Source organism: Pseudomonas sp. A014 (genome assembly GCF_052378495.1).
Classification (GTDB): domain Bacteria; phylum Pseudomonadota; class Gammaproteobacteria; order Pseudomonadales; family Pseudomonadaceae; genus Aquipseudomonas; species Aquipseudomonas machongensis.
Genome location: NZ_CP199001.1, coordinates 5,242,234 through 5,356,241, shown reverse-complemented (window position 1 = coordinate 5,356,241; position 114,008 = coordinate 5,242,234). Strand labels below are relative to the sequence as shown.

Below are 114,008 nucleotides of genomic sequence, written 5' to 3'. Positions count from 1 at the left end.
GTGTGATTCCGATGCTGCCCGAGGAACTCTCCAACGGTCTGTGCTCGCTGAATCCGCATGTCGATCGCCTGGCCATGGTCTGCGAGATGACCATCAACAAGGCCGGCCAGATGGTCGACTACCAGTTCTACGAAGGCGTGATCCACTCCCATGCGCGTCTGACCTACAACAAGGTCAGCAGCATGCTCGAGCACTCCCGCACCCGCGAGGGCAAGGCCCTGCGCGAGGAGTACAGCGCGGTACTGCCGGACCTCAAGCACCTCTACGCGCTGTACAAGGTGCTGGTCGATGCCCGTCATACCCGTGGTGCGATCGACTTCGAAACCCAGGAAACCCGGATCATCTTCGGCGAAGACCGCAAGATCGACGAAATTCGTCCGACCGTGCGCAACGACGCCCACAAGCTGATCGAGGAATGCATGCTGGCGGCCAACGTCGCCACTGCCGAGTTCCTGCAGAAGCACAACGTGCCGTCTCTGTACCGCGTGCACGATGGGCCGCCACCGGAGCGCCTGGAAAAACTGCGCGCCTTCCTCGGTGAACTGGGTCTGTCGCTGCACAAGGGCAAGGACCCCTCGCCGAAGGACTACCAGGCCCTGCTGGCGAGCATCGCCGGGCGCCCGGACTTCCACCTGATCCAGACCGTCATGCTGCGCTCGCTGAGTCAGGCGGTGTACAGCACCGAGAACAATGGCCACTTCGGCCTGAACTACGAGGCGTACACCCACTTCACCTCGCCGATCCGTCGTTACCCGGACCTGTTGGTGCACCGCGCCATCCGCAGCGTGATCCGCTCGAAGATCGACACCCCGCACGTCAAGCGCGCCGGTGCGATGAGCATTCCCAAGGCGCGGATCTACCCGTACGACGAGAACAGCCTCGAGCAGATGGGCGAGCAGTGCTCGATGACCGAGCGCCGCGCCGATGAAGCCACCCGCGACGTGGTCAACTGGCTCAAGTGCGAATACATGCGCGACCGCGTGGGTGAGACTTTCCCAGGCGTGATCACCGCAGTGACCGGCTTCGGCCTGTTCATCGAGTTGACCGACATCTATGTCGAAGGCCTGGTGCACGTCAGTGCGCTGCCGGGCGATTACTACCACTTCGATCCTGTGCACCACCGCCTGGCCGGTGAGCGTACCGGTCGCAGCTTCCGCCTGGGCGACACCATCGAAGTGAAGGTGATGCGCGTCGACCTCGAGCAGCGCAAGATCGACTTCGAACTTTCCGAGGCCGCGATCAAGGCACCGGGCGGCCGCAAGCCGCGTAGCGAATCGGCTGACGCCGGCAAGCCTGCGACCACCAAGGGTGCGGCCAAGTCCGAGCCGGCAGCGGCCACCGAGGCGAGGATCTCGCCCAAGCCGCGCAGCCGCAAGAGCGAAGCTTCTGAAGCCTACTTCCCGAAAGACGCCGTGCAGCGTAACGCCGAAGTGCGCAAGAGCCGCGAGATGAAGAAGGCGCTGATGGGGGATGCGCGGCAGCACACCAGCAGCAAGGCCGAGAAGGGCAGCAAGGCTGCGGGCAAGACCAAGCATCGCAAAGGCCCGTCGAAGTCCGGCGCGCCACGTAAGGGCAAGAGCGGCAAGTCATGAGTCAGCTGGAAAAAATCTACGGCGTACATGCCGTGCAGGCGTTGCTGCAGCACCATCCCAAGCGGGTCAAGCAGATCTGGTTGTCGGAGGGGCGTAGCGAGCCGCGTCTTCAGGCGCTGCTGGCGCTGGCTGCAGAAAACCGCGTTGCGGTCGGCCAGGCCGAGCGCCGTGAGCTGGACGCCTGGGTCGAGGGCGTGCACCAGGGTGTGGTCGCCGAGGTGAGCCCAAGCCAGGTGTGGGGCGAGGCGATGCTCGAGGAGTTGCTCGAGCGCACCGAGACGCCGCCGCTGATCCTGGTGCTCGACGGTGTCACCGACCCGCACAACCTCGGCGCCTGCCTGCGCACCGCCGATGCTGCGGGCGCAACTGCCGTGGTGATTCCCAAGGACAAGTCGGCCACGCTCACAGGCGTGGTGCGCAAGGTCGCCTGTGGCGCTGCCGAGGTTATCCCGCTGGTGGCCGTGACCAACCTGGCGCGCACCCTGGAGAAACTCCAGCAGCGCGGCCTGTGGGTGGTCGGCACTGCTGGCGAAGCGGAGCAGGAGATCTACCAGCAGGACCTCACCGGTCCGCTGGTGATGATCATGGGCGCAGAAGGCAAGGGCATGCGCCGCCTGACCCGTGAGCATTGCGACTTCCTGGTGAAGCTGCCGATGGCTGGTAGTGTCAGCAGTCTGAACGTCTCGGTGGCGACCGGGGTGTGTCTGTTCGAGGCGGTGAGGCAGCGTCAGGCCAAGCGTTGAGAGCCTGAAGCGGCGGCGTTCCTTTCGCGGGCAAGCCCGCTCCCACAGACCTGCGTAAGCCCCTGTGGGAGCGGCGGTTCGGCGGTCCGACTTGCCCGCGAAAGCATCACCGCCGCGTTCACATATCCCGCCAATATGTTTCCGACTGTTCAAATAATCGCCAATCACCTTGCTTGTCCAACCCGCCTTCTCTACAATTGCGCCCCTTGCCGAGCTGGCGGGTGCGCATGTGCCTTCACTCAAGCAAGACATACAGTGTCATTCACTCCTTGTCTGACCAGATTCGCTGGCAGACTACTAACCCGTAAGGAGCATTCATGCGTCATTACGAAATCATCTTCCTGGTTCACCCGGACCAGAGCGAGCAAGTCGGCGGCATGGTCGAGCGTTACACCAAGCTGATCGAAGAAGATGGTGGCAAGATCCACCGCCTGGAAGACTGGGGCCGTCGTCAACTGGCCTACGCAATCAACAATGTTCACAAGGCTCACTACGTGATGCTGAACGTTGAGTGCACCGGCAAGGCCCTGGCCGAGCTGGAAGACAACTTCCGCTACAACGATGCCGTTATCCGTAACCTGGTCATCCGTCGCGACGAAGCCGTTACCGGTCAGTCCGAGATGCTGAAGGCTGAAGAGAACCGCAGCGAGCGCCGTGAGCGTCGCGAGCGTCCTGAGCATGCTGACTCCGCCGATGGCGACGACAGCAATGACAGCGACTCCAGCGATAACGCTGACGAGTAATCCACGGACCTTTAGAGGAGCCTATTAAATGGCACGTTTCTTCCGTCGTCGTAAATTCTGCCGCTTCACTGCTGAAGACGTGAAAGAGATCGACTTCAAAGATCTCAACACCCTGAAAGCTTACGTATCCGAAACCGGCAAGATCGTTCCAAGCCGTATCACTGGTACCAAAGCTCGTTATCAGCGTCAGCTGGCTACCGCTATCAAGCGCGCCCGCTTCCTGGCCCTGCTGCCCTACACCGACAGCCACGGCCGCTGAGACCGGGTCGTCGACAAGTAGTAAGGGATAGGCATGCGAGCGTTGGCTGATTTCATCATGCGCGGTCGTGTGCAGGCCACTGTCGTGGTGGCTGGTTGTGCGGCATTGCCGCTGTTGTTCTGGTTGAGTGCCGCCGCCGGGAGCCTGGTGTTCCTGCGGCGTGGTTTCAAGGACGCATCCTCGGTCATCGTGTGGGGCATCTTGCCCGCGCTGGCCTGGTGGATCTTCGGTGAGCCGCGCACCTTGATGGTGCTGCTGGGGACGCTGGGGCTGGCTGCGCTGTTGCGCGCCGGGCACTCCTGGAACCGGGTGCTGTTGTCCAGCATCGCCTTGGGCCTGTTGTACGGTGTCATCCTCGGTTCAGTGTTCCGCGAACCGATCGAAGCTCTGGCGCGAGCGCTTGAAAAAGCCCTGCCGCAGATGCTCGACGGTCTCTACCAGCAGTTGTCGGTAGAGGAGCAGGCACACCTGGGGGCACTCATCGTACCGGTGCTCAACGGCCTGATTGCAGCTTTGCTGCAGGTCGTCAGCGTTCTGGCCCTGATGTTGGGCCGGTACTGGCAGGCCGCGTTGTACAACCCGGGAGGTTTCGGCCGCGAGTTTCAAGCGGTGCGGATTCCCCTGGTGCCGGCACTGGTGCTGCTGGCGTGCATGGTGTTCGGGCCGAACTTCGGTTCCGCCGTCGCCTTGCTTACGCCGCTGTGCAGTGTGCCGCTCATGTTCGCGGGCATTGCCCTGCTGCATGGGCTGGTGGCCCAGAAACGCCTGGCCAGGTTCTGGCTGGTGGGGTTGTACGTGACGCTGGTGCTGTTCATGCAGCTGACCTATCCGTTGCTCGTGGTCTTGGCCATTGTCGACAGCCTGATTGATTTTCGCGGTCGCCACTCCCCCAAGGGGAATGATTCCGCGAACGGTGAAGGTTAAAAGTTAAGAGGTTTTACCAAATGGAACTGATCCTGCTGGAAAAAGTCGCCAACCTGGGCAACCTGGGCGACAAAGTAAAAGTTAAGGCTGGTTACGGCCGTAACTTCCTGCTGCCATTCGGCAAGGCCACCGTTGCCAACGCCGCTAACCTGGCTGCATTCGAAGAGCGTCGTGCAGAGCTGGAAAAAGCCGCTGCCGACAAGAAAGCTTCGGCTGAAAGCCGCGCTGCCCAACTGGCCGAGCTGGAAGTGACCATCACTGCCACCGCTGGCGACGAAGGCAAGCTGTTCGGTTCGATCGGCACCCACGACATCGCTGATGCCCTGACCGCCTCCGGCGTTGAAGTGGCCAAGGCTGAAGTTCGTCTGCCGAACGGCACCATCCGTCAGGTTGGCGAATACGACGTAGCTGTGCACCTGCACAGCGACGTTGAAGCCACCGTACGCGTGGTCGTCGTAGCTGCCTAAGCTGCGCTGACTGACTGGCCCCTTGCGGGCCAGCCGGTTAACATCGGGCACGGTCCTGTTTTTCAGGCCGTGCCCTTTGTCTTTTTGAACCCCCCAGAATTCTTGCGTGGCCATGAACGAGATTACCAATCCCGAACAGCTCGACCTGCAAACCGCTGCCCTGAAGGTGCCGCCGCATTCCATCGAGGCCGAACAGGCTGTGCTCGGTGGCTTGATGCTGGATAACAACGCCTGGGAGCGAGTGCTGGACCAGGTGTCCGATGGCGATTTCTACCGGCATGACCACCGTCTGATTTTCCGTGCCGTGCACAAGCTGGCCGATGCCAACCAGCCGTTCGACGTGGTCACCCTGCACGAGCAGTTGGACAAGGAAGGCCTATCGACCCAGGTCGGTGGCTTGGCGTACCTGGCCGAGCTGGCCAAGAACACTCCGTCGGTGGCCAACATCAAGGCCTACGCCGCGATCATCCGTGAGCGGGCGACGCTGCGCCAATTGATCAGCATCAGTACCGACATCGCCGACAACGCCTTCAACCCGCAAGGGCGCAACGCCGAAGAGATTCTCGACGACGCCGAGCGGCAGATCTTCCAGATCGCCGAGGCGCGGCCCAAGACCGGTGGACCGGTGGGGGTCAACGAGCTGTTGACCATGGCGATCGACCGTATCGACACCTTGTTCAACTCCGACAGCGACATCACCGGTGTTTCCACCGGCTTTACCGACCTGGACGAGAAGACCAGCGGCCTGCAGCCCGCCGACCTGGTCATCGTCGCCGGCCGTCCGTCGATGGGCAAGACCACCTTCGCCATGAACCTGGTCGAGAACGCAGTGCTGCGCAGCGACAAGGCTGTGCTGGTGTTCTCCCTCGAGATGCCTGGCGAATCGCTGATCATGCGTATGCTCTCGTCGCTGGGTCGCATCGACCAGACCAAGGTCCGCTCCGGCCAGCTCGACGACGATGACTGGCCGCGCCTGACCTCGGCGGTCAATCTGCTCAATGACCGCAAGCTGTTCATCGACGACACCGCCGGTATCAGCCCTTCGGAGATGCGTGCACGTACCCGCCGTCTGGCGCGTGAGCATGGCGAGATCGCGCTGATCATGGTCGACTACCTGCAACTGATGCAGATTCCGGGCTCGGCCGGCGACAACCGGACCAACGAGATTTCCGAGATCTCGCGCTCGCTCAAGGCCCTGGCCAAGGAGTTCAACTGCCCGGTCATCGCGCTGTCGCAGCTCAACCGCTCCCTGGAGCAGCGCCCGAACAAGCGCCCGGTCAACTCCGACCTTCGTGAATCCGGAGCGATCGAGCAGGACGCCGACGTGATCATGTTCGTCTACCGTGACGAGGTGTATCACCCCGAGACCGAGCACAAGGGCGTGGCGGAAATCATCATCGGCAAGCAGCGTAACGGTCCGATCGGTTTTGTCCGCCTGGCGTTCATTGGCAAGTACACCCGCTTCGAGAACCTGGCGCCGGGCATGTACAACTTCGACGACGACGAATAACCCCCCAGAACTGAATCGGCCCCCTGTGGGAGCGGGTTTACCCGCGAATGCGATGTTTAACCCGCCATCGCATTCGCGGGTAAACCCGCTCCCACAGGGGGCGATGTTTTTCTGGGCGATCACTATGATTCCGACCACCACCGTCGGATTTGGTCAAAATTTGTGCTATATTCCGCGCCCGCGATTTCCCTGCACACCAGAACCGGTCACTGACATGCAAGCAGCCAAACCACTCTACGACTATCCCAAGTACTGGGCCGAATGCTTCGGGCCAGCGCCTTTCCTGCCGATGAGCAGGGAGGAGATGGATCAGCTCGGCTGGGATTCCTGCGACATCATCATCGTGACCGGTGACGCCTACGTCGACCACCCATCGTTCGGCATGGCCATCATCGGCCGCCTGCTGGAAGCCCAGGGCTTTCGCGTGGGTATCATTGCCCAGCCGAACTGGCAGTCCAAAGACGACTTCATGAAGCTCGGCGAGCCGAACCTGTTCTTCGGTGTCGCGGCCGGCAACATGGATTCGATGATCAACCGTTACACCGCCGACAAGAAGGTGCGTTCCGACGACGCCTACACGCCTGGTGGCCTGGCCGGCAGCCGTCCGGACCGCGCCAGCCTGGTGTACAGCCAGCGCTGCAAGGAAGCCTACAAGCACGTGCCGATCGTGCTCGGTGGCATCGAGGCCTCGCTGCGCCGCATCGCCCACTACGACTACTGGCAGGACAAGGTCCGCCACTCGATCCTGGTCGATGCCAGCGCCGATATCCTGCTGTTCGGCAACGCCGAGCGGGCGGTGGTCGAGGTTGCCCAGCGCTTGTCCAACGGCGAGAAGATCGAGTCGATCACCGACGTGCGCGGCACCGCGTTCATCCGCCGTGACACCCCCGAGGGCTGGTACGAGATCGACTCCACCCGCATCGACCGTCCAGGCCGTGTCGACAAGATCATCAACCCCTACGTCAACACCCAGGACACCCAGGCCTGCGCCATCGAGCAGGCCAAGGGCGAGGTGGAAGACCCGAACGAAGCCAAGGTCGTACAGATTCTCGACAGTCCGCGCATGACCCGCGAGAAGTCGGTGATCCGTTTGCCATCGTTCGAGAAGGTACGCAACGACCCGGTGCTCTATGCCCACGCCAACCGCGTGCTGCACCTGGAAACCAACCCAGGCAACGCCCGCGCCCTGGTGCAGAAGCACGGTGAAGTGGACGTGTGGTTCAACCCACCACCCATTCCGATGAGCACCGAGGAAATGGACTACGTGTTCGGCATGCCCTACGCGCGCGTCCCGCACCCGGCCTATGGCAAGGAGCGCATCCCGGCCTACGAGATGATCCGCTTCTCGGTGAACATCATGCGCGGCTGCTTCGGCGGCTGTACCTTCTGCTCGATCACCGAGCACGAAGGCCGGATCATCCAGAACCGCTCCCACGAATCGATCCTGCACGAGATCGAGGAAATGCGCGACAAGGTACCGGGCTTCACCGGCGTGGTCTCTGACCTGGGCGGCCCGACCGCCAACATGTATCGCATCGCCTGCAAGAGCCACGAGATCGAGAAGCACTGCCGCAAGCCGTCATGTGTGTTCCCGGGCATCTGCGAGAACCTCAATACCGACCACAGCTCGCTGATCTCGCTGTATCGCAAGGCGCGTGCGCTGCCGGGGGTAAAGAAGATCCTCATCGCCTCGGGCCTGCGTTACGACCTGGCGGTCGAGTCGCCGGAGTACGTGAAGGAGCTGGTCACCCACCACGTCGGTGGCTACCTCAAGATCGCCCCGGAGCACACCGAGCGTGGTCCGCTGGACAAGATGATGAAGCCGGGTATCGGCAGCTACGACCGCTTCAAGCGCATGTTCGAGAAGTACTCGAAGGAAGCGGGCAAGGAGCAGTACCTGATCCCGTACTTCATCGCTGCGCATCCTGGTACCACCGACGAAGACATGATGAACCTGGCCCTCTGGCTCAAGGGCAACGGTTTCCGCGCCGACCAGGTGCAGGCGTTTTACCCTTCGCCCATGGCGTCGGCCACGGCCATGTACCACTCGGGCAAGAACCCGCTGCGCAAGGTCACCTACAAGAGTGAGGGTGTGGAGATCGTCAAGAGCGACGAGCAGCGCCGCTTGCACAAGGCGTTCCTGCGCTACCACGACCCGAAGGGCTGGCCGATGCTGCGTGAAGCGCTGACCCGCATGGGGCGCGCCGACCTGATCGGCCCGGGCAAGCACCAGTTGATCCCGCTGCACCAGCCGCAGACCGACAGCTACCAGAGCGCGCGTCGCAAGAACTCGACGCCGGCTGGCAGCCACAAGGTGGCCAAGGAGCAGAAGATCCTCACCCAGCACAACGGCCTGCCGCCGCGTGCCAGCGATGGCAGCAAGCCGTGGGACAAGCGCGAGAAGGCCAAGGCCGAGGCATTCGCCCGCAACCAGCAGGCAGCCAAGGAGCGCAAGGAAGCGGCCAAAGGCGGCAAGGGCAACAAGAAGCCGCGCCAGCCAGTGATTCCGCGCTGACCTCCAAACCCGCAAGGAACATGGTGGGGGCGAAGCGCCGCCCCCACGGGTTCTGTAAAACGATCAATCAGGCTTGTGATCGACCCACTTCGGCGCCACCGGGGCGATGAAGCTGTCCATGCCATCGAGCAGCTCATCCGCCTGCTGACCGAGCAACAGCATCGCCCGGTGCTGCGGCCGCACGAAACCTTCCTCGACGATATGGTCGAGGAAGCCGCCAAGCTTTTCATAGAAGCCATTCACATCCAGCAGCCCCAGCGGCTTGGCGTGATAGCCCAGTTGGCCCCAGGTCCAGACCTCGAACAACTCTTCCAGCGTACCCAGCCCACCCGGTAGGGCGATGAAGGCATCGCTGAGCTCGGCCATGCGCGCCTTGCGGGCATGCATGCCGTCGACCACCTCCAGGCGCGTCAGCCCTTTGTGGCCGACTTCGGCGTCCATCAGGCTCTGCGGGATGATGCCGATGACTTCGCCACCAGCGGCCATGGCAGCATCGGCGACGATGCCCATGAGGCCGACGGCGCCACCGCCGTAGACCAGAGTCAGGCCGCGGTGGGCGATGGCCTGGCCGAGGGCGATGGCGGCCTCACGATAGGCCGGGTTGGCGCCGATGCTGGCGCCGCAGAAGACACAGACGGAACGTACGGGCATTGCTTATCTCCAGTGCAGTTCACCCGCTGCGCAGGCAGCGGGGCACACAGGGTAAGGCGCAATGCCGCGTGCTCCAAGCGTCGAGTTCACTCCGGTCGGGCGAACTCGCAGACCGCCGCACCGGTTGCGCCGCACGCATAGGCAGCCAACAGGCCGCGCATGAAATTTCCGAGATTCATGGCACTTGCTCCTAAATGAGAGGTTGTCCCATCGTCTATCAAGCAGGCATGATGTGCTCTTAGATTGTTTGTATACAATCCATTGAACAATACTACTGGCTGGCTCATTGATGGCCCTTGATTCAAATCAGCAAGGGCCTGGCCGGTTTCAGGCAGTCTCGCAATTGATAAAACCCTGCCAAGGAGATTCACGATGTTTGCGAAAGCTGTAGCGGTATCCCTGCTGACCCTCGCCAGCGCTTCTGTCTTTGCCGCCGACTGCAAGGTGACTGTCGACTCTACCGACCAGATGTCGTTCAACACCAAGGAGTTCACCGTCGACAAGAGCTGCAAGACCGTCGAGATCGAACTGACTCATGGTGGCAGCCTGCCGAAGAACGTCATGGGCCATAACCTGGTGATCAGCAAGACGGCCGACATGCAGGCCATTGCCACCGAGGGCATGACCCAGGGTCTGGACAAGGACTACATCAAGGCTGACAACGCTGCGATCATCGCCCACACCAAGATGATTGGCGCTGGTGAGAAAGACACCATCAAGCTGGACACCTCCAAGCTCGAAGCCGGTGGCGACTACAGCTTCTTCTGCACCTTCCCGGGCCACATCTCGATGATGAAGGGCAAGGTTGTCGTCAAGTAATCAAAGGCTGACGCTGAACCCTGTGGGAGCGGGTTTACCCGCGAATGCGATGTCGAATCTACCGACGCATTCGCGGGTGAACCCGCTCCCACAGGTCTTTCTGCAGCCTGATCAAGGGGCGAACGGCAGTTCGCGCTTGTGCTGGGTCTTGCGGTAGGTGGCGACGATGATGTCGAACGCTGCCTGGTCAACCGGCTGCCCATGCAGGAAGTCATCGATCTGCTGATAGGTCACGCCATGCGACGCCTCGTCCGGCTTGCCTGGTTCCAGGTCTTCCAGATCTGCAGTTGGCACCTTCTCCACCAGCGATTCCGGCGCACCGAAGCTGCGCGCGATCGCCCGCACCTGGTTCTTCACCAGCCCGCTCAGCGGCGCCAGGTCACAGGCACCATCACCGAACTTGGTAAAGAAGCCCATCACCGCCTCGGCGGCGTGGTCGGTGCCGATCACCAGGCCTGCGCGAGCGCCAGCGATGGTGTACTGGGCGACCATGCGGGTGCGCGCCTTGACGTTGCCGACGACGAAGTCGACCAGGGTCGGCGAGCCGTTCTTCAGTTCCGCCACTTCGGCGGCCAGGGCCCTGACAGCCGGGGCGATATCGACGGTGTGCACTTCGTCTGCCTTGATCACCTCCAGGCAGGCCTGGGCGTCGTGCTCGTCGTGCTGCACCTGGTAGGGCAGGCGCACGGCGATGAAGGTGTAGGCCTGGTCGCCGGTCTCGGCGCGCAGTTCATTGACAGCGCGTTGGGCGAGCAGGGCAGCGGTCAGCGAATCGACGCCGCCGCTGATGCCTAGCACCAGGGTCTTGAGCCGGGCGTTGGCCAGGCAGTCCTTGATGAAGGCCACGCGCCGGGCCACTTCCTTCTCGAGCGCGGCGGCATCGGCGAAGGGCGGCTGTACCTTGAGCGCCTGGGCAATCTCTTGCTGAACGGCTTGCATGGGTTACTCCTTGCTAGGGACTTTGAATACGTGACGCAGGTAGGCGACGAAGTTCTCGTCGCGGCATTGGGTCTTGGCGGCTTCGTCGGAAATCTTCGCCACTGGCGATCCGTTGCAGTCGGTCATTTTAAGCACGATGCTCATCGGCGCCACACCCGGAATGTCACAGGTCAGGTTGGTGCCGATGCCGAAGCTGACATTGATGCGACCGCGCAGTGCGCGGAAGATCTGCAGGGTGCGCGGCAGGTCCAGGCCATCGGAGAACACCAGGGTCTTGGTCATCGGATCGATCCCCAGCTTGCGGTAGTGCGCGATGGCCTTTTCCGCCCAGGCCACCGGCTCGCCCGAATCGTGGCGCAGGCCGTCGAAGAGCTTGGCGAAGTACAGGTCGAAGTCGCCGAGGAATGCATCCATGGTGATGCAGTCGGTCAGGGCGATACCGAGCAGCCCGCGGTACTCGCGCACCCAGCAGTCCAGTGCGGCGATCTGGCTGTCGATCAACCGTGGGCCGAGTTGCTGGTGGGCCATGATCCATTCGTGGGCCATGGTGCCAAGTGGCTTGATATCCAGTTTCCATGCCAGGTCGACGTTACTGGTGCCGACGAAGCGTGCCGGGAAGTCATCGCGCATCACCCGCACCACTTCTTCCTGCACGCGGCTCGAGAAGCGTCGGCGTGTGCCGAAGTCGGCGACCTGCAGGGCGCCCAGCTCCTCTTCGCTGGCATTGGCGCGCAACCAGTCGAACTTGCGATGGAGCTGGTCGCGCGCAGCGTTCAGGCGCATCTGCGGATGCAGGTGGCGATTGCGCACTTCACTGATGATCGCCAGCAGCGGCACCTCGAACAGGATCACGTGCAGCCACGGGCCGCGCAGGCGCAGGAACAGCTGGTCGTGCTCGATGCCGATGCGCAGGTAGCGCAGGTTGAAGCGGAACAGGCCGAGAAAGCGCAGGAAGTCGGGCTTGAGGAAGCTGATGCGCTCGAGGAAGGTCAGTTGGCCGTCGTCGAGGGTGAGGTCGGCCAGCCGTTCGATCTGCCGGCGGATTTCGCCCAGATAGGGGCGCAGGTCTTCGCCATTGCGGCAGCGGAATTCCCATTCCACGTCGGCGTCCGGGTAGTTGTGCAGGACGCCCTGCATCATGGTGAGCTTGTAGAAGTCGGTGTCGAGCAGGTTATGCACGATGCGCTCGGCGAATGCGCTCTCGCTCATTGAATGGCTCCAGGGCGGCGATTGGTGCCTATTGTGCCAGCTTCGAGAGGGGGCCAGGGATTTGTGGTGGCCCCTTTGCGGGGAAACGCCGCCTGAATGCGAAAAGGCCATCATCGATAAACCACCATTCCCCGTCACAGCGTCTAGCCTTGAAACAGTGCCTGCCTGTAGCAGTCGCGCACCAGCGGTGTGCACTTCGGTGACGTCATGCTGTTACAGGATGGTTGCACGTAAACACTTGCGAGGGTTGCAATGATGGCACCTTGCGGTTGCTCCTTTGTTTTGCGTTCAGTGGCGCCTGCCCTGTGGCAGACGGTTGCACGCTCAATAAAGAAACGACCGCCGGAGGTCTGCAGTGGCCCAGCGGAGTGTGTTTTCCCGGAAGACAAAACCGATGGCACGGCCCTTGCTCAGAGCACAGGGTTGATGAAGTTGTAGTGCCAACTAAAAAAACTCTAGGAGCACCACCTCATGTCGCAGACGTTTTACAAGAAAGGTTTCCTGGCACTGGCCGTGGCCACGGCACTGGGTGTTTCTTCGTATGTACAGGCCGACGTAAAGATCGGCGTAGCGGGCCCGATGACCGGCGCCAACGCAGCGTTTGGCGAGCAATACATGAAGGGCGCCCAGGCGGCAGCCGATGTGGTCAACAAGGCCGGCGGCATCAACGGCGAGAAGATCGTCCTGGTCAAGGGCGATGACGCCTGCGAGCCGAAGCAGGCCGTGGCCGTTGCCAACCGCCTGGTCGATCAGGACAAGGTGATCGGCGTGGTCGGACACTTCTGCTCCTCCAACACCATTCCCGCCTCCGAGGTGTACGACGAAGCGGGCGTCATCGCGATCACCCCCGGGTCGACCAACCCGCAGGTCACCGAGCGTGGCCTGTCGGCCATGTTCCGCATGTGCGGACGTGACGACCAGCAGGGCATCGTTGCCGGCGACTACATCGTCGATGTGCTCAAGGGCAAGAAGGTCGCGGTCCTGCACGACAAGGACACCTATGGCCAGGGCCTGGCCGATGCGACCAAGGCGCAGCTCGAGAAGCGCGGCGTCAAGCCTGTGCTGTATGAAGGCCTGACCCGTGGCGAGAAGGACTTCAGCGCCGTGGTCACCAAGATCCGCTCCAATGGTGCCGACGTCGTCTACTTCGGCGGCCTGCACCCGGAAGCCGGTCCGCTGGTGCGCCAACTGCGCGAGCAGGGCCTGAAGGACGTCAAGTTCATGTCCGACGACGGTATCGTCACCGACGAACTGGTGGCCACCGCAGGCGGTGCGCAATACACCGACGGCGTGTACATGACCTTTGGTGCCGACCCGCGCCTGCTGCCGGACAGCAAGGCGGTGGTCGAGGAGTTCCGCAAGGCCGGCACCGAGCCTGAGGGCTATACCCTGTACGCCTACGCCTCGATCCAGGCGCTGGCCGCCGCGTTCAACGGCGCCAAGTCGAACAAGGGCGAAGACGCCGCCAAGTGGCTCAAGGCCAATCCGGTCAAGACCGTCATGGGCGAGAAGAAGTGGGACAGCAAGGGCGACCTGACCGTCTCCGACTACGTGGTCTACCAGTGGGATGCCAACGGCAAGTACCACCAGCTGGAAAAACAAAAATAACAACGGCTCGCGGCCCGGGCGCGTTGGCGCACCGGGCCCAGCCCCGCGGTATTTGTACTTTATCCGTAGATCTGCACAGTCCTGCGCGGCGAGGGACGCTCTGCCCTTGCCCTCGCCGTGGTCGGCGCTCGTGCAATCTCAATAGGTGAGATTGCGTTATGGATGGTATTTTCCTGCAGCAACTGATCAATGGGCTGACCCTCGGGTCTGTCTATGGTCTGATCGCCATCGGCTACACAATGGTCTATGGCATCATCGGCATGATCAACTTCGCGCACGGCGAGGTGTATATGATCTCCGCGTATCTCGCGGCGATCAGCCTGGCATTGCTGGCCTACTTCGGTATCGAATCCTTCCCGCTGCTGATGCTTGGCACGCTGTTGTTCACCATTGTCGTCACCGGTGTCTATGGCTTCACCATCGAGCGCATCGCCTACAAGCCACTGCGCAACTCCACCCGCCTGGCTCCGCTGATCAGCGCCATCGGTATCTCGCTGATCCTGCAGAACTACGCGCAACTCAGCCAGGGGGCGCGCCAGCAAGGCGTACCGACCCTGCTCGAAGGTGCCTGGCGCGTCGATATCGGCACCGGCTTCGTCCAGCTCACCTACACCAAGATCTTCATCCTGGTTGCCGCCTTCGTCGGCATGGGCCTGCTCACCTATGTCATCAAGTACACCAAGCTCGGGCGCATGTGCCGCGCCACCCAGCAGGACCGCAAGATGGCGTCGATCCTCGGGATCAACACCGACCGGGTGATCTCCTATGTGTTCGTCATCGGTGCGGTGATGGCAGCGCTGGCGGGTGTGCTGATCACCATGAACTACGGCACCTTCGACTTCTATGCGGGCTTCATCATCGGCATCAAGGCGTTCACTGCCGCGGTACTCGGGGGCATCGGCTCGCTACCGGGCGCCATGCTCGGCGGGATCATCCTGGGCATTTCCGAGTCGCTGTTCTCTGGGCTGGTCAACTCCGACTACAAGGACGTCTTCAGCTTCTCGCTGTTGGTGATAATCCTCATCTTCCGTCCACAAGGCCTGCTCGGTCGCCCGCTCGTGGCTAAGGTGTGATCATGTCCGTTGCCAATACTGCCTCCACTTCCCCAAGCAAGGGTTTCGACATCAAGCGCAGCCTGATCGAGACCCTCGTCGCCGGCCTGCTGGCGCTCATCGTTTTCGGACCTGTCGTCGGCGTGGTGCTCGACGGCTACAGCTTCAATGCAGAACCCCGGCGCGTGGCCTGGCTGGTCGGCGGGGTGATGATCGGTCGCTTCGTGCTCAGCCTGTTCCTGCAGACAACCACCGGCCAACGCCTGCTGCAAGGTTTCGACAGCGGCGGCTCAGGCGTGCATGTGCTGGCACCCGACTACAAGTCGCGCCTGCGCTACATCATCCCGGCGTTGATCGTCATCGCCATCGTCTTCCCGATATTTGCCAACAAGTACTTGCTGACCGTAGTCATCCTCGGGCTGATCTATGTGCTGCTGGGCCTGGGCCTGAACATCGTGGTCGGCCTGGCCGGGTTGCTCGACCTGGGTTACGTGGCGTTCTACGCCATTGGCGCCTATGGCCTGGCGCTGGGCTACCAGTACCTGGGGCTGGGCTTCTGGAGCGTGCTGCCGCTGGCGGCCATCGCTGCGGCACTGGCCGGATGCATACTGGGCTTCCCGGTGTTGCGCATGCATGGCGACTACCTGGCGATCGTGACCCTGGGCTTCGGTGAGATCATCCGCCTGGTGCTGAACAACTGGCTGTCGTTCACCGGTGGCCCGAACGGCATGCCGGCGCCGTCGCCGACCTTCTTCGGGCTGGAGTTCGGCCGTCGGGCGAAGGATGGCGGGGTGCCGTTCCACGAGTTCTTCGGTATCGAATACAACGCCAACTACAAGTTCCTGTTCATCTACATCGTGCTGTTCCTGGTGGTATTGGCGGTGCTCTACATCAAGCACCGGCTCACGCGCATGCCGGTCGGCCGCGCCTGGGAGGCGCTGCGCGAAGACGAGATCGCCTGCCGTTCGATGGGCCTGAACCACGTGCTGGTCAAGCTTTCGGCCTTCACCCTTGGCGCGTCTACTGCCGGTCTTGCCGGGGTGTTCTTCGCCACTTACCAAGGCTTCGTCAACCCGTCCTCGTTCACCTTCTTCGAATCGGCGTTGATCCTGGCCATCGTCGTGCTGGGCGGGATGGGCTCGACCGTGGGCGTGGTGATCGCCGCCTTCGTGCTGACCGTGGCGCCGGAGCTGCTGCGCAGCTTCTCCGAGTACCGCGTGCTGCTGTTCGGTGTGCTGATGGTGCTGATGATGATCTGGCGACCGCGAGGGCTGATTCGCATCAGCCGCACTGGCGTGGTCCCACGTAAAGGAGTGGCGCCATGAGCGACGAAATCATTCTCTCGGTCGACAACCTGATGATGCAGTTCGGCGGCATCAAGGCGCTCAGCGACGTCAGCCTGAAGGTCAAGCGCAACCAGATCTTCGCCCTGATCGGCCCCAACGGCGCCGGCAAGACCACGGTGTTCAACTGCCTGACCGGCTTCTACAAGGCCAGCGGTGGGCGTATCGAGCTGAACGTGCGTGGCAGCCACACCAACGTCATCCAACTGCTGGGCGAACGCTTCGAGGCGACGGATTTCGTTTCGCCGACACGCTTCGCCAATCGTCTGTACTACAAGATGTTCGGTGGTACCCATCTGGTGAACCGCGCGGGCCTTGCGCGCACCTTCCAGAACATTCGCCTGTTCAAGGAAATGTCGGTGGTGGAAAACCTGCTGGTGGCCCAGCACATGTGGGTGAACCGCAGCCTGCTGGCCGGGGTGCTCAACACCAAGGGGTATCGCCAGGCCGAAAGCGACGCGCTGGACCACGCGTTCTACTGGTTGGAGGTGGTCGATCTGGTCGATTGCGCCAACCGCCTGGCTGGCGAGTTGTCGTACGGTCAGCAGCGTCGGCTGGAGATCGCCCGGGCGATGTGCACGCGGCCGAAGATCATCTGCCTGGACGAGCCGGCCGCCGGTCTCAACCCGCAGGAGACCGAGGCGCTGAGTCGTATGATCCGTGTGCTGCGCGACGAACACGACATCACCGTGGTGCTGATCGAGCACGACATGGGCATGGTCATGAGCATTTCCGATCACATCGTCGTGCTCGACCACGGCAATGTGATTGCCGAAGGCGCCCCGCAGGACATCCGCAACAACCCGACGGTAATCGCCGCCTACCTGGGTGCCGACGAAGAGGAACTGATATGAGTGCACCCATTCTCGAGCTCAAGGACCTGGATGTGTTCTATGGGCCGATCCAGGCGCTGAAGAAGGTCTCGATGCACATCGAGGAGGGCGAGACGGTCAGCCTGATCGGTGCCAACGGCGCGGGCAAGTCCACGCTGCTGATGTCGATCTTCGGCCAGCCGCGGGCAGCTTCCGGGCAGATCCTCTACCGTGGCACTGACATTACCCGCAAGTCGTCGCACTACATCGCCTCCAACGGCATCGCCCAGTCACCGGAAGGGCGGCGGGTGTTCCCCGACATGACCGTCGAGGAGAACCTGATGATGGGCACCATCCCCATCGGCGACAAGCATGCCGACGAAGACATGCAGCGCATGTACGAGCTGTTCCCGCGACTCAAGGAGCGACGCAACCAGCGGGCCATGACCATGTCCGGCGGCGAGCAGCAGATGCTGGCCATCGCCCGCGCCTTGATGAGCCGGCCCAAGCTGCTGTTGCTGGACGAGCCGTCGCTGGGGTTGGCGCCGATCGTGGTCAAGCAGATCTTCTCGACCCTGCGCGAGCTGGCCAAGACCGGCATGACCATTTTCCTGGTCGAGCAGAACGCCAACCATGCGCTGAAACTGTCGGACCGGGCCTATGTGATGGTCAACGGGCAGATCCGCATGACCGGGACCGGGCAGGAGTTGCTGGTCAACGAAGAGGTGCGTAGCGCCTATCTGGGTGGACATTGAGGTGTGGCAGGGGCTGCTTTGCGGCCCCGGTCGCCAATGTGGACAACTTGTCGCACATCCCGCTTGAACCACCGTAGATTCCCTGCATAACCCCTTGTTTCCACAGGCACGATGTTTTCCACGTTTAATGTGGAACCGCCTGTGGAAAACATGGTGGCATGTCGCTGTACACCACGTATCCAAAGGCCTGCATGGCGTTGGTCAATATTTGATCAGTCAAGCGTTGTGCACAATTACGTCGCGCTCTTGCCCATGAATCGCGGCGCGGAATCGCTGTTGCCTTTCTGTGGATAAGTCTGTGCGCAACCCTTGGACAGACTGCTGGACACGGCATGGTTGAAAGCGTTGCGCCATCACCTGAGCGGTCTGAAAGAGTTTATCCAGGTCAAAGGGTTCCCTTTGCCCGACGAGTTGCCCCCAATCCATGGGGAAAGCCTTGTGGATAAGATGCGTATAGCCTGCACCAGCCCTTGTGCTGCAAGGCTTTTGAGGCGTTGCCTGTTTTTTGACCAGTACCGAAAACGGCTTGCTGCCAGCGTGCGCCGCGGGCATGCTGCAAGGCCTGCTACGACCCCTACAGCGAAGGAGAACAGCATGACGTCCACCGTATTCATCACAGGTGCCACTTCCGGTTTCGGTGAAGCCACTGCCCGTCGTTTCGCCGACGCTGGCTGGAAGCTGGTGCTTACCGGTCGCCGCAAGGAGCGCCTGGATGCCCTGTGCGCCGAGCTGTCGGCCAAGACCGAGGTGCTCGGCCTGGTGGTCGATGTGCGCGACCGCAAGGCGATGGAGGCGGCCATTGCCAGCCTGCCGCCGGCCTTCGACAAGCTGCAGGGCCTGGTCAACAACGCAGGGCTGGCCCTGGGCGCCGACCCTGCACCGCAGTGCGACCTGGACGACTGGGAAACCATGGTCGATACCAACATCAAGGGCCTGATGTACACCACCCGCCTGCTGTTGCCGCGCCTGATCGCCCATGGCCGTGGCGCGAGCATCCTCAATGTGGGTTCGGTGGCGGGCAACTATCCCTATCCAGGCAGCCATGTGTATGGCGGCACCAAGGCCTTTGTCGGGCAGTTCTCCCTGAGCCTGCGCTGCGACCTGCGCGGCACCGGCGTACGGGTGACCAACATCGAGCCGGGCCTGTGCGAAAGCGAGTTCTCGCTGGTGCGCTTCGGTGGCGACCAGTCGCGCTACGACGCTACCTACGCGGGCGCCGAGCCGATCCAGCCGCAGGACATCGCCGATACCATCTTCTGGGTACTCAACCAGCCGGCGCACATCAACATCAACAACCTTGAGCTGATGCCGGTAAGTCAGGACTGGGCTGGGTTCTCGATCGACCGTTCGGCCAAGGGCTGAAAACGGTTCCACGCCGGCCCTTGTAGGAGCGGCGGTTCGGCGCCCCGACTTGCCCGCGAAAAAGACACCGCGCTGCCTGGCACGGGCTATGCCCGTGTTCGCGGGACAAGCCCGCACACAGGGATTGGGCTGGCCTTTAGATTTTGAGCAGGACAGTTGCTCCTGCATCAATCAGAGCAGGCGTTGCAGGCCTTCGAGGCAGGTGGCCAGGTGGTAGGGCGTGGTGGATGGCATGTCGTGTCGGCTGACCGCGCCCTGGCCGTCGCGGCATTCGTGCCAGCCGCCGGCATGCAGGAAGTTGTCTTCGAGGGCTTTGAGCTGGGTCATCAGCTTCGCCTCGTTGCCTGGCTTCAATGCCAGCGCCCGCAGATATTCAGCCTGGGCCCAGATCCGCTGGGTCGCATCGATCACCTTGCCGTCCACATCCAGCGAAGCGAGCACCGCCGCGTCCTTCACGCCGCAGCGCTCGGCGTACTCGAATGCCCGACTGATCGATGCATGCAAGGGTGTACCGCGCAGCAGTGGCGAGGTGTCGAGCAGGTAGAACCATTCGAACTGATGCCCAGGCTCGAACCAGTTATCCACAGCACCGCGGGGTTTCTCCAGCATCACGCCGTGGGCCGGATCGATGAACTGCGCCTGCAGGGCTGTGCATAACTGCAGCAGAGCCGCTTGCGCGGCATCGTCCTGGCGCACGGCCAGGGTCTGCAGGAAGGCTTCGGCCAGGTGCATCTGCGGGTTCTGCAGCGGGCCGCTGCCAAGGTCGGACCAGTCTTCGCCCAGCACGGCTTCGTACAGGCCATCATCCCGGGCGAACTGCTCCTCGATGATTTCCAGGGCCGCGTTCAGCGCCGACTCGACCAGTCCTTCGCGGACCTTGCCCCAGTAGTGGGCGCAGGCGAAGACGATGAAGGCGTGGGTGTAGAGGTCCTTGCGTCGGTCCAGTGGCTTGCCGTCGGCATCGATGCTGTAGAACCAGCCGCCGTGCTCGGCGTCGTGAAAATGCCGCTGCAGTGAGCGGAACAGCGCTGCAGCACGCTCGGCGGCACCGGGTTGCTCGATGCGGTTGCTGAACAGGTACAACTGGCGTGCGCAGGCCATGGCGCGGTAGCGCTGCACCGGCAGCGGCTGGTGTTTGGCGTCGAGGGCTTCGAAGGGCAGGGCCATGTCGGCGTTCCAACCGGGACCTTGCCACAAGGGCACGATGCGCTCGGCGAAATGTTCGCGCACAGAAGCCAGGCAGGTACTCAGCTCGGACGGGGTAGGGCGGGGGTTGGACATGAAGGCGCTCGTCGCAATCGGGCAGGGCGCCATGGTAGCAGAACTGGTGAAGGGGTTGATTGTGCCGGCCGCTTCGCGGGCTTCAGCCCGGATTCCCCAACCCCTGCCAATGCCGCGCCCCGACGAAGATGAAGCGCAGTTGCTGGGTGATCTTGTCCTGCGCGGTCAGCGCCTGTGGGCAAGCCGGATCAGGGCTGTCGATCAGCTCTGGCAGGGTGGCGAACACGGTCTTGACCACCAGGTCGGCCATCACCCCGAGGGCGGCGCTGTCCAGATGCTGCCAGCGGGTCATGCGTGCAAGGTCGGTGGCCAGGTCAGAGCTGATATCCCGGCGCAGTCGGGCGATGGCCTGGCGCACGGGCTGCGAGCCGCCGTACTGTTCACGGGCGAGGAACAGGAACTGGGCGCGGTGTGCCGCTACCACATCGAGGAAGATACGTACCGAGGCGTCGGTGATGCCACCGAGTTCGAATTCGTTGTGGCGCACCAGGCGAATGGTCTGGCGGAAGGTGGCATCGACCTCGGCGACCAGCGCCAGGCCCAGGGCATCCATATCGGGGAAATGCCGGTAGAAACCGGTGGGGACGATACCGGCCGCCTTGGCCACTTCGCGCAGACTGATGCTGCCGAAGCCCCGGCCACTCTCCATGAGCTGGCAGGCGGCGTCGAGCAAGGCCTGGCGGGTCTGTTGCTTCTGTTCGGCACGCGGCAGCATGGGGCTCTGGATTCTGTGACTGTACGGCTTGGCACTCTAGATAAAAAAACGAAGCCCGGTCAATGGACCGGGCTTTGGAGGGGAGCAAGCGCTGTATGTCGAGTTGTCTTTATCAGCCATGGGCATCAGCTCACGCGGCGGATTTCGACCAGACGATCCGAGCCGCCTTCGGCTACGCGGTTGTTGCGTTCGATCAGGCGGTCCGAGCCACCTTCGGCAACGCGGTTGTTGCGTTCGATCAGGCGATCCGAGCCACCTTCGGCAACGCGGTTGTTGCGTTCGATCAGGCGATCCGAGCCACCTTCGGCAACGCGGTTGTTGCGTTCGATCAGGCGATCCGAGCCACCTTCGGCAACGCGGTTGTTGCGTTCGATCAAACGGTCCGAGCCACCTTCGGCAACGCGGTTATTACGTTCGATCAAGCGATCCGAGCCACCTTCGGCTACGCGGTTGTTGCGTTCGATCAAGCGATCCGAGCCACCTTCGGCTACGCGGTTGTTGCGTTCGATCAGACGATCCGAGCCACCTTCGGCAACGCGGTTGTTGCGTTCGATCAGACGATCAGAACCACCTTCGGCAACCGTCTTCAGGGGCTGGGAAATCACTGCCGAGCTGGAACGGGCTTCGGCACTCAGGTGTTGGTCGGCAGCCGGCAAGGCGAAGGCGTTGGCGGCGAGGATGGAAAGACTCAGGCTCAGCAGCAGTTGGCGTTTCATGATTCGGTGCTCCTCGTGGGACGCTGGAAAGTGGGTACGAGGGCAATGCTACGCTTGGTAACTCAAGAAAAAAGTTCATATGGCTAATGGTAACAATCGACGTAAATGATGGTTGACCGCGAAGGCTCTGGATCAATGATTTCGGGGTGGTTGGTGGCTACGTGCTACCGCGTTTCACCGGTAACATCCAGGTCGATTTCACCCGCAAAGCTGAGGAATGGGTCAGAAAAAACTTCGCTATCATTGCCGTCGTCGATAAAACCCCTCGGGCTTTCATCAGTCCGAAGTAATGAATGCCTTTGCCGCACCGCTTCAAGTCTTGCAGTCAGGAGAGCCCCGCAATGACGCGCCCCGCCAGAATCTTCACCTGGATCCTCGCCAGCCTCGCGGCCTTGCTGGCGATACTGGTGGTGGTGATTGCCACCTTCGACTGGAACCGTATCAAGCCGCTGCTCAACGAGAAGGTCTCCGAAGCGCTGCACCGCCCGTTCGCCATCAAGGGCAACCTCGCCGTGCACTGGCAGCGCGAGCCCGATGAGGGCGGCTGGCGCGCCTGGGTGCCTTGGCCGCGCTTCGTGGCCGAAGACCTGACCCTGGGCAACCCCGACTGGCTCAAGGAGCCGCAGATGGTCGGCCTGGAACGTGTCGAGTTTCGCCTGTCGCCGCTGCCGCTGTTGTTCCAGCAGATCTCGATCCCCCGAATCGACCTCACTCATCCCACCGCCAGTCTCACGCGCCTGGCTGACGGCCGCGCCAACTGGACTTTCGATTTCGGGCCCAAGGACGAGAACGCCGAACCTTCCAGGTGGGTGCTCGATATCGGGGCGATCGGATTCGACCAGGGTAATGTGCGCTTCGACGACCAGACCCTGAAGACCGACATGAAGGTGCAGATCGACCCGCTGGGCAAGCCGATCCCGTTCAGCGAGATCGTCGGCAAGGCCAGCGCGGAAAAAGCCGGTGGCGCGCAGGATTACGCGTTCGGGCTCAAGGCCGAAGGCCGCTACAAGGGCCAGCCAGTGTCCGCGACCGGCAAGATCGGTGGCCTGCTGGCGCTGCAGGACGCCAGGCAGCCATTCCCGCTGCAGGTCGATGCACGCGTGGGTGACACCCGCGCAGCCGTCGCCGGCACCCTGACCGACCCACGCAATCTCGGCGCTCTGGACCTGCGCCTGAAGCTTTCCGGCAGCAGCCTGGGCAACCTCTACCCGCTGACCGGTGTGACCCTGCCCGATACGCCGGCGTATTCCACCGACGGCCACCTCAGCGCCAACCTGCATGATCCGCAGGGCGCGCGTTTCCGCTACGAAGGCTTCAACGGCAAGATCGGTGACAGCGACATCCATGGCGACCTGGCCTTCGTCGCCAGCCAGCCACGGCCCAAGCTCTCCGGCAACCTGGTCTCCAACCAGTTGCTGTTCAAGGACCTGGCGCCACTGATCGGCGCTGATTCCAATGCCGAGCAGAAAGCCCGTGGTGGCGCCAGCAAGCAGCCGACCGGCAAGGTGCTGCCGGTAGAGGAGTTCCGCACCGACCGCTGGCGGGCGATGGATGCCGACGTGACGTTCGCTGGCAAGCGCATCGTGCATAGCGAGCAGTTGCCGTTCAAGGATCTGTCTGCCCATGTGGTGCTCGAGGACGGTCTGCTGCGTATGGTCCCGCTGCGCTTTGGCGTGGCCGGCGGCAACCTCGATGCCAATATTCGCCTCGATGGCCGCTCGGTGCCGATGCAGGGCCGGGCACGCCTGACTGCCCGCGGCTTCAAGCTCAAGGAACTGTTCCCCACCTTCGCGCCGATGCAGACCAGCTTCGGCGAGCTGAACGGCGACGCCGACCTGAGCGGTCGCGGCAATTCGGTGGCGGCGTTGCTGGGCACTTCCAACGGCGACCTGCGCCTGCTGATCAATGATGGCGCGATCAGCCGCAGCCTGATGGAGATCGCCGGGCTCAACGTCGGCAACTACGTGGTCGACAAGCTGTTCGGCGACGAGGATGTGAAGATCAACTGCGCGGCGGCCGACGTGGGTATCAAGGATGGCCTGGCGACCACGCGGCTGTTCGTGTTCGACACCGAGAACGCGATCATCTACATCAATGGCACGGCGAATTTCGCCAGCGAGCAACTGGACCTGAAGGTCACTCCGGAATCCAAGGGGCTGCGCCTGTTCTCGCTGCGCTCACCGCTGTATGTGCGTGGGCCGTTCGCCAAGCCCAGTGCTGGTGTGCAGGCGGTGCCGCTGGCCTTGCGTGGCGCAGGGATGGTGGCGCTGGGTGTGGCCATCGGGCCGGCCGCCGGGTTGCTGGCGCTCATCGCTCCGAGTGGTGATGTGCCCAACCAGTGCACGCCGCTGCTGGAGCGGATGAAGGCCGGCAAGGCGCCTGCGGCGGTGAAGCCGAAGAAGTAGAGGGAACGGCACGGCGGTTCGGCGCCCCGACTGGTCCCGCGATAGGGCCGGCCCAGCCAAATAACCGGCTACAGCCCGAGCGCCGTCAGGAAGGCATCGATCTGCCGCTCGAACGCCGGCCGCTCATACTCCACCAACGCCATGCGCCACAGCCCCTTGAGGTAAGTGGCGATGATCGCTGCATTCAATTGCGGGTCCGTGCTCGACGGCAACTCCCCACGCTCGCGGTCCTCGGCCAGGCGCCCGGCGAACATCGCCTTCAAGTCCGCCAGCGCCTGCTCGGCGCGTAACCTCAGCTCGTCGTCGACCAGCACTTCCTCGGTCTCCATCGCCGCCAGCAGGCACAGGCGCGAGGGCGTTTGTGGGTTGTCGAGGCTGTCGAGCACATCGGCGAAGAACGCACGGATGCCCAGGGCCGCAGTCGGTGCGGCCAACAGAGCCTGTTCGCGCTTGCCGACCACCTCTTCGTTGTAGCGCTCGACGCAGGCCAGGTAGAGCTGCTTCTTGCTCTTGAGGGTGTTGTAGAACGAGCCCTCGCCGATGCCCATGACCTTGAGCAGGTCGCGCAGGCCGGTGGCGGCGTAGCCGTTTTTCCAGAACAAGTCCGTGGCGCTGGCCAGGGCTTGCTGATAGTCGAATGAGATTTTTCGTGTCATGGGCGGCACTCTATCGCATTTGTAGCAGTCGTTAAAGTTTTTCGTTGACAGTGTTCGGAGGCGCGACTTAGTGTTTGTAGTGACCGCTACAGGTTCGTTTTCATCCGGAGTTGAACATGTCCACGCTTTCCACCCTCGAGCCATTCAAGGTCGATATCCCGCAGGCTGCAATCGACGATCTGCACCAGCGCCTGCGCGCCATCCGCTGGCCCGACCCGGAACTGGTCGCCGACTGGTCCCAGGGCGTGCCCCTGGAGGCTGCCAAGGGCTTGATCGACCATTGGCTCAACCACTACGACTGGCGCCAGTTCGAGGCTCGCATCAACCGCTTCGAGCAGTTCCACACACAGATAGACGGCGTCGCTGTTCACTTCATCCATGCGCGCTCGCCGCATCCCCAGGCGATGCCGATCCTGCTCACCCATGGCTGGCCGGGTTCGGTGGTGGAGTTTCTCGACGTCATCGAGCGCCTTACCGACCCGACCCGCTTCGGCGGCCGTGCCGAAGACGCCTTCCACGTCGTGGTGCCGTCGATTCCCGGCTATGGCTTCTCGGAAAAGCCCACCGAGCAGGGCTGGAATCCACAGCGGATTGCCCGTGCCTGGGCCGTGCTGATGACCGAGAGGCTCGGGTACCCGCGCTGGGTCGCCCAAGGCGGTGATTGGGGGTCGGCAATCACCCACGCACTGGCCAGTCAGCAGCCGGCGGGCTTGCTCGCCGCCCATGTGAACCTGTTGCTGGTGGTGCCCGAGCACGCCCCAGAGCATCCCACCGAGGCCGAGCTGCGGGCGCTGAGTGACGTGGATCATTACCTGGACCAGATGTCCGGCTATGCCGACCAGATGAACACCCGGCCGCAGACCATCGGCTATGCACTGAACGACTCGCCGCTGGCGCTGGCCATGTGGATGTACGAGAAATTTTGGGAATGGACCGATAACAAGGGGCGCCCGGAAGATGCCCTGAGCCGCGACCAGATGCTCGACGACATCTCGCTGTACTGGTTCACCGGCACCGGTACGTCCAGCGCCCGCTTGTACTGGGAGGGTGTGGGCAGCACCATTCGCGACCGCAGTTTCTTCTCGGCGGTGCGTGCGTCTTCAGAGCGCATCCAGTTGCCGATGGGGGCCACGGTGTTTCCCGCCGAGACCTTCCAGCCGCCGCGCAAGTGGGCCGAGCAGGCCTACGCTGAACTGTTCTACTGGAATGAAGCCGAGCACGGCGGGCACTTCGCGGCGTTCGAGCAGCCGCAGATCTTTGCCCGGGAGATGTGGCGGGCCTTTGCGCGGTTCCGCTGAGAGGGGTGAGCGGGCTTGTCGCGGTGCCGGGCACCGCGACGGCCTCTTCGCGGGCAAGCCCGCTCCTACAGCCCTTGCAGCAGGTCGGACATATCGTCTGCGTGCTCTTCTTCCTGGGCCAGGATGTCTTCGAAGATGCGACGGGTGGTCGGGTCCTTGTCACCGATGTACTGGATGATCTCGCGGTAGCTGTCGATGGCGATACGCTCGGCAACCAGGTCTTCGAGCACCATCTCCTTGAGATTGCTGCCGGCCACGTACTGCGCGTGGGAGTTCTTGCTCAGGTTGTCCGGGTTGAAGTCCGGCTCGCCGCCCAGCTGGACGATACGCTCGGCCAGCTTGTCGGCGTGTTCGGACTCCTGGTTCGCGTGCTCGAGGAACTCCTCGGCAGCGACGCTGGCCTTGATACCGCTGGCCATGAAGTAGTGGCGCTTGTAGCGCAGGGTGCAGACCAGCTCGGTGGCCAGCGACTCGTTGAGCAGGCGGATGATGGTCTCGCGGTCGGCGTTGTAGCCTTCGGTGACGGCGCCTTGCTCTACATGCTGGCGTGCGCGCTGGCGCAAAGTGTTGATATCGGTCAGTTCAACGTTGCTCATGATTCTCTCCATACAGATCAGGGGGTAAGTGGGCGGGAGGGCTTACTGGCCGGGTAAGGCCTTGCGGTCCTCTTCTCGCTGTTTGCAGGTCTTGAATCCCTTGGCGTCGACATGCCCGCTGGCGTCGAAGCGCACGTAGTAGGGCTGCTGCTTGCCATCCTTGTAGAGGATGTAGTCGTTGCAGATCCCGCCGTTGGGCAGGTCGCTCATGTTCGATGGGCTGCCGCCGATGGCGATGACCTTTTGCGTGGTCATGCCGTGCTCGACCTGCTTGACCAGCGGCTCGTCGCGATAGGTGACGTAGTCCGCCGGGTTTTCCGGACGGCTGCCGCAGGCGGCGAGGGTCGTGCTTGCGACAAGAATGGCCAGGATCGCTTTGTTCATGGTTCCGCTCCTTGCAGAAAGGTCCGTTGCGGGTGGCTGTCAAGGTTGGAACCGCACGGCGCGTCAAGAGTTCGATTCATCAGGCGAAGCGGCGACTACCCTGAGAAGGGCAGGGTTCAGGGAGAGGAACGGCAGATGACAAACGAACTGGCCACACGCTACCCACTGGTGCTGGTGCCGGGCATGCTCGGTTTCGTGCGCTTGCTGCTCTACCCCTACTGGTTTGGCATCGTGCCGGCGTTGCGCCGGGGTGGGGCACAGGTGTTCGCGGTGCAGGTCTCGCCGCTGCATTCCAGCGAGGTGCGTGGCGAGCAGTTACTGGTGATCATCGAAGACATCTGCCAGCGCACCGGGGCAGACAAGGTCAACCTCATCGGCCACAGCCAGGGCGCTTTGAGCGCGCGTTATGCCGCAGCGCGCAGGCCTGGGCGAGTGGCGTCGGTCACCTCTGTTGCCGGTCCCAACCACGGCTCGGAACTGGCCGATCATCTTGAACGCAGCGCCCCCGGCGATTCGCCACGGGGGCGCCTGCTCAAGGCTGCACTTCATGGCCTGGCGCTGCTGCTGGTGTGGCTGGAAACCGGCTGGCGCCGTGATCCGTTGCCGATCGATGTGCACGCCTCGCACCAGTCGCTGACCTGTTCGGGCGTGGCGCTGTTCAACCAGGCTTATCCACAGGGCTTGCCGCAGCACTGGGGTGGCGAGGGTGCTGCCGAGGTCAACGGCGTGCGCTACTACTCCTGGTCCGGCATCCTGCAGCCTGGACGCACCGACAAAGGCTGGAATCGCTTCGATGGCAGCAACCGCTTCTGTCGGCTGTTCGCCCGCAGTTTCATTCGGGAAAAAGGCCAATGCGATGGCATGGTCGGGCGTTACAGCTCGCACCTCGGCCAGGTGATCGGCGACGATTACCCGCTCGATCACCTGGACATCGTCAACCAGCAGTTCGGTGCCGTGGGCAAGGGCGCCCACCCGGTGCGCCTGTTCACCGCGCACGCTGCCCGGCTCAAGGCTGCCGGGCTGTAAGCGCGCGGCGCACGGGAGTGGTCCAGCGTTCGGCGAGGATGACCCCGGCCAGTGTCAGCAGGCCGCCATACAAGTGATAGCTGGCCAACTGTTCGTTCAGGACGCCAGCAGCGATCACGGCAGTCACCACCGGCAACAGATTGAAGAACAGGGTCGTGCGGGCCGGCCCGAGCCTGTGCACGGCCTGCATCCAGAACTGCGGCGCGATCATCGACGCCAGCACACAGGCATACAGCACCAGGCCGATGTTGTTCGCGGTCAGCCCGGTCTTCTCCGACAGCAGGTACATCGGCAGCAGTACCAGGATCGCCATCCAGATCTGCAGATACAGCAGTTGCATCTGTGGCAGGCGCAATTGCCATTTCTTCAACAGCACGCTGTACAGCGCATACGCGAAGGTGGCGACCAGCATCAGCAGGTCACCGCCATTGAACCCTTGGTGCAGCAGCGCGCCGGGATTGCCGGCGGACACCACCTCCAGCACGCCGAAGAACGACACCAGAGCGCCGAGGGAGGCGCCGTAGGTCAGGCGCTGGCCGAGCCAGGCGATCGACAGGGCCAGCGACATCAGTGGCATCAGCGAAAGGATGATGCCCATGTTGGTGGCGCTGGTGATGCCGGCGGCGAAGTACGCCATGCTCTGGTACATGACCATGCCCAGTACCCCCAGGACGAACAGCTTGCCCAAGAGCGGGCGGATCGCTGTGCGATTGCGCCACACCTGCGGCAGCAGGAAGGGGGTGAACAGCAGGCCTGCGAGCAGCCAGCGGTAGAAGCCGATCTCGGCGGGAAAGATCGCCCCGGCGGACATCTTGGTGACGACGGTGTTGCCGGCCCAGATAAGAATCGCCAGGACGGGGAAGCTGTAGTTCATGAGGCTTTGACTCGTGGGAATTGCTGTTTCGGTGTGATGCTTTTGTGGGGCGGTTCGGCGCTCCGACTTGCCCGCGAAAAGAACACCGCAGATGCCCGCCATTATCCTCTGTCTGTCCACAAGGCTATACTCCCATCCAGACAACTCGCCCCGTGAAGCAGACAGCATGTCCGCCAAATACCTCGACCATCCCCGTTTCCCCGAACTCCCGGCCCCGGTGTACTTTCGCTACGACGAGTTCGGCGCCGATACGGTCAGCGCCCCGCACTTTCATCCGTGGGGCCAACTCAACTATGCCGCCCATGGCGTCATGCACCTGGATGTCGACGGCCAGCGTTTCATCTCGCCGCCAAACCACGCGGTCTGGGTTCCTCCTGATCATGAGCACGGTTGCTACAACCCGCAGGCCGTCGTCTTCCGCTCGGTCTACCTCGACCGCAGCCTATGCGTCGATCTGCCGGCCCAGCCTTGCAGCCTGGCGATAAGCGACATCCTCAAGGCGATCCTCGGCGACTTTGCCCGTCGCGACCTCAAGATCGCCCAGGACGAACGGGACCAGCGCCTGGTCCAGGTGCTGCTCGACCAACTGCGGCTGGCACCCACGCAAACCTGCTACCTGCCTTTCGCCCGCAGCGACGGCCTGCGTCAGGTGCTCGAGGCCCTGCACGCCGAGCCCGGCGATAACCGACCGCTCGGTGACTGGGCCGCGCAGGCGCATGTCAGCGAGCGTACCCTGGCCCGCCAGTTCATCCGCGAGCTGGGCATGAGCTTTGGCGAGTGGCGCTTGCGCCTGCGCTTTCTGCGCGCCATCGAAGCGCTGGAAAGCGGCACGCCGATCCAGAGCATCGCCTTCGACCTGGGCTACAGCAGTGCCTCGGCGTTCATCGCCATGTTCCAGCGCCAGGCTCGGTGCACGCCTGAGCAATACCGGCGCCGCGTGCGATCAGGGATGTAGGAATTGTTGTCTACACTCAGCTCGACGACCGTGCATCCTGCGCGGGACAAGGAGACCACTCCATGAAGATGCTGCATGTGTCATTGCTGGTACTGGGGATGTCGATCGCCGGGCAAGGATTCGCCGCTACGCCGCAACAGGAAAAGATGAAGACCTGTAACGCCGACGCCACCACTCAGGCCCTCAAGGGCGACGAGCGCAAGGCGTTCATGAGCAACTGCCTGAAAAAAGCCGAGCCTGCCAAGCCGACCACGCCGCAGGAGCGCATGAAGGCCTGTAACGCCGACCCGAAGGCCACGGCGCTCAAGGGCGACGAGCGCAAGGCATTCATGAGCGAATGCCTGAAGAAGAAGTGACCTGCGCCTATGCCTTGCGCCTGAAGGCTGGCAGACTGCGGGTCTTTCCGCTGTCTGCCGCCGAGGCTGTATGACTTTCACTCCCCGCCAGATCACCCTGGCCAGCTGCATCATCGTCGTTGCCGGCCTGCTTCTTGCGTTGCCCCTCAAGCTGCTGCCGAGCCTGCTCGCGGGCCTGCTGGTGTTCGAGCTGGTGAACATGCTCACCCCACGCTTGCAGCCACTGATCGCCGGACAACGGGCGCGCTGGCTGGCGGTGGCGCTGCTCGGCACCCTGGTGGTGAGCACGCTGACGCTGTTGATCGCCGGCGCTTTCAGCTTCCTGCTGCACGAAGCCGAAAACCCCGGCGCTTCGCTGGACAAGTTCATGGGCCTGGTGGAGCGCGCCCGGGGGCAGCTGCCGCCGTTCATCGAGGGTTACCTGCCGGCCAGCGCGGCAGAGTTCAAGGTGGCCATCGGCGACTGGATCCGCAGCCACCTGAGCGACCTGCAACTGGTGGGCAAGGGCATGGCACACATGTTCGTGACCCTGCTGATCGGCATGATCCTCGGCGCCATCATCGCCTTGCAGCGGCTGCCCGACCTGTCCCGACGCAAGCCGCTGGCCGCCGCGCTGTTCGAGCGCCTGAGTCTGCTGGTGCAGGCGTTTCGCAACATCGTCTTTGCGCAGATCAAGATCTCGCTGCTCAACACCGCGTTCACCGGCATCTTCCTCGCCGTGGTGCTGCCGCTGTTCGACGTGCACCTGCCGCTGACCAAGACCCTGATCGTACTGACCTTCCTGCTCGGGCTGCTGCCAGTGATCGGCAACCTGATGTCCAACACCCTGATCACCATCGTCGGGCTGTCGCTGTCGATCTGGGTTGCGGCGGCGGCGCTGGGCTACCTGATCGTCATCCACAAGGTCGAGTATTTCCTCAACGCGCGGATCGTCGGTGGGCAGATCAGTGCCAAGTCGTGGGAGCTGTTGCTGGCGATGCTGGTGTTCGAAGCGGCGTTCGGCTTGCCGGGGGTGGTGGCGGGGCCGATCTACTATGCCTACCTGAAGAGTGAGCTCAGGCGGATGGAGCTGGTCTGAGGGGGTGCTTGAACGTGTACCGGCCTCTTCGCGGGTAAACCCGCTCCCACAGGTCCACCGCTGCCTTCAAGGCATAGGTAATCCTGTGGGAGGCACAGGTCCACCGCTGCCTTCAAAGCATAGGTAACCAGTGGGAGCCACAGGTCCACCGCTGCCTTCAACGCATAGGTAATCCTGTGGGGGCCACAGGTTCACTGCTGCCTTCAAGGCATAGGTAATCCTGTGGGATTCACAGGTTCACCGCTGCCTTCAAGGCATAGATAATCCTGTGGGAGCGGGTTTACCCGCGAAGAGGCCAGTACAGGCAAAGGATCAGATTGTCCCGTACCGCTTGCGCGCCTCAATGGCCAGACCGCTGCCAATGCTGCCAAAGATATTGCCTTCCACATGCCGCGCATTGGGCAGCATCGCCGCAACGCTGTTGCGCAGCGCCGGAATGCCGCTCGAGCCCCCGGTGAAGAACACTGTATCCACCTGCGCTTCACTGACCCCGGCCTTGGCCAGCAGCTCGCTGACACTGCCACGGACCCGCTGCAACAGGCCGTCGATGGCGTCCTCGAACAGGCCGCGGGTCAGGTCCGCCGCCAGGCCCGGCTCGACCCGGCCCAGGTCGATGCGCCGGCTGACCTGGTCGGTCAGCTCGATCTTGCTGGCCTCCACTTCCATCGCCAGCCAGTGTCCGGCGCGCTGTTCGATCAGGTTGAACAGGCGGTCGATGCCCAGCGCATCCTCGATGTCGTAGCGCATGCTGCCCAGGGCCAGTTGCGACTTCTGCGAGTACAGGGCGTTGATGGTGTGCCAGGTCGCCAGGTTCAGGTGGTAGCTGGTCGGCATCAGCGCGCCGCTCTTCATGCGGCTGCCATAGCCGAACAGCGGCATCACGCCTTGCAGGCTCAGTTGCTTGTCGAAGTCGGTACCGCCGATGTGCACGCCGCCGGTGGCGAGGATGTCATCCTGGCGCTCATCGACCAGGTGCCGTTCGGGCGACAGGCGGATCAGGGTAAAGTCCGAAGTACCACCGCCGATATCGACGATGAGCACCAGCTCTTCGCGACTGATGCCCGACTCGTAGTCGAAGGCTGCGGCGATCGGTTCGTACTGGAACGACACGTCCTTGAAGCCGATCTTGCGTGCGACTTCGGCGAGGGTATCCTCGGCCTCCTGGTCGGCCGCCGGGTCCTCGTCGACGAAGAACACCGGGCGGCCCAGCACGACCTGGTCGAAGCTGCGCCCGGCATTGGCCTCGGCGCGCTTCTTCAGTTCGCCGATGAACATGCCCAGCAGGTCCTTGAATGGCAGCGCGCTGCCGAGCACGCTGGTGTCATGCTTGATCAGCTTGGAGCCCAGCAGGCTCTTGAGCGAGCGCATCAGGCGGCCTTCGTAGCCTTCCAGGTACTCGTGCAGGGCCAGACGGCCATACACCGGGCGTCGCTCCTCGATGTTGAAGAACACCACCGACGGCAGGGTGATCTTGCCCTCTTCCAGGGCGATCAGCGATTCGACGCCAGTGCGGTGCCAACCCACCGTGGAGTTGGAGGTGCCGAAGTCGATGCCAAGGGCGCGAGCCGGGGATAGGTCAGACATGGGGAGGGGCTTCCGGAGGCCAAACGGCCGCGCAGTTTATGCCAGTGGCCGACAGAATCAAGACCGATCGTCTGCCATATGACAAACCCAAGCGAACCTTGAAAGGCTATGCTTGACCCCAATCTTCAGATGCAACACGAAAATTCCTACTGGTGATCCTTAGATGGACTTCAAAGACTATTACAAGATACTCGGCGTCGAGCCCAGCGCGGACGAGAAGGCGATCAAGGCCGCGTACCGCAAGCTGGCGCGCAAGTATCACCCCGACGTCAGCAAGGAGCGTGACGCCGAGGAGAAATTCAAAGAGGCCAACGAGGCCTACGAAGTGCTGGGCGATGCGCAGAAACGCGCTGAATTCGACGAGATCCGCAAGTACGGCGGCCAGCATGGTCGGCCGTTCCAGGCGCCGCCAGGCTGGGAAAGTCGCGGCGGTGGCGGCGGCTTCGAGAGCGGTGACTTCTCCGACTTCTTCAGCTCGATCTTCGGTGCCCGTGGCGGCAATCCCTTTGGCGGCGCACGCGGCCAGCAGCGCAGTGCCGGCAGGCGAGGGCAGGACGTGGAACTGGAACTGGCGGTGTTTCTCGAAGAGACCCTGAGCAAGGACTCCAAGCAGATCAGCTTCCAGGTGCCGCAGACCAACGCTGCCGGGCAGCGCACCGGTTTCACCACCAAGACGCTGAACGTGAAGATCCCGGCCGGAGTGACCGACGGCGAGCGCATTCGCCTCAAGGGCCAGGGCGCTCCGGGTGTCGGCGGTGGTGCCAACGGCGACCTGTTCCTGACCATCCGCATGGCGCCGCACCCGCTGTTCGATGTCGAAGGCCACGACCTGATCATCACCGTGCCGCTGGCTCCCTGGGAGGCAGCGCTGGGCACCAAGGTGGCGGTACCGACCCTGACCGGCAAGATCAACCTGACCATCCGCCCCGACAGCCAGAGCGGCCAGCGCCTGCGGGTCAAGGGCATGGGCCTTGCGAACAAGCAGGGCGAGCGTGGCGATCTCTACGCCCAGCTCAAGGTGGTCATGCCGAGCACCTCCGATGCGACCACTCGCGAACTCTGGACCAAACTCTCCGAGAAGGCCGCGTTCAACCCGAGGACACAATGGAGTAAGTGACCATGAGCAGCACCCTGATCGTTCAACTGGACATGCGAACCTTGTGTCAGGAGGCCGATGTCACGGCCGACTGCGTGATCGAAATCGTCGAGCACGGCATTGTCGAACCCACCGGGCGCACCCCGGAGGACTGGTTATTCGACGATCAGGCGCCGCTGCTGGCCAAGCGTGCGGCAAAGCTGCACCAGGAGTTGGAACTGGAGTGGGAAGGGGTGGCGCTGGCGCTGGAGTTGCTGCAGGAAGTGCAGCAGTTGCGCAGTGAGAACAGCATGTTGAGGCAGCGTTTGGGGCGATTCACCCAGATGTAGAACTGCGGTGTTCTCAAGCGCCAGCCAGCACCTTGTAGTACAGCGCCGTCGCCCGATACACACCGTCCGGGCCGCAGGCATAGTCCGGGATCTCCCCGGCCTTGTCATACCCCAGTGCCTGGTAGAACCCCTCGGCACCCGACCCTGCCTCGGTGTCCAGGTACAGCATCCCGCGTTTCAGACGTCGGGCATCGGCCTCCAGCGCCGCTATCAACTGTTGCCCCAGCCCACGCCGTCGGGCACGGCTGTGCACCAGCAGCTTCTGCACCTCGGCGCGGTTCAGGCCGTTGGGTTTCAGGCACAGCCCCAACTGCACGCTGGCCAGCACCTCCTGCCCCTGGGCGATCACCCAGAGCAACTGCTCACCGCTGACAAGCCGGCTGCGAACTTCAGCGAAATACGCAAGCGCCTGGGCCTCGTCGATGTCCGCCAGAAACCCCACCGAAGCCCCATTGCGTACCGCATCGAGCAACAGCGCCACGAGGCTGTCGCGGTAGTAGGTCAGGCTCTCGTGGGTGACGCGCTGTAGCTGTGCGGCGTTCATGAATCAGTCCTTTCGAGGGGGGTCGCGGTTGTCGTCCAACGCCAGTTGCATGAACGTCAGGTCGAGCCAGCGACCGAACTTCACCCCGACCTGGGCCATTTGCCCGGTCGTAATGAAACCCAGCCGCTCGTGCAGACGGATCGAGGCCGCGTTGCCGCTCTCGATGGCCGCGACCATCATGTGCTTGCCGCACTGCCGGGCGCGCTCGACCAGCGCCTGCATCAGCAGCGGACCCAGGCCCTTGCCGCGCTGGTCGCTGCGGATGTACACCGAGTGTTCGACCGTGAGGCGGAAACCCTCGAACGGCCGCCAGTCGCCGAACGAGGCGTAGCCCAGTACGCCGTTTGCGTCGGCCGCGACCAGGATCGGGTAACCCCGCTCGGCGCGGGCGGCGAACCAGGCCTGGCGGTTGGCCAGGTCGACCGGGGTTTCGTTCCAGATCGCCGTGGTGTTGCGCACGGCGTCGTTGTAGATGTCGAGGATGCCCGCCACGTCGTCGGGTAGGGCATCACGGATCTGGTAGCTCATGGCAGTGTCTCGCAAAGTCGATGTTGCAGATTAAATGGTTACCAGCCCGCGCACACCTTCGGCCTGCATGTTTTCGCCGCGGCCGCGCTGGACGATTTCACCGCGGGCCATGACCAGGTACTGGTCGGCCAGCTCTTCGGCAAAATCGTAGAACTGCTCGACCAGCAGGATGGCCATGTCGCCGCGCTGGGCGAGGCTGCGGATGACCGCGCCGATTTCCTTGATCACCGACGGCTGGATGCCTTCGGTAGGTTCGTCGAGGATCAGCAGGCGCGGGCGGCTGGCCAGGGCGCGACCGATCGCCAGCTGTTGCTGCTGGCCGCCGGAGAGGTCGCCGCCACGGCGCTGCTTCATCTGCTCGAGCACCGGGAACAGCTCATAGATGAATGCCGGCACCTCCCGCGCCTCGCGGGCGCTGAAGCGCGACAGGCCCATCAGCAGGTTTTCCTCCACGGTCAAGCGCGGGAATATCTCGCGGCCTTGGGGCACGTAGGCGATACCGGCATGCACCCGTTGCTGGGGCTTGAGCGCAGTGATCGGCTTGCCCTCCCACTCGATGCTGCCTTCGCGGGCTGGCACCAGGCCCATCAGGCAGCGCAGCAGGGTGGTCTTGCCCACGCCGTTGCGGCCCAGCAGGCAGGTGACTTCGCCGATCCTGGCTTCGAACGACAGGCCTCGGAGGATGTGGCTGCCGCCGTAGTACTGGTGCAGGGTGTCGATCTTGAGCATGTTGGGTTCCTGTCAATTCTGCTTTGCCTGTACCGGCCCTTTCGCGGGTAAACCCGCTCCCACAGGGGCGGCGCAGTTTCCGAGACATTGCACCGTACCTGTGGGAGCGGGTTTCCCCGCGAAGAGGTCAGTGCAGGTTTCCTGATCTAGCGGCCCAGATAAACCTCGACCACCCGCTCGTCCGCCTGCACCTGTGCCAGCGACCCCTCGGCCAGCACCGAGCCCTGGTGCAGCACCGTCACATGGTCGGCAATGCTGCCCACGAAGCCCATGTCGTGCTCCACCACCATCAGCGAATGCGTGCCCGCCAGGCCCTTGAACAGCTCGGCGGTGAACTCGGTCTCGGCGTCGGTCATGCCCGCCACCGGCTCGTCGAGCAGCAGCAACTGCGGCTCCTGCACCAGCAGCATGGCGATCTCCAGGAACTGCTTCTGGCCGTGTGACAACAGCCCGGCCTGGCGCGAGGCCAGGCTGTTCAGGCGCACGGTCGTCAGTACGTGCTCTATTCGTTCACGCTGCTCGCCGCTCAAGCGCGCCGCCAGGCTGGCCCAGACCGACTTGTCGGTCTTGAGCGCCAACTCGAGGTTTTCATGCACGCTCAGCGCCTCGAACACCGTGGGCTTCTGGAATTTGCGGCCAATGCCCGCCTGGGCGATCTGGTACTCGCTCATGCGGGTCAGATCCAGGGTATCGCCAAAGAACGCACTGCCGGTGTCGGGGCGGGTCTTGCCGGTGATCACGTCCATCATCGTGGTCTTGCCGGCGCCGTTGGGGCCGATGATGCAACGCAGTTCGCCAACGCCGATGTACAGGTTGAGCGCGTTGAGCGCCTTGAATCCGTCGAAGCTGACGCTGATGTCTTCAAGGCTCAGTACCGTGCCATGGCGGGTGTCGAGCCCGGCCTTGCGCGGCTGGCCCAGGCCGATGGCGTCGCGGCCGGTGCCCACCTGATCGAAGACCGGCTCCAGCATGAATTCCGGATGAACCGCAGGGATGCCTCTCATGGCTGGCTCCTTTTCTTCAGCAGCCCGACCACGCCCTTGGGCAGGTACAGGGTGACCAGGATGAACAGTGCGCCGAGGAAGAACAGCCAGAACTCCGGGAAGGCCACGGTGAACCAGCTCTTCATGCCATTGACCAGGCCTGCGCCAAGCAGCGGGCCTATCAGCGTGCCGCGACCGCCCAGGGCAACCCAGACAGCGGCTTCGATGGAATTGGTCGGCGACATCTCGCTGGGGTTGATGATGCCCACCTGCGGCACGTACAGCGCCCCGGCCAGGCCGCACAGCACGGCGCTGAGCACCCATACCAGCAGCTTGAAGCCGCGCGGATCGTAACCGCAGAACATCAGGCGGTTCTCGGCATCGCGCAGCGCGGTGAGCAGGCGCCCGAACTTGCTGCGCGTCAGCCACCAGCACAGGTACAGGCTGCCCAGCAGCAGGATGACCGTGAGCAGGAACAGCACCGCGCGGGTGCCCGGTGCGGTGATCTCGAAGCCCAGGATGGTGCGGAAGCTGGTGAAGCCGTTGTTGCCGCCGAACCCGGTTTCGTTGCGAAAGAACAGCAGCATCCCGGCAAACGTCAGGGCCTGGGTCATGATCGAGAAGTACACCCCCTTGATCCGCGAACGGAAGGCGAACCAGCCGAACACCAGTGCCAGCATCCCCGGCGTCAGTACCGCCAGGCACAGCGCCCAGGCGAAGTGCTGGGTACCGGCCCAGTACCAGGGCAGCTCGCTCCACGACAGGAAGGTCATGAAGCCCGGCAAGCCGTCGCCGGCCGCCTGGCGCATCAGGTACATGCCCATGGCATAGCCGCCCAGGGCGAAGAACAGGCCGTGGCCCAGCGACAGCAGCCCGGCATAGCCCCAGACCAGGTCCAGGGCCAGGGCGACGATGGCGTAGCAAAGGATCTTGCCGACCAAGGTCAGGGTGTAGGCCGAGACCTGCAGCGCATGGCCGTCCGGCAGCAGCGACAGCAGTGGCAGGGCCAGCAGCACCAGGATGACGATGGCGCCGATGGCCAGTGACAGGCGTGGCCCGACCTTTTGCGTGGCAGTGACAAGCAGTGGCTGGTTCATCAGTCGATTACCCGTCCCTTGAGGGCGAACAGGCCTTGCGGGCGTTTCTGGATGAACAGAATGATCAGCGCAAGGATGAGGATCTTGCCGAGTACCGCACCGATCTGCGGTTCCAGCAGCTTGTTGGCGATGCCCAGCCCGAAGGCCGCCCAGAGGCTGCCGGCCAGTTGCCCGACGCCGCCGAGCACCACCACCAGGAAGGAGTCGATGATGTAGCTCTGGCCCAGGTCAGGGCCGACGTTGCCGACCTGGCTCAGGGCGACCCCACCCAGCCCGGCGATGCCCGAGCCCAGGCCGAAGGCGAGCATGTCGACGCGCCCGGTGGACACACCGCAGCAGGCCGCCATGTTGCGGTTCTGCGTGACCGCGCGCACGTTCAGCCCCAACCGTGTGCGGTTGAGCAGCAGCCAGGTGAGCAGAACCACCGCCAGGGCGAAGCCGATGATCACCAGGCGGTTGTAAGGCAGCACCAGGTTGGGCAGCACCTGGATGCCGCCAGACAACCACGCCGGGTTGCTCACCTCGACGTTTTGCGCGCCGAACAGCAGGCGCACCGCCTGGATCAGGATCAGGCTGATGCCCCAGGTCGCCAGCAGGGTTTCCAGGGGGCGGCCGTAGAGATGGCGGATGACGGTGCGTTCCAGCGCCATGCCGACCCCAGCACTGACGGCGAAGGCCACCGGCAGGGCGATCAGCGGGTAGAACTCGATGGCGCCGGGGGCGTAGCGCTGCAGCAGCACCTGCACCAGGTAGGTGCTGTAGGCGCCGAGCATCAGCATTTCGCCGTGGGCCATGTTGATCACCCCGAGCAGGCCGAAGGTGATCGCCAGGCCCAAGGCCGCCAGCAGCAGGATCGAACCCAGCGACAGGCCGCTGAACGCCTGGCCGAGGATCTCACCGAACAGCAGCTTGCGTTGGACCTGGGCCAGGCTGGTCTCGGCGGCGGTGCGCACCCCGGCGTCGGGTTCAGCGCCAGGCTGCAACAGAACTTCCAGACGGGTACGTGCCAGCGGGTCGCCGGTTTCCCCGAGCAGGCGCACTGCGGCCAGGCGTACCCGAGGTTCGCTGGCGCCCAGCTGCAGGTTGGCCAAGGCCAGGCCCAGGGCGGCGTGCACGGCGGCGTCCGGCTCACTGGCGAAGGCGCGATCGAGCAGCGCCATCTGCGCCGGTTGCGCGCTCTTTTGTAGTTGCCGTGCTGCGGCCAGACGCAGGTTGCTGTCGGCGCTGAGCAGCTGATGGCTGGCCAGGGCGTTGTCGATCAGGCCGCGCAGACGATTGTTCAGGCGCACCTTGCGCGTGTCGTCTTCGGCAATACGCCCTTCGCGCAGGTTTTCCAGCAGCGCCAGGCGCGCCGGTTCGGGTTGTGCGGCCCAGCCTTCGAGCAGGCTGGCCTGTTCGGCGGGCTTGGCGCCGAGGAAGAATTCGCCCTCGCTGGCGTGGGTGGCCAGAGGCAGGAGCAGCAGGAGGGAGAGCAGGAGTCTGAGCATGCGGGTAATCCTGGAAATCGGCGGTGGATTCTTCGCGGGTGAACCCGCTCCCACAGGGACCGCGCGGGTTCCAGACCTTGCACCGTACCTGTGGGAGCGGGCTTGCCCGCGAATGGGCCGCAACGCGGCCCCCGTGCAATCAGTTGCCCTTCACCGCATAGTCAGGCCGCTTGTCGTTACCCGGAATGAACGGGCTCCACGGCTGCGCACGCAGCGGCTGCTCGGTCTGCCAGACCACACTGAACTGCCCGTCTTCCTGGATCTCGCCGATCATCACCGGCTTGTGCAGGTGGTGGTTGGTCTTGTCCATGGTCAGGGTGAAGCCGGACGGCGCCTGGAAGCTCTGCCCGGCCAAGGCCTCACGCACTTTGTCGACATCGGTGGACTTGGCTTTCTCGACCGCCTGCGCCCACATGTGGATACCCACGTAGGTGGCCTCCATCGGGTCGTTGGTCACCGCCTTGTCGGCACCCGGCAGGCCCTTGGCCTTGGCGTAGGCTTTCCAGTCGGCGACGAACTTCTGGTTGACCGGGTTTTCCACCGACTCGAAGTAGTTCCACGCCGCCAAGTGGCCGACCAGCGGCTTGGTGTCGATGCCACGCAGCTCCTCCTCACCCACCGAGAAGGCCACCACCGGCACGTCGGTGGCTTTCAGGCCCTGATTGGCCAGCTCTTTGTAGAAGGGCACATTGGAGTCGCCATTGACGGTGGAGATCACCGCCGTCTTGCCGCCCGCGGAGAACTTCTTGATGTTGGCGACGATGGTCTGGTAGTCGCTGTGGCCGAACGGCGTGTAGACCTCTTCGATGTCCTTGTCGGCCACGCCCTTGCTGTGCAGGAAGGCGCGCAGGATCTTGTTGGTGGTGCGCGGGTAGACGTAGTCGGTGCCCAGCAGGAAGAAGCGCTTGGCACCACCGCCGTCTTCGCTCATCAGGTATTCCACCGCCGGGATCGCCTGCTGGTTGGGCGCAGCGCCGGTATAGAACACGTTCGGCGACATCTCCTCGCCTTCATATTGCACCGGGTAGAACAGCAGCCCGTTGAGCTCCTCGAACACCGGCAGCACCGACTTGCGCGACACCGAGGTCCAGCAGCCGAACACCACCGCGACCTTGTCCTGGGTCAGCAGTTGGCGGCTCTTCTCGGCGAACAGCGGCCAGTTCGAGGCCGGGTCGACCACCACCGGTTCGAGCAGCTTGCCATTGACCCCGCCCTTGGCGTTGATTTCGTCGATGGTCATCAGCGCCATGTCCTTGAGCGACGTTTCGGAAATGGCCATGGTCCCGGACAGCGAATGCAGGATGCCGACCTTGATGGTCTCGGCCGCCTGGATGCTCCAGCTCAGGCCCATCGCCGCAATCGATGCGCTGAGGGTGAAGGCCTTGATCAGACTGCGTCGCTTCATGTGCTCTCTCCGCTGAGTTGTTGTGGTGTTGGCAGAAGGGAGATTGCAAAGGCTGTGCCGTGGTGCGCGAGGCTACGGATTAGAAGGGTTGTGCTTCGATGCGGGGCTTGGATGAGGGCCAGGTTGGTGCTTGCGCGGCTGGCCTGCACAGGATTGGGGCCAGGGCGGTGAACAGTTTTGACACATAAGCGGTACTTGAGTACCGTTCGGCACCGCAGTAGATTCTGCGGGTCGGGATTGGCGTCCCGCTGTCAGAACCGGGCACATCGCATACGCGATAGTTGTGCCCTGCATGGTTGCACCCGTTATGGGCGGAGCCGTGTGTGGGAGCCTTCGGGCTCACCGGACCTTCTGACCGGCAACGCCAACCCGCACGGCTCCGTCCACCCATATTGGCGTATGGGCTCGGAGCGTCATAAAGAGAGAGCTGCAAGGAGATGCACCATGCTCAAGAAGATTGCGCTCCCACAGGTATTGCGCAGGTCTTCAGTACTGCGCGGTCCCTGTGGGAGCGGGTTTACCCGCGAAGGGCTGCACAGCAGCCCTGTGCAGATCAGTGGTCGCGCACCACCGCCCGCGGCTGGCGCTTGCTGCGCACGAACTGGTAAGTGACCGCCAGGATCAGGAACCAGATCGGCGTCACCACCAGCGCCGACCGGGTGTCGGCCTCCAGGCTCAGCAGCACCAGGATGCCGGCGAAGAACACCAGGCACACGTAGCACATGAAGCGCCCGCCAGGCATCTTGTAGATCGACTTCTCGTGCAGCGCAGCGCGCTGCTTGCGGTAGCTCAGGTACGACAGCAGGATCAGCGTCCAGACGAACATGAACAGCACCGCCGACACCGTGGTCACCAGGGTGAAGGCTTCGATCACGTTCGGCACCAGGTAGATCAGCACCGCGCCGAGCAGCAGGCACAGGCAGGAGAAGTACAGGCCGTTGGCCGGCACGGCGCGCCGCGAGAGCTTTTCGAAGGCCTTCGGTGCATCGCCTTCCTGGGCCAGGCCGTAGAGCATGCGGCTGGTGGAGAACACGCCGCTGTTGGCCGACGAAGCGGCCGAGGTCAGCACCACGAAGTTGATGATGCTTGCCGCTGCCGGCAGGCCGGCCAGCACGAACAGTTCGACGAACGGGCTCTTGCCCGGGACCACGTCGCGCCATGGTGTAACCGCCATGATCGCGATCAACGCCAGCACATAGAACACGATGATGCGGATCGGGATCGAGTTGATCGCCCGTGGCAGAGTGCGCTCGGGGTTCTTCGCTTCGGCGGCGGTGGTGCCTACCAGCTCGATGCCGACGAAGGCGAATACCGCGATCTGGAAACCGGCGAAGAAGCCGAACAGGCCATTGGGGAACATGCCGCCGTCATTCCACAGGTTGGCCACGCTGGCCGTGTGGCCGCTCGGCGACTGGAAGCCGGTGATGACCATGTACAGGCCGGTGGCGACCAGGCCGAGGATGGCGACGATCTTGATCAGGGCGAACCAGAACTCCATCTCGCCGAACAGTTTCACCGTGACCAGGTTCAGCGACAGCAGCACCGCCACGCAGGTCAGCGCCGGTATCCACTGCGGCAGGTCGGGGAACCAGAACTGTGTATAGGCTGCGATCGCCACCACGTCGGCGATGCCGGTGACGACCCAGCAGAACCAGTAGGTCCAGCCAGTGAAGTAGCCGGCCCAGGGGCCGAGCAGGTCGGCGGAGAAATCGATGAACGACTTGTAGTTGAGGTTCGACAGCAACAGCTCGCCCATGGCACGCATGACGAAGAACAGCATGAAGCCGATGATCATGTAGACGAAGATGATCGACGGGCCGGCGAGGCTGATGGTCTTGCCCGAGCCCATGAACAGGCCGGTGCCGATGGCGCCACCGATGGCGATGAGCTGGATGTGGCGGTTGGTCAGGTTGCGCTGCAGATGCTGGTCATCTGCCTGGGGGGATGAGGTCCGGGTCATAGGCTGCATTCCATTGAGGGTCAGTCTTCTTGTGAGCGAAAGCCGGTTAGGCTAACACGCACTGCAAAGGTGCGGGCGTGACAGATCGCCACGATCTTGGCGGTGCAGTGGGATTTTTGACTGACCGCAGTCAAGGGTTGGCCTTTTCGCGGGCAAGCCGGCTCCCACGGTACAGCGCTGAACCCGAGTCTGCGCCGTACCGTGGGAGCGGCGGTTCGGCGCCCCGACTTGCCCGCGAAAAGGCCGACGCGATTCAAGCCTGAACCGCGACCCGCCCGCGCCGCACCACCAGGCTGTCGACCACCCACATCACTACCATCGACACGCCCACCAGCGGGAACACGACACCCAGCACCAGCATCACCGTCACCGCTGTCTTCCAGCGCGGCAGGTCATGCCGCAGCGGCGGTACGCCAAGCCCACCGGACGGGCGGCGCTTCCACCACATCACCAACCCGCTCACCGAGCCCAGCAGGATCATCAGGCACACCAGCAGGATGACGATCTGGTTGAGCGGCCCAAACATCTTGCCCTCGTGCAGCATCACCCCAAGCTCGGTGGCGCGGGCTACCGGGCTGTAGTCGTGCCAGCGCACGTCGGCGAGGACCTTGCCGGTGTACTGGTCGACATGCAGGGTGGCGTCGTTACGCGGATCATCGGCGAACACCGCAATGGTGAACACGCCTTCAGCGGTGCTCGGCGAGGTGATGCTGTAGCCCGGCGCCACGCCGCGGGCGTTGGCCAGATCCTCGACCTGCTGCAGGGTGATCTGCGGCGCGGCCGGTGCGCTGTGCATGTCGTGATGGCCCATGTGCTCGGCATGCGCGCCGGACACCGGCATCGGCGTGTTCTCCAGGGCCCAGGGCACGGTCTGGCGATGGGCGCTGTTCAGCGCGCCGGCCTGCTGGTCGGATTTCGGTACGTCGTTCCACATCGCCGCCGGGAAACGGTTCCACAGGTCGGCGTACTGCTTGCCCCACAGCCCGGTCCAGGTCATGCCGCTGAGCAGCATCAGCAACAGCAGTGCCGAACCCCAGAAGCCGCTGACCGCATGCAGGTCGCGCCAGAGCACGCGCCCGCGTGCCGACAGGCGTGGCCACAGTACGCCACGGCTGTTGCGGCCACGTGGCCACCACAGATAAAGCCCGGACACCACCAGCACGATGCCCCAGCCTGCGGCGAGCTCCACCAGCCGATCGCCGACAGTGCCGACCATCAGCTCGCCATGCAGGGCGCGGGCGATGGCCTGCAGGTTCTGCTTGCCGTCCTGCGCGCCCAGAACCTTGGCGTTGTACGGGTCGACGAACACGTTCAGTTCGCGGCCGCCGTCATGCACCACGAACTGCGCGCTGCGCTCGGCGTTCAGCGGTGGCAGGTACTGGCCGACATGGCCCTGTGGATAAGCCTGGCGCACCTGGGCCAGCAGCGTGTCGGCGCTCTGGCGCTGCGGGCCGGCCTCGACCACCATCAGGTCGCGGTACATCCACGGGTCGAGCTGCGGCTTGAACAGGTAGATGATCCCGGTGATCGCCAGCAGGATCATGAAGGGCGCGACGAACAGCCCGGCATAGAAATGCCAGCGCCAGGCCAGGTTGTAGAAGGATTGCTTTGGTTTGCTCATGGAGCCTCCCGTTCGACCAGGTGGGGCGCGGTCAGGCCCGCGCCCCGGTTGTTATTGTCAGAAGCTGAAATCGACCTTGGTCCAGAAGGTCCTGCCCGGCTCGTTGACCGGCTGCGGGTCTGCCGCCGGGTAGCCGAACCCGGCGTTCCCGGCCAGGTTCAAGTGCTCGGCGTAGGCCTTGTCGAACAGGTTGTCGACGCCCGCGCTGAGCTTGAGGTTGTTGTTGACCTTGTAGGCACCGTTGAGCGAGAACACGCCGAAACCGCCGCTCTTCTCGTAATCCTTGCCCACCACGTTGCCCTGGTTCTGGGCGATGCGGTTCTGCGCCGCGACCAGACGCCACAGCGCACCGACGCTCCAGGCATCGCGGCTGTAGGTCAGGCCCAGGCGGCTTTCCAGCGGAGGCATCTGCGGCAGGGCCTTGCCGTCGCTGCTGTTCTTGCCCCAGGCGTAGGCCAGCGTCGCGTCGGCTTTCCAGTTTTCGTCGAGCTTGTACGCCGCACCCAGCTCGCCGCCCATGATGCGGGCGTCGATGTTCTGCGCCTGGGTGCTGCTCATGCCCATCATGCTGCGGTAGTCGAACAGGATGTAGTCGCGGATCTGTCCGACGTAGCCGGAGGCCCAGGCTTGCAGGCGTTCGTCCTGGTACTGGATGCCGAAGTCGAGCTGGGTGGTCTTCTCCGGCTTGATGCTGTCGAAGGCGTTGACCGAGCCCCGCGGGCCGTTGGTTGGCGAGAACAGCTCCCAGTAGTCGGGGAAGCGCTGGGCGTGGCCCAAGCCGATGTAGCTGGTAGCGGAAATCGCCGCCAGGTCATGCTCGTAGCGGATGAAGCCGCTGGGCAGGGTATCGGCGCGGGTATCGCCATGGGTAGCACTGGCCTGGCGGAAGTCGCGGGCCGAGGCGCGGTCCAGGCGCGCGCCGCTGATCAGGCGATCTTCGCCGGTGGCGTACCAGGTCAGCTCGCTGAACGCGCCGTAGTTATGGAAGTCGGCGTCCTTGGTCCAGGGCTGGCCCTTGTGCGCGTCGACGCCCATGCCGCCGCGTTTGCGGTGTTCGTTGGTCTGCGCGTCGATGCCGCTGATCAACTGTACGTCGGCCCAGCGCCAGGTCGCCTTGATACGTGCGCCGAGGGTGCGCCGATCGACGTTGCTGACCATGGGCATGCCCATCATGCCGCTGCCCGAGGGCGTGCGCAGGCTGTAGCTGTCCATCACGTGGTCGGCATAGTTGTAGTAGACCTGCGCCTCGACCTTGTCGAGCACCTCGCCGAGGTTGGACTTTTCAAAGCGCAGACCCAGGCTTTCGCGCTTGAACTGCGAGCCGTCCATGCCGCGTCCGGCGTAGCGCGCTTCGCCATCGCCCTTGCCGGCGGTGAGTTCGAGCAGGGTGTCGGTATCCGGGGTCCAGCCGAGGGTCACGTCGCCGTTCCATTTGTCCCAGCGCGAAGGCACGGTATCGCCGTTGCCGTCCTTGTAGTCGTCCGAGCGCGACTGGTTGCCGACGAAGCGAGCATAGGCCTGGCTGTTGCCGGCGGCGGCGTCGAGCACCTTGTCGAAGCGGCCGTTGGAGCCGGCGAGCAGGCTGGCGTTGACCCGGCTGCCGAGGGTGCCGAATTTCTCCGGCTCGCGCTCGAAGAGGATGGTGCCGGCCGAGCCGCCGGGGCCCCAGATCACGCTTTGCGGGCCTTTGATCACGGTCAGGCGGTCGTAGGTTTCCGGCGAGATATACGAGGTCGGGGCGTCCATGCGGTTGGGGCAGGCGCCTAGCATCACGCCGCCGTTGGTGAGGATGTTCAGGCGCGAGCCGAACATGCCGCGCAGCACCGGGTCGCCGTTGGTGCCGCCGGAGCGGATGGCGGAGAAGCCGGGGATGGTCTTGAGGTAGTCGGCGCCGTCGCTGGCTGGCACCGGTTGACGGGGGTCCTTGGGGTTGGTGACCACGGTCAGCGGCGAGCTGGGCGCGATGGCGGTGATCACCGTCGGGCTCAGCTCCGGGGCGTCATGGCCTTCGTGGCCAGGCTCGACGGCGAGCGCCAGCGGGCTCAGCAGCGAGCCGCAGAGCATGGCGAGGGTCCCATGGCGGGACAGGGCAGAAACAGGGGTGCAGCCGGACATAATGATTCCAGTCGATCAGTCATGAGTAAGCGCGAAGCCTCCTGGCCTCGGGCGTGAAACGGGGTGGTCAGACGTTGATCGATGGAGGTGGGGCGCGGCTGCGGGCACCGGGAAACACCGCTTGCAGGGCATGGCCCTGGCGGGTCGGGCAGGTGGAGAGGGTGGTCGGGATGGTGCTGGCGAGGCTGAGTGGGCTGAGGGTCTGGGGCAGGGCGGGGCAGTTGAACAGCAAACTGCAGTAGCCGCATTTCTCCCAATCGGCGTGTAGCTGGCCGTCGTTGCCGTGACCGTGGTGGTCTTGCCCGGCATGCTGGTGCCCAGCGGCCATGGGCATGTCCATGGCCATGCTCATGTTCATGCCGGCGTGGTGATCCATCGGCATCGACTGGGAAACCAGCGGGCCGATGAAAATCATCCACATGGCGAACAGGCTCAGCCAGCCGCCACCGACGCGCCTGCGATCAGGGCGGGTGCTGCGGGCTGTGCTGTTGCGCGGCAAGCTCATGACGAGCACCTGTCAGCGGTCAGTGCGCGTGTTCGTGTCCTGCCTGGTCGGCGGGCGGCTGCTTCTGCACGGCGACGTCGACGGTGATGTCGCCGGCTTTCTCGAAGTGCAGGGTGAGCGGGAAGCGCTTGCCGTCAGTGAGCAGGCTGCGGTCCTTGGGCTGCATCAGCATCACGTGATAGGCGCTGGGGGCGAAGGTCAGGTCCTTGCCTGCAGGCACGACCACACTTTGTACCTGCTGCATCTTCATGGCGCCGGCAGCGGTCTTGACGTGTTCGTGCAACTGGGCGTCGTCGCTGACGGGGCTTTCGACACTCAACAGACGGTCATCGACCTTGCCGTTGTTGTGAACGATGAAATACGCCGCGACATTGGGTGCGTTCGGTGGCAGTTCCAGCGACCAGGGGTGGGCGATATGCAGGTCGCCGACACTGTATTCGTGGGCATTGGCGAAGGCGCTGGGCAGCAGCAGGGTGGCCAGGATGAGGGCTTGCTTGAGCATGGTGAGTCTCCGGTCTGTACAGGTTCATGAACAGCGTCTTGAACTCAGGCCAACGGAGAGGCTCGCGGATTGAGCGCCGGCCAGAGCTGGCGCGGCGTGGGCTGGTGCGTGGCGAGTGGTGGTGCCTGGCCGAAGCGCAGTTGCAGCGGGCTGTGCAGTTGCGGTGCGTGGCTGGCCAGGGCGAGCACAGGCGAGGCACCCGAGCAGCACCAGCAGTGCTGCATGTTGGAGTGGTCGTCCTGTTGGCCCAGGTCGATCTTGGCCAGGGCCTGGACATCGAGCTTGGCCTTGCCCGCGCCAGTCGAGCAGAAGGCACCCCACAGCAGCTGTTCGGCCGGGCCCTTGGGCGCGGCAGAAGACAGCGGCATGGCCAGCAGGTTGAACAGCACTGCAAGGCAGGCTATCCAGGCGATGTGCCGACGTGGGGGCATGGAGAGATCCGGTCAGGAATCAGGTGGCTATTGTACGGCGGAGTATAGGTAAAAATGCGGGGGTGCGGTGAAGTGCCGCAGTTGTCGGTGCGCAGCGCTTGAAATCGGTGTTGTGTTCTTCGCGGATAAATCGGCGCGCCGAACCGCCGCTCCGGTTTACCCGCGAAGAGGACGGTGCGGTCTTCAGGCCTTGCCGCGCCCCAGCAACCCGCGCACGGTTTCCTGCAGGTCCGCTGGCAACACCACCACCTTGGAATTGTCGCTGCCGGCCAGGTTCTCCATCGCGCCGATGTAGCGCTCACCCAGCAGGTACATGGCCGGGGTGGTCTCGTTGCCCACCGCTTCACGTACCAGGGTGATCGCCCGGGCCGAGGCTTCGGCGAGGCTGATCTGCGCCTCGGCGTCCAGCCGTGCCGCTTGCAGGCGCGCTTCGGCTTCGAGAATGGCGGCCTGCTTGGCGCCCTCGGCGCGGGTCACGTCGGCCTTTCGTTCACGTTCGGCTGCGGCCTGGCGCTCCATGGCCTTCTGCATGTTTTCGGAAGGCTTGATGTCCTGGATCTCCACCGAGCGTACGGTCACGCCCCAGTCTTCGGTCTGTTCGGACATCGCCTCGCGCAGGCGCGCCTTGATCTGCTCGCGGCTCGACAACGCCTCGTCGAGGTCCATGGCGCCGACGATGGCACGCAGCGAGGTCATGGTCAGGCTGGTGACGGCGAAGGAGAAGTTCTGCACACCGTAGGAGGCCTTCTGCGGGTCGACCACCTTGGCGAAGCACAGGGCGTTGGCGACGATCACCGCGTTGTCGCGGGTGATGATTTCCTGTTGCTGCACGTCGAGGATGATGTCCTTGGTCGGCAGGCGGTAGGCGACCACGTCCATGTACGGCACCAGGATGTTCAGGCCGGGCTTGAGGGTGCTGTGGTAGCGGCCCAGACGCTCGACGATCCATTCCTCGCCCTGGGGCACGATGCGCACCCCCTTGAACAGGGTGATCAGAACGAACAGGGCGATGGCGCCGACGACGATGAGGCTGGTCATTGCAAGCTTCCTTTCAGTACGGATTCAGGGGCGGGTAACCCGCGCGGTGTTGCCTTCGATGGCGGCCAGGCGAACGCGCTCGCCGGCAGGGATGTCGCTGTCGGCGACGCAGGTCCATTCCTCGTTGCCGAGGATGGGCTTCTGGAAGCGCACCCGGCCTTTCTGGAACTGCGACACGCTGGCGGTCAGCAGGCCGACTTCACCGATCACGCTGTCGGCGGTCCAGCGCACGTCCGGCTTCTTGCGCCGGAACAGCTTGAACCACAGCAGGGTAGTGAGGGAGGAGAATGCCACCCACAGCAGCACCTGCATGTCCAGTTGCAGGGCCGGGGCGGCCAGGGCGATCAGCGACACCAGGATGGCGCCGATGCCGAACCAGAGAATGAAGAACGTAGGCAGGACCAGTTCGAGCAGGACCAGGGCGATGCCGAAGACGAGCCAGATCCACCATTGCATTTCCATATGGGCAGGGCCTTGCGGTGAGGGGGCTTGAAGTTTACGGCAGGGGACGCGGGAAGACTATTGGCAGTGGAAGATGGTGGCTTCGGAAACGGCCGGGGCTGCTGCGCAGCCCATCGCGGGACGAGTCGCAGCGGCGAACCGCCGCTCCCACAGAGTGGAGTGCGCTGCTCATATCGACAAGGCTTCGCGCAACTGCGCCACCGATCCGAACAGCCGATCCACCTCCGGCAGTTCCGGTCGCTTCAACACCAGCACCGGCACCCCACGCTCGCGCGCCACTTCAAGTTTTGGCTCGGTCGCGGCGCTACCACTGTTCTTGCTGACCAGTACATCGATCTGGCGCCGCTCGAACAGCGCTCGTTCATCCTCGAGGTTGAACGGTCCCCGTGCAGCGATCACCTCGCAACGTTCATTGCCCGCGCAGGCTTCCAGGGCACGCAAGGTCCAGAACTGGTGGGCCGGAATGTCTTCGAGATGTTGCAGCGGCTCGCGCCCCAGGGTGAATAACGGGCGCTTGAAAGGCGCCAATGCGTCGATCAACGCATCCCAGCCCTCGACTTCGCGCCAGTCGTCGCCCGGCTGTGGCTGCCAGGCGGGGCGGCGCAAGGCCCAGCAGGGAGTGCCCGCCGCCTTCGCCGCCTGTGCGGCATTGGCGCTGATCTGTGCGGCATAGGGGTGGGTGGCGTCGATCAGCAGCTCGATCCGTTCGCGCCGGAGGTAGTCGGCCAGGCCGTCGGCCCCGCCGTAACCGCCCACCCGCACCTGGCAGGTCAGGTCCTGCGGGATACGGCCGATACCGGCGAGGCTGTAGACATGCTCCGGCCCCAGCAACCGGGCGATGGCCAGCGCCTCGGTGACGCCGCCCAGCAACAAGATACGGCCGCTCATTGCACACCCGCCTTGCCGACGACACCGCCCTGGCGGTCGATGGCGAAGACCTCGACCTGCACCTGTGCAGGCACCACGCTGCGGGCGAATGCCAGGGCGTGGGCGCAGACGGCGTCGCCCAGGGCGATACCGGCGGCATGGGCGAGAGCCAATGCCTGCTGGCTGGTGTTGGCGCCGATGATCGCCGCCTGCAGGGCGGCGTCTGCACCGATATCGGCGGCCCAGCCTGCCAGTTGCGGCAGGTCGATGCTCGAATGACGGCTGTGCAGGTCCATGTGGCCCGCGGCAAGCTTGCTGATCTTGCCGAAACCGCCGCACAGCGTCAGGCGTGGCACCGGTACCTTGCGCAGGTGCTTGAGCACCGCGCCGACGAAGTCGCCCATTTCGATCAGGGCGATTTCCGGCAGCCCATAGACCCGGCGCATGGTGTCTTCGCTGGCATTGCCGGTGCAGGCGGCGATGTGGGTGTAGCCGTTGGTGTGGGCAACGTCGATGCCCTGGTGGATCGAGGCGATGTAGGCCGAGCAGGAAAACGGCCGGACGATGCCGCTGGTGCCGAGGATCGACAGCCCGCCGAGAATGCCCAGCCGCGGGTTCATGGTCTTGAGCGCAAGCTCCGCGCCGCCCTGCACGTTCACCGTCACCTCGAATCCGCCCGCGTAGGCGCACTCGCCTGCCAGTCGCTGCAGGTGCTCGCTGATCATCCGCCGCGGCACCGGGTTGATGGCAGGTTCCCCGACCGCCAGGACCAGGCCGGGACGTGTCACCGTGCCCACGCCTTGGCCGGCGACGAAGCGCACGCCCGGCTCGTCGATCAGGCGCACCTGGCTGTAGAGCAGGGCACCGTGGGTCACGTCGGGATCGTCGCCTGCGTCTTTCACGGTGCCGGCCTCGGCGCGCTCGCCGTCTCGGCGGCAGAATTCCAGGCGCATCTGCACCTGCTTGCCCTTGGGCAGGGTGATCTGCACGGCGTCGGTGGACTGGCCGGTGAGCAGCAACTGTGCTGCCGCCAGGCTGGTGGCGGTGGCACAGCTGCCGGTGGTCAGGCCGCTGCGAAGTGGCGCGGGCTGTTCGCGGGTTTCTTCACGCATCGAGGGGTTTCACCACCTCGAGCAGCGTGATCGGCAAGGCCTGGCGCCAGGTATCGAAACTGCCCAGGACCTGGGCCTGGGCCACGTGGATGCGGGTCAGGTCGCCGCCATGCTGCTCACGAAAATGCGCCAGGGCCAGTTCGCTTTGCAGGGTCACGGCATTGGCTACCAGCCGCCCTCCAGGGCGCAGACGCTCCCAGCACAAGGGCAGTACGCCTTCGCCGGTGACGCCGCCGCCGATGAAAATGGCATCGGGGCGTTCGAGATCGGCCAGGGCTTGTGGCGCCTTGCCGCGAATCAACTGCAGGCCAGGAACGCCGAGCTGGTCGCGGTTGTATTCGATGAACGCCTGGCGACCTTCGTCGGCCTCGATGGCCAGTGCGCGGCAGCTGGGGTGGGCGCGCATCCATTCGATACCGATCGAGCCACAGCCGGCGCCGACATCCCACAGCAGTTCGCCTGGCTGTGGTGCCAGGCGTGCCAGGGTGATGGCGCGCACGTCGCGTTTGGTCAACTGGCCGTCGTGACGAAAGGCGCTGTCGGGCAGGCCGCTGATGGGCGACAGGCGCGGGCTATCCGGCGCGGCCTGGCATTCGATGGCGACCATGTTCAGTGCTGCGACCTGGGCGTGTGGCCAGTCCTCTGCACTGCCGCTCAGGCGCTTCTCATCGGGGCCGCCCAAGTGTTCGAACACCTGCATCCGGCTCGGCCCGTAGCCGCGTTCACGCAACAACTGCGCAATGGCCGCAGGGCTGTCGCCGTCATTGCTCAGCACCAGCAGGCGCACACCGCTGTAGAGTTGGGCATTGAGCGCCGCCAGCGGCCGCGCGACCACCGACACCACCTGCACCTCCTGCAACGGCCAGCCCAGACGGGCGGCGGCCAGGGCGCAGGAGGAGGGCATCGACAGCACCTGCATCTGTTCGGCCGGGACCTGGCGCGCGAGGCTTGCGCCAACGCCGTAGAACATCGGGTCGCCGCTGGCCAGCACGCACACGGGCTCGCCGTGCAGGGCCAGCACAGGGGCGAGGGAGAACGGGCTGGGCCAGGCCAGGCGCTCACCGACCACGCAGCGTGGCAACAGGGCCAGTTGGCGCGGGCTGCCGAAGATACGTGCAGCACACAGCAGCGCGCGCCGGGCCTGCTTGCCCAGGCCGCTGAAGCCGTCTTCGCCGATGCCTACTACTGTCAGCCAGGGGGTCATCTGATCATTTCCGTCGTGTTGGGAGTCGTGTCGCCCTTTTCGCAGGCAAGTCGCAGCGGCGAACCGCCGTTCCCATAGCTATCCGGACCTGCAGGATACCTGTGGGAGCGGGCTTGCCCGCGAAAAGGACGACACGGTCCTGATGCATTGCTCGACCATCGGCTTTTCATGCCGCCGGACAAAGCAGGCATAATACCGCGCCTTCTACACTGAAGCGCGTCTTCACGATTGCCGGAATCCCCCTTGAAACCACCCCACACACCCGCCGTTTCGCCCCGCCCCTCGGCTTGCCCGGGGTTGTGGCGCATCGTCGCGGCGCGTGATGGCGGCATTTGCCGGATCAAACTGCCCGGCGGCCTGCTGCTGGCCGAGCAGGGAGAGGCGGTGGCCGAGGCTGCCGAGCGCTTCGCCGGCGGGGTGATCGAGGCAACCAACCGCGCCAACTTGCAGATACGCGGTATCGGCGACCAGCACCTGGCGCTGGTCGGGCACCTGCTCGATGCCGGCCTCGGCCCGCGCGAGGCGGCCGGTGACGATGTCCGCAACCTGATGCTCAGCCCGTTGGCCGGTGTCGATCCGGCGATGCTGATCGACATCCGGCCCTTGGCCGGGCAGATCCTGCACCTGCTGGAAACCACCCCGCGCCTGCATGAACTGTCGGCCAAGTTCGCCGTGCAGCTCGACGCGGGGGAGTCCCTGGCGATGCTCGCGCACCCCCATGACCTGTGGCTGTCGGCGCTGTTGCTTGACCGGCAGGTGTGGCTGGCCTTCGGGCTGGCGGGCTGCCCGGGCGATGGCGCAACCCTTGGCGCCGTCCCGCTGGAGCAGGGGGTGGCATTGGTGCAGGCGGTGCTGGAGCGCTTCCTCGACCTGGCCACGCCCGAGCAGACACGGATGCGCCAGTTGCTGCAGACCTGCCCCGTGCAGGATTTTGTCGAAGGGCTGGGCCTGCCGATTCGTCGCGACAGCGCTGTGCGTCAATGGCGGCGTGTGCCTGCCACACCGCGCTGGCTCGGTGTGTTGGCCCAGCGTGAGGGCAGTGCGTTCGGCGTGGCGCCGCCGCTGGGGCGCTTGACGCCCGCCATGCTGCGCGGCCTCGCCAGGCTTGCGCGCGAGGCCGGAGATGGCAGCCTGCGGCTCACGCCCTGGCAGAGTCTGGTGCTGCCGAACTTCGATCCATCGCTGCTCGCGCAGGCCCAAGTCGAGACAAAGGCGCTGGGCATGATCAACGACGTCTTGCAGCCACTTGCACGCATCAGCGCTTGCACCGGTTCCAGTGGTTGCGCCAAGGGCCAGTCCGACACCAAGGCCGATGCGCAGGTGATTGCCGGCCTGCTGCACCATGGCGCCCCGGCCAGTGTGCACCTGTCGGGCTGCCCGCGTTCCTGTGCCGTGGCCCATGTCGCCCCGGCCACCCTGCTGGCCCGCGCCCCGGGCCGTTATGACCTTTATTTTCGCGATGCACGCCTGCCGGGTTTCGGCCGACTGCGCGCATCCGACCTTACCCCAGAAGAAGCAGGCGCCATGCTCGACCTGCCGACGGAGCACCTTGATGATTGACTACATCCGCGATGGTCAGGAGATCTATCGCAATTCCTTCCGCATCATTCGCGAGGAGGCCCGCCTGGAGCGGATTCCGGCCGATCTGGAAAAGCTCGCGGTGCGGGTGATCCACGCCTGCGGCATGGTCGAGGCCATCGACGGCCTGCAGTTTTCCGAAGGTGCCGGAACGGCGGGGCGCCAGGCCCTGGCCAAGGGCGCACCGATTCTCTGCGACGCGCACATGGTTGCCGAAGGTATCACCCGCGCGCGTCTGCCGGCCGACAACCCGGTCATCTGCACCCTGCGTGATCCCAGCGTGCCGGGCCTGGCCAAGGACGCCGGCAACACCCGCTCGGCGGTGGCCCTCGAGCTGTGGCGCCCGCATCTGGAGGGCAGCGTGGTGGTGATCGGCAATGCCCCGACCGCGCTGTTCTACTTGCTGGAAATGCTCGATGCGGGTGCGCCCAAGCCTGCGTTGATCCTGGGCTTCCCGGTAGGCTTCGTCGGCGCTGCCGAGTCCAAGGCGATGCTGGCCGCCGACAGCCGTGGTGTGCCGTTCGTCATCATGCAGGGGCGCCTGGGTGGTAGCGCCATGGCTGCCGCTGCTGTCAATGCGCTCGCCACGGAGGTGGAATGATGCAGCCCCGTGGACGTCTGCTCGGCCTGGGGGTTGGCCCTGGCGACCCGGAACTGATCACGGTCAAGGCCCTGCGCCTGCTGCGCGAGGCGCCGGTAGTGGCGTATTTCGTGGCCAAGGGCAAGCGCGGCAATGCCTTCGGTATCATCGAGGCGCACCTGCAGGCGCAGCAGACCCTGCTGCCGCTGGTGTATCCGGTCACCACCGAGGTGCTGCCGGCACCGCTGTCGTACGAGCAGGTGATCAGCGACTTCTACGACGAAGCCAGCGTGCAGGTGGCCAAACACCTGGACGCCGGTCGTGATGTGGCGGTGATCTGCGAAGGCGATCCGTTCTTCTACGGCTCCTACATGTACCTGCACGATCGCCTGGCCCAGCGCTATGAGGCCGAGGTGATCCCGGGCGTGTGCTCGATGCTCGGCGGGGCGTCCGTACTCGGTGCGCCGCTGGTCTACCGCAACCAGACCTTGACCGTGCTCTCCGGTGTATTGCCCCACGAAGAACTCAAGCGCCGCCTGGCCGATGCCGACGCCGCAGTGATCATGAAGCTTGGGCGCAACTTCCCCAAGGTGCGCGAGGTGCTCGCCGAGCTGGGCCTGGACGGTCGCGCGTTGTACGTTGAGCGCGCAACCATGGCCAACCAGAAGATCGTCGCGCTGGACGCGGTTGATCCGCAGTCTTCGCCGTATTTCTCGCTGATCGTGGTACCGGGTGAAAAATGGCAGGGATGAACAGCGACAAGGCACCGGCCATCGTCATTCTCGGCCCTGGCAGCCTGGCCACCGCCCAGCGAATCCAGCAGCGTTATCCACAGGCGCGGGTTTACGGCCTGAGCGGCCGGGTCGAAGGTGTCGAGCACTGCTACGAATCCTTCGGTGACACCCTGCGCGGCCTGTACCGCGAGGGTGCGCCGATCATCGCCCTGTGCGCGGCCGGGATCGTCATTCGCACCCTGGCGCCCCTGCTCGACGAGAAGGGCGCCGAGCCGCCGGTGCTGGCGGTGGCGGAGGACGGCAGCGCCGTGGTACCGCTGCTGGGCGGCCTGAGCGGAGTCAATGTCATGGCGCGGGAGATCGGCGAGGTGCTGGGGGTGGCGGCGGCCATCACCACCAGCGGTGAGCTGCGTTTCGGCACCTGCCTGCTCAATCCGCCGGCAGGCTACGCATTGGCGAATCTTGAGCAGGGCAAGCGCTTCGTCTCTGACCTGCTGGCCGGCGAGAGCGTGCGCATCGAAGGCGCGGCGCCCTGGCTGGCCCAGGCGCAACTGCCCGAAGACGCAGCAGCCCGACGCAGTATTCATGTCGGCTGCCAGGCGCGTCCTGCCAGCCGCGACGAGTTGCTGATCCATGTGCGTTCGGTGTTGGTAGCGGTTCAGGCCGGGCAGGCCGATCTGCCTGCCCGTGTGCATGACGCCCTGGCTGCGGCGAATATCGCCGACGCATCGCTGGCGTGCTTGCTGGCTGGCGACGAGGCGATGGCCGAGCCCGCCGTGCACGACGCCGCCCGCAGCCTGGGTGTGCCCCTGCGATTCGCTCCAGCAGGTGGCAGCCTGGTCGAGATGGCCGGGCAGGCGCTGGAGGGCGCGCAACTGATCGAACAGGGCGGGGTGGTCATCGCTGTGGCGCCGTCGCCGATCGACCCGTTGCAGGTCGGGCGCGCGCGCGGCCGCCTGGCGGTGATCGGCCTGGGCCCGGGAGCCGCCGAATTCATGGTGCCGGCAGTAAAGGCCGAACTGGCCCGTGCCGACGATGTACTGGGTTACGAAACCTATGTGCGCATGGCTGGCCCTTTCCGCACCGATCAAGTGCTGCACTGCACCGACAACCGCGAGGAGATGCAACGTGCGCGGCACGCCTTCGAGCTCGCGGCGCAAGGGCGCTCGGTGGTTGTGGTATCTTCCGGCGATCCTGGCGTGTTCGCCATGGCGGCTGCGGTGCTCGAGGCATTGCACGAGTCCAGCGATGCGGCCTGGCATCGCGTCGACCTGCAGATTCTGCCCGGCGTTTCGGCCTCCTTGGCCACTGCCGCCCAGGCTGGTGCACCGTTAGGGCACGACTTCTGTGTGATGTCGCTGTCGGACAACCTCAAGCCCTGGTCGATCATCGAGAAGCGCCTGGACCTGGCGGCACAGGCCGACCTGGTGCTGGCCTTCTACAACCCGATCTCCCGCGCCCGGCCTTGGCAGCTGGGGCAGGCCGTGGAGATCGTTCGCCGTCATCGAGATGGGCAGACCCCTGTCGTCCTGGGGCGCGATATCGGCAGACCGGGGCAGACACTGAGTGTCGTCACTCTGGCGGAGCTGCTGCCGGAGATGGTCGATATGCGCACGATGGTGCTGGTTGGCTCCAGCACCACCACTGTGTTCAAGCATCCCGATGGCATGCAGTGGGTCTATACCCCACGCTGGTATCCCCCGCACCATTGACCTTATTGGAACTCCTTCAGCCCGCCAGATCGAGCTGGCGCTGGCTAACGTGGTCGCCCCTGGTGTTCAGGGGCAACCCAAAGGAGTTTCAGATGAGCGATGATAAACAAGTCACCACCACCGACGCCGGCCTGCTGGTCGAGGGCAACTTGCTGGCGTGCGGTGCGGGCATGACGGCGCAAAGCCGCCACGACGTGAAGAATGCGTTTCACTTCGCCACCCTCGTCGCCGACAAGGCGCTGGATATCGAAGAGAACGGCAAGGCCTGGTACGACAAATTCCTCGACGCGATGCGTGACCTGGGCTTCACCACTCCCCACCGCAGTTTCGAACTGGAGACCTCTTCGGAGGTGAAAGTCACGCTGGGCGCGGTGGCCGTTCGTGTCATCGGTGCAGCCGGCAGTGCACTGCTGGGCGGCACCACGCTGGGCGTACTGGCCAAGAAGGGGTTCGACAAGCTTACCAACGTCGAAAACGATACCCGCATCATCCACCACAAGAAAAAGAGCAAGGCCAGGGGCGTGGTCGGGATGGCGGCTTGCCTGGAAACCGAGCAAGGCGATGTGGTCATGGTGATGAGCTGCGTGCGGGCGACGGAGCCGAACCTGGATGAAGATGTGCTGGGGGTGCAGTTCCAGATCGAGAAGTCGGAGTACTACGCCGGTCATGCAGTGCTGACGCTGAACAATTTCGTCTACGACAAAGTGCGTGCCACGGTGGAAGAGAAGCTCGGCGTGCGCAGTGTCGAGAACGTTCTGCAGTACGACATCTGATCACGGGCGCGGGCCTTCGGGCACCGCGCTTTTCAGTTTCTACAGACCGGAACACCTGCCATGACCTATACAGACCACACGCTGACCCTGATTGGCCAGACCGCGCTGCTCGTGCCACCTGGCATCGAGGTACAGCAGCGCGAGGATGCCCTGGATTCACTGCATTACTGCCAGTTGCTGGCCGACAAGCAAGCTGGCTCATGCTTCGATCATCCCGATGAGTGGGCGGTTGCTTATCGCAAGGCCTTCGCGTCACTGAACTGGATCAAGTTCGTCAGCACGCACGACAGTATCTCGCTCGCGCCGCAGGCCACCCCTAGACAGGATACGCCCCTCTTGAGCTGGCTGAGGCAGCGCGAGATCGATGTCGATATGGCATTGGCGAAGCTGTCGCAGGTGCTGTCGGGCGCGCCTGAGGGTCTGGAGCATCTGCTGCGTTTCGCCGTGCGTAACGAGGCCAACAAGGGCGAGGTGCACATCGAGTTCGGGCTGCTCGGCGCCGGGCCGATTCTCGACCTGTGCAGCGTGTCGATGCAGTGCGACCACCCGATCACTCGGGAGACACTGGCCACCATTGCGCAGCGTACCCAGCTGCAAGGCGAACTGGCGGTACGGGCACTGTCGCTGAACCTGAGCAACCAGCGCTTCGCTGCGCGGCGTTCGGACCTGCACATCCTGATACTCGACAAGGAACGCGAGAAGCCTCGTCGACTGGCGCTGGGAGTGATTCCACGTGAATGAAGCCAATGCTGCTGTGATTGGTGCGGGAGTCGTCTCGTTCCTGCCGGGGCTGTCGCTGGTACAGAAAAACAAGGTGAAGCTGGCCTTGGCGTTGGCCGAGCGAGCTACCCAGACGGCTTTCGACGAAGGGCTGGTGGAGGATTGGTTCGCCTACTACCGCAACCAGTTGAAATTCATGGGCTGGGACGCGGTTTCTGCCGAGCAGGTCCACTGGCCGGATGCGGGGCGCGCCGAGGAAGTCGACAAAGTCCTGGGCTTGATCGCCAAGACTGCGGGTGAGCGCTTTGCCAGCAATGTGCAGGTGTCCCTGCAGCGGCTGTGCAACAGTCCGCAGACGCTCGCCACTCTGGAGAAGCACGCGCGCGAGCGAGGGCACTTTCAGTTACTGCCTTGTGCCCCTGCCGGGCAGAACCGGGTCGATATGGTGCTGTATCACGAGATCGATACCCAGGATGCCTGGCGTGCCGGTTTCATCACCCGCAAGCGTGGTATGAAGAACGTGCGCGCCGAGCTTGTACGGTTCAACATCCTGGCATTCGAGAACAGCTACCTGCCCAAGGTTCAAGCACGGATCGTGGAGGTATCCCTGAAACAGATACACGACTACGACGTTTGAAGGGCGCTGGGCGATCAGGGCGTATGGAGAGGGCCGGCGGCCGCTTCGCGCTGGTTCGCCCAGAACTGGATCAGTTCGCGCAGTTGCGACAGCTCTACAGGTTTGGCCATGTGCCCGTCCATGCCGGCCAGGCGCGCGCGTTCCTTGTGTTCGCTGAGAATATGCGCGGTCAGCGCTACCACCGGGGTGCGCTGGCGCTGGTTGGCCGCCTCCCAGTCACGCAGGCGTTGGGTCGCGGAGAAACCATCGAGTATCGGCATCTCGCAATCCATCAGGACCAGGTCGTAGCGCGTGGCCTGCATCGCCTCCAGCGCCTCTTCGCCATTGCTGGCAGTGTCGGGCTCGAGGTTGAGCTTGCCGAGCATGCCGCGGATCACCTTGGTCGAGATGCTGTTGTCTTCGGCGACCAGGATACGGAAGTCGGCAGGCAGGTTCAGCGGCGCCGGCGTGCCACCGAGGGCGGCAATTATCGCCGGCTCGCGGCCGCGCTGGGCCAGCTCTTCGGCCAGGGTGGTCTTGAGCGTGTAGCCGGCTACCGGCTTGGCGAGGATGCGTTTGACCCCGGCATTGCGGGCGATGATCTTGCTGGGCGCGTTGCTGATGCCGGTCAGCATGATCACCAGGATGTCGTGGTTCAGGCTCGGATCTTCCTTGATCTTGGCTGCCAGTTGCATGCCTGTCATGCCGGGCATGTTCTGGTCCAGCAGCACGGCATCGAAGTAGTCGCGCAGGTGTGCCTTGGTGCGCAGCAGCGCCAGTGCCTCCTTGCCGGAAGGCACGGCGCTGACGTTCATGCCCCAGGCGCTGCACTGCTGCACCAGCACCTTGCGACAGGTGTCGTTATCGTCCACTACCAGCACCCGAGCATCGCGCAGCGGGCCGTCGAGGTCGGCGGGCGGCTGTTCCAGGCGCAGTGGATCGAGCGGCAGTGTCAGCCATAGCGTATTGCCCAGGCTGGTGCTGGTCTTGATGCCGAATTCGCCGTGCATCAGGCCGATCAACTGCTTGGCGATCACCAGCCCCAGGTGGCCGCCGAGCTTGTTGCTGGAGAGGAAGTGGTGGCTGTGCAGCTCGGCCTGCAGCAAAGCCTCGCGCTCGGCGCTGGCCATCGGCTCGCCGCTGTCCTGCACGGCGATACGCAGGCGCGGAGCGTCACCGCGCTGGTCGAGGGCCACCACCAGCAGGATTTCGCCTTGGTCGGTGTTCTTCAGGGCATTGTCCAGCAGGCTCGACAGCGCCTGACGCAACCGCGTCGGGTCGCCGCTGATCACGCGTGGCACCTGTGGCTGGGTGAAGCTGATCAGCTCGATGTTCTGCTGTTCGGCCTTGGCCCGGAAGATGTTCAGGCAGTCTTCGATCAGTGCGTTGAGATCGAACTGCACATCATCCAGCTCGATCTGTCGTGATTCGAGCTTGGAGATGTCGAGAATCTCGTTGATCAGCGTGAGCAACTCGTTGCCGGCGCTGTGGATGGTCTGCACATAGTCGCGCTGCTTGACCGACAGCGGTGTGCCCAGCAGCAGCTCGGTCATGCCCAGCACGCCGTTCATCGGCGTGCGGATCTCGTGGCTGATCTTGGCCAGGAATTCGGCCTTGGCGTTGATCTCGGCGTCGCTGGCGGCGAGGGCTCGGCTGGCGCGCACGCGCTCCTCGTTGATCTTGCGCAGGCGCTCGCTGACGGAAAGGTTCAGCAACAGGCCGCTCACCACGGTCAGCCCCATCAGGATGACCAGCAGCCAGGGGGTGGGGGTGCGGGTCAGGCCGAGCAGCGCCGGCAGCAGGACCAGGCCACCGAGGTTGAACACCAGCATGGCCAAGGTGAACAGGCGTGCGGGGTTGTAGCCCTTGTACCAGTAGTAGGCGCTGGCCAGGAGCATGCTCAGGCTGCCGAGGGCAAGCAGGGTGTAGGTGGTCAGGTTCAGCGGCAGGGTGTCGATGAACAGCAGGAGCAAGCCGCTGATCGCGGCGATCAGCATTTCTGCCTGCAGGATGCGGGTGAGCCGCGCGCAACCGCAGGGCGAGAAGAAGCGCTGGGTGAAGTACAACCCGCAAAGCCCGGCCAGGACCAGCGTGAGGTAGGCGGCAGGCGTTTGCGCGCTGTGCCACAGGTGCCACCACGGGCCGCTGAGGTTGAGCAGGATCAAGGCACTGAGCAGCATCAACGCGTGGTAGAGCGCCAGCACCAGGGTTGTGCTGGAACGGGTGTAGAAGAAGCGAATCAGGTTGTGCAGGATCAGCATCACCAGGCCGCCGAACAGCAGGCCGAACAGCAGCGGCTGGCGCTGGTCGATGGCCGCGCTGGCCGCCGATTCCAGAGAGATCGCCGGGCGCAACTGGTGCTCGGAGACCAGGCGCAGATAGATGTCCAGCGGTTGCGTGGCGTTGGGCAGTGGCAGAACGTGGTCGCTGCCGCGCAGGGTGGGGCTGGCGTTGCCCAACTGTCGACCATGGTGCAACTGGCGCAGCAGCGTGCTGCCGTCGAGGGCGTAGAGGTCCAGGCGTGACAGGTCGGGGGCGAAGATGCGCAGCAGGCGCTCCTGGTCGGCGGGCTCCAGGCGGTAGTGCAGCCACAGGGCCTGGTCGGGCAGGGCGGCATCCAGCGCGTCCAGTTGCAGCGGGCTGAACTGGTTGCGGTAGCGGTCGGAACGTACGTCGGAGAGCTGCAGGCTTGCCTGTTCATCGAGCAGCACAGACCACCCGCCGCCTTGTTCGGCCGCAGCCGGAAGCAGGCAGAGCAGGGTCAGCATGCTGACGATCAGAGCAGTGGCAATCCGAAGCCGACGCACGACGAGATCCTTTCTTGGCTGATAAGCCGGATAACAACTATGCGCGGCGTGCCGCGCCGAAGGCAAGGCCCCGGTGGGGCCCTGTCGACGAGCCGCAGGCCGTGCGCCATGGCGCTACGACCTGCGGGCCGCAGTTTACTGCTGGTGTTCACCGCGCTCGCGGGCGATGGCTCGGTAGCCGATGTCGGTACGGTAGAAACTACCGTTCCAGCTGACTTCCTTGGCCAGGCGGTAGGCCTGCTGCTGTGCATCGGCAACGGTGCTGCCCATGGCAGTGGCGCACAGCACGCGTCCGCCGTTGGTGGTTACCTGGCCATCCTTGAGCGCAGTACCGGCATGGAATACCTTGCCTTCGATCTTGGCAGCAGCATCCAGGCCGTCGATCACGTCACCCTTGGCGTAGTCGCCCGGGTAACCGCCAGCGGCCAGCACTACGCCCAGGCTCGGGCGTGGGTCCCACTGTGCTTCGACCTTGTCCAGAGCCTTGGCGAATGCGGCCTCGACCAACAGCACCAGGCTCGACTCCAGGCGCAGCATGACCGGTTGTGTCTCGGGGTCGCCGAAGCGGCAGTTGAACTCGATTACCTTGGGATTGCCTGCCTTGTCGATCATCAGGCCCGCATAGAGGAAACCGGTGTAGACGTTACCTTCCTCGGCCATGCCGCGCACGGTCGGCCAGATCACCTGGTCCATCACGCGCTGGTGCACGTCGGCCGTGACCACCGGGGCCGGCGAGTAGGCGCCCATGCCGCCGGTGTTGGGGCCGGTGTCTTTGTCGCCGACACGTTTGTGGTCCTGGCTGGTGGCCATTGGCAGCACGTTGTGGCCATCGACCATGACGATGAAGCTGGCTTCCTCGCCGTCGAGGAATTCTTCGATCACCACGCGTGAACCGGCTTCACCGAAGGCGTTGCCGGCGAGCATGTCGCGCACGGCGTCTTCGGCTTCCTGCAGGGTCATGGCGACGATCACGCCCTTGCCTGCGGCCAGGCCGTCGGCCTTGATCACGATCGGTGCGCCTTTCTCGCGCAGGTAGGCCAGCGCCGGCTCGATCTCGGTGAAGTTCTGGTAGTCGGCGGTCGGGATCTTGTGGCGAGCCAGGAAATCCTTGGTGAAGGCCTTGGAGCCTTCGAGCTGCGCTGCGCCCTTGGTCGGACCGAAGCAGTCCAGGCCGCGGCTGCGGAACAGGTCGACCACGCCAATCACCAGTGGCGCTTCAGGGCCGACAATCGTCAGGTCGACGTTCTTCTCGGCGAAATCGGCCAGTTGCTCCAGGGCGCAGACGTCGATGGCGACGTTCTCGCATTTGGCTTCGATGGCCGTGCCGGCGTTGCCCGGGGCCACGAAGACTTTCTCGACGCGTGGATCCTGGGCGACTTTCCAGGCCAGGGCGTGTTCACGGCCGCCGCTGCCGATGATCAAAACTTTCATGTCAAAACCTCGAAATCTGTCGAACGAGAGACAATGCTTCTCGCTGTACGAGGTCGCAATGAAGCTGGTAGATGCAAGGCGGGGACGGTTCCGATGAGCGGAGTTGCCTTCTGGCAATGAGCATCAGCGGAACCGGCCCCAACGCAGCAGATGCCTGCTTCAGTGCGGCCGATTGCCATAAATCAGTGGCGGAAGTGGCGCATACCGGTGAACACCATCGCGATACCGGCTTCGTCAGCGGCGGCGATGACTTCTGCATCACGCATCGAGCCACCCGGCTGGATCACAGCGCTGATACCCACCTTGGCGGCGTTGTCGATGCCGTCGCGGAACGGGAAGAACGCGTCCGAAGCCATGACCGCACCCTGTACCTGCAGACCAGCATGCTCGGCCTTGATTGCAGCGATGCGAGCGGAGTTGACGCGGCTCATCTGGCCGGCACCGACACCGATGGTCTGGCGGTTCTTGGCGTAGACGATAGCGTTGGACTTGACGAACTTGGCGACTTTCCAGGCGAACACCAGGTCGTGGATCTCTTGCTCGGTCGGCGCGCGTTTGGTGACGACTTTCAGGTCCTCGGCGCTGATCATGCCGATATCGCGGCTCTGCACCAGCAGGCCACCGTTGACGCGCTTGAAGTCCCAGCCAGCAGCGCGTTCGGCAGGCCATTCGCCACACTCCAGCAGGCGTACGTTCTGCTTGGCGGCGACCACTTCGCGGGCGGCCTGGGAGATTTTCGGTGCGATGATCACTTCGACGAACTGACGCTCGACGATGGCCTTGGCGGTTTCGCCGTCGAGTTCGCGGTTGAAGGCGATGATGCCGCCGAACGCCGACTCGGTGTCGGTGGCGTAGGCCAGGTCATAGGCCTTGCGAATGCCACCTTCGTTTTCCGGGACCACCGCCACGCCGCACGGGTTGGCGTGCTTGACGATGACGCAGGCCGGCTTGACGAAGCTCTTCACGCACTCCAGCGCGGCGTCGGTGTCGGCCACGTTGTTGAACGACAGTTCCTTGCCCTGCAACTGGACGGCGGTGGAAATGCTGGCCTCGCCTTTCTTTTCCTCGACATAGAACGCCGCGCTCTGGTGCGGGTTCTCGCCGTAGCGCATTTCCTGGGCCTTGACGAACTGGCTGTTGAAGGTGCGCGGGAACTCGCTGCGGCCTTCGGTCGACAGGGTGTCCTTGGACTGGTCGATGCTGCCCATGTAGTTGGCGATCATGCCGTCGTAGGCGGCGGTGTGCTCGAAGGCCTTGAGCATCAGGTCGAAGCGCTGGGCGTAGGTCAGGCCGCCGGCCTTGAGGCCTTCGACGATGCCGGCGTAGTCGCTGGCGTTGACCACGATGGCGACGTCCTTGTGGTTCTTCGCCGCGGAACGCACCATGGTCGGGCCGCCGATATCGATGTTCTCGATGGCGGTCGGCAGGTCGCAACCTGGCTTGCTGATGGTGGCTTCGAACGGATACAGGTTGACCGCGACCAGGTCGATCGGCTTGATGCCGTGCTCGTTCATGATGGCGTCGTCGGTGCCGCGACGGCCGAGGATGCCGCCGTGGATCTTCGGATGCAGGGTCTTGACCCGGCCGTCCATCATTTCGGCGAAGCCGGTGTAGTCGGCCACTTCCACCGCGTTCACGCCGTTATCCTTGAGCAGCTTGTAGGTGCCGCCGGTGGACAGGATCTCGACACCGAGCTGTTGCAGCTCACGGGCGAACTCGAGGATACCGGTCTTGTCGGAGACGCTGATCAGGGCGCGGCGGATCGGCAGGCGGGTAGTCTGGTCGGTCATTTCGGATTCCATAACGCGGTGGAGTCAGCAAAAAAGGCGCCTCTTTCAACGGAGCCGCCTTTTCTGATTGGGATTCTGGCTTACAACAGGTCGTACTGTTTGAGCTTCTTGCGCAGGGTGCCGCGGTTGAGCCCGAGCATCTCGCTGGCCTTGGTCTGGTTGCCCTTGACGTGGTTCATCACGCTCTCGAGCAGCGGTGCCTCGACTTCCGAGAGCACCAGGTTGTACACGTCCGTGACGGTGGCGCCTTCCAGGTGGGCGAAGTAGTTGTGCAGCGCCTTCTCGACGCTGTCGCGCAGGGTCTGGCCCTCTTCGCTCGGCGTGTTCAGGTGCTGCTTCAGGTTGGCGTTGTCGCTCACGGGCGTTGTTCCACTCACTAATGTCTCGGTCATCATCGTCATGCGGCCACCCCTTGTCCGTCCTCTGTCTCAAGGCTCTGTCGACGTTCGGCGAAAAACGCCCGAACGTTGGCGCACTGCGCTTGGGTATCTTCCAAGGCATTGAAGCGGGCGCGAAACTCCCTGCCGCCCGTGCGTGTTGCCAGGTACCAACCCACGTGCTTGCGGGCGATACGTACGCCCATCACATCCCCATAGAAGGCATGCAGCGCGGCAAGGTGCTCCAGCAGAATGCGTTCCACCTCATCCAGCCCGGGAGCCGGAAGATGCTCGCCTGTCCGCAGGTAATGCTCGATCTCGCGGAAGATCCATGGCCGCCCTTGGGCGGCACGGCCGATCAGCAGGCCGTCGGCCCCTGTGGCATCCAGCACCGCCCGGGCCTTTTCTGGCGACGTGATGTCGCCGTTGGCGAAAACCGGGATCGACACCGCCTGCTTGATTGCGGCGATGGTGTCGTACTCGGCTTCACCGGTGTACAGGTCGGCGCGTGTGCGGCCATGCACCGCCAGCGCCTGGATTCCGGCCTGTTCAGCGATCTTCGCCACGTTCAGGCCGTTCTTGTTCGAGCGATCCCACCCGGTGCGAATCTTCAGGGTGACCGGCACATCGACCGCACCGACCACCGCGTCGAGGATTTCAGCGACCAGCGCTTCATCTCTCAATAAAGCAGAGCCTGCCGCTTTGTTGCAGACTTTTTTTGCCGGACAGCCCATGTTGATATCGATGATCTGGGCACCGGACTCGACGTTGGCTCGCGCTGCCGCAGCCAGCATCTGTGCATCGCCACCGGCGATCTGTACCGAACGGGGTTCGGGATCGCCTTCGTGGATGCGGCGCAGGCGCGATTTGCGGCTGTTCCACAGGTTCATGTCGCTGGTGACCATCTCCGACACCACCATGCCCGCCCCCAGACGTTTGCAAAGCGTGCGGAAAGGCTGGTCCGTCACCCCGGCCATAGGCGCGAGGATCAGGTTGTTCTGCAGTGTATATGGGCCGATGCGTACCGCCGACATAGGTGTTCCCTGTTGTGGGGCCGGATCATTGGAGTTCGAAAAAGGGATGGCATGATACCCGCTCTCGGTGACCGGATAAAGATGGAACTGGATAAAATCTGAACAGTTGTGGGCTTATGACATTTAGGTTGGTGATGTCGCCCACCGCGCTCCCTCAGGTATGGCGTGCTACTCGGGGGAGCGGAAACTCAAGCTGTAGTTCACCGCCTTGGGGCCTGGATCGAGGATGTCCAGAGCGATGTGGATCGGTGTCTGGCTAGGCATCTCGCCACGCCCGGCCAGCTCGCCCGACAGGTACTCGCTGGGTTTGAACCGACGACTGGCGATCAACTGCCCGTTGAGGTCGGCGAAACGCAGCTCCAGCAAGGGGAAGGGTTGGCTGAAGGAGGCGCGGTTGTAGATGATCGCGTCGACGATCAGCGCGCCCTTGAAGTCCGGATGGCTGCGCACCACCAGGTTGCTGCTCTTGATACGCGCGATGTCGACTCGGGTGGGTACCTGGCAGCCGACGATCGGGCACAGTTGCTGGAACAGCGGCCGGTAACGATCGTGCCGGGCCATTTCATCGAAGTGGTAGTAGACGTACTGGAAGGCCAGCAGGCCAACGGCGAGCAGCGCCAGGAAGCCCCAAAGCAGGCGCTTGCCCCAGTTCGGTGCGGGCTTTTGCCAGTCCAGTTGCAGCGGGTCGTCGACCACATCGACCAATGGTTCCTTGCGCGCGCGCGAGGGTTTGCTGGCCAGGACCGGCTCCAGCCGTTCGTCGTCTTCGGCGCCGTCGTGGTCGTCACGTGCCGACAGGTGCAGATTCGCGACATCGTCGTCCAGGGCCGAGAGGCCTTTTTCCGGACGAGGCTCGTCGAGGGACGAGAGCCGCTCGGTGGCTGGTTCGTCGTGTTCGGCGGGAAAGTGTGCGGGGGTGTCTTCGTCGTCGAGCTCAAGCGTCTGTCCGAGGGTTGGCTCGGTACGCTCCTGGGCTATCGGTTCCAGGTCGAGGGGCTCCTGCTCGACCAGAACCGGTGCAGGTGTGGGTTGCGAGTCGGGCTCGAGGCGGTCATCGGTTGCGGTGCCGAAGGGCTCGTCACCATGTTGCTCCGGGTGCTGATCGTCACGCCGCGCCTGCAAGGATTCGTCGCGGTCGGCGTTTTGGCGCTCGGGGCGGGGGCCGCGTCGCTCCAGGCGCGCAAGCTCCTGGTCCAGATCCATGGCATCCAGCGTTGCAGCCCAGTCGTCCTGGCTCGGCGCGGGTGGCTCGACCGCAGGCGTTGCTGGCACCGGTGGCGCCACCGGTACCGTGGCGACCGGCGGCGCAACCTCCTGGCTTTGCTCGAGCAGCTGCCGGGCGGCATTGAACACCTGCAGGCACTGGCCACAACGCACCACCCCACGGGCCACGCTCAACTGGTGATACGTGACGCGAAAACGCGTCTGGCAATGCGGGCACTGGGTGACGAAACTGTCGGTCATGCGGCGATCCGGGCGTTGTGCAGGGTTGGAGTCTGGTGCTTCACGAACTGTAGCCTAGCGACGACGGCCGCTGATACGCACCCAGCCATCGCGCACGACGATCGGGTCGAGGTCGAAGTCGGCGGCGTAGGCAGCAGACACTTCCTCGCCCTGCTCGGCGAGAATGCCCGACAGCGCCAGGAGGCCACCAGGGCGCACCAGGCCGGACAACTGCGGGGCCAGGGAGACCAGCGGGCCGGCCAGAATGTTGGCGACCAGCACGTCGGCCTGCATCGCCGGCATGTGCTCGGGCAGGTACAGTGCCAGCTTCTCGTCGGCGATGCCGTTGCGCTGGGCGTTGTCACGCGAGGCTTCGATGGCCTGCACGTCGATGTCGGTCCCCACCGCTTCGCGGGCGCCCAGCAGCAGGGCGGCAATGGCCAGGATGCCCGAGCCGCAGCCAAAGTCGAGCACCTGGGTGCCTGCGAGCGACTGGCCGTCGAGCCATTCCAGGCACAGAGCGGTGGTCGGATGGGTGCCGGTGCCGAAGGCAAGGCCCGGGTCGAGCAGCAGGTTGACGGCGTCTTTCTCCGGGGCCTCATGCCAGCTCGGCACGATCCACAGGCGTTGGCCGAAACGCATCGGTTGGAAACCGTCCATCCAGCTGCGTTCCCAGTCCTGGTCCTCGATGACCTCGGCCTGGTGCTCGGGGAGCGCTGCACCGGTCAGCAACTGCAGATGGGCGAATACCGCTTCGGGCTCGGCATCGGCTTCGAACAAGGCCAGTAGATGCGTGTGCGACCACAGTGGGGTGGTGTTGAGGTCCGGTTCGAAGATCGGCTGGTCTTCGGCATCCATGAACGTGACCGAGACGGCGCCGACTTCGAGCAGGGCGTCTTCGTAGGTTTCGGCTTGTTCCGGGCTGATGGCCAGACGTACTTGCAGCCAGGGCATGGCGGGCACCTTAAATGTGGTTCGGTGTGATCGAAGAGGCAGTCTACGACTGCCAAATGGAGCATTTTACGCGAGCGCGTCCCGTACGGACAGGCCGCAGGATGATCCGTCGAACAAATAACTACCGCTGGTCGTGCCGTGGCGCTACCTAGAATTCGGGCCCCCAAGCCTACGAGGTATAGCGTCATGAACGATCAGCCCGCTACCCATTCCCCCATTGACGATTCGTCGGCCCACTCCATCATCGAGCGACTCGGGCGCTGGAGTGCGGCCTTCGAGCAACGACGCAACTCCCAGCTGAGCTTTATCGAGGCAATCGAAAGCGACGCGCTTGTGCAACTGCGCACCTACTACACCGAAGATATCGACCCGACTTTCATCCAGGACCTGCTGGATGCCGCTCTGCAGCGCCTGGCCACCCAGCAGCCGGTGCTCTATGACGAAGCAGAACATGCCATCTATCGCATCAGCGACGGTGAGCCGCTCGAAGTGCCGCTGGAACGGCGCCAGCAGGTCGAACAACTGGTGGAGGGCATCGGTGGGCGCATGGTTGAAACCTACCGGGATTACCTCACCCGCCACTGGGAGACGAAGCCCCAGGGCTTGAGTGATGTGCTCGAGTACCAGAAGCGAATCCGCCAACGTTGCGAGCAGCATTGCATCGATCTTGAAGCCGCGCTGGGCGCGCCACAGGTTGCCGCGATGACCAGTGCCCAGGTGCGGGCGCTGATTCGGGAGCAGGAGCGGGACTGGCATGCGCAGCCTGCGTTGTTGTTTCTCTCCGATGACGATGAGAAGCAAGTGATCGACAGGCTTGTCCGCAAGCACCTGCCGGAGTGGTATCGCAATTTGAATGCCGAGGACGTCGCGGCGCTGAGTGCTGCTCAGGGTGCTTGTGACGGAGCACAGTCAACGCTCGAAAACTTGCTCGGTAGTGCGCGCTCGTTGCGTGAGCATGCGGGCAGCCTGGCGAGCGCCTATCTGCGCGAGCATTTCGACCTGCCACTGTCTGCCGACCTCATCACCGTCAAATGCGAACCGTCAGCCACGGAAAATGTGAGCGTCAGGACACAGACGCTTACCGAACTGGTGATGGAAGGCGCCATTGACGTGACGCAGGTATACAAGCCGCTCCAGGTAAGTATGCCGTTACTGCATTGCAAGCCACCTTCCGCTGAGCAACTGCAGGTCTTGTTGAGCGAACTCGATGCACCGCACAGCTTCCTGACGACCCTCAAGCAACGCCATCAGGACGCTGAAGTCGGGTTGGCGCAGCTAGAACTCTATGACATGCAATTGCGCTACAGCCTGCTGATTGCCAGCAAGAAAGGGCACCTGTCGGATGCGCGTCATGATCAGGTCGTGGCATTGCTCGCCCAGGAGCCGCCAGGCGACGAGATCTGTCCTCTGCAGTTGTGGGCGGGCGCAGATTGCAGTGACTTGTTGTTGTTCGCCGTAGCAGATGACGCCTTTGTGCTGTATGCCCCTGGTAAACCAGATGGCCAGGAGTGGATAGAGCTGGTATCACAGCGCGCGCTCAACAGTGAAATCGGTGGTTGGTTGGCGGAGGAAACGGGTCGTCATTATCTGTTGAGCCAGGTTCCCTTCGTTCAACGAGCCACGGTCAGTGCATCCATCCTGAGCATTGTGGAAAAACCTTCCGAATGGTCCCTGAGTCTGGATCGCAGGCGAGCCCTGACGGGTTACGAGGCATGCCTGGCCGAACGGGTGCGCTTGAGCAATAAAAAGGCCGAGGATGAGATCGAGGCCTCTATTGCGCCGTATTACGCACTTAATCTGAACATTGGCCAAAAGCGCGTGATCAACCTGGAAAAGCAGGTGGCGTTGCAAGCTGAGCACGTGTTTGCCGCGTCGATGCAGGATTATGAAGGTTTTCACGCGTTCGCCCGGCGTACCGTCGAGACTGCCATCAAGCCTTACCTGGCCGACAAGGGCATCACCGAACAGGTTGACCCGGAGTCTATTCTGTTCGATCTGCCGTCCACAGGCACGGATACGCCGCTGACGATGAACCTGGTCGATCTGGTCTGCTATGGATATGACGACAATTCTGGCCTGGACAACCCGAATAAGGGCGTGCGCTCTCTGGTTGGCCAGGACCTGAGCGCTCTGCGCAGCCACGACTTTACGCGCTATGCACGTCGCGCTTACGTTGGCGAGACGTACATCACACACATACGCGAACACTATCTGAACGAGTCCTCGGCGGATTATGCGGCTCGCCGGAAGATGTTCGGTCGTGCGCTGATCTCGGCGATGGACCGCGATTTGCGCCTGGCCAGTATCAAGGCTGAACTCGATCAAGCGACCTATACGAAACTGATTGCACTGGTGACGGCGCTGGGGCGGACGTTGAGCCAGCCCGACATCGTCAGTGAGTCGGAAACGGTGGTCGAGAGTTCGGGGGTGTTTCGCTTGTCGATCGACGGCTGTTTCGTACTTGGCGCCTATGTCCTGCGCGATGTGGCAGACAAAGTGGCGACTGACTGGCTGTATACCCCGGACGCCCCGGATGGTGTTCTGCTGCGTCCCTATCAGTCCTTGAACGCCACAGGTACGGGCGTGCTTTACGATTATCTGCTCAACCGCGTTACGTTGGCCTCCAGATCCAAGGTCAGCACGCGCCTGAGGAGGTTGGCCAGTGGCGACAGTCATCGTGATTCCCTGCGTGGGCTCAACCAGGTGGTGACGGTGGCCGGGGAGTACAACGCGTTCATCGAGCATGCGCTCGCCGATGTCGAGGATGCGACCCTTGGCAAAGCCGAGGTCATTCGCGCCCAGGTGTTCAAAGGCGTTTTGTTCAGCGCACTGCCATTGCTGGTGTATCCGCCGTTCGCCATAGCGTTTGGTGCCTTCATGACCGCCTCCGCTTTGAAAAAGGCCATTGTCGCCCATACTCGATGGGAAACCGCGGTGGCCCTGCAGAACTGGCTGGAAGCGTCGTGGAGTTTGTTGGGGGCGGTGTTGAGTGTGCCGGGAGTGAGCCTGGGAATGCTCAAGTCAGCGCTTGCGCCCTTGCGCCAGGCAGTTGTTCGCCGCCCTCAGGTGACGGGTGCGACACGAACCCCCTCCCTGCAGTTCGACAAGTCCTGGGCAGTCAAGAGCAAGCCTGGCGATCTGCACAAGGTGACGGAGGACGGCATCTGGAAGGGCACCTACCGCAGCGGCGCCGAGGACGCTGCCAATGCAGAGCATTTCATCCACTCGGGCGGTCGTTACTACAAGGTCACACACGACGTCGAGCAGGCCACCTTACGGGTGTTCAAGGCCAATCGCCCGCAGAGCTACCATCGCCAGGCAGTGCGATTGCATGAAGATGGCCGATGGGTTGCCAACAGCACAGGCCTTCGCGGCGGCAATCATGTGCAGGATGCTGGAACCCTGACGCAGGCACGGCAAATTACCGACGGTGAGGGTGCGCCATCGCAGATACGTGGCGCTCTGCAGGGAGAAGCCGTAGTGGCGCGACACTTGGGGAGGGCGGATGACTACCTGTATACCGTCAATGCACAGTCCTGTGTGGCGGTATCCTTGTATAACCCTGCAACACGTGCAGGTGCGGTACTGCATGTTGATCACAATGTCCGCAGCCTGATCGAGCCCGCACTGCGGCAAGTGCTGACGGAGATTGGTGCTGCGCAGAATGGCGCGGGCGTCAGGGCAGTCATGGTCGGCGGCGACTGGCTGGGCGGTGTGGATATTGGCGGCGCCGTGCGTACGTTGCTCAGGCGCCAGGGAATCCAGGCAAGCTGGCAGCACTGGTCGTTTTCGTCGTGTTTTGGCGGTAGCTACGGCATGACGCTGAATCTAGGAACTGGGGTTACGCGTGTCTATCGAACGCCTGCGAGGTTGGTCGAACAAGTACTTGATCCGATCATGAAGAAGGCCAATTTCCGGTTGCCGGGTGTGCCCGCTCGCGCCTTCAGATTCAAAAGCCGTTTCCGCGCCGGCCCACTGTACGAGCGGTCAGGCGGAGTCGTGGAAGATGCTGCTGGATTGGCGCCGGCCCCGGACGAACTCGCCTTGCAGGCGATCTCAGTGGTGAGCCTCTGACAAGCGGATATCCCGCTCATGCGAGCCTGGGTGACCTGCTCTGTCCTGGGTAGATAGCAAAAAAAAACCGATGCCAGATTCTGGCATCGGTTTTTTGTGGCATCCCCGGTTTTTTCTGAAAGGCCAGTGGTTGGCATCGCAGCGATTGCCGGGCGTGCTACCTCAACAAGCGATCACTCCTGGTTGGCCAGTTTGTGCTCGAGGTAGTGGATGTTGACGCCGCCTTTGCAGAAACCTTCATCACGCACCAGGTCGCGGTGCAGCGGGATGTTGGTCTTGATACCGTCGACAACGATCTCGTCCAGGGCATTGCGCATGCGCGCCATGGCTTCGTCGCGGTCCTTGCCGTAGGTGATCAGCTTGCCGATCAGCGAGTCGTAGTTCGGCGGAACCGAATAGCCGCTGTACAGGTGCGAATCGACCCGCACGCCATTGCCACCCGGGGCATGGAAGTGCTTGACGGTGCCTGGGCTCGGAATGAACTTCTTCGGGTCTTCGGCGTTGATCCGGCACTCCAGCGAGTGACCGCGGATCACCACGTCTTCCTGGCGGAACGACAGCTTGTTGCCAGCGGCGATGCTGAGCATCTCCTTGACGATGTCGATGCCGGTGACCATCTCCGAAACCGGGTGCTCGACCTGGACGCGGGTGTTCATCTCGATGAAGTAGAAGCGACCGTTCTCGTACAGGAACTCGAAAGTACCTGCACCGCGGTAGCCGATCTCGATGCACGCATCGACGCAACGCTTGAAGACTTCCTGGCGGGCCTTCTCGTCGATGCCGGGGGCCGGCGCTTCTTCCAGTACTTTCTGGTGACGGCGCTGCAGCGAGCAGTCGCGGTCGCCCAGGTGCACGGCGTTGCCCTGGCCATCGGACAGTACCTGAACTTCCACGTGACGTGGATTGGTCAGGAACTTTTCCAGGTAGACCATCGGGTTACCGAACGCAGCACCGGCTTCGGTACGGGTCAGCTTGGCCGAGGCGATCAGGTCTTCTTCCTTGTGCACCACGCGCATGCCGCGACCACCACCGCCACCGGCGGCCTTGATGATCACCGGATAGCCGACTTCACGGGCGATGGCCAGTGCAGTTTCTTCGTCTTCCGGCAGTGGGCCGTCAGAGCCCGGCACGGTCGGGACGCCCGACTTGATCATCGCATCCTTGGCCGAAACCTTGTCGCCCATCAGGCGGATGGTGTCGGCTTTAGGGCCGATGAAGGCGAAACCGGATTTCTCCACCTGCTCGGCGAAGTCGGCGTTCTCGGCGAGGAAGCCGTAGCCCGGGTGGATGGCGGTGGCGCCAGTCACTTCGGCGGCAGCGATGATCGCCGGGATGTGCAGGTAGGATTCTTTCGACGATGCAGGGCCGATGCAGACCGATTCGTCTGCCAGGCCCAGGTGCATCAGTTCGCGGTCAGCGGTGGAGTGGACCGCGACGGTCTTGATGCCCAGCTCTTTGCAGGCACGCAGGATCCGCAGGGCAATTTCCCCGCGGTTGGCGATCAGGACTTTTTCGAGCTTCCCAGACATCGTTGGCTCTCCGCGATTCAAACGATGGTGAACAGCGGCTGGTCGAACTCAACCGGCTGACCGTCTTCTACCAGGATGGCGTCGATGACACCGCCGATATCGGCTTCGATGTGGTTCATCATCTTCATGGCTTCGACGATGCACAGGGTGTCGCCTTTCTTCACCGACTGACCGACTTCAGCGAAGTTCGGCGAGGTTGGCGAAGGCTTGCGGTAGAAGGTACCGACCATCGGCGAGCGGATCACGGTGCCTTTGAGGGCAGGTGCTGCAGCGGCTTCGGCAGCCGGGGCGGCGGCCACGGGGGCTGCGGCGGCAGGAGCTGGAGCGGCAAATTGCGCTGGGGGTGCGAAGTACTGGGCGCCGGCAGGTTGTTTGCTGTTACGGCTGATGCGAACGGACTCTTCGCCTTCCTTGATCTCCAGTTCGTCGATGCCGGACTCTTCCAGCAGTTCGATCAGCTTTTTGACTTTACGGATATCCATTAATCAGCAACTCCCAAGGTTCGGTCGGGGACTTAATTATCAAAACGTGTCGAAAACGTTTCTTCGTAGTGTTTCGAAGCCCAGGCATGTAGGCCTGGGCTTTGCGTCATCAGGGCTGTGAGTTGGCAGCCAGGTGTTCCAGAGCAGACTCCAGGGCTAGCCGGTAACCGCTGGCGCCCAGGCCGCAGATCACGCCCACTGCCACATCGGAGAAGTAGGAGTGATGACGGAACGGTTCACGCTTGTGCACGTTGGAGAGGTGCACTTCGATGAATGGGATGCTCACAGCGAGCAATGCGTCACGTAATGCGACGCTGGTGTGGGTGAAAGCGGCCGGGTTGATCAGGATGAAGTCCACGCCTTCGTTGCGCGCGGCATGGATACGGTCGATCAGTTCGTACTCGGCATTGCTCTGCAGGTACTGCAGGTGGTGGCCGGCGGCGCGTGCGCGCTGCTCGAGGTCCTGGTTGATCTGGGCGAGGGTGACGGCGCCGTAGACTCCCGGCTCGCGGGTACCGAGCAGGTTGAGGTTGGGGCCGTGCAGCACCAGTAGGGTGGCCATCTGCGGTTTCCTTGGTTTTGTAGGGCAATTCGACATAGCGCGGCGACTATGCCGCAAGAGACTAGCGAGTGTCCAGTTCCCTGCAATAGCCAGCACGATGACCGAGATTCGCGCAAAGTATGTGACCAGATGATCAGCTCTGGTCACTTCGTTGGAGAAAGTTACCGGTGCGCGGGAAGTTATAGACCGAGTTTGCTGCGCATGCCGGTGAGAATTTTCGCAAATTCGTCGGCGTTCACCTCGCCTACCACCCGATCAGTGGTCATTTCGCTGCCGTTTGCGGCAAAAAACAACAAGGCGGGTGGGCCGAACAGCGTGTAGCGGTCGAGCAGGGCGCGTTGTTCGGCGTTGCTCTCGGTCAGGTCGAACCGCAGCAGCTTGAAGCCGTTCAGCTGGGCCTGCACCTGTGGCGCGTTGAGTACTTCATGTTCGATCACCTTGCAACTGATGCACCAGTCGGCGTACCAGTCCAGCAGCACCGGCTGGCCTGCGGCCTTGGCCTGGGCCAATGCGGCTTCCAGGGCGGCAGGGGTGGTGAGGGTTTGCCACGCATCTGCCTGGAAGGTGGCGTGGGACGAGGTGCTGACGCCGGGGCCGGGCAATGGACGCAGAGGATCGCCCTGACCCGCGAGGGCGCCGTACCAGCACGCCAGTGCATAGACCAGGCAGAGCAGCCCCAGCAGCTGGGCCAGGCGTTGACGTGGGGTCTTGACCACGAACTCCAGCGCGCCGAGGAACAGCGCCACGCCTGCCGACAACAGGCCGATCAGCAGCAAGGTCACCGGCCCCGGCAACACGCGGCTGAGCAGGCCAAGCGCCACGCCCAGCAGCAGGACCCCGATCACGTTCTTCACCGTGTTCATCCACGCCCCGCTCTTGGGCAGCCAGGCGGCACCGCCGGTCGCCACCAGCAGCAGTGGCGCGCCCATGCCCAATCCGAGCGCGAACAGCTTCAGTGCCCCGCCCAGGGCATCGCCGCTGGCGCTGATATAGAGCAGGGCACCGGCCAGTGGTGCCGACACGCAGGGCGAGACCAGCAGGCTGGAAAGCACGCCCAGCACTGCAGCACCGAGCAGCGAACCGCCGCGGGTATTGCTCGCGACGCGGTCCAGGCGTTGGCTCAGGGCGTGCGGCAGCTTGAGTTCGAATAGCCCGAACATCGCCAGGGCGAACACCACGAAGAACAGGGCGAAGGGCACCAGTACCCAGGCCGACTGCAGACGTGCCTGCAGGTTGAGGCTGGCACCGAACAGGCCCATCAGCGCACCGAGCGCGGCAAAGCTGGCAGCCATCGGTAGCACGTAGGCCAGCGAAAGGCTGAAGCCGCGCCACCCTCCCACCTGGCCGCGCAGCACCACGCCCGAGAGGATCGGCAGCATCGGCAGCACGCAGGGCGTGAAGGTCAGGCCCAGACCGGCGAGGAAGAACAGCAGCAAGGTCTGCCAGCTCCAGCCCTCGGCCGTGGTGGTGGACAAGGTGCTGCCTTCGCCGGGAATCGACAGTCGTGCGGTTTCCGGCGGATAGCACAATCCCTTGTCGGCGCAGCCCTGGTAGCCGACCAGCAAGGTGAAGGCGCGCGAGTCGGTGCGCGGTACCTCGATGTCGACGATGCCATGGTAGACCTCGACATCGCCGAAGAACTCGTCGTGCTTGGCTTCGCCTTGGGGAATCCGTGCGTTGCCGAGGGCGATGTCGGCCGGCTCGCTGCGAAACTGGAAGCGATGGCGATAGAGGTAATAGCCCTCTGTGGCGACGAAGCGCAGCTTGATCGACTGGGCATCGGCGCTGATCAGGTCGAGCTTGAAGGCTTCGTGGACCGGCAGGAAATCGGCGCTGTTGGACAGCGAGGCGGCGCCGAGGGTGGCGCTGGGACGGTTGTCGAGCAGGCCCGAGGCGAAGGTGGGGCTGGCCAGCAGCAGGAACAGCAGGAGGAACAGGCGGCGCATGGCGGACTCGCGAGGCGGAACGTGCCCGGCATGATAACGGAGTTGGCTGGAGCCGGGGATGACAGGTGGTCGCAGGTTCGGCTGCTTGCAGGCCTGGCCCCTTCGCGGGCAAGCCCGCTCCCACTGGGTAGCGGCGAGGAAACCTCCTGCTGGCGCGGTTCCTGTGGGAGCGGCGGTTCGCCGCTGCGACTTGCCCGCGAAGGAGCCAAGCCTGTCGATCACACCCTGAAGGCCCCCACAGCGGTATTCAGCTCACCACCCAGTTGCAGCAACTGCTCACCCTGCTCGCGCCCTTCGCCGATGCGTTGCAGGTTGTCCTCACCGAGCGCATGAATCCGCTCGCTGTGGTCGCGGATCTCGCTCACTGCACCGCTCTGCTGAGCGGTGACGTCGGCAATCCTCACCGCTGTATCGGAGATGGTGCGAATCGCGCTGACGATCTCATCCAGCGCACCATCCGCCGCCTGGGCCTGGCTGGCGGTGGCTTCGGCGTGTTCGAGCTGGGTGCGCATGCCATTCACCGATTCGCGCGCCGCCTGCTGCAGGCGGTCGATCAGCGCCTGGATTTCGCCGGTGGCGCCGGTGGTGCGCTGGGCCAGCGAACGCACTTCGTCGGCCACCACGGCAAAGCCGCGGCCCATTTCCCCGGCGCGGGCCGCTTCGATCGCTGCGTTGAGGGCCAGCAGGTTGGTCTGCTCGGCGATCGAGCGGATCACCGTCAGCACGCCACCGATGGTCGCCGACTCCTCGGCCAGCTGTTCGATCAACTGCGCATTGCCCTGCACCTCATCGACCAGTGCTCGCAGGCCGGAGAGGCTGTGGCCGATCACCGCCTGGCCGTGCTCCACGGCGCGCCCGGCGTCGCGGCTGGCATCGGCGGCCGAACTGGCATCGCCGGCCACCTGCTGGATGGTCGCTTCGAGCTCGCCCAGGGCATCGCGGATCTGTGCGGTATCGCCTGCCTGGCGTTCGGCACCGTCATGCAGCGCGCTGCTCATGCCGGCCAGGGCATGGCTGCTGCCTGCGACTTGCTCGGCGTTGTGGCGGATGGTGCCGACCAGCGTCACCAGGTACTGGCGCAGCCGGTTGAGCGACTCCTGGATGTCGTGCAGTTCGAGGTTGGTCTTGCCAAGGGCGACCGGCTGGGCGAAATCGCCCTCGGCCCAGCGCGACAGGGCCGGCGCAAGGCTGGTGAGGGTGCGTGTCAGGCGGCGCTGCAAGGTGTCGATGAGCAGGGCGATCAGCAGGATCAGGCCGATCATCAGGCCCTGGATGACCCGGACCTCGCCAGCGATCTTCGCGTGCTGACCACGCACCTCTGGTTCCAGTCCGGCGATGGCCTTTCGCACAGCTTCGAGGCGCTCGCTGGTGCTGGCGGCCAGTGCGGCACGACGCTCGATCTGTTCACGGGTGCGCTGCAGTTCGGCCGGATAGCGACCGAGCAAGCTCTGCAATTCACGCTTGAGGCTCACGGCAACGTCCTCCTTCTGCTCGCTGCCCTGGCTTTGCAGGCCCATCATCGCGGCGAAGTCGTCGGCGTTGGATTCGGCCGCGCGGGTCACCCCCAGCAACGGCAGGCTGTCGATGATTTGCGCCTGGGCGCGGATCTGTTGCAGTTCACGCTCCACTTCGTCGGCCAGTTCCGCGCGACCGCTGCTGACCAGCTTGTCGCGGGCCAGTGCCAGGCGGCCCAGGTGCAGCGAGGCGTCCATCAGCGGGGCCAGGTAGCGACCAGCCTCGGCGCTGCCGCTGTCGCGGGCATAACCGGCCAGTTGCTCAAGGTTGGCGCCCAGCTCGCGCTCGGCTTGCAGCAGCAGTGCCTGTGGGTCACCGGCCAGCTTGCCGGCAGCCAGCAATTCGTTGGCGGTGAAGCCCTGCAGGCTGTCCAGGCTCGGGCGCAGCTTGGCGGCCAGTGCGTCTGGCCATTCTCCAAGGGCGCTGTGCAGCTGCTTGTTGGCCTCCATGGCCGAGGCGTGGCGCAGGGCGTCGCCGCTGGCCAGGTAGGCCTGGATATTGGCGGCGGCCTCGTTCTGGAACTGCTGGGACAGCCCCAGGTAGCGCTCCATCATCTGGTAGGGGCGCTCGAGTGCACGTTGCGACCACCACAGGGTTGCGCCCAGGGCGAAGCACACGGTCACCAGCAAGAGGGTGTTGAAATTGGTCAGCCACTTCAGGCGCATAGCCGCGAACTTCCTGCGGGAATGGAGAGGTAGGTGCCTGAAGTTATTGCGATTTTGTGACCGGGTGATGACGAGGACGGGGTGGCGCCATAAAAAAGTGGCAGAGTGCCAGTCTAGGGCTCGACCCTCACCACGCAATTGCGCCCCGCGTGCTTGGCCCGGTACAGCGCCTCATCCGCCGCGCTGGCCATGGTCAGCGCGTCCAGCGTGTCATCGAGTTGCACCACCCCGGCGCTGAAGGTGCACTGCAGGTCGTTCGGCTGGGCGGGATAGTGGATTTCGGCGAAGCGCTGGCGGATCTCGTCGAGGACCTTGTGCGCAGCTTCCAGCCCGGTGTTGGGCATGACGATGGCGAATTCCTCACCGCCATAGCGGCCGATGAAATCGGTCTTGCGCAGGCGCTGCTTGAGGAACAGCGCCAGGCTCTTGATCACCCGGTCGCCCATGGGATGGCCATGCCGGTCGTTGATCTTCTTGAAATGGTCGATGTCGAGCATGGCGAAGCTCAGTGGGTGTTCCTCGCGGCGAGCGCGGAAGCTGCAGTCTTCGAGCAGTTGCAGGATGTGGGTATGGTTGTACAGCCCGGTCAGGCTGTCGCGCACCATGCGTGCCTTGAGATGACGAGCGCGGGCGGCGCGGTTGCGCACGGTGGTCACCAGATGGCGGGCGCGGATCGGCTTGGTGAGGAAGTCGTCGCCACCTTCGCTCATGGCGTCGAGCTGCTTGTCCAGGTCGTCCTCGGCCGACAGGTAGATGATCGGTACGCTGACATAACGGTCGTTGTGGCGGATCACCTTGGCCAGTTCGGTACCGGTGCAGTCGGGCATGTACATGTCGAGGATGATCAGGTCGGGCTGGAAGTCAGCGAGCTCGGCCATGGTGCGGATCGGCTCGGTGAGCGTGCGGGTGATGATGCCGGCGCCGTTGAGCAGGCGCTCGGTGTGCATGGCCTGGGCGCGCGAGTCATCGATGATCAGCACCCGGAACGGGTCGTATTGGGCGGCGCTGGTCAGCAGTTCGACCTTCTCCAGCAGGCTGGACGCTTCCAGGGTGCCGGTGAGGAACTCCTGGCCGCCGGCGCGCACGGCGGCCAGGCGGGTCGGGGTGTCGGTCTCGTGGAGGCTGAAGAACAGCAGCGGAATGTGCAGCTCCAGCCTTTGCTGGGCTTCGGCGGCCAGTTTGAGGCCCTGGCCGGGGCCACTGAAATCGACATCCATGACGATGGCCGAAGGCAGGCGTTCGCTCATCGAGGCACGAAAGGCATCGGCGTTGCCCAGTGCCTGCACACCCAATCCGAAGAACTCCAGCTGTTGCGCCAGGCGTTCGGCGCGGTCATGGTCCTGCAGCAGGATGTACACCGGCTTGCGCAAGGGCGGCAGGGGCACATGATCGAGCTGGTCGCCCTTGCGCAGGCCGGTGCGCGACAAGCGTTGCATCAGGCGATTGAGCTCGCCGATCAGTTCTGAATTGAGCCGCGTGCTGTTCGCTTCGATGGCCCTCAGCGTCTGCTCGATGGCCGTCGACAGGCTGCCGTGTTCGGGCTGTTCGAAACGATCGGCGTAGCGTTGCAGGCGCAGATTGGCGTCGCTCAGCTCGCCCAGCCCTGCGCTCGACCACTCGCCACGCTGCAGGCGCTGCCAGATCTCGAGGATCTGTCGGGCCTGATGGATGACCCGCTGGGCGAAATGCTGCTTCAAGCGCTCGTGGCTGGGCTCGGCTGGCTGGGTCATGTCCTGACTGCTTGTTGGAGGTTAGGGTGCAGGTTCAATGATGGCTCTATGCTAGCAGGTCTTTTCCTGCTCGCGAGTGCTGTGAATCAACAAAGCGTTCAGGCCCGATTATTCAGTTCCCGACCCATTGGTCGCTTATGCGTATGGCGGCGTCTGCTTTATAGTGCTGGGACGCGGGCTTGCCGTGGCACCCTGGCCGAGGCCTGTGGTCCAAGCCCCTGAACCGTCATGATTGATTAAGGACAACGCCATGCTGGACTGGAAAAACCGTGAGGCCAAGGCCGAGCGCCCTGAGCGCGCCGATGGCCGTGGCGCCGCCACCCGTAGCTACCTCGGCGGCCTCTGGAGCCGCGCCCTGGGCACTCTGATCGGCCTGTACCTGCTGGTGTGCATCGGCCTTGGCTGGTACTGGAGCGAAGAGCCCGACCTGTTCCCGGTGCAACAGAACGCCCAGGCTGCGGCCGAGCGTAACGGCCAGCAGATGGTGGTTGGCTATACCACCATCGAAACCCTCAAGAACGTTGCCGGCACCCTGCTCGACAAGCCGGGCGGTTATATCTCCAACGACCGCTTCCCGCCGGGGTTGTGGATGGACAACATGCCGAGCTGGGAATATGGCGTGCTGGTCCAGGTGCGCGACCTGTCGCGTGCGCTGCGCAAGGACTTCGCTCGCTCGCAGTCGCAATCGACCGAAGACGCCGACCTGGCCAAGGCCGAGCCGCGCTTCAACTTCGACAACAAGAGCTGGATCCTGCCGTCCAGCGAGTCGGAGTTCGAGGAAGGTATCAAGTCGCTCAACCGCTATCAGGTGCGCCTGGCCGCTGGCGACCAGGGCGCGATCTTCTACACCCGCGCCGACAACCTGAACAACTGGCTGGGCGACGTTGCCACGCGTCTGGGCTCGTTGTCTCAGCGTCTGTCGGCGAGCGTGGGACGGGTCAAGCTCAACAGCAACCTGAAGACCGAAACCGTCCAGGCCGGCCAGGCACCGCAGGTCGACGAGGAAATCGTCGAGACGCCATGGCTGCAGATCGACAACGTCTTCTACGAAGCCCGCGGCCAGGCCTGGGCGCTGTCGCATCTGCTGCGTGCCATCGAGGTCGACTTCGCCGACGTACTGGCCAAGAAGAACGCCACCGTCAGCGTGCGTCAGATCATTCGTGAGCTGGAAGCTTCGCAGGAGCCGCTGTGGAGCCCGATGGTACTCAACGGCAGTGGCTTCGGCATGTGGGCCAACCACTCGCTGGTAATGGCCAACTACATCTCCCGGGCCAACGCCGCAGTCATCGACCTGCGTCAGTTGCTCTCGCAAGGATGACCATCAATCCCGCCGAGGTCGCGCACCGCGCGGCCTCCGATGCCGAACTGGTGGCCTGGGTGGACGAGCACGACCAGTACCTGGGCGCACTGGCGCGGGCCGAGTTGCGCGAGCGTGGGCTGATCGGGCGCTGCACTTTCATTCTGCTGTTCAACAGCCAGGGCGAGCTGTGCGTGCACCGGCGCACCTTGAGCAAGGCGTTGTATCCCGGGTACTGGGATGTGGCGGCCGGTGGCATGGTCGGGGCGCACGAGGAGTACGCCGAGTCTGCGGCCCGCGAGCTGGAAGAGGAACTGGGCATTGCCGGCGTGACGTTGCGCTTTCACGAGAAGTTCTACTTCGACCAGCCGGGCAACCGGCTGTGGTGCGCGGTGTTCTCGGCGGTATCAGATGCGCCGCTGCGGTTGCAGCCTGAAGAGGTCATCGAGGCGCGCTTCGTCACGGTGGAGCAGGCAGAGGCCGAGAGCCGGAAGAAGGACTTCTGTCCGGACTCGCTGGCGGCGTTGCAGCGCTACAAGGCGAGCCTGTAGCAGCCGGCGCTCCCCCACGTCGCAAAACATTCGCAAAATGCCGCAATCCAGTACTTAGCAAGCCAAGGATTTATCGTTACACTGCGCGCCCTTTTCGGGCTGTCGCAACACCTGCGACAGTAGCGCCGCCCCTGCCTGAGTGGGGCTTCGCGGTCGGTCCAGTCCCCCTGTGGTCCGACCAGTTTTTGTCCTCAGCAAGAGGAACAAAAGTGGCCAAGAAAGCTTCTTCCTTATCCGCCCTCGGCGGTCTCGTGTTTTCCACCGACGCTGGTCGGCACTGCCCCGACTGCAGCAAGCCGGTGGACGCGTGTGTCTGCAAGCAGCAACTCATCCCCGAAGGCGATGGCATCGCCCGGGTACGTCGTGAAAGCAAAGGGCGTGGCGGCAAGACCGTCACTACCATTACCGGCGTCCCGCTGCCGCTCGAGCAGCTCAAGGATCTCGCCAGCACGCTCAAGCGTCGATGCGGTACCGGTGGCGCCCTCAAAGACGGCGTCATCGAGATCCAGGGTGATCACGTCGAGCTGTTGCTCGCCGAACTGATCAAGCAGGGCTTCAAGGCGAAGAAGTCCGGCGGCTGAGCCAGTCCGCAGGATTTTTTGCCCAGTGCTTTCTAAACTCGTTTCCGTTGCCGGGGTCTACCCCCGAAGACGGACGAATCGTCATTTTCAGCTTCTACACTGCGCCCGCACCCATCGCGGGGCAGTGTCTTGACTTATCTATAGGGGACTTGAATGTCCGTACGACGCACACGCAAGGACGATGGCAGCCAATGGACCGTGGCCGACAGCCGCAGTGTTTATGGTATCCGCCATTGGGGCGCTGGTTATTTCGCCATCAATGAAGCCGGGCGTGTCGAAGTACGCCCCAACGGCCCCGACAGCGCGCCGATCGATCTCTTCGAGCAGGTCGACGAGTTGCGCCAGAGTGGCCTGTCGCTGCCCCTGCTGGTCCGCTTCCCGGACATCCTGCAGGACCGCGTACGCCAACTGACCGGTGCCTTCGACGCCAACATCGCGCGCCTGGAGTACCAGAGCCAGTACACGGCCCTTTATCCGATCAAGGTCAACCAGCAGGAAGCGGTGGTCGAGAACATCATCGCCACGCAAAACGTCTCGATCGGCCTCGAAGCCGGCTCCAAGCCCGAGCTGCTGGCCGTGCTGGCGCTGGCGCCCAAGGGCGGCACCATCGTTTGCAACGGCTACAAGGACCGCGAGTTCATCCGCCTGGCGCTGATGGGCCAGAAGCTCGGCCACAACGTGTTCATCGTCATCGAGAAGGAGTCCGAGGTCGCCCTGGTGATCGAGGAGGCCGCCGAGCTCAAGGTCAAGCCACAGGTCGGCCTGCGCGTGCGCCTGTCGTCGCTGGCGTCGAGCAAGTGGGCCGACACCGGGGGCGAGAAATCCAAGTTCGGTCTGTCGGCTGCGCAATTGCTGTCGGTGGTCAGCCGCTTCCGTGATGCCGGGCTCGACCAGGGTATTCGCCTGCTGCACTTCCACATGGGCTCGCAGATCGCCAACCTCGCCGACTACCAGCACGGCTTCAAGGAAGCCATCCGCTATTACGGCGAGCTGCGTGGCCTGGGCCTGCCGGTCGATCACATCGACGTCGGTGGCGGGCTGGGCGTCGACTACGATGGTACCCACTCGCGCAACGCCAGCTCGATCAACTACGACATGGATGACTATGCCGGCGTGGTGGTGGGGATGCTCAAGGAGTTCTGCGACGCCCAGGGCTTGCCGCATCCGCACATCTTCTCGGAGAGCGGTCGCTCGCTGACTGCACACCACGCCATGCTGGTGATCCAGGTCACCGACGTCGAAAGCCACAACGACGAAGTGCCGACCATCGAGAACAAGGAGGCGCTGCCCGAGACCGTGCAGTGGCTGGCCGACTTGCTCGGCCCGACCGACATCGAGATGGTCACCGAGACCTACTGGCGCGCCACCCACTACATGGGTGACGTGGCTGCGCAGTATGCCGACGGCAAGATCAGCCTCTCCGAAAAAGCCCTGGCCGAGCAATGCTACTTCGCTGTGTGCCGTCGCCTGCACAACTCGCTCAAGGCTCGCCAGCGTTCGCACCGCCAGGTGCTGGACGAGCTCAACGACAAGCTGGCCGACAAGTACATCTGCAACTTCTCGGTGTTCCAGAGCCTGCCGGACACCTGGGCCATCGGCCAGGTACTGCCGATCATCCCGCTGCACCGCCTGGACGAAGAGCCCATGCGCCGCGCGGTGCTGCAGGACCTGACCTGCGACTCCGATGGCAAGATCAACCAGTACGTCGACGAGCAGAGCATCGAAACCAGCATGCCGGTGCATGCGGTGCGCGAAGGCGAGGACTACCTGCTGGGTGTGTTCCTGGTCGGCGCCTACCAGGAGATCCTCGGCGACATGCATAACCTGTTCGGTGACACCGACTCGGTGAACATCTACCAGAACGCCGACGGCAGCGTGTACCACGCCGGCATCGAGACCCACGACACCATCGAGGACATGCTGCGCTACGTGCACCTGTCGCCGGAGGAGTTGATGACTCACTACCGCGACAAGGTCGCCAGCGCCAAGATCACCGCCCGGGAGCGGACCCAGTTCCTGGATGCGCTGCGTCTGGGCCTGACCCGCTCTTCGTACCTGTCGTCGTGATCGGCGGGCCGCTCCTGCAAGGTTTGCAGGAGCGGCCCTGCTTCAACCGATCCATGCTGCCCGCTGTTGCAACCGCCACCCCACCCACCCCAGCGTCACCGCGCGCAATCCCATGAATCCGAGAAACGCCAGCCACAGTCCATGGTTGCCGAACCCTCGCAGGGCGAATGCCAGCGGCAATGCGATCGCCACCGATACCAGCATCGCGTTGCGCATTTCGCGGGCACGCGTCGCTCCGATGAACAGGCCATCCAGCAGATAGCTCCACACCGCTACCAATGGCAGCAGCGCCAGGTAAGGCAGGTAGGGGTAGGCCGCGTCACGCACGCTTTGGATATCGGTCTGCAAGTCGATGAACAGGTGCCCACCCAGCAGAAACAGCCCGGCAAAGACCAGGCTGACGATCAGCGACCAGCCGCAGGCGACCACCAGCGAGCGGCGCAGGGTGTCGCGTTCACGTGCGCCGATGGCGTGGCCGCACAGGGCCTCGACCGCATGCGCCAGGCCGTCCAGGGCATAGGCAGTCAGCAGCAGGCCATTGAGCAGCAGCGCGTTGGCCGCGACCGTCGCCTCGCCCAGGCGCGCGCCCTGCACGGTGATCAGAAGGAACACCAACTGCAAAGCCAGGCTGCGCAGAAAGATATCGCGGTTGACCGCCAGCAGCGGGCACCAGGCCTGCCAGCATTTCAGCGCGGCCCAGGCGATGCGCCCCGGATAGGCGCGCAGCGCCGGGCGGGTCAGGGCAAGGCCCAGCAGCGCCGCGCTCCATTCGGCGATCACCGAGGCGCGCGCCGAGCCGAGTACGCCCCAGTCCAGTCCGAGCACGAACCACAGGTTGAGGACGATGTTCAGCAGGTTGGTGGTCAGCAGGATCGCCAGCGGTGCGCGGGCGTTCTGGGTGCCGAGGAACCAGCCGACCAGGGCATAGCTGGCCAGTGCCGCTGGCAGCCCGAGCAGGCGGGTATGGAAGAAGTCTTCGGTGGCGCTGTGCAGCGCTTCGCCGGGTTGAATCATGTGCAGCGCAAACTGGCTGAACGGCAGGGCAAGCAGGCCGATCAGTGCGGCGAACGCCAGCGCCAGCAGCAACCCTTGTACAAGCACCTGGCGCAGCGCGGCGCCGTCGGCGCGGCCGGCGGCCTGGGCGGCAAAGCCGGTCGAACCCATGCGCAGGAACCCCATCAGGCCGACCATGAAGGTGAACAGTGTGGCGCCGACGGCGACGGCACCGAGCTGGTGGGCGTGGGGCAGATGGCCGATGACCGTGCTGTCGACCAGTGCCACCAGCGGCACCGAGATGTTCGAAAGGATCATCGGCGCGGCCAGGGCCCAGACCTTGCGGTGGGTGAGGCGGTGGTGCCAGTCGGTGAGCAGTGAGGGCATGCGGGAGTGCTTATCCTGTGGGAGCGGGCTTGCCCGCGAAGGGGCGCATGGCGGCCCCGGTTTTCGGCTGGTGGCCATTGTACCGGCCAGGCAACCAATCCGTGCGAACGCGGTCTCATTTGCCACTGCAGCGCAGGTAGCCTGCCGTACGTTGCGCTATAGTTCCTGCCCTCACCACCCTGCTGCCGAAGAGTCCTCTCTCCCATGTTCAACAAAGGATTGTTGCTGGCCTGCGCGCTGGCCCTGCTCAGTGCCTGTGATTCCTCCTCCAAGGACGCCCCCGCGCCGGCGGAAAAGCCCGCGGCCAGCGCGCCAGCCGAAGCCAAGCCCGCCAAGCGCGAGGACCCGGCAGCGCTCGCCAAGCGCTACGCCGACCGTGAGCTCGACGTGCTGGACGTCTCGGAGGTCCAGCTCGACGGTGCCAGTACCCTGTCGATCAGCTTCTCGGTACCGCTCGATGCCAATCAGGACTTCGCCGCCAAGGTGCACCTGGTCGATACCGTCAAGGGCAAGCTCGACGGCGCCTGGGAACTGTCTGACAACCAGATGGAACTGCGCCTGCGCCACCTCGAGCCGCAGCGCAAGCTGGTGCTGACCGTCGACAAGGGCCTGCTCGCGGTCAACGGCAAGACGCTTCAAGGCGAGTCGGTCAGCCGCCTGGAAACCCGCGACATGCAGCCGACCATCGGCTTTGCCAGCCGTGGCTCTTTGTTGCCTACCCGCCTGGCCGAAGGTTTGCCGGTGATCGCCCTGAACGTCGACAAAGTCGATGTCGAGTTCTTCCGGGTCAAACCGGAAATGCTCTCGACCTTCCTGGTCAACTGGGGCCGTAACAGCAGCCTGTACTACTACCAGTCCAAGGAAACCCTGGACATGGCCGAGCTGGTCTACAGCGGCCGCTTCGACCTGAACCCTGCACGCAACACCCGCGAAACCGTGCTGCTGCCGATCGCCGGGATCAAGCCGTTGCAGGAGCCGGGCGTCTACCTGGCGGTGATGCGCGCCTCCGGTACCTACGACTATTCGCAACCGGCGACCCTGTTCACCCTCAGTGATATCGGCGTGTCCGCCCACCGCTACCGCGACCGCCTCGACGTGTTCGCCCAGGCCCTCGAGGGCGGCAAGGCCCTGAGTGACGTAACCCTTGAACTGCACGACGACAAGGGCAAGCTGCTGGCCCAGGCCAAGACCGATGGCAAGGGCCATGCCGAGTTGCCGATCACGGCCAAGGCCGACACCCTGATCGCCACCCAGGGCGTGCACACCACGCTGCTGCGCCTGAACACCGCCGCACTGGACCTGGCCGAGTTCGACATCACCGGCCCCCAGGCCAACCCGCTGCAGTTCTTCATCTTTGGCCCACGCGACCTGTATCGCCCCGGCGAAACCGTGCTGCTCAACGGCTTGCTGCGCGACCAGGACGGCAAGCCGGTCAAGGCCCAGCCAGTGACGGTCGAAGTGCGTCGCCCCGATGAGCAGGTCAGCCGCAAGTTCGTCTGGGAGGCTGACCAGAACGGCCTGTTCCAGTACCAGTTGCAACTGGCCAGCGAAGCGCCCACCGGGCGTTGGCAGCTGCTGCTCGACCTGGGCGGCGGCCGCAAGCAGGTTTACGAGTTCCTCGTCGAAGACTTCCTGCCCGAGCGCCTGGCGCTGGAGCTCAAGGGCAGCAAGACACCGCTCAGCCCCGAAGAAACCGCGCGCATCCAGGTCAATGGTCGCTACCTCTATGGCGCGCCTGCCGCCGGCAATCGCCTGAGCGGCCAGGCCTACATCCGCCCGCTGCGTGAAGCCGTGCCGGCGCTGCCGGGTTATCAGTTCGGCTCGGTCACCGAGAGCGAGCTGACCCAGGACCTGGAACTCGATGAAGTCACCCTCGACCAGGCCGGCAAGGCCACTGTCGATATCGAGAGCCGCTGGGCCGAGGCCCGCTCGCCGCTGCAACTGACTGTGCAGGCCAGCCTGCAGGAGTCTGGCGGTCGACCGATCACCCGTCGCCTGGAGCAGCCGATCTGGCCGGCCGATCGCTTGCCGGGCCTGCGCGGCCTGTTCGATGGCGAAGAGACCGACAGCGATGCCCCGGTGCAGTTCGAGGTGCTGGTCGCCGATCGCGACGGCAACAAGCTCGCCGTCGACGACCTCAAGGTGCGGTTGATCCGTGAGCGGCGCGACTACTACTGGAACTACTCGCAGAGCGATGGCTGGAGCTACAACTACAACGAGAAATTCCTCACCCAGAGCGAAGAAACCATCAGCATCAAGGCCGGTTCCACCGCCAAGCTGACCTTCCCCGTGGAATGGGGCCCATACCGCGTCGAGGTCGAAGACCCCGAGACTGGGCTGGTATCCAGCGAGCGCTTCTGGGCCGGCTACCGCGCCCAGGACAACGCCGAAGGCGGCGCGGTACGCCCGGACCAGGTCAAGCTGGCACTGGACAAACCGTCCTACGCCGACGGTGCTACCGCCAAGGTCACCGTCACGCCGCCTGCCGCAGGCAGCGGCTACCTGATGATCGAGTCGAGCGACGGCCCGCTGTGGTGGCAGGAAATCGACGTACCTGCCGAGGGCAAGACCTTCGAGGTCGAGCTGGACAAGAAATGGGCCCGTCACGACCTCTATATCAGCGCCCTGGTGATTCGTCCGGGCGAGCGCAAGGTCAATGCCACGCCCAAGCGTGCCGTCGGTGTGCTTCACCTGCCGCTGGACCGTGCCGAGCGCAAGCTCGCGGTCAGCCTGCAGGCGCCGGAGAAGATGCGTCCCAAGCAGCCCCTGACCGTCAAGCTCAAGGCCGTCAATGCCGATGGCAGCGTGCCGAAACAGGTGCATGTGCTGTTGTCTGCGGTGGATGTGGGCATCCTCAACATCACCGACTTCAAGACCCCCGACCCCTTTGCCAGCCTGTTCGGCCGCAAGGCCTACGGCGCCGACCAGTTGGACATCTACGGCCAACTGATCGAAGCCGGCCAGGGGCGTCTGGCGAGCTTGGCCTTCGGTGGCGACGCCGCCATGGCCAAGGGCGGCAAGCGCCCGAACACCACGGTCACCATCGTCGCCCAGCAGAGCCTGCCGGTAACGCTCGATGAGAAAGGCGAAGGCCAGGCCACGGTCGATATTCCTGACTTCAACGGCGAACTGCGTCTGATGGCGCAAGCCTGGACCGACGAGCACTTCGGCATGGCCGAAGGCAAGACGGTCGTAGCGGCACCGCTGATCGCCGAGCTGTCGGCGCCGCGCTTCCTTGCCGGTGGCGACCAGACCCGCCTGGCCCTGGACCTGGCCAACCTGTCTGGCCGCGCCCAGCAGCTCAACGTGCAGGTGACGACCGACGGGCAGCTCGACCTCGCTGGGGCTGCCCAACAGAACATCAACCTCGCCGAGGGCCAGCGCAGCACGTTGATGATCCCGGTCCAGGCCCGTGGTGGCCTGGGGCAGGGCAAGGTACACGTGCGTGTCGATGGCCTGCAGTTGCCGGGCGAGACGGCCACTGGCTTCGAGCGCGAATGGACCCTGGGTGTGCGCCCGGCGTATCCGGCCATGCTCAAGCACTACCGCGTGGCGCTGAAGGACCAGCCTTGGACCCTGCCAGAGAATGAGCTGGCCGAGTTCGAATCGGCAGGCCTTGAAGCCAGCCTGGCGCTGTCGAGTCGCCCGCCGCTGAACCTGGCCGAACAGATCCGCGCTCTGGAAGCCTACCCTTACGGATGCCTTGAGCAGACCACCAGCGGCCTGTACCCCTCGCTCTATGCCGATGCCGACGCCCTCAAGCGCCTGGGTATCAAGGGCGAACCGGCCGATGTGCGCAAGCGCAAGATCGAAATGGGCATCGAGCACCTGCTGGGCATGCAGCGCTACAACGGCAGCTTCGGCCTGTGGAGTTCGGACAGCGAGGAAGAGTACTGGTTGACCGCCTACGTCACCGACTTCCTCCTGCGTGCGCGTGAGCAAGGCTACGGCGTGCCTGCCGATGCCTTGAAGAAGGCCAACGAGCGGCTGCTGCGCTACCTGCAGGAACGCAACCTGATCGAGGTCGACTACAGCCAGGACGCCGAGCACACCCGCTTCGCCGTGCAGGCCTACGCCGCCCTGGTGCTCGCCCGCAGCCAGCAGGCGCCGCTGGGTGCGCTGCGCAGCCTGTTCGAACGCCGCAGCGACGCCCGCTCCGGCCTGCCGCTGGTGCAACTGGCGGTGGCATTGGACAAGATGGGCGACAAGCCGCGTTCGCAGCAGGCGTTGCAGGCGGGTCTTTCCATCGGCCGCGGCAAGGGTTGGCTGGCCGACTACGGCAGCGCCGTGCGTGACCAGGCACTGATCCTGGCCCTGCTGCAGGAGAACAACCTGGCCAGCAACCAGGTCGATCAGCGGCTGTTTGCGCTGTCCGACGAACTGGCCTCCAACCGCTGGCTGTCGACCCAGGAGCGCAACGCGCTGTTCCTCGCCGGTCGTGGCCTGCTGGGCAAGCCCGAAGGCAACTGGCAGGCGCGCCTGGACAGCGCCGGCGAGGTTCGCGAGTTCAACAACGCCGAATCGGGCATGAAGCTCGAAGGCCCGTTGCTGGCATCGCCGCTGAGCATCCAGAACCAGGGCAGCGAGACCCTCTACCAGCAACTGACCCTGTCCGGTTATCCGCGCCAGGCACCTGTGGCCAGCAGCAATGGCATGGAGATCCGTCGCGAATACCTGGGCATGAACGGCCAGACCCTGGACCTGCGCAACCTGAGCAGTGGCGACCTGGTGCTGGTGCACCTGGCGCTCAAGGCCCAGAGCCAGGTGCCGGATGCGCTGGTGGTCGACCTGCTGCCGGCGGGCCTGGAGCTGGAAAACCAGAACCTGGCGCAGAGCGCGGCCAGCCTCGACAACGCCAGCAGCGCGGTCAAGCAATGGCGCGAATCGATGCAGAACGCCAGCGTGGTTCACCAGGAGTACCGCGACGACCGCTATGTGGCCGCCCTCAAGCTCGACAGCTATGGCACCACGCACCTGTTGTACCTGGCGCGTGCGGTAACGCCGGGCAGCTATCGCATTCCGCCGCCGCAGGTGGAGTCGATGTACCGGCCGAACCTGCAGGCAGTGGGGGATAGCCAGGGCGAGATGGTGGTGCGTAGCCGTTGATGCGACTGTGGGAGCGGGTGACTCCGCTCCCACAGGTTCATGGATGGCGGGCCTTGGGTCAGTGAATGATCCAGCTCAACACCCACAAGCCCAGCACCAGCCAGATGATGCCCATCACGATCGACGCCCGCATGAACGCCCGGATCGCCGAGTACAGCAGCATCAGCCCGACGATCAGTGCAAGGATGCTGACCAGCGAGGTGTCCATGCCCAAGGTGCGCGCCAGCCCGTCGATGAAATTGCCGCCGGCATTGGCCAGCAGATTGAACAGCCCGCTCATGATATCGACGATGAACTTGATCACCGCACCCAGCGCCTGGCCCAACCACTCGAAAAACCCTTCTACATGCATAGCTGCTTCCTGATGATCATCCCAAGCCTTTGGCCATCGTTCGATGGGGTCGGTTCCCGATGCCAGGCGCAAGCATAGTTCGCCCGCGTACGCGCAGCGCAAGGATCTTGCGTGGTATCGGCATTACTGTGTTGTCGAGCGTCGTCTTGCTGTGGCTGGCGGATCGCCTGTGGCCGTTGCCGATGCCGGGTGACGACCTGGCGCGGGTGGTGCTCGCCGAGGACGGCACGCCGCTGTGGCGCTTCGCCGATGCCGATGGCGTGTGGCGCTATCCGGTCAGCCCCGAGGAAGTATCGCCTTTGTATCTGGAGGCGCTGCTCACCTACGAAGATCGCTGGTTCTACGACCATCCCGGGGTCAACCCGCTGGCCCTGGCGCGCGCGGCCTGGCTGAACCTGCGTGGCGGGCGCGTAGTGTCCGGCGGCAGCACGCTGTCGATGCAGGTAGCACGTTTGCTCGACCCCCATGATCGCACCCTGGCCGGCAAGCTGCGTCAGCTGTGGCGTACGGCGCAACTTGAATGGCACCTGTCCAAGCGCGAGATCCTGCAGATCTACCTCGATCGCGCGCCCTTCGGCGGCACCCTGCAGGGCGTCGCTGCCGCCAGTTGGGCCTACCTGGGCAAGTCGCCCAAGCACCTCACGCCTGCCGAAGCGGCATTGCTCGCCGTACTGCCCCAGGCGCCCAGCCGCCTGCGCCCGGATCGCCATCCCGAGCGTGCGCAGCGTGCCCGCGACAAGGTGCTGCAACGCCTGGCCGACTACCAGGTGTGGCCTGAGCAGCGGATTGCCGAGGCGCGCGAGGAGCCTTTGTTGCTCGCCCCACGCCAGGAGCCGGCGCTGGCGCCACTGCTGGCTCGGCGGCTGAACACGGCGGACAGCCCGACGCTGATCCGCACCACGCTCGATGCATCGTTGCAGCGTCGTCTCGAAGACCTGCTGCTCGGTTGGCGTGCACGCTTGCCCGAGCGCACCTCGGCGGCAATCCTGGTGGTCGAGGCACAGACCATGGCCGTGCGTGCCTACCTGGGTTCCATCGATCTGGGCGATGAGCGCCGCTTCGGCCATGTCGACATGGTGCATGCCCTGCGCTCGCCGGGCTCGACCCTCAAGCCGTTTCTCTATGGCATGGCCCTGGACGATGGGCTGATCCACTCCGAATCGTTGTTGCAGGATGTGCCGCGTCGCTATGGCGACTATCGTCCGGGCAACTTCTCGATGGGCTTCAGTGGGCCGGTGTCGGCCAGTTCGGCGCTGGCGTTGTCGCTCAACCTGCCAGCGGTTCAGTTGCTCGAGGCCTATGGGCCCAAACGCTTTGCCGCGCAGATGCGTATCGGTGGGGTGCCGCTGATACTGCCGCCACTGGCCGAGCCGAACCTGTCGCTGATTCTCGGCGGTGCGGGCAGCCGCCTGGAGGACCTGGTGGGTGGCTATGCCGCGCTGGCGCGTGAAGGCAAGAGCGCGAAGATCCGCCTGCAGCCCCAGGACCCGCTGCTGGAGCGGCGCCTGTTGTCGCCGGGTTCGGCGTGGATCGTGCGGCGTATTCTCAGCGGCCAGGCGCGTCCGGACCGCGATCCGCACGCCGAGCTGGTGCAGCGCCCGCAACTGGCCTGGAAGACCGGCACCAGCTATGGCTTTCGCGATGCCTGGTCGGTCGGGGTCGGCCCGCGGTACATCATTGGTGTTTGGATAGGCAGACCCGATGGCACGCCGGTGCCGGGCCAGTTCGGCCTGGCTTCGGCAGCGCCGCTGATGCTGCAGGTGCACGACCTGCTGAGCAACCGCGACAGCCAGCGCGGTGTTGCCGTGCCCGTGGAGAACGTGCCGGGCAGTGTCGGCGTGGCAGCGATCTGCTGGCCCCTGGGACAACCGATGAATCGTCAGGACCCGCAATGCCGCCGCCAGCGTTTTGCCTGGACCCTCGACGGCACCACGCCGCCGACCTTGCAGGCTGCCGACCAGCCGCTGGGGTTGGGCCTGCGCGAAACGGTATGGGTCAATGAGCGCGGCTTGCGGGTCGATGCCAGCTGTCGGGGGGCGAAAGCATTGGAAATTGCCCTCTGGCCTGCGCCTCTGGAACCGTGGCTGCCACGGGTAGAGCGGCGTAGTGCGCGGCTGCCGATGGTCGATCCTGCCTGTCCACCGCAGGTGCCGCCCAGCGCGCCGCCGCTGTCGATCGTCGGTGTGCGAGCAGGCGACAACTTGCGCCGGCCGCTCACCAGTCACGAGCCACTGCAACTGCACGTATCGGCACTGGGTGGGGCAGGGCGGCGCTGGTGGTTCCTCAATGGCCAGCCGCTGGGCGAGACCGAAGGGCAGGACAGCCTGCTGGTGCGTTTCGAGCAGTCAGGCCGCATCGAGTTGAGTGCGTTGGATGAGAGCGGCGAGACGGCACGGGTCGAGTTCCAGGTGGCGGAGTAGCCGCTCTCAGCCAGCGCTTCCTTGTACTAATGACATGGTATTAAACCTTTCGGTCAGCCATTCGGGCTGCCCTCACAACTCACTGAATTTCATAGGCTTTCCAGCGCCGTCAGCACCTTATTCCCCCGTATTAATACCAACTTACGACCTACCGCCGTCGAACCGCCGGAGCTTCACTGCTGACTGAAGGCATAACGCTGGCCAGCCTGGCCAGCGCGCCTATCCAACAACAAAGCAGTGCGGGAGTCGCCCATGAAAACTCAGGTTTGGATGAAAGCGAGTACGGCATTGGCGCTGGTGATGGCCCTTGGGCTTGCCGGGTGCAGCAGCGGTGGTGGTGGTCATCACAGCGAGGTTGATGGCTCGTCCACCGATGGTGGCGCTGGTGCAGGTGCAGGCGGCGGCTCCGACGGATCGGGCGGCAGCGGTGGTGATGGCGGCGGTATGGCGGGTGGTGGCAACGGCGCAGGCAACGGTGGCACTGGTGGTGGCACCGGTGGTGGAGGAGATGGTACGGGAGGCGGCGGTACCAATCCTGGTAACGGTGGCGGAACGCCAGGCGGTGGTGATGGTGGTGCGGGTGGCGGTAATACGCCGACCCCGCTGGTCACCGGTCAGGTCGTCGGCCAAGTCGGCAATACCGTTTCCGGGCTGGGCGATGGTGTCAGCAACCTGGGTGAGATGATCGGCTCGCTGCCGGTGGCGGGGAACACTTCGCTGACCGGCGGCGTAGGTTCGCTGGTGTCGTCCACGGGTGATGCAGTCAGTAGTGTCGGCTCCGGCCTGAGCGAGGGGCTTGGGCAACTGGGCACCGGAAACAACGCCGTTGGTACGACAGTCGGCGTGGTGGGGGCAGCCACTTCCAACCTCGGGACCGGCGTATCCGGCCTGGGACAGGGCATAGGGGCGCTCGCAACGAGCTCACCGGTCGAGCAGGTTCCATTGGTCAACCAAGTGGTGGCAGGCGCCGGGCAAGGCGTCGACCGTGTCGGTCAGGCGGTCACCATGCTGGGCAACACGCTGACCCCTGTCGGTACCAGCGGCCCGCTGGCGGGCGCCACGCAGGGGGTAAGCAATGCGTTGGTGCCGGTGGTGTCGCTGGTGGAAAACACCACTGCCAATGTCACCCGGCAAACCGGGCTCGCTGGCCCGCTGAACCAGACCCTCAACCAGGTCGGCGGGGCGCTCGACCAGGCCGGGCAACAGGTTGCAGGCACCGGCAACGGCAATCCATTGACCAGTACGCTCGGGCAAGTGGTGAGCAATGTGGGTAGCACCGTCAGCACCACCAGCGGCCTGGCCCCGACAACCGGCGGCGCACGCACTGGCCTGCTGGAAACCGTTGGCGGCGTGGTTGCTGGCGCTGGCAGCGGGCTGGCGGCGGGCACTGGTAATCCGGCGGTAGCGTCGGTAGGTGGCAGCACGGGCCAGGTTGGCAACACCGTCGCTGCGCTCGGCACGGTGCTCGGTGGCAATGGCGTCACCAATACGGCAGCAGGTGCTCCGGTGGCAGCGGTGACGCAACAGGTGAGCGCCGGTGTGACGCCGGTCGTCAGTGGCGTGGCCAGTGTGACCCAGCAGGTTGGTGCTGCGACGGGCGTCGGTGCGCCGGTCGCCGGGTTGCTCAATCAGGTGGGCGGTGCGGTGGCCAGTGCAGGCAGCCAGCTTGGCGCGGCCACCGGCAACCCGGTAGTCAGCCAGGTGGGCACGACGGTCAGCGCAGTCGGTGGCACCGTTGGCCAGGCCGGCACGCTGGTCAATGGCAGCGGTAGCCAGGGTGGCGGGCTCGGCGGCGTACTGGGCGGTGTGACCGGTGCCTTGGGCGGCGTGCAGCGTTGATAAAGTGCCCGGCGGATCTTTTTCGCTGATCCGCCGGGCGCTCGGTTAGACGACGGCTCGCTCAGCACCTACGCTTGCATTGACAAGGGCGTCCCTGCCGGGCGCCCCTGGTTCCACAGGATCATGGAGTGTCCGAATGCGTCCACTGCTGGTGACGATGCTGGCGCTGTCCTGGGCCTGCGTGGCCCGCGCCGAACCCCTGCCGAGTTTTCTCAACAGCAACGAAACCGAACGCCGCCTGCCCACGCCGAATCTACCGGTGGACGCCTACCGTCCGGGCAAGCCTGGGCTGAATGTACCGGCACCAGCGGCACCCCAACAAACGCCATTGCAGATGAACACCCAGGTCCTGGTGCGCAAGGTGCGCTTCGAGGGCGGGACCGTCTACCCCTTGGCAGATCTGCGCGAGCATTACCAACCGATACTCAATCGCAGCGTGACCCTCGCTGAACTGATCGAGGTCACCCGACGCCTGACCCAGCGCTACCAGCAGGACGGCTACCTGTTGTCCTACGCCTATCTTCCGCCGCAAGACTTCGCCGATGGCCGCGTGCGGGTGGTGCTGGTGGAAGGTTATATCCGCGACTACGAGGTTCAGGGCGATATCGGCTCCGCATCGGGTTATGTCGAGCGTCTGGTGAACAAGCTCAAGGCCGAACGGCCGCTGACGCGCAAGACCTTCGAGCGCTACACCAGCCTGATCAGCCGTATCCCCGGTGTCACCTTCCAGGCCCAGGTGCCGCCACCGGGCACCACCGACGGTGCCACGCGCCTGATTGCCCAGGCTTCGCGCAAGCCCTTCACCACCACGCTCAACCTCAGCGACGGCAACCGTGACGACCTGCAAGCGCTGCTGGGCGCCAGCAGCAATGCCCAGACTCGCTTCGCCGAGCAGTTGAGCGCCAGCGTGCTGGTGCCGCCGGGCGAGGACAAGGAACACTATTACCGCGTCGACTACAGCCAGTTCCTGGATGACGAGGGTACGCAACTGCTGTTGTCGGCATCGCGCTATCGCAGCGACCCGAAGGCACGCATTCGCCTGGACAACGGTATCGACCTGACCCAGCACCGCGAGAACGAGCGTTACTCGATCGGGCTCAGCCAGGCGTTGATCGCCTCGCCGACCGAATGGCTGGATGTGGTCGGGCGCTTCTATGCGGTCAATGACCAGATCGACTACCAGGTCGTGGGCTTCCCGCTGAAGCTCGACAGCCACACCGACATTCGCGCGCTGTCGTTCGAGGGTGATTGGCGCAAGGCCGAGGCCAAGCGCCTGCGCATCCTCAGCGCCGGGGTCTACCAGGGCCTCGACCATTTTGGCGCACGCACCAATGCAGGCTACGACCTGGACTTCCTGCGCCTGCGCCTGTCCGGGGTGCAGAGCGACAATTTCCTCGAACACTGGCAAGGGGTCGTGTCCGCTGCCGGTTACTGGAGCAACGACAGTTTGCCCGACAGCGAACGGGCGGTGTTCGGCGGGCAGAACTTCGGTCGTGGCTACCCCAGCGACCAGGCCTCCGGCGACAAGGGTTGGGGCCTGGCCTACGAGCTGAACTACAGCATCCAGCGCCAAGGCCAGTGGCTGAAGGTGCTGCAGCCCTATGTGGTGCTCGATACCGCGCGGGCCTGGTTCAACGAACTGGAGGTGCAGAAGGCGAAGATGTCGTCGGCGGCGGTAGGGCTGCGGTTTGGCGATGCGCGCTATTACAACATGGCGCTGGAGGTAGCCAAGCCCATGTCGGACATCGCCCTCGACAGTCTGAACCGGCGGCCGCGGTTCACGGTGAGCTTCAGTTATCAACTGTAGGGAGGATGGATCTTCCTAGGAACTGTCTGACCTGATCTGTCGAATAGCGTCTGATTGCCGCTCATGGGGGGCCTGTCTAGTCTTTGCGAGGACGTCAGGGAAGGGAAGTTGGTGATACTTGATTGTTCTTATTTCGAATATGTTGAAGTGAACAGAAGTCTTCAGCGAGAAAGTTCATGACTGTGCCTATCCGTACCGAGTTTCCCGAGGCCCGTGAAGTAGCAGCCGCTGTGCAGGGGCAACGAGACCTGGCAGCCGTGCTATGCACCCAGGCTGACATGCAGCGCATCGAGATCTACGACGCCGATAACAAGGCGCATGCCGTCGAGCTGCCAACCAGTGCGCTGCGGTTGCTCCTGGACATACTGGGAGAGTTGGCACGGGGCAACTCTGTGCGGGTAGTGCCGGTCCACGCGGAGCTGACCACGCAGGAGGCTGCGGATCTGCTGAGTGTTTCGCGCCCTCATCTGGTGAAACTGCTCGAGGAAGGAGCCTTGCCCCATCACAAGGCGGGTCGACATCGTCGTGTTCTCTTCTCTGACCTGATGACCTACAAACAGCAGCGGGATCAGGCCAGCCGCAAGGCGATGGACGACTTGACCGCGCTATCGGAAGAGCTTGACCTGGGGTATTGATGCGTCACTCACCGTTCACCACGATTTACGACGCATGCGTTCTTTATCCCGCCCCTTTGCGCGACTTGCTGGTCAGGCTCGCTGGCAAGGCCTTTACAGAGCCAGATGGAGCGCCCAGATCGATGATGAATGGAAAAGGAATCTGTTGCTGAAACGGCGGGATCTTACCCGGGGGCAATTGGACCGTATTTCCACACTGATGGAAGCGGCGATTCCCGATGCACTGGTTGTCGGTCATGAATCCTTGTACCCGGCTCTGAATCTGCCCGACCCCGATGACGTACATGTTCTTGCCGCCGCGATCAGAAGCAACGCGGAAGTCATCGTGACGTTCAACCTGAAAGACTTTCCCCCATCCGCATTGCGCTGTTTCGGTGTAGAGGCACAGCACCCTGACGAATTCATCATGGACTTGTGGGACCTCGATCAGGCTGCTGTTCTGGAGGCTGTGGCTGAAATGCGGCGCAGCTTGGTTCGTATGCCTTACACCGCCGAAGCCCTGCTGGAGTGCTATTCGAGGCAAGGCCTACCGCAGAGGGCAGGAGTTTTGCGCGACTTCGCCTTGTTGATCTGAACGCATTGGCCTACCGCCCCACCACCTGCATCACCGACTTGGGAAACAGATTGTCGAGTGTCTCCAGCAAGCGGGCGTGGTAGATCGGTTTGCGAAACAGGTCGAGCACATGCAGGCGCAGCAGGTCGCTGACGTCGTCCATATCGGCATGGCCGGACATGACGATCACCGGCAGATGCTGGCGGGCGGTGTGGTCGCGCAGGCGCTTGATCAGGCCGATGCCGCTTTCTTCGGGCATGCGCAGGTCGGTGATCACCAGGGCCACATCAGGGTAGCGGGTGAGCTGTTGCAGGGCTGTCTTCACCGAGTTGGCGGTGTGGCACTTGAAACCTTCGTTTTCCAGCAGTTCAGCCAGCTCCTGCAGTGCCTCTTCCTCGTCGTCCACCAAAAGAATTTGCTGGCGCGAGGAAGAGTTCGGCATGCTTGGCTCCTGTTCGCCTGGCGTTATGCTGCGGCGTGCTGGTCAAGGTCATAGCGCCCCGGAGATGGCGCTGAACATCGTGGTGATCTTGCCGGAGATCGTCGGTACGAATGGCACCAGCACCACCGCGACCATTGCGGCGATCAGCGCGTATTCGATACCGGACGCGCCGTCCTTGCGGGTGATGAAGTTCTTGCAGTGCTGAAGGATCCGTTGCAGTTGCATGGCACATCTCCTTGCGCCGACGGCGCGGGGTAAGGACGTGGCTAAGTAACGTCCATTTGCCATCATAGAATTGCCAAGCTGGCGAAGCCTGCAAATGTAAAAAGGCATTAACCCTAAAGTATTGGAAGCCAAGGCTTTTTCTAAGTACCTGTTTTCCCTGCATGTCCGCGTGCCAGACGAAAAAATCCCGTTTCCGCTCATGGCGAACGGTGAGGTCTGCGCTACCGTTCAATAGCGAAATAGTTACGTTTTGCCAGCAATCTAATGGCGCAGGGAGGCGGAGATGAGCAGTCGCTTGACCATGGTCCTGGCTGTCCTGTTTCTTCTCGGCGCAGTACTCGCAGGTTACTGGGGGCTGGTGCTCAGCCGCCCGTCCACACCCCCCGTCAGTCCTGCTCCCACAGTCGCCGAAGCGCCTGCCGAAGTGATTGCGCCACCTCCCCAACCGCCCGAACCGGCACGTTCACCCATCGTTGTGTTGCGCAGGGCGCTCCCGGCGAACACGCCCCTGACCGAGGACGATGTGCTGCTAGAGCGCCTGCAAGTGGTGCCTGCCGGTGCGTTCCAGCACATCGACCAGGTGCTCGGTCGCTCCAGCGCGCGTGCGCTGTCGGCGGGCAGTTGGCTGGACGAGGCGAGCTTTCAGGCGGGCGGGCCACTGTCGCGGATGATTCGTGCCCACGAGCGCGCGGTGGCCGTGGGCGTCGACGATGTGGTGGGGGCGGCCGGACTGCTGCGCCCAGGCGACTACGTGGATGTGTTGCTGTTTCTGCGCGAGGAGAACAACAACCCGCAGTCTTCAGCCCAGGTGGTGCTGCCGGCCCTGCGCGTGCTGAGTGTTGGCGAGCAGATGGGGCTGGCCAACGATGGACGGCCGGCGCAAACCGTCGAGGAGGAACAGGCCCGGCGCGAACAGCACGGGAGCCAAGGCAGCGTCGGCGCTACCCGCACCGTCACCTTGGCCGTACCCGAAGCCCTGGCCAGCCGGCTGATGCTCGCTGCCCAGGCCGGCACCCTGCGCCTGGCCGTACGCAGCGCCGATGAACAGCGCCTGGCCCGTTACTGGGCCGAACCTGAGGCGCGGCCGCAGGTCGAGAGCGCCGGACGCGAGCTCTATCGCTTCAGCCAGTTGTCCCAGTCTCCCGTGGCCAGCGCTGCTCCCGCCAACGCTGCGCCCAGCATGCAGATCATTCGTGGCGCCAAGGCTGCCGATACCGACAAGACTCCCTGACCAGGCAAGGATGCAGCGATGCGACGTTCCGAGCGTAGTTTCCGACATGCGTGCCGAGCACTGCTCCTGACGGCACTGGTGCCCCACGCCCAGGCGGCGGTGAAGGGGTGCGAGGCTTTCGGCCAGTTGCCCTCGGTGATCGAGATGGACCAGGGCCTGCAGCAGGAACTGCGCCTGCCGCTGGCGATCAGCCGGGCGGCGGTGGGCGAGCCCAAGGTCGCCGACGTGCAGGCCAGCGGCGATCGCGCGGTGCTGCTGACCGCCGTGGGGCCGGGCAATACTACGTTGATGTTGTGGACCGCCTGCGCGCCAGCGCCGCACCGGACCATGCTGTTCGTCAAGGGTCGGGCCAGTGCCGACATGGCAGAAGGCAGCCTGCTACCGTCTCAGGACGCGCAGTTGCCAAGCCAGGTGCAGGCCGATATCCGCTTCGTCGAAGTGCGCCGCAGCAAGTACAAGGAGGCAGGTGCGCGGCTGTTCTTCAAAGGCTCGAACAACAGCCTGATCGGCTCGCCGGGAACGGTGCCGAATACTGCTGTGACCCCAGGCTCGGTGCCGATCACCCGCCCCGCGATCCCGCTCGACGACAACGTCTTCAACATCGTCTGGGGCGGTGGCAGCAGCAAGTTCCTGGCGGCGATCAACGCCCTGGAAAACAGCGGCTTCGCCTACACCCTGGCGCGCCCCAGCCTCACTGTGCTCAGCGGCCTGACGGCCAGTTTCCTGGCCGGTGGCGAGATCCCGGTCCCGGTGCCCAGCTCCGGCAGCGACAACGTGTCGATCGAATACAAGGAGTTCGGCGTACGCCTGGCGCTGACCCCGACCGTGGTCAGCCGCGACCGTATCACCCTGAAGGTTGCCCCCGAGGTCAGCGAGCTGGACTACAACAACGCGGTGAACATCGCCGGCACCCTGGTGCCGGGGCTGAGCGTGCGGCGCACCGACACCAGCATTTCCCTGGCCGATGGCGAGAGCTTCATCATCAGCGGCCTGGTCAGCAACAACACCCGCTCCTCGGTGGACAAGCTCCCCGGCCTGGGCAACCTGCCGATCCTCGGCGCGTTCTTCCGCCAGTCGGCGCTGGTGCGCGAAGAGACCGAACTTTTGATGATCGTCACCCCGCACCTGGTCCAGCCGCTGGCGGCCAATGCGCGCCTGCCGCAGTTGCCGGGCGAAGCACTGCGCACCTACGACCCGAGCTGGGGCCAGCTGTTCTTCATGGAAAACGGCAACTTCGAAGGTCAGGGGGGGTTATCACGATGAACGACAGCCTCAACCAGACTTACCTGGCCATCACCCGCAACGAAGACGACCTGCAGTGGCTGCAGGACGCCCTGGCGCCGCAGGGGCAGGTGATCGGCGCCAGCGCAGGCACCCTCGACGAATTGCTGGCGCTGTTGGATGTGACGTTCAGCAACCTGGTGTTCATCGGCCTTGACCGCGAGCAGTTGGTCAGCCAGTGCGCGCTGATCGAAGGCGTGCTGGAAGCAAAGCCGATGCTGGCCATCGTCGCGCTGGGCGATGGCATGGACAATCAATTGGTGCTGCATGCCATGCGTGCCGGTGCGCGCGATTTCGTCGCCTACGGCTCGCGTGCCAGCGAGGTGGCCGGGCTGGTGCGCAGGCTCGGCAAGCGCCTGCCGACGGTGACCAACAACCCCAAACTGGGTGGCCTGACCGTGCTCTATGGTGCCCAGCGCGGCGCCGATGGCGCGCTGCTGACCACCCACCTCGCGCGGGTGGTGCAGGAGAGCGGCCAGCAGACCCTGCTGCTCGACCTGGGCCTGCCGCGCGGCGACAGCCTGGCCCTGCTCGGGCTGGAGGCGTCATTCTATTTCGGCGATGCCTTGCGCCACCTGCGTCGGCTCGACACCACGCTGATCGACAGTGCCTTCACCCGCGACAAGGGCGGCCTGCGCTTGCTGAGCTATGCCGAGAACGACGATCCGCTGCGCCAGACCAGCGCCGCCGAGCTGTACATGCTGCTCAGTGCCTTGCGCCAACACTTCCAGCACATCGTCGTGAACCTGACCGGGCATGCCGACAGCGAAGCGCTGCGTACCATCGTCAGCCATTGCGACAAGCTGATCGTCTACACCGACCAGAACATCCTGGACTGCCGGCGCAACCTGGAAGTGCTCGAACAGTGGCGCGACCGCGGCATGAAGCTCGAGCATGCCAGCTTGCTGGTGGACCGCTACCTGCGCAATGTCGCCCCGGATGCCGAGGCGCTCGCCAAGCGCTATGGCCTGCCGCTGCTCAAGGTGATGCCCGACTGCCCAGAGGTGCGCATGAACGTGAAGAACCAGGGCCTGAGCCTGTTCGAACTGGCCCCGCGCGAAGGCCTGACCCAGGCCCTGCGTGCCCTCGGCGAGCGCCTGGCCCGGCGCTCGGAAAACCTCGCCCCACCGAGCTTCCCCTGGCTGCGTCGGCTGTGGGGTAGCAAATGAGCGGCGACGAACCCTTCGGCGGTCAGCGCCACGCCTCGGGCGACCCGCACGCGCTCAAGCGTGCGCTGCATCGCTTCGCTATCGACGCCATCGAAGACAGCGGGCGCAACCTGCTCGAAGGTGCACGCCCGGCGTTGACCCAGTTCGTCCTTGAACAGGTGGGTGACTATGTCGGGCGCTTGCGTCTGGCGCTGTCGCGCTACGAAATGGAGCGCCTGGCCGAGGAACTGGTCGATGAACTCACCGGCTTTGGCCCGCTGGAAGTGCTGCTGCGCGATGCCAGCGTCACCGAGATCCTGGTCAACGGCCCGCACCGGGTGTTCGTCGAGCGGGCCGGGTTGTTGCAGCAGACCGACCTGCGCTTCATCGATGCGCACCATGTCGAACGGGTCATGCAGCGCATCCTTGCGCCCCTGGGGCGACGCCTGGACGAGTCTTCGCCGATGGTCGATGCGCGTCTGCCCGATGGCAGCCGGGTCAACGCGATCATCCCGCCAGTGGCGCTGGACGGGCCGTGCCTGTCGATCCGCAAGTTCCGCCAGGACATGCTCAAGAGTGCCGACTTGCTGGCCACCCGCGCCATCGATCAACCCATCTTCGATTTCTTCGAGCGCGCCGTGGGCCGTCGTTGCAACATCCTGGTCAGCGGCGGCACTGGTACTGGCAAGACCACGCTGCTCAATATCCTCAGTCAGATGATCGCGCCGCGCGAGCGCCTGGTGACCATCGAGGATGTTGCCGAGCTGCAGCTTCACCACCCCCACGTGGTGCGTCTGGAAACCCGGCCACCGAACGCCGAGGGCCATGGCGAGATCAAGCCCAGCGAGCTGATCCGTAACGCCCTGCGCATGCGTCCTGACCGCATCATCCTTGGCGAGATTCGCGGCGCCGAGGTACTCGATGTGCTCACCGCGATGAACACCGGCCACGACGGCTCGATGAGCACCGTACACGCCAACACTGCACAGGACGCCCTGCTGCGCCTGGAGACCCTGGTCGGCCTCAGCGGCCGACAGATCGCCGAGAAGACCTTGCGCCAGATGATCTGCGCGGCGCTGGATGTTGTGATCCAGTTGACGCGTTTGCCTGATGGCAGGCGTTGCGTCAGCGAAGTGTTGGAGGTGGTCGGCGTACGTGAGGATGTATATGTGACCAATACCCTGTTCCGCCTCGACCGGCGCGGCGGTGAGACTTTTCAGCGCGAGGCGCCGAACCCGGCAGGCAGCAAACTGCGTCAGGACGGTGTGTCGTGATCGGGCCGTTGTTGCTGGCGCTGGCGCCGCTGCTGCTGGGGGCCGCCATGCTGCTGTTTCGCCTGGGCTTGTACAAGCGCGGCGAGGAGCGCGTCCTGCAGCGTCTGGGGCGCGCCTACCAGACGATTCGAACGGGCAGCGCCCGGCGCGACTGGCTCGACCCACTGCTGCAACGGGCTGGCCTGATCAGCGCTGACGTGCGTCCGCAACGCTGGCTGCTGGCGTGGTGCGGGCTGGCGCTGGTGGCGGTGTTGCTGGCCGGTTGGCTGGCCGGCCTGATGGTGCTGCTCGGTGCGCCGCTGTCGGGCTATCTGTACTTGAGTTGGCGATGCCGTCGGCGCATGCGTCAGCTCGTCGAGCAACTGCCCGGTCTGCTCGACTACAGCGTGCGCAGCCTCAAGGCCGGTCGGACCCTGAGCGACGCGGTGCTCGGCGGCATCGACGGCACGCGCGAACCGTTGCATTCGACCATGGGCCGTGTGCGCCGCAATGTGCAGATGGGCGTGCCATTGGAGGATGCGCTGAGCGAGCTGGCCGAGCTGTACGACCAGGACGAATTGCGCCTGTTCGCCCTGGGCCTGCGCATCAATCAGCGCTATGGCGGCAATGCCAGCGAACTGATGGAAAACCTGATCAAGCTGATCCGCGAACGTGAGCAAGGCGCGCGCCAGCTCAAGGCCATGACCGGCGAAACGCGTGTCACTGCGTGGGTGCTGGGGGCCTTGCCGCTGTTCATGGTCGGCTACTTCCTGACGGTCAACCCCAACTACCTGATGAGCCTGTGGCGCGACAGCAGTGGGCAGTGGCTGCTGTTCCTGGCCTTTGCCCTGCAGGCGATCGGCTGCCTGGTGCTGTGGCGCATGATGAGGAGTCTTTGACATGGCCCTGCTGATCTGCGCCCTGTGCCTGCTCGTCGTCGCCCTGTTGCTGGGGTTGCAGGCCTCGCGCCAGTTGCGTGCGCGCTACCTGGTTACACGGCGCCTGCAAGGGCGCCTGGCCCGCGAGGAACGCTTGGGCGACATGCTGCACTGGCTGGGCAGCAGCCCGCTGGGGCAACGCTTGCAGACGCTCGACGGGGAAACCCAGGGCCTGCTCGAACGGATCGGCTGGCGTCGCAGTCGCCAGCGCGCGCTGTTCGCCGCCGTGCAACTGGGATTGCCGTTGCTGGCCATGGGGCTGGCGTTGCTGCTGCAGCATGCCTTCATCGGCGTCGATGCCCTGCATTGGCTGGTGCTGCCAGTGTGCGCGCTGGTGATCGGCTACCTGTTGCCCAAGCGCCTGTTGGCGCTGGCTGCCACGCGCCGGCAACAGCGTATCGCCCAGGAGGTCAGCCTGATGATTCCGCTGCTGCGTATTCTCTTCGAGACGGGGCTGGCCGTGGAGCAGGCGTTGCGTGTGCTCAGCCAGGAGGGACGGACACTGGTGCCGGAGATCAGCGAAGAACTGCGCCAGGTTTTGCAACGGGTGGATTCGGGGCTGTCGCTCGGCCCGGAGCTGGAGAAGACCGCTCGGGTGCTGGCAGTGGATGAGCTCGTCGACACCTGCGTGATCCTTCAACAACTGCTGGTGCAGGGCAGTGGCGGGATGAAGTCGCTGCTGGCGCTCAAGGCGCTGCTCGACGATCGACGCCTCACGCACCTGCAGGAGCGAGTGTCGAAGATGTCGGCAAAGATGTCGGCGGTGATGATGGTATTCCTGTTCCCGGCCTTGCTCATCGTCCTGGCCGGGCCAGGTTTTTCTGCGTTGGCACGGGCCTTGGGCGTCTAGGGAGAGATGGATGAAAACGATCCTGTTGTTCACCGGCATGCTGCTGCTAGGCGGTTGTGCCGGGCAGTCGGCGCAGGGGCTGGGTGCATTGTTCGGTGTCCCGGGCTGCGGCAAGCCGGATGCCGATCAGCAACTGGCGTTGAACCTGGCGGACGAGATGCTCAATGAGGGGCGCCCGCATGCCAGCCTGGCGCACCTCGAGCAGTTGCCGAACACCCTCGACCAGGTGCGCCTGCGCAAGGCCAGGGTTTCGCGCTTGCTGGGGCGTAGTGAGGCCGAGCCCCTGTACCGCAGCCTGCTGGGGGGCTGCCTGGCGGCCGAGGGCGAGCATGGTCTGGGCCAGCTCGCCTCGGCGCGTGGCGATGATGTGCAGGCCTTGCAGAACCTGCAGCGCGCGGTGCGCCTGGCGCCCACTGACGAGCGCGTGCGCAACGACCTGGGCGTGGTGCTGATGAACCTGGGGCGTTACGAGCAGGCACGCTTCGAGTTCCTCACGGCCATCGAGCTGAAGGACGACAACGCCTTGGCGGCGGTAAACCTGGTGACCCTGTCGTTGGTACAGGACAACTGGCAGCAGGCGACCGATCTGGTCGGTCGCCTGCACTTGCGCCCCGAACAGTTCGCCGATGCCCAGGCCCGGGCCAGGCAGGTGAAATCCACCGGGCGTGGTCCCATTGCGTTGGCCAATGGTGCCGAGGCGGTGGTCAATTGAGCAGGAGGAGGGTGGTCATGTTCAGGTATCTGATGGTGCTTGCCGGGTGTGCTTGCGTGTCAATGGCGATGGCCCAGGAGCCACCTCGCCAGGCAGAGGCGCAGACGGCCACCGAGGCGTTGCTGCGGGTGCAGTCCAGTGGTGAGCAGGCGTCGAACCGGTTGCAGGTGCAAACGGCGCAGGAGCGCGACCAGTCGATGCAGCGCTGGCTGGACACCTACAAGTATGTGATCCCGGATTTCTATCGTTGGACCAAGATGACGTCTTCGAACAACTGAGTGCGATAGCCGCAGGAGCGGCCATTCGGCGCCCCGACTTGTCCCGCGAACACGGGCGCAGCCCGTGCCAGGCAGCGCGGTGTCTTTTTCGCGGACAAGTCGGGGCGCCGAACCGCCGCTCCTGCACCTAGTGGGTAGTGAACCGCTGATGCACAGGCGAGGCGCGCGGCGTCAGAGCCAGGGCCAACTGGGTGCGGTTGTGCATGTGGGTCAGGCGCAGCACCTGCGACACATAGAGTTTTACCGTGTTCTCGGTGATCCCCAGCTCACAGGCAATCTGGTAGTTGGTCTTGCCCTTGCTGACCAGCTTGGCCACTTCGAGTTGGCGCGGCGAGAGCTTTTCGAACACCGGTGGCAGTTCGTTCTCGAGTTCTTCCCCGTCACCGGCCCGGCGATGGGCACCCTGGCCACGGGCCTTTTCCAGGTCGTGGTAGAGGTCGTCGATGGATTCGGCCAGCTCCTGCAGGCGCTGGTTCAGGCTACCCAGCTCGCGGAAGTTGCGGCGCCGCTCCATCAGCGCTGCTTCCTGGCGGCGCAGGCCTTCGAGCAGCTCTGCCAGGTCCATGGGCTTCTGGTAGTAATCGGAAAACCCTTCGCGCAGCGCGCGAATGACATCCTGCTTGTCAGCGCGGCCGGTCAGCATGATCGCCTCGAACAGCCGTTGCTGCCCGGCGATGTCCTTCAGCGCGCGCATCAACGCGATGCCGTCCTGTTCGGGCATGTGCAGGTCGCACAGCACCAGGCCAATGGACTCGTCCGCGCCGTAGCGCTCGATGGCCTGCGCCGTGGAGTGCGCCGGCACACAGTGGTAGCCCGCGCTTTCGAGATATTCGCAAAGCTCTTCGACGATCAACGGCTGATCGTCCACAACCAGTACTTTCACCTCACTAGCAGACTTGTTCACGTTCAACTCCCTGTTGGTACGGGCCCCGCTCCGTTGGCCAGACAGCCTGGCCCTTAAGAAAAGTAGTCGCACTTTGAAATTATGTACAAGGTCTATACACGCGGATTCGACCCACTGGTCATTCATTGGATCCAGACGGCGGTCAGGAGAAACCCGGCCAGCACGTAGGGTGCGAACGGTTGTTTGTCGCCCACCTGCTCGGCCAGGCGCTGCAGGCGCTTCTTAACCTTGGGGTTGGCCAGGGTCCACAGGCGGCGTCGGCCAAGCATCCACACCAGCACTGTCACGCCTGCGCCGATGAAGGTGCCGAGCACGTACTGGTGGCTGGTGGCCAGGGCCAGGGCGCCGAGCAGTTTCACATCGCCGGCGCCGAAGCGGCCGAGCATGTAGCCGGGAAGGGTCAGCAGCATGACGATGGCCAAGGCCCAGCCCGCATCGCTGGCATCGGCACCTATCCAGCTGTGCCCGGTGGCGAACAGCCAGGCCAGGGCGCAGGCGGCGACACCCAGGGTCAGGGTGTTGGAGATCTGCCGTTCACGGACATCTTGTTCGGTGCACAAGGCAAGCCACATCAGGAGAACAATGCTTTGCATTGGCAATTGGCCATCCCTATTCGTTGAACGGGTTCTATGCTGTCACTCAGGACTTCTAGTCAGGGTAGACGTGAACATGCGAGCAAGCTTGGCAGTACGGCAAAAAGGCGCGGCAGCCATCGAGTTTGTCGCAGTCTTCATGATCTTTTTCGCGGTGTTCTACGGATTGGTCAGCTACAGCCTGCCGATGCTCATGTTGCAGTCGTTCAACCAGGCCAGCAGCGAGGCGGTGCGGCGCTGCGTGGCGCTGGACCCGAACAGCGCCACCTATGCCAACGATGTCCAGAACCTGGCACGCCAGGTGATCGCCCAGCAACTGAGCTGGATGCCCGCTGCGCTGGACTTTCAGCCCGCCACCGATGCACGGATCGTACTGGCTCCCGGCAACCTGCTGACCGTGACCATCGACTACCCGAAAAACAAACTGACCAATGTCATGCCGGTGCTGGTGCTGCCGTTGATCGGCGAAGTGCCGCGGCTGCCCCAGCGCTTGCAGGCCCAAGCGAGCCTGCAACTGTGAGCGGCGTTTTTGATCGCTGGTTGGGTGGCCAGACATCGGTGGCCGAGGCGCCGTTGGCGGTCGGTCTTCAGGTGTGGCTCGACGAGCAGGGTGAGGTGCTGCGCTTGTCTGGCCCGCTGCGTACCCTGTTGGCCATGCCGCCCCAGCATGCCAGACGGGTGCAGGATTACCTGCAGCACCATAGCTGGCTGGTGCTCGAAGGTGATCCCGCCGATTGGCAGGGACAGCCGCTGGATCTGGATTTTCGTACCGTGCACGGGCAGGCACTGCACACCCGTGGCTGGCTGCAACGTCAGGCCGAGGGCTGGCTGCTGCAGTTGTTCGATATCGGCGACCTGGTGCGCGCGCACGACCACGAGGGGCAGCGCTTGAGCCTGCAGCGCCTGGCTGGCGACATCGGCCGAGCGGTACGCGACTGCGGCGAGGAGCGCCTGGCGCAGGTGACCGGCGAGCAGTTGCAGCGCCTGGTCGAGTACTGGCAGGCCGATTCGGTGCGGCTGATGCTGCTGGAGGCCGGCGTCTGGCGCAGCCATGCCGACAGTGGCGACGACTGGCCCTGGGCCGATGACGGGCAACTGCGGCCGTGGCTTGAAAAGTATGCGCTACGGGGCGAGCTCGATGCGTGCGAGCGTTACGAATTGCAGGTCTTGTGCGGCGGCTTGCCGGTGTCGCTGCTGCCCTATCGGCTGGGGCCGGACATCCAGGCCTGTCTGCTGTGCGTGGCGAGCGGGTCGCCGCCTGTGCACGAGCCGGGAGAGCGGCTCTTGCAGGCGTTGCTGGACCCGTTGCTGGCGCGCCTTCGACAGCGCCAGTTGCAGCGCAGCGACCAGCACCTCGAGGCGCTGCAGCGGCAGTTGGGCGCCGGTTGGTGGGAGTGGCCACTGCAGGGGCCGCTGCAGTTGGACCCAGCGTTGGCGGCCAGTTTCGACCTGCCGCGTGAAATCACCGTCGAGCAATGGCTGGCGCGAGTGCACCCGGCGGATCGCGAGGCCGCGCAGCTGGCGCTCGAGCAACTGCGTGAAGGCCGTGCCCTGAGCCTCAGCCTGCGCCTGCACGAGCACGCCCCGCAGATCAGTCCGCGTTGGCTGCACTGGGTGGGGCAAATGCAGGGGCGCCAGGTCCGCGGCTTTCTGCTCGACATCAGTGCGCTCAAGGCTCAGGAACTGCAGGCTGGCGCCGCCCGTGCACGGCTGGAGAACCTGATCGCCAGCTCGCCGGCCGTGATCTATATCCAGCGCTATGCCGAGGGTGCGCTGCACAGCGAGTTCTTCAGCGCCAGCCTGGCCCCGATGCTGGGCTGGCACAGCGACAGCGAACAGGCTCGTCAGCCGGGGCTGGCAGTGCACCCTGACGACCGCAGCCTGTGGCTGGAGCGCACGCGCACACTGCTGCGCGATGGCCAGGCGCGCTGCCGCTACCGCCTGCGCGACCAGTCGGGTGGCTATCACTGGGTACTCGATGAAGCCCGTCTGCTGCGCGACGACCTCGGCCAGCCCGTGGAGGTGGTCGGGCTGTGGCTGGACGTCAGTGAGGCGACCGAGGCTGCTGAGCGCGTGCGCCACAGCGAGGAGCGTTATCGAGTGCTGGTGGAGGATTCGCCGGCGATGATCTGCCGCTATCGTCCCGATCTCGAACTCCTGTTCGGTAACCGTCCGCTGGCTGACCACCTGGAGTGTGCGCCGGAGCAGCTTGCCGGCATGAACCTTGGCCAGTGGATGTCCGACGCGCAACGCAGTGCGTTCCAGCAGCGCCTGGCAACGCTGACCCCGGAGCAGCCCTTGAGCAGCGCGGAGATCTGCCTGCAACTGCCGGGGCGGGAAAACGCCTGGTGGGTGTGGGCTGACCGCGGCCTGTTTGACGGGCAGGGGCGGCTCCAGGAGATCCAGGCGGTGGGGCGTGACAACACCGAGGTGCGACGCAGCCAGCGCCAGTTGTTGCAGGGCGCGAAGATGGCGACGCTAGGTGAGCTGGCGACCGGGCTGGTGCATGAGATCAATCAGCCGCTGAACGTGATGCGCATGGCCGTGGCCAATACCTTGAAGCGTCTGGAGAACGGCGCGGCGGATACCGATTACCTGACCGACAAGCTGCACCGCATCGAGGCCCAGGTAGAGCGGGCGGCGCGGCTGGTGGAGCACATGCGCGTTTATGGCCGTCGCTCTGAACCGGAGCGTCAGGCATTCGTGGCCTGGGACGCGGTGGAAGGTGCGGCCGCGTTGCTGGCCGAGGGGCTTCGGGGCAAGGGTGTGGCCTTGCATATCGTGGCGCCCGAGTCGGCGTTGACGGTACTGGGGCATCAGGACCAGCTCGAGCAGGTGTTGATCAACCTGACGATCAATGCCCGCGACGCGTTGCTCGAACGCCAACCCCTGGCACCGGCCATCCGGGTCAGCCAGCAGCGGGTCGAGGGGCGCGTCTGCCTGCAGGTCGAGGACAACGCGGGTGGCATCGATCCGCGCCTGCTCGGGCGCATCTTCGAGCCGTTCTTCACCACCAAGCCCGCGGGTGTCGGCACGGGGCTGGGGCTGTCGGTGAGCCATGGCATCGTCGAGGCCATGGGCGGCAGCCTCGAGGTACTCAACGGCCCGGACGGCGCGTGCTTCTGCATACTGCTGCCGCTCTACAGTGCCAGTTGAGCACGGCCTGTCGAGCAACTGAGGTTGGCGCCGACTTCGGCGTTGACCAGGTCGATGCCCAGCACTTTCAGCAGCACGTTCAGCAAGGGGTCGAGCAGCGGGCTGAGCAGACCTT

Annotated in this window: 98 protein-coding genes and 2 pseudogenes (2 of these 100 only partly in view); 51 read left to right on the top strand and 49 right to left on the bottom strand. The window is 64.2% G+C overall.

Annotated features, from left to right (window positions below; translation table 11 throughout):
- From rnr to ACTYOL_RS24800, 8 genes are all read left to right on the top strand, one after another.
- Window positions 1-1,592 carry the 3' portion of a ribonuclease R gene (gene rnr, locus ACTYOL_RS24835; protein WP_054893198.1) on the top strand. It extends 1,009 nt beyond the left edge of the window, so 1,592 of the gene's 2,601 nt are visible here — the last part of the coding sequence; its start codon lies beyond the left edge, outside the window; its stop codon occupies window positions 1,590-1,592.
- The gene (gene rlmB / locus ACTYOL_RS24830; RefSeq protein WP_063546384.1) at window positions 1,589-2,335 is read left to right on the top strand and encodes a 23S rRNA (guanosine(2251)-2'-O)-methyltransferase RlmB; all 747 of its coding nucleotides are present in this window, start codon (window positions 1,589-1,591) and stop codon (window positions 2,333-2,335) included. The genes rnr and rlmB overlap by 4 nt, the downstream gene beginning before the upstream one ends.
- Before the next feature lie 317 nt (window positions 2,336-2,652).
- A complete protein-coding gene (gene rpsF / locus ACTYOL_RS24825; protein WP_029612766.1) occupies window positions 2,653-3,078 on the top strand; it encodes a 30S ribosomal protein S6 in 426 nt (141 codons plus the stop codon).
- A 28-nt stretch (window positions 3,079-3,106) separates the two neighbouring features.
- Complete coding sequence (gene rpsR / locus ACTYOL_RS24820; RefSeq protein ID WP_003249563.1) at window positions 3,107-3,337, top strand: 30S ribosomal protein S18; 231 nt, start codon at window positions 3,107-3,109, stop codon at window positions 3,335-3,337.
- A 33-nt stretch (window positions 3,338-3,370) separates the two neighbouring features.
- Complete coding sequence (locus ACTYOL_RS24815) at window positions 3,371-4,261, top strand: hypothetical protein (protein ID WP_054894539.1); 891 nt, start codon at window positions 3,371-3,373, stop codon at window positions 4,259-4,261.
- A gap of 20 nt (window positions 4,262-4,281) precedes the next feature.
- Window positions 4,282-4,728 (top strand): 50S ribosomal protein L9, encoded by a 447-nt coding sequence (rplI, locus tag ACTYOL_RS24810; RefSeq protein ID WP_003249568.1) that lies wholly within the window; start codon window positions 4,282-4,284, stop codon window positions 4,726-4,728.
- Window positions 4,729-4,840: 112 nt separating this feature from the next.
- Window positions 4,841-6,238 (top strand): replicative DNA helicase, encoded by a 1,398-nt coding sequence (gene dnaB, locus ACTYOL_RS24805; RefSeq protein WP_054894540.1) that lies wholly within the window; start codon window positions 4,841-4,843, stop codon window positions 6,236-6,238.
- A gap of 214 nt (window positions 6,239-6,452) precedes the next feature.
- The gene (locus ACTYOL_RS24800; protein ID WP_063546380.1) at window positions 6,453-8,753 is read left to right on the top strand and encodes a YgiQ family radical SAM protein; all 2,301 of its coding nucleotides are present in this window, start codon (window positions 6,453-6,455) and stop codon (window positions 8,751-8,753) included.
- Between the two features lie 63 nt (window positions 8,754-8,816).
- Here ACTYOL_RS24800 and ACTYOL_RS24795 read toward each other — a convergent pair whose 3' ends face one another.
- Entirely contained in the window at window positions 8,817-9,404 is a 588-nt protein-coding gene (locus ACTYOL_RS24795) for an LOG family protein (RefSeq protein ID WP_054894542.1), read from the bottom strand.
- 372 nt (window positions 9,405-9,776) lie between these two features.
- On the opposite strand from ACTYOL_RS24795, the gene azu reads away from it, so the two are divergent.
- Window positions 9,777-10,223, top strand: a complete 447-nt coding sequence (gene azu / locus ACTYOL_RS24790; protein WP_054894543.1) for an azurin — start codon at window positions 9,777-9,779, stop codon at window positions 10,221-10,223.
- 111 nt (window positions 10,224-10,334) lie between these two features.
- On the opposite strand, the gene nadE is transcribed toward azu, so the two are convergent.
- A complete protein-coding gene (nadE, locus tag ACTYOL_RS24785; protein WP_153774199.1) occupies window positions 10,335-11,162 on the bottom strand; it encodes an ammonia-dependent NAD(+) synthetase in 828 nt (275 codons plus the stop codon).
- A 3-nt stretch (window positions 11,163-11,165) separates the two neighbouring features.
- On the bottom strand, window positions 11,166-12,371 hold the full coding sequence (pncB, locus tag ACTYOL_RS24780) for a nicotinate phosphoribosyltransferase (protein WP_054894545.1): 1,206 nt from the start codon (window positions 12,369-12,371) through the stop codon (window positions 11,166-11,168).
- A 471-nt stretch (window positions 12,372-12,842) separates the two neighbouring features.
- Here pncB and ACTYOL_RS24775 point away from each other — a divergent pair, with 471 nt between their 5' ends.
- The 6 genes from ACTYOL_RS24775 (at window position 12,843) to ACTYOL_RS24750 (ending at window position 19,303) form a co-directional block, all read left to right on the top strand.
- On the top strand, window positions 12,843-13,979 hold the full coding sequence (locus ACTYOL_RS24775; protein WP_444757246.1) for a branched-chain amino acid ABC transporter substrate-binding protein: 1,137 nt from the start codon (window positions 12,843-12,845) through the stop codon (window positions 13,977-13,979).
- Between the two features lie 158 nt (window positions 13,980-14,137).
- The gene (locus ACTYOL_RS24770; protein ID WP_054894547.1) at window positions 14,138-15,052 is read left to right on the top strand and encodes an ABC transporter permease subunit; all 915 of its coding nucleotides are present in this window, start codon (window positions 14,138-14,140) and stop codon (window positions 15,050-15,052) included.
- A gap of 2 nt (window positions 15,053-15,054) precedes the next feature.
- Window positions 15,055-16,356 carry a high-affinity branched-chain amino acid ABC transporter permease LivM gene (gene livM, locus ACTYOL_RS24765; protein WP_054894548.1) on the top strand — a complete coding sequence of 434 codons (1,302 nt, stop codon included), beginning with the start codon at window positions 15,055-15,057 and terminating at the stop codon, window positions 16,354-16,356.
- Complete coding sequence (locus ACTYOL_RS24760; protein ID WP_197892457.1) at window positions 16,353-17,228, top strand: ABC transporter ATP-binding protein; 876 nt, start codon at window positions 16,353-16,355, stop codon at window positions 17,226-17,228. Before livM ends, ACTYOL_RS24760 begins: the two co-directional genes overlap by 4 nt.
- Window positions 17,225-17,941, top strand: a complete 717-nt coding sequence (locus ACTYOL_RS24755) for an ABC transporter ATP-binding protein (RefSeq protein WP_054894550.1) — start codon at window positions 17,225-17,227, stop codon at window positions 17,939-17,941. Before ACTYOL_RS24760 ends, ACTYOL_RS24755 begins: the two co-directional genes overlap by 4 nt.
- A 594-nt stretch (window positions 17,942-18,535) precedes the next feature.
- On the top strand, window positions 18,536-19,303 hold the full coding sequence (locus tag ACTYOL_RS24750) for an SDR family oxidoreductase (protein WP_054894551.1): 768 nt from the start codon (window positions 18,536-18,538) through the stop codon (window positions 19,301-19,303).
- Window positions 19,304-19,474: 171 nt separating this feature from the next.
- On the opposite strand, the gene ACTYOL_RS24745 is transcribed toward ACTYOL_RS24750, so the two are convergent.
- The 3 genes from ACTYOL_RS24745 to ACTYOL_RS24735 form a co-directional block, all read right to left on the bottom strand.
- On the bottom strand, window positions 19,475-20,584 hold the full coding sequence (locus ACTYOL_RS24745; RefSeq protein ID WP_153774196.1) for an AGE family epimerase/isomerase: 1,110 nt from the start codon (window positions 20,582-20,584) through the stop codon (window positions 19,475-19,477).
- A gap of 82 nt (window positions 20,585-20,666) precedes the next feature.
- The gene (locus ACTYOL_RS24740) at window positions 20,667-21,299 is read right to left on the bottom strand and encodes a TetR family transcriptional regulator (RefSeq protein ID WP_054894553.1); all 633 of its coding nucleotides are present in this window, start codon (window positions 21,297-21,299) and stop codon (window positions 20,667-20,669) included.
- Window positions 21,300-21,424: 125 nt separating this feature from the next.
- Window positions 21,425-22,015: a phage infection protein gene (locus ACTYOL_RS24735; protein WP_444757245.1), complete on the bottom strand. Its 591-nt coding sequence runs from the start codon at window positions 22,013-22,015 to the stop codon at window positions 21,425-21,427.
- A gap of 341 nt (window positions 22,016-22,356) precedes the next feature.
- Here ACTYOL_RS24735 and ACTYOL_RS24730 point away from each other — a divergent pair, with 341 nt between their 5' ends.
- Window positions 22,357-24,420, top strand: coding sequence for an AsmA family protein (locus tag ACTYOL_RS24730; protein WP_197892453.1), 2,064 nt, complete (start codon window positions 22,357-22,359; stop codon window positions 24,418-24,420).
- Between the two features lie 68 nt (window positions 24,421-24,488).
- Here the strand turns inward: ACTYOL_RS24730 and ACTYOL_RS24725 are convergent, their stop codons facing one another.
- Window positions 24,489-25,076 carry a TetR/AcrR family transcriptional regulator gene (locus ACTYOL_RS24725; protein ID WP_153774109.1) on the bottom strand — a complete coding sequence of 196 codons (588 nt, stop codon included), beginning with the start codon at window positions 25,074-25,076 and terminating at the stop codon, window positions 24,489-24,491.
- A gap of 116 nt (window positions 25,077-25,192) precedes the next feature.
- On the opposite strand from ACTYOL_RS24725, the gene ACTYOL_RS24720 reads away from it, so the two are divergent.
- Window positions 25,193-26,374, top strand: a complete 1,182-nt coding sequence (locus ACTYOL_RS24720) for an epoxide hydrolase family protein (protein WP_054894558.1) — start codon at window positions 25,193-25,195, stop codon at window positions 26,372-26,374.
- 65 nt (window positions 26,375-26,439) lie between these two features.
- Here the strand turns inward: ACTYOL_RS24720 and ACTYOL_RS24715 are convergent, their stop codons facing one another.
- Window positions 26,440-26,970, bottom strand: a complete 531-nt coding sequence (locus ACTYOL_RS24715) for a ferritin-like domain-containing protein (protein WP_065861630.1) — start codon at window positions 26,968-26,970, stop codon at window positions 26,440-26,442.
- Window positions 26,971-27,012: 42 nt separating this feature from the next.
- The gene (gene osmE / locus ACTYOL_RS24710) at window positions 27,013-27,354 is read right to left on the bottom strand and encodes an osmotically-inducible lipoprotein OsmE (protein ID WP_054925771.1); all 342 of its coding nucleotides are present in this window, start codon (window positions 27,352-27,354) and stop codon (window positions 27,013-27,015) included.
- Window positions 27,355-27,489: 135 nt separating this feature from the next.
- Between osmE and ACTYOL_RS24705 the strand changes: the two genes are divergently transcribed.
- The gene (locus tag ACTYOL_RS24705; RefSeq protein WP_444757244.1) at window positions 27,490-28,380 is read left to right on the top strand and encodes an esterase/lipase family protein; all 891 of its coding nucleotides are present in this window, start codon (window positions 27,490-27,492) and stop codon (window positions 28,378-28,380) included.
- Here ACTYOL_RS24705 and ACTYOL_RS24700 read toward each other — a convergent pair.
- Entirely contained in the window at window positions 28,361-29,254 is an 894-nt protein-coding gene (locus ACTYOL_RS24700) for a DMT family transporter (RefSeq protein WP_197892448.1), read from the bottom strand. The genes ACTYOL_RS24705 and ACTYOL_RS24700 overlap by 20 nt on opposite strands.
- A 166-nt stretch (window positions 29,255-29,420) precedes the next feature.
- On the opposite strand from ACTYOL_RS24700, the gene ACTYOL_RS24695 reads away from it, so the two are divergent.
- From ACTYOL_RS24695 to ACTYOL_RS24685, 3 genes are all read left to right on the top strand, one after another.
- Window positions 29,421-30,209, top strand: coding sequence for an AraC family transcriptional regulator (locus ACTYOL_RS24695; protein WP_153774106.1), 789 nt, complete (start codon window positions 29,421-29,423; stop codon window positions 30,207-30,209).
- 62 nt (window positions 30,210-30,271) lie between these two features.
- Window positions 30,272-30,565, top strand: a complete 294-nt coding sequence (locus tag ACTYOL_RS24690; protein ID WP_054894563.1) for a PsiF family protein — start codon at window positions 30,272-30,274, stop codon at window positions 30,563-30,565.
- A gap of 70 nt (window positions 30,566-30,635) precedes the next feature.
- Window positions 30,636-31,643: an AI-2E family transporter gene (locus ACTYOL_RS24685; RefSeq protein WP_153774104.1), complete on the top strand. Its 1,008-nt coding sequence runs from the start codon at window positions 30,636-30,638 to the stop codon at window positions 31,641-31,643.
- Window positions 31,644-31,955: 312 nt separating this feature from the next.
- On the opposite strand, the gene ACTYOL_RS24680 is transcribed toward ACTYOL_RS24685, so the two are convergent.
- Complete coding sequence (locus ACTYOL_RS24680; protein ID WP_444757243.1) at window positions 31,956-33,227, bottom strand: Hsp70 family protein; 1,272 nt, start codon at window positions 33,225-33,227, stop codon at window positions 31,956-31,958.
- A 163-nt stretch (window positions 33,228-33,390) separates the two neighbouring features.
- Between ACTYOL_RS24680 and cbpA the strand changes: the two genes are divergently transcribed.
- Together cbpA and ACTYOL_RS24670 are read left to right on the top strand one after the other, a co-directional pair.
- Window positions 33,391-34,344, top strand: a complete 954-nt coding sequence (gene cbpA, locus ACTYOL_RS24675) for a curved DNA-binding protein (RefSeq protein ID WP_323452406.1) — start codon at window positions 33,391-33,393, stop codon at window positions 34,342-34,344.
- A gap of 2 nt (window positions 34,345-34,346) precedes the next feature.
- Window positions 34,347-34,652, top strand: a complete 306-nt coding sequence (locus ACTYOL_RS24670; protein ID WP_054894567.1) for a chaperone modulator CbpM — start codon at window positions 34,347-34,349, stop codon at window positions 34,650-34,652.
- Window positions 34,653-34,665: 13 nt separating this feature from the next.
- Here the strand turns inward: ACTYOL_RS24670 and ACTYOL_RS24665 are convergent, their stop codons facing one another.
- From ACTYOL_RS24665 to cbiE, 18 genes are all read right to left on the bottom strand, one after another.
- Complete coding sequence (locus ACTYOL_RS24665; RefSeq protein WP_054894568.1) at window positions 34,666-35,196, bottom strand: GNAT family N-acetyltransferase; 531 nt, start codon at window positions 35,194-35,196, stop codon at window positions 34,666-34,668.
- A 3-nt stretch (window positions 35,197-35,199) separates the two neighbouring features.
- Entirely contained in the window at window positions 35,200-35,724 is a 525-nt protein-coding gene (locus ACTYOL_RS24660; RefSeq protein WP_444757242.1) for a GNAT family N-acetyltransferase, read from the bottom strand.
- Window positions 35,725-35,754: 30 nt separating this feature from the next.
- On the bottom strand, window positions 35,755-36,453 hold the full coding sequence (gene urtE / locus ACTYOL_RS24655; RefSeq protein WP_054894570.1) for an urea ABC transporter ATP-binding subunit UrtE: 699 nt from the start codon (window positions 36,451-36,453) through the stop codon (window positions 35,755-35,757).
- 146 nt (window positions 36,454-36,599) lie between these two features.
- Window positions 36,600-37,457 carry an urea ABC transporter ATP-binding protein UrtD gene (gene urtD, locus ACTYOL_RS24650; protein ID WP_063546347.1) on the bottom strand — a complete coding sequence of 286 codons (858 nt, stop codon included), beginning with the start codon at window positions 37,455-37,457 and terminating at the stop codon, window positions 36,600-36,602.
- On the bottom strand, window positions 37,454-38,533 hold the full coding sequence (gene urtC / locus ACTYOL_RS24645; RefSeq protein WP_444757241.1) for an urea ABC transporter permease subunit UrtC: 1,080 nt from the start codon (window positions 38,531-38,533) through the stop codon (window positions 37,454-37,456). Before urtC ends, urtD begins: the two co-directional genes overlap by 4 nt.
- Complete coding sequence (gene urtB, locus ACTYOL_RS24640) at window positions 38,533-40,020, bottom strand: urea ABC transporter permease subunit UrtB (RefSeq protein ID WP_153774100.1); 1,488 nt, start codon at window positions 40,018-40,020, stop codon at window positions 38,533-38,535. Before urtB ends, urtC begins: the two co-directional genes overlap by 1 nt.
- Before the next feature lie 139 nt (window positions 40,021-40,159).
- Complete coding sequence (gene urtA / locus ACTYOL_RS24635; RefSeq protein ID WP_112899285.1) at window positions 40,160-41,425, bottom strand: urea ABC transporter substrate-binding protein; 1,266 nt, start codon at window positions 41,423-41,425, stop codon at window positions 40,160-40,162.
- A gap of 553 nt (window positions 41,426-41,978) precedes the next feature.
- Entirely contained in the window at window positions 41,979-43,385 is a 1,407-nt protein-coding gene (cycA, locus tag ACTYOL_RS24630; protein WP_444757240.1) for a D-serine/D-alanine/glycine transporter, read from the bottom strand.
- 253 nt (window positions 43,386-43,638) lie between these two features.
- Complete coding sequence (locus ACTYOL_RS24625) at window positions 43,639-45,006, bottom strand: PepSY-associated TM helix domain-containing protein (protein ID WP_444757239.1); 1,368 nt, start codon at window positions 45,004-45,006, stop codon at window positions 43,639-43,641.
- 57 nt (window positions 45,007-45,063) lie between these two features.
- A complete protein-coding gene (locus tag ACTYOL_RS24620) occupies window positions 45,064-47,121 on the bottom strand; it encodes a TonB-dependent copper receptor (protein ID WP_444757238.1) in 2,058 nt (685 codons plus the stop codon).
- A 67-nt stretch (window positions 47,122-47,188) separates the two neighbouring features.
- Window positions 47,189-47,626 (bottom strand): DUF2946 domain-containing protein, encoded by a 438-nt coding sequence (locus ACTYOL_RS24615; protein ID WP_153774096.1) that lies wholly within the window; start codon window positions 47,624-47,626, stop codon window positions 47,189-47,191.
- A gap of 19 nt (window positions 47,627-47,645) precedes the next feature.
- Window positions 47,646-48,128, bottom strand: coding sequence for a copper chaperone PCu(A)C (locus ACTYOL_RS24610; protein ID WP_065861645.1), 483 nt, complete (start codon window positions 48,126-48,128; stop codon window positions 47,646-47,648).
- A gap of 44 nt (window positions 48,129-48,172) precedes the next feature.
- On the bottom strand, window positions 48,173-48,559 hold the full coding sequence (locus tag ACTYOL_RS24605; RefSeq protein ID WP_054894579.1) for a DUF2946 domain-containing protein: 387 nt from the start codon (window positions 48,557-48,559) through the stop codon (window positions 48,173-48,175).
- 183 nt (window positions 48,560-48,742) lie between these two features.
- Window positions 48,743-49,597: an SPFH domain-containing protein gene (locus ACTYOL_RS24600; protein WP_054894580.1), complete on the bottom strand. Its 855-nt coding sequence runs from the start codon at window positions 49,595-49,597 to the stop codon at window positions 48,743-48,745.
- A 24-nt stretch (window positions 49,598-49,621) separates the two neighbouring features.
- Window positions 49,622-50,059, bottom strand: coding sequence for an NfeD family protein (locus tag ACTYOL_RS24595; RefSeq protein ID WP_054894581.1), 438 nt, complete (start codon window positions 50,057-50,059; stop codon window positions 49,622-49,624).
- A 168-nt stretch (window positions 50,060-50,227) separates the two neighbouring features.
- Complete coding sequence (locus ACTYOL_RS24590; protein WP_444757237.1) at window positions 50,228-50,947, bottom strand: cobalt-precorrin-6A reductase; 720 nt, start codon at window positions 50,945-50,947, stop codon at window positions 50,228-50,230.
- A complete protein-coding gene (locus ACTYOL_RS24585) occupies window positions 50,944-52,038 on the bottom strand; it encodes a cobalt-precorrin-5B (C(1))-methyltransferase (RefSeq protein WP_112899277.1) in 1,095 nt (364 codons plus the stop codon). The genes ACTYOL_RS24590 and ACTYOL_RS24585 overlap by 4 nt, the downstream gene beginning before the upstream one ends.
- The gene (cbiE, locus tag ACTYOL_RS24580) at window positions 52,031-53,242 is read right to left on the bottom strand and encodes a precorrin-6y C5,15-methyltransferase (decarboxylating) subunit CbiE (RefSeq protein ID WP_444757236.1); all 1,212 of its coding nucleotides are present in this window, start codon (window positions 53,240-53,242) and stop codon (window positions 52,031-52,033) included. The genes ACTYOL_RS24585 and cbiE overlap by 8 nt, the downstream gene beginning before the upstream one ends.
- 228 nt (window positions 53,243-53,470) lie before the next feature.
- Between cbiE and cobG the strand changes: the two genes are divergently transcribed.
- From cobG to ACTYOL_RS24545, 7 genes are all read left to right on the top strand, one after another.
- On the top strand, window positions 53,471-54,802 hold the full coding sequence (cobG, locus tag ACTYOL_RS24575; protein WP_200603094.1) for a precorrin-3B synthase: 1,332 nt from the start codon (window positions 53,471-53,473) through the stop codon (window positions 54,800-54,802).
- Complete coding sequence (locus ACTYOL_RS24570) at window positions 54,795-55,421, top strand: precorrin-8X methylmutase (RefSeq protein ID WP_054894218.1); 627 nt, start codon at window positions 54,795-54,797, stop codon at window positions 55,419-55,421. Before cobG ends, ACTYOL_RS24570 begins: the two co-directional genes overlap by 8 nt.
- Window positions 55,418-56,152, top strand: a complete 735-nt coding sequence (locus ACTYOL_RS24565) for a precorrin-2 C(20)-methyltransferase (protein ID WP_444757235.1) — start codon at window positions 55,418-55,420, stop codon at window positions 56,150-56,152. The genes ACTYOL_RS24570 and ACTYOL_RS24565 overlap by 4 nt, the downstream gene beginning before the upstream one ends.
- Entirely contained in the window at window positions 56,140-57,846 is a 1,707-nt protein-coding gene (gene cobJ, locus ACTYOL_RS24560; protein ID WP_444757234.1) for a precorrin-3B C(17)-methyltransferase, read from the top strand. The genes ACTYOL_RS24565 and cobJ overlap by 13 nt, the downstream gene beginning before the upstream one ends.
- Before the next feature lie 92 nt (window positions 57,847-57,938).
- The gene (locus ACTYOL_RS24555; RefSeq protein ID WP_153774089.1) at window positions 57,939-58,619 is read left to right on the top strand and encodes a hypothetical protein; all 681 of its coding nucleotides are present in this window, start codon (window positions 57,939-57,941) and stop codon (window positions 58,617-58,619) included.
- Between the two features lie 60 nt (window positions 58,620-58,679).
- On the top strand, window positions 58,680-59,360 hold the full coding sequence (locus tag ACTYOL_RS24550; protein ID WP_444757233.1) for a hypothetical protein: 681 nt from the start codon (window positions 58,680-58,682) through the stop codon (window positions 59,358-59,360).
- The gene (locus ACTYOL_RS24545) at window positions 59,353-59,976 is read left to right on the top strand and encodes a hypothetical protein (protein ID WP_197892422.1); all 624 of its coding nucleotides are present in this window, start codon (window positions 59,353-59,355) and stop codon (window positions 59,974-59,976) included. Before ACTYOL_RS24550 ends, ACTYOL_RS24545 begins: the two co-directional genes overlap by 8 nt.
- Before the next feature lie 14 nt (window positions 59,977-59,990).
- On the opposite strand, the gene ACTYOL_RS24540 is transcribed toward ACTYOL_RS24545, so the two are convergent.
- From ACTYOL_RS24540 to prmA, 7 genes are all read right to left on the bottom strand, one after another.
- Window positions 59,991-62,762, bottom strand: coding sequence for a hybrid sensor histidine kinase/response regulator (locus ACTYOL_RS24540; protein WP_197892420.1), 2,772 nt, complete (start codon window positions 62,760-62,762; stop codon window positions 59,991-59,993).
- A 135-nt stretch (window positions 62,763-62,897) separates the two neighbouring features.
- Entirely contained in the window at window positions 62,898-64,193 is a 1,296-nt protein-coding gene (purD, locus tag ACTYOL_RS24535; protein ID WP_065861657.1) for a phosphoribosylamine--glycine ligase, read from the bottom strand.
- A 182-nt stretch (window positions 64,194-64,375) separates the two neighbouring features.
- Window positions 64,376-65,983 (bottom strand): bifunctional phosphoribosylaminoimidazolecarboxamide formyltransferase/IMP cyclohydrolase, encoded by a 1,608-nt coding sequence (purH, locus tag ACTYOL_RS24530; protein WP_444757232.1) that lies wholly within the window; start codon window positions 65,981-65,983, stop codon window positions 64,376-64,378.
- A gap of 80 nt (window positions 65,984-66,063) precedes the next feature.
- Complete coding sequence (gene fis / locus ACTYOL_RS24525) at window positions 66,064-66,384, bottom strand: DNA-binding transcriptional regulator Fis (protein WP_029614158.1); 321 nt, start codon at window positions 66,382-66,384, stop codon at window positions 66,064-66,066.
- Window positions 66,381-67,394, bottom strand: coding sequence for a tRNA dihydrouridine synthase DusB (gene dusB, locus ACTYOL_RS24520; protein WP_054894209.1), 1,014 nt, complete (start codon window positions 67,392-67,394; stop codon window positions 66,381-66,383). The genes fis and dusB overlap by 4 nt, the downstream gene beginning before the upstream one ends.
- Window positions 67,395-67,562: 168 nt before the next feature.
- The gene (locus ACTYOL_RS24515; RefSeq protein ID WP_444757231.1) at window positions 67,563-68,858 is read right to left on the bottom strand and encodes a DUF3426 domain-containing protein; all 1,296 of its coding nucleotides are present in this window, start codon (window positions 68,856-68,858) and stop codon (window positions 67,563-67,565) included.
- A 54-nt stretch (window positions 68,859-68,912) separates the two neighbouring features.
- Window positions 68,913-69,791: a 50S ribosomal protein L11 methyltransferase gene (gene prmA, locus ACTYOL_RS24510; protein ID WP_444757230.1), complete on the bottom strand. Its 879-nt coding sequence runs from the start codon at window positions 69,789-69,791 to the stop codon at window positions 68,913-68,915.
- A 186-nt stretch (window positions 69,792-69,977) separates the two neighbouring features.
- On the opposite strand from prmA, the gene ACTYOL_RS24505 reads away from it, so the two are divergent.
- On the top strand, window positions 69,978-73,865 hold the full coding sequence (locus ACTYOL_RS24505; protein WP_153774084.1) for a dermonecrotic toxin domain-containing protein: 3,888 nt from the start codon (window positions 69,978-69,980) through the stop codon (window positions 73,863-73,865).
- Between the two features lie 173 nt (window positions 73,866-74,038).
- Here the strand turns inward: ACTYOL_RS24505 and accC are convergent, their stop codons facing one another.
- The 6 genes and pseudogenes from accC to ACTYOL_RS24475 all read right to left on the bottom strand — a co-directional run bounded on the left by accC (window position 74,039) and on the right by ACTYOL_RS24475 (window position 82,294).
- Window positions 74,039-75,394, bottom strand: a complete 1,356-nt coding sequence (gene accC / locus ACTYOL_RS24500) for an acetyl-CoA carboxylase biotin carboxylase subunit (RefSeq protein ID WP_054894205.1) — start codon at window positions 75,392-75,394, stop codon at window positions 74,039-74,041.
- A 17-nt stretch (window positions 75,395-75,411) separates the two neighbouring features.
- On the bottom strand, window positions 75,412-75,876 hold the full coding sequence (gene accB, locus ACTYOL_RS24495; protein ID WP_054894204.1) for an acetyl-CoA carboxylase biotin carboxyl carrier protein: 465 nt from the start codon (window positions 75,874-75,876) through the stop codon (window positions 75,412-75,414).
- Window positions 75,877-75,985: 109 nt separating this feature from the next.
- The gene (aroQ, locus tag ACTYOL_RS24490; RefSeq protein WP_444757229.1) at window positions 75,986-76,438 is read right to left on the bottom strand and encodes a type II 3-dehydroquinate dehydratase; all 453 of its coding nucleotides are present in this window, start codon (window positions 76,436-76,438) and stop codon (window positions 75,986-75,988) included.
- A gap of 179 nt (window positions 76,439-76,617) precedes the next feature.
- Window positions 76,618-78,384 (bottom strand): protein-disulfide reductase DsbD, encoded by a 1,767-nt coding sequence (locus ACTYOL_RS24485; protein ID WP_153774083.1) that lies wholly within the window; start codon window positions 78,382-78,384, stop codon window positions 76,618-76,620.
- Window positions 78,385-78,602: 218 nt separating this feature from the next.
- Window positions 78,603-79,127: pseudogene (locus ACTYOL_RS24480) on the bottom strand (methyl-accepting chemotaxis protein); the annotation flags it as partial.
- Between the two features lie 1,550 nt (window positions 79,128-80,677).
- Window positions 80,678-82,294 carry a response regulator gene (locus tag ACTYOL_RS24475; RefSeq protein WP_125931321.1) on the bottom strand — a complete coding sequence of 539 codons (1,617 nt, stop codon included), beginning with the start codon at window positions 82,292-82,294 and terminating at the stop codon, window positions 80,678-80,680.
- Between the two features lie 250 nt (window positions 82,295-82,544).
- Here ACTYOL_RS24475 and ACTYOL_RS24470 point away from each other — a divergent pair, with 250 nt between their 5' ends.
- The 4 genes from ACTYOL_RS24470 to speA all read left to right on the top strand — a co-directional run bounded on the left by ACTYOL_RS24470 (window position 82,545) and on the right by speA (window position 86,790).
- Window positions 82,545-83,612, top strand: a complete 1,068-nt coding sequence (locus tag ACTYOL_RS24470; RefSeq protein WP_054894199.1) for a DUF2333 family protein — start codon at window positions 82,545-82,547, stop codon at window positions 83,610-83,612.
- Window positions 83,609-84,142 (top strand): NUDIX hydrolase, encoded by a 534-nt coding sequence (locus ACTYOL_RS24465; RefSeq protein WP_153774080.1) that lies wholly within the window; start codon window positions 83,609-83,611, stop codon window positions 84,140-84,142. The genes ACTYOL_RS24470 and ACTYOL_RS24465 overlap by 4 nt, the downstream gene beginning before the upstream one ends.
- A gap of 209 nt (window positions 84,143-84,351) precedes the next feature.
- Window positions 84,352-84,723, top strand: coding sequence for a translation initiation factor Sui1 (locus ACTYOL_RS24460; RefSeq protein WP_444757228.1), 372 nt, complete (start codon window positions 84,352-84,354; stop codon window positions 84,721-84,723).
- Between the two features lie 153 nt (window positions 84,724-84,876).
- The gene (gene speA / locus ACTYOL_RS24455) at window positions 84,877-86,790 is read left to right on the top strand and encodes an arginine decarboxylase (protein ID WP_054894196.1); all 1,914 of its coding nucleotides are present in this window, start codon (window positions 84,877-84,879) and stop codon (window positions 86,788-86,790) included.
- Between the two features lie 42 nt (window positions 86,791-86,832).
- On the opposite strand, the gene ACTYOL_RS24450 is transcribed toward speA, so the two are convergent.
- Window positions 86,833-88,170 (bottom strand): MATE family efflux transporter, encoded by a 1,338-nt coding sequence (locus ACTYOL_RS24450; RefSeq protein WP_444757227.1) that lies wholly within the window; start codon window positions 88,168-88,170, stop codon window positions 86,833-86,835.
- Between the two features lie 204 nt (window positions 88,171-88,374).
- Here ACTYOL_RS24450 and ACTYOL_RS24445 point away from each other — a divergent pair, with 204 nt between their 5' ends.
- Window positions 88,375-93,276 carry an alpha-2-macroglobulin family protein gene (locus tag ACTYOL_RS24445; protein WP_444757226.1) on the top strand — a complete coding sequence of 1,634 codons (4,902 nt, stop codon included), beginning with the start codon at window positions 88,375-88,377 and terminating at the stop codon, window positions 93,274-93,276.
- 58 nt (window positions 93,277-93,334) lie between these two features.
- On the opposite strand, the gene ACTYOL_RS24440 is transcribed toward ACTYOL_RS24445, so the two are convergent.
- Window positions 93,335-93,628, bottom strand: coding sequence for a hypothetical protein (locus ACTYOL_RS24440; protein ID WP_054894193.1), 294 nt, complete (start codon window positions 93,626-93,628; stop codon window positions 93,335-93,337).
- Window positions 93,629-93,687: 59 nt separating this feature from the next.
- On the opposite strand from ACTYOL_RS24440, the gene pbpC reads away from it, so the two are divergent.
- The 5 genes and pseudogenes from pbpC to ACTYOL_RS24415 all read left to right on the top strand — a co-directional run bounded on the left by pbpC (window position 93,688) and on the right by ACTYOL_RS24415 (window position 100,903).
- Window positions 93,688-96,048 (top strand): peptidoglycan glycosyltransferase PbpC, encoded by a 2,361-nt coding sequence (pbpC, locus tag ACTYOL_RS24435; protein WP_153774076.1) that lies wholly within the window; start codon window positions 93,688-93,690, stop codon window positions 96,046-96,048.
- 252 nt (window positions 96,049-96,300) lie between these two features.
- Window positions 96,301-97,887 (top strand): collagen-like triple helix repeat-containing protein, encoded by a 1,587-nt coding sequence (locus ACTYOL_RS24430; protein WP_200603103.1) that lies wholly within the window; start codon window positions 96,301-96,303, stop codon window positions 97,885-97,887.
- A gap of 136 nt (window positions 97,888-98,023) precedes the next feature.
- A complete protein-coding gene (locus ACTYOL_RS24425) occupies window positions 98,024-99,694 on the top strand; it encodes a ShlB/FhaC/HecB family hemolysin secretion/activation protein (RefSeq protein WP_444757225.1) in 1,671 nt (556 codons plus the stop codon).
- Between the two features lie 176 nt (window positions 99,695-99,870).
- Window positions 99,871-100,329 (top strand): helix-turn-helix domain-containing protein, encoded by a 459-nt coding sequence (locus tag ACTYOL_RS24420; protein WP_153774073.1) that lies wholly within the window; start codon window positions 99,871-99,873, stop codon window positions 100,327-100,329.
- A pseudogene (locus tag ACTYOL_RS24415) lies at window positions 100,329-100,903 on the top strand (PIN domain-containing protein). The gene ACTYOL_RS24420 and the pseudogene ACTYOL_RS24415 overlap by 1 nt, the downstream one beginning before the upstream one ends.
- A 10-nt stretch (window positions 100,904-100,913) precedes the next feature.
- Here ACTYOL_RS24415 and ACTYOL_RS24410 read toward each other — a convergent pair.
- The gene (locus tag ACTYOL_RS24410; protein WP_054894187.1) at window positions 100,914-101,324 is read right to left on the bottom strand and encodes a response regulator; all 411 of its coding nucleotides are present in this window, start codon (window positions 101,322-101,324) and stop codon (window positions 100,914-100,916) included.
- 48 nt (window positions 101,325-101,372) lie between these two features.
- Window positions 101,373-101,549, bottom strand: coding sequence for a Flp family type IVb pilin (locus tag ACTYOL_RS24405; protein ID WP_063546282.1), 177 nt, complete (start codon window positions 101,547-101,549; stop codon window positions 101,373-101,375).
- A gap of 283 nt (window positions 101,550-101,832) precedes the next feature.
- Between ACTYOL_RS24405 and cpaB the strand changes: the two genes are divergently transcribed.
- Genes cpaB through ACTYOL_RS24365 form a run of 8 tightly spaced genes read left to right on the top strand, consistent with a single transcriptional unit; the run spans window position 101,833 to window position 109,240 of the window.
- On the top strand, window positions 101,833-102,780 hold the full coding sequence (gene cpaB / locus ACTYOL_RS24400) for a Flp pilus assembly protein CpaB (protein ID WP_197892407.1): 948 nt from the start codon (window positions 101,833-101,835) through the stop codon (window positions 102,778-102,780).
- A gap of 18 nt (window positions 102,781-102,798) precedes the next feature.
- Window positions 102,799-104,043: a type II and III secretion system protein family protein gene (locus tag ACTYOL_RS24395; protein ID WP_125931334.1), complete on the top strand. Its 1,245-nt coding sequence runs from the start codon at window positions 102,799-102,801 to the stop codon at window positions 104,041-104,043.
- A complete protein-coding gene (locus ACTYOL_RS24390) occupies window positions 104,040-105,230 on the top strand; it encodes a pilus assembly protein (RefSeq protein ID WP_153774071.1) in 1,191 nt (396 codons plus the stop codon). Before ACTYOL_RS24395 ends, ACTYOL_RS24390 begins: the two co-directional genes overlap by 4 nt.
- Window positions 105,227-106,483, top strand: a complete 1,257-nt coding sequence (locus ACTYOL_RS24385; RefSeq protein ID WP_054894182.1) for a CpaF family protein — start codon at window positions 105,227-105,229, stop codon at window positions 106,481-106,483. The genes ACTYOL_RS24390 and ACTYOL_RS24385 overlap by 4 nt, the downstream gene beginning before the upstream one ends.
- A complete protein-coding gene (locus ACTYOL_RS24380; protein ID WP_153774069.1) occupies window positions 106,480-107,361 on the top strand; it encodes a type II secretion system F family protein in 882 nt (293 codons plus the stop codon). The genes ACTYOL_RS24385 and ACTYOL_RS24380 overlap by 4 nt, the downstream gene beginning before the upstream one ends.
- Before the next feature lies 1 nt (window position 107,362).
- Window positions 107,363-108,250, top strand: coding sequence for a type II secretion system F family protein (locus tag ACTYOL_RS24375; protein WP_197892397.1), 888 nt, complete (start codon window positions 107,363-107,365; stop codon window positions 108,248-108,250).
- Window positions 108,251-108,260: 10 nt separating this feature from the next.
- Window positions 108,261-108,962 carry a tetratricopeptide repeat protein gene (locus ACTYOL_RS24370; RefSeq protein WP_444757224.1) on the top strand — a complete coding sequence of 234 codons (702 nt, stop codon included), beginning with the start codon at window positions 108,261-108,263 and terminating at the stop codon, window positions 108,960-108,962.
- 17 nt (window positions 108,963-108,979) lie between these two features.
- A complete protein-coding gene (locus ACTYOL_RS24365; protein ID WP_153774066.1) occupies window positions 108,980-109,240 on the top strand; it encodes a DUF3613 domain-containing protein in 261 nt (86 codons plus the stop codon).
- Window positions 109,241-109,367: 127 nt separating this feature from the next.
- Here the strand turns inward: ACTYOL_RS24365 and ACTYOL_RS24360 are convergent, their stop codons facing one another.
- Window positions 109,368-110,144 carry a response regulator transcription factor gene (locus ACTYOL_RS24360; RefSeq protein ID WP_153774065.1) on the bottom strand — a complete coding sequence of 259 codons (777 nt, stop codon included), beginning with the start codon at window positions 110,142-110,144 and terminating at the stop codon, window positions 109,368-109,370.
- Window positions 110,145-110,266: 122 nt separating this feature from the next.
- Window positions 110,267-110,737: an A24 family peptidase gene (locus tag ACTYOL_RS24355; RefSeq protein WP_054895204.1), complete on the bottom strand. Its 471-nt coding sequence runs from the start codon at window positions 110,735-110,737 to the stop codon at window positions 110,267-110,269.
- 76 nt (window positions 110,738-110,813) lie between these two features.
- Here ACTYOL_RS24355 and ACTYOL_RS24350 point away from each other — a divergent pair, with 76 nt between their 5' ends.
- Together ACTYOL_RS24350 and ACTYOL_RS24345 are read left to right on the top strand one after the other, a co-directional pair.
- Window positions 110,814-111,257, top strand: a complete 444-nt coding sequence (locus tag ACTYOL_RS24350) for a TadE/TadG family type IV pilus assembly protein (protein ID WP_200603108.1) — start codon at window positions 110,814-110,816, stop codon at window positions 111,255-111,257.
- Entirely contained in the window at window positions 111,254-113,893 is a 2,640-nt protein-coding gene (locus ACTYOL_RS24345) for an ATP-binding protein (protein WP_444757223.1), read from the top strand. The genes ACTYOL_RS24350 and ACTYOL_RS24345 overlap by 4 nt, the downstream gene beginning before the upstream one ends.
- On the opposite strand, the gene ACTYOL_RS24340 is transcribed toward ACTYOL_RS24345, so the two are convergent.
- A protein-coding gene (locus ACTYOL_RS24340) for a pilus assembly protein TadG-related protein (RefSeq protein WP_444757222.1) crosses the window boundary here: on the bottom strand, window positions 113,878-114,008 show its 3' end. The gene runs 1,834 nt beyond the window's last position; 131 of the gene's 1,965 nt are visible here — the last part of the coding sequence; its start codon lies beyond the right edge, outside the window; it ends in the stop codon at window positions 113,878-113,880. The genes ACTYOL_RS24345 and ACTYOL_RS24340 overlap by 16 nt on opposite strands.

Coding starts and splice junctions, on each gene's coding strand:
- rpsF (WP_029612766.1), top strand. CDS start 2,653: ATGCGTCATTACGAAATCATCTTCCTGGTTCACCCGGACCAGAGCGAG.
- ACTYOL_RS24555 (WP_153774089.1), top strand. CDS start 57,939: ATGAGCGATGATAAACAAGTCACCACCACCGACGCCGGCCTGCTGGTC.
- ACTYOL_RS24760 (WP_197892457.1), top strand. CDS start 16,353: ATGAGCGACGAAATCATTCTCTCGGTCGACAACCTGATGATGCAGTTC.
- ACTYOL_RS24815 (WP_054894539.1), top strand. CDS start 3,371: ATGCGAGCGTTGGCTGATTTCATCATGCGCGGTCGTGTGCAGGCCACT.
- ACTYOL_RS24595 (WP_054894581.1), bottom strand. CDS start 50,059: ATGGAAATGCAATGGTGGATCTGGCTCGTCTTCGGCATCGCCCTGGTC.
- cobJ (WP_444757234.1), top strand. CDS start 56,140: ATGGCAGGGATGAACAGCGACAAGGCACCGGCCATCGTCATTCTCGGC.
- ACTYOL_RS24385 (WP_054894182.1), top strand. CDS start 105,227: ATGAGCGGCGACGAACCCTTCGGCGGTCAGCGCCACGCCTCGGGCGAC.
- ACTYOL_RS24365 (WP_153774066.1), top strand. CDS start 108,980: ATGTTCAGGTATCTGATGGTGCTTGCCGGGTGTGCTTGCGTGTCAATG.
- ACTYOL_RS24450 (WP_444757227.1), bottom strand. CDS start 88,170: ATGCCCTCACTGCTCACCGACTGGCACCACCGCCTCACCCACCGCAAG.
- osmE (WP_054925771.1), bottom strand. CDS start 27,354: ATGAACAAAGCGATCCTGGCCATTCTTGTCGCAAGCACGACCCTCGCC.
- accB (WP_054894204.1), bottom strand. CDS start 75,876: ATGGATATCCGTAAAGTCAAAAAGCTGATCGAACTGCTGGAAGAGTCC.
- ACTYOL_RS24465 (WP_153774080.1), top strand. CDS start 83,609: ATGACCATCAATCCCGCCGAGGTCGCGCACCGCGCGGCCTCCGATGCC.
- ACTYOL_RS24410 (WP_054894187.1), bottom strand. CDS start 101,324: ATGCCGAACTCTTCCTCGCGCCAGCAAATTCTTTTGGTGGACGACGAG.
- ACTYOL_RS24690 (WP_054894563.1), top strand. CDS start 30,272: ATGAAGATGCTGCATGTGTCATTGCTGGTACTGGGGATGTCGATCGCC.
- azu (WP_054894543.1), top strand. CDS start 9,777: ATGTTTGCGAAAGCTGTAGCGGTATCCCTGCTGACCCTCGCCAGCGCT.
- ACTYOL_RS24625 (WP_444757239.1), bottom strand. CDS start 45,006: ATGAGCAAACCAAAGCAATCCTTCTACAACCTGGCCTGGCGCTGGCAT.
- nadE (WP_153774199.1), bottom strand. CDS start 11,162: ATGCAAGCCGTTCAGCAAGAGATTGCCCAGGCGCTCAAGGTACAGCCG.
- rpsR (WP_003249563.1), top strand. CDS start 3,107: ATGGCACGTTTCTTCCGTCGTCGTAAATTCTGCCGCTTCACTGCTGAA.
- ACTYOL_RS24715 (WP_065861630.1), bottom strand. CDS start 26,970: ATGAGCAACGTTGAACTGACCGATATCAACACTTTGCGCCAGCGCGCA.
- ACTYOL_RS24695 (WP_153774106.1), top strand. CDS start 29,421: ATGTCCGCCAAATACCTCGACCATCCCCGTTTCCCCGAACTCCCGGCC.
- dusB (WP_054894209.1), bottom strand. CDS start 67,394: ATGTCGGCGGTACGCATCGGCCCATATACACTGCAGAACAACCTGATC.
- fis (WP_029614158.1), bottom strand. CDS start 66,384: ATGACGATGATGACCGAGACATTAGTGAGTGGAACAACGCCCGTGAGC.
- ACTYOL_RS24745 (WP_153774196.1), bottom strand. CDS start 20,584: ATGTCCAACCCCCGCCCTACCCCGTCCGAGCTGAGTACCTGCCTGGCT.
- ACTYOL_RS24475 (WP_125931321.1), bottom strand. CDS start 82,294: ATGACCCAGCCAGCCGAGCCCAGCCACGAGCGCTTGAAGCAGCATTTC.
- cpaB (WP_197892407.1), top strand. CDS start 101,833: ATGAGCAGTCGCTTGACCATGGTCCTGGCTGTCCTGTTTCTTCTCGGC.
- ACTYOL_RS24355 (WP_054895204.1), bottom strand. CDS start 110,737: ATGCAAAGCATTGTTCTCCTGATGTGGCTTGCCTTGTGCACCGAACAA.
- ACTYOL_RS24570 (WP_054894218.1), top strand. CDS start 54,795: ATGATTGACTACATCCGCGATGGTCAGGAGATCTATCGCAATTCCTTC.
- ACTYOL_RS24615 (WP_153774096.1), bottom strand. CDS start 47,626: ATGAGCTTGCCGCGCAACAGCACAGCCCGCAGCACCCGCCCTGATCGC.
- ACTYOL_RS24370 (WP_444757224.1), top strand. CDS start 108,261: ATGAAAACGATCCTGTTGTTCACCGGCATGCTGCTGCTAGGCGGTTGT.
- ACTYOL_RS24395 (WP_125931334.1), top strand. CDS start 102,799: ATGCGACGTTCCGAGCGTAGTTTCCGACATGCGTGCCGAGCACTGCTC.
- ACTYOL_RS24755 (WP_054894550.1), top strand. CDS start 17,225: ATGAGTGCACCCATTCTCGAGCTCAAGGACCTGGATGTGTTCTATGGG.
- ACTYOL_RS24730 (WP_197892453.1), top strand. CDS start 22,357: ATGACGCGCCCCGCCAGAATCTTCACCTGGATCCTCGCCAGCCTCGCG.
- ACTYOL_RS24550 (WP_444757233.1), top strand. CDS start 58,680: ATGACCTATACAGACCACACGCTGACCCTGATTGGCCAGACCGCGCTG.
- ACTYOL_RS24605 (WP_054894579.1), bottom strand. CDS start 48,559: ATGCCCCCACGTCGGCACATCGCCTGGATAGCCTGCCTTGCAGTGCTG.
- urtD (WP_063546347.1), bottom strand. CDS start 37,457: ATGAGAGGCATCCCTGCGGTTCATCCGGAATTCATGCTGGAGCCGGTC.
- purD (WP_065861657.1), bottom strand. CDS start 64,193: ATGAAAGTTTTGATCATCGGCAGCGGCGGCCGTGAACACGCCCTGGCC.
- ACTYOL_RS24725 (WP_153774109.1), bottom strand. CDS start 25,076: ATGACACGAAAAATCTCATTCGACTATCAGCAAGCCCTGGCCAGCGCC.
- ACTYOL_RS24700 (WP_197892448.1), bottom strand. CDS start 29,254: ATGAACTACAGCTTCCCCGTCCTGGCGATTCTTATCTGGGCCGGCAAC.
- urtB (WP_153774100.1), bottom strand. CDS start 40,020: ATGCTCAGACTCCTGCTCTCCCTCCTGCTGCTCCTGCCTCTGGCCACC.
- ACTYOL_RS24485 (WP_153774083.1), bottom strand. CDS start 78,384: ATGCGCCGCCTGTTCCTCCTGCTGTTCCTGCTGCTGGCCAGCCCCACC.
- pncB (WP_054894545.1), bottom strand. CDS start 12,371: ATGAGCGAGAGCGCATTCGCCGAGCGCATCGTGCATAACCTGCTCGAC.
- purH (WP_444757232.1), bottom strand. CDS start 65,983: ATGACCGACCAGACTACCCGCCTGCCGATCCGCCGCGCCCTGATCAGC.
- ACTYOL_RS24600 (WP_054894580.1), bottom strand. CDS start 49,597: ATGACCAGCCTCATCGTCGTCGGCGCCATCGCCCTGTTCGTTCTGATC.
- urtC (WP_444757241.1), bottom strand. CDS start 38,533: ATGAACCAGCCACTGCTTGTCACTGCCACGCAAAAGGTCGGGCCACGC.
- cbpA (WP_323452406.1), top strand. CDS start 33,391: ATGGACTTCAAAGACTATTACAAGATACTCGGCGTCGAGCCCAGCGCG.
- dnaB (WP_054894540.1), top strand. CDS start 4,841: ATGAACGAGATTACCAATCCCGAACAGCTCGACCTGCAAACCGCTGCC.
- ACTYOL_RS24505 (WP_153774084.1), top strand. CDS start 69,978: ATGAACGATCAGCCCGCTACCCATTCCCCCATTGACGATTCGTCGGCC.
- ACTYOL_RS24390 (WP_153774071.1), top strand. CDS start 104,040: ATGAACGACAGCCTCAACCAGACTTACCTGGCCATCACCCGCAACGAA.
- ACTYOL_RS24665 (WP_054894568.1), bottom strand. CDS start 35,196: ATGAACGCCGCACAGCTACAGCGCGTCACCCACGAGAGCCTGACCTAC.
- ACTYOL_RS24720 (WP_054894558.1), top strand. CDS start 25,193: ATGTCCACGCTTTCCACCCTCGAGCCATTCAAGGTCGATATCCCGCAG.
- ACTYOL_RS24680 (WP_444757243.1), bottom strand. CDS start 33,227: ATGTCTGACCTATCCCCGGCTCGCGCCCTTGGCATCGACTTCGGCACC.
- speA (WP_054894196.1), top strand. CDS start 84,877: ATGTCCGTACGACGCACACGCAAGGACGATGGCAGCCAATGGACCGTG.
- ACTYOL_RS24445 (WP_444757226.1), top strand. CDS start 88,375: ATGTTCAACAAAGGATTGTTGCTGGCCTGCGCGCTGGCCCTGCTCAGT.
- aroQ (WP_444757229.1), bottom strand. CDS start 76,438: ATGGCCACCCTACTGGTGCTGCACGGCCCCAACCTCAACCTGCTCGGT.
- ACTYOL_RS24515 (WP_444757231.1), bottom strand. CDS start 68,858: ATGACCGACAGTTTCGTCACCCAGTGCCCGCATTGCCAGACGCGTTTT.
- ACTYOL_RS24440 (WP_054894193.1), bottom strand. CDS start 93,628: ATGCATGTAGAAGGGTTTTTCGAGTGGTTGGGCCAGGCGCTGGGTGCG.
- ACTYOL_RS24685 (WP_153774104.1), top strand. CDS start 30,636: ATGACTTTCACTCCCCGCCAGATCACCCTGGCCAGCTGCATCATCGTC.
- ACTYOL_RS24350 (WP_200603108.1), top strand. CDS start 110,814: ATGCGAGCAAGCTTGGCAGTACGGCAAAAAGGCGCGGCAGCCATCGAG.
- rplI (WP_003249568.1), top strand. CDS start 4,282: ATGGAACTGATCCTGCTGGAAAAAGTCGCCAACCTGGGCAACCTGGGC.
- ACTYOL_RS24750 (WP_054894551.1), top strand. CDS start 18,536: ATGACGTCCACCGTATTCATCACAGGTGCCACTTCCGGTTTCGGTGAA.
- livM (WP_054894548.1), top strand. CDS start 15,055: ATGTCCGTTGCCAATACTGCCTCCACTTCCCCAAGCAAGGGTTTCGAC.
- cbiE (WP_444757236.1), bottom strand. CDS start 53,242: ATGACCCCCTGGCTGACAGTAGTAGGCATCGGCGAAGACGGCTTCAGC.
- ACTYOL_RS24430 (WP_200603103.1), top strand. CDS start 96,301: ATGAAAACTCAGGTTTGGATGAAAGCGAGTACGGCATTGGCGCTGGTG.
- ACTYOL_RS24590 (WP_444757237.1), bottom strand. CDS start 50,947: ATGAGCGGCCGTATCTTGTTGCTGGGCGGCGTCACCGAGGCGCTGGCC.
- rlmB (WP_063546384.1), top strand. CDS start 1,589: ATGAGTCAGCTGGAAAAAATCTACGGCGTACATGCCGTGCAGGCGTTG.
- ACTYOL_RS24705 (WP_444757244.1), top strand. CDS start 27,490: ATGACAAACGAACTGGCCACACGCTACCCACTGGTGCTGGTGCCGGGC.
- urtE (WP_054894570.1), bottom strand. CDS start 36,453: ATGCTCAAGATCGACACCCTGCACCAGTACTACGGCGGCAGCCACATC.
- ACTYOL_RS24425 (WP_444757225.1), top strand. CDS start 98,024: ATGCGTCCACTGCTGGTGACGATGCTGGCGCTGTCCTGGGCCTGCGTG.
- ACTYOL_RS24420 (WP_153774073.1), top strand. CDS start 99,871: ATGACTGTGCCTATCCGTACCGAGTTTCCCGAGGCCCGTGAAGTAGCA.
- ACTYOL_RS24470 (WP_054894199.1), top strand. CDS start 82,545: ATGCTGGACTGGAAAAACCGTGAGGCCAAGGCCGAGCGCCCTGAGCGC.
- ACTYOL_RS24770 (WP_054894547.1), top strand. CDS start 14,138: ATGGATGGTATTTTCCTGCAGCAACTGATCAATGGGCTGACCCTCGGG.
- ACTYOL_RS24565 (WP_444757235.1), top strand. CDS start 55,418: ATGATGCAGCCCCGTGGACGTCTGCTCGGCCTGGGGGTTGGCCCTGGC.
- ACTYOL_RS24610 (WP_065861645.1), bottom strand. CDS start 48,128: ATGCTCAAGCAAGCCCTCATCCTGGCCACCCTGCTGCTGCCCAGCGCC.
- ACTYOL_RS24660 (WP_444757242.1), bottom strand. CDS start 35,724: ATGAGCTACCAGATCCGTGATGCCCTACCCGACGACGTGGCGGGCATC.
- ACTYOL_RS24735 (WP_444757245.1), bottom strand. CDS start 22,015: ATGAAACGCCAACTGCTGCTGAGCCTGAGTCTTTCCATCCTCGCCGCC.
- prmA (WP_444757230.1), bottom strand. CDS start 69,791: ATGCCCTGGCTGCAAGTACGTCTGGCCATCAGCCCGGAACAAGCCGAA.
- ACTYOL_RS24620 (WP_444757238.1), bottom strand. CDS start 47,121: ATGTCCGGCTGCACCCCTGTTTCTGCCCTGTCCCGCCATGGGACCCTC.
- pbpC (WP_153774076.1), top strand. CDS start 93,688: ATGCCAGGCGCAAGCATAGTTCGCCCGCGTACGCGCAGCGCAAGGATC.
- ACTYOL_RS24670 (WP_054894567.1), top strand. CDS start 34,347: ATGAGCAGCACCCTGATCGTTCAACTGGACATGCGAACCTTGTGTCAG.
- cycA (WP_444757240.1), bottom strand. CDS start 43,385: ATGACCCGGACCTCATCCCCCCAGGCAGATGACCAGCATCTGCAGCGC.
- ACTYOL_RS24800 (WP_063546380.1), top strand. CDS start 6,453: ATGCAAGCAGCCAAACCACTCTACGACTATCCCAAGTACTGGGCCGAA.
- ACTYOL_RS24775 (WP_444757246.1), top strand. CDS start 12,843: ATGTCGCAGACGTTTTACAAGAAAGGTTTCCTGGCACTGGCCGTGGCC.
- ACTYOL_RS24375 (WP_197892397.1), top strand. CDS start 107,363: ATGGCCCTGCTGATCTGCGCCCTGTGCCTGCTCGTCGTCGCCCTGTTG.
- ACTYOL_RS24405 (WP_063546282.1), bottom strand. CDS start 101,549: ATGCAACTGCAACGGATCCTTCAGCACTGCAAGAACTTCATCACCCGC.
- urtA (WP_112899285.1), bottom strand. CDS start 41,425: ATGAAGCGACGCAGTCTGATCAAGGCCTTCACCCTCAGCGCATCGATT.
- ACTYOL_RS24740 (WP_054894553.1), bottom strand. CDS start 21,299: ATGCTGCCGCGTGCCGAACAGAAGCAACAGACCCGCCAGGCCTTGCTC.
- accC (WP_054894205.1), bottom strand. CDS start 75,394: ATGTCTGGGAAGCTCGAAAAAGTCCTGATCGCCAACCGCGGGGAAATT.
- ACTYOL_RS24795 (WP_054894542.1), bottom strand. CDS start 9,404: ATGCCCGTACGTTCCGTCTGTGTCTTCTGCGGCGCCAGCATCGGCGCC.
- ACTYOL_RS24585 (WP_112899277.1), bottom strand. CDS start 52,038: ATGCGTGAAGAAACCCGCGAACAGCCCGCGCCACTTCGCAGCGGCCTG.